102 protein-coding genes, 1 other RNA gene, 1 pseudogene and 1 riboswitch (1 of these 105 only partly in view) are annotated in these 115343 nt (G+C 62.0%); of the genes and pseudogenes, 53 read left to right on the top strand and 51 right to left on the bottom strand.

Translation table 11 applies throughout. From position 1 onward, the window contains the following. A protein-coding gene (locus tag MOQ67_RS06015; protein ID WP_169850554.1) for a 1-acyl-sn-glycerol-3-phosphate acyltransferase crosses the window boundary here: on the bottom strand, nt 1-715 show its 5' portion. It extends 449 nt beyond the left edge of the window; only the first 715 of its 1164 coding nucleotides appear in the window; the start codon lies at nt 713-715; its stop codon lies off the left edge, out of view. A 133-nt stretch (nt 716-848) separates the two neighbouring features. Here MOQ67_RS06015 and MOQ67_RS06020 point away from each other — a divergent pair, with 133 nt between their 5' ends. From MOQ67_RS06020 to MOQ67_RS06035, 4 genes are all read left to right on the top strand, one after another. Continuing rightward, nucleotides 849-1031 carry a CPXCG motif-containing cysteine-rich protein gene (locus MOQ67_RS06020; protein WP_017845955.1) on the top strand — a complete coding sequence of 61 codons (183 nt, stop codon included), beginning with the start codon at nt 849-851 and terminating at the stop codon, nt 1029-1031. A gap of 11 nt (nt 1032-1042) precedes the next feature. Continuing rightward, complete coding sequence (locus MOQ67_RS06025) at nt 1043-1303, top strand: putative signal transducing protein (RefSeq protein WP_198717716.1); 261 nt, start codon at nt 1043-1045, stop codon at nt 1301-1303. A 36-nt stretch (nt 1304-1339) separates the two neighbouring features. Further along, on the top strand, nt 1340-1960 hold the full coding sequence (locus tag MOQ67_RS06030; protein WP_104903935.1) for an SOS response-associated peptidase: 621 nt from the start codon (nt 1340-1342) through the stop codon (nt 1958-1960). A gap of 136 nt (nt 1961-2096) precedes the next feature. After that, complete coding sequence (locus MOQ67_RS06035; RefSeq protein WP_017845952.1) at nt 2097-2915, top strand: M48 family metallopeptidase; 819 nt, start codon at nt 2097-2099, stop codon at nt 2913-2915. 79 nt (nt 2916-2994) lie between these two features. Here the strand turns inward: MOQ67_RS06035 and MOQ67_RS06040 are convergent, their stop codons facing one another. From MOQ67_RS06040 to MOQ67_RS06050, 3 genes are all read right to left on the bottom strand, one after another. Further along, nucleotides 2995-3579 (bottom strand): TMEM165/GDT1 family protein, encoded by a 585-nt coding sequence (locus tag MOQ67_RS06040; protein ID WP_017845951.1) that lies wholly within the window; start codon nt 3577-3579, stop codon nt 2995-2997. Nucleotides 3580-3667: 88 nt separating this feature from the next. Continuing rightward, nucleotides 3668-3789: riboswitch (yybP-ykoY riboswitch) on the bottom strand. A gap of 50 nt (nt 3790-3839) precedes the next feature. Continuing rightward, on the bottom strand, nt 3840-4838 hold the full coding sequence (locus tag MOQ67_RS06045; RefSeq protein ID WP_046484632.1) for a class I SAM-dependent methyltransferase: 999 nt from the start codon (nt 4836-4838) through the stop codon (nt 3840-3842). A gap of 30 nt (nt 4839-4868) precedes the next feature. Continuing rightward, nucleotides 4869-5834, bottom strand: coding sequence for a 2-hydroxyacid dehydrogenase (locus MOQ67_RS06050; RefSeq protein ID WP_017845949.1), 966 nt, complete (start codon nt 5832-5834; stop codon nt 4869-4871). Between the two features lie 84 nt (nt 5835-5918). Here MOQ67_RS06050 and MOQ67_RS06055 point away from each other — a divergent pair, with 84 nt between their 5' ends. The 7 genes from MOQ67_RS06055 to MOQ67_RS06085 all read left to right on the top strand — a co-directional run bounded on the left by MOQ67_RS06055 (nt 5919) and on the right by MOQ67_RS06085 (nt 16747). Further along, nucleotides 5919-6551, top strand: coding sequence for a LysE family translocator (locus MOQ67_RS06055; RefSeq protein ID WP_017845948.1), 633 nt, complete (start codon nt 5919-5921; stop codon nt 6549-6551). Nucleotides 6552-6756: 205 nt separating this feature from the next. Then, the gene (locus MOQ67_RS06060) at nt 6757-8439 is read left to right on the top strand and encodes a fatty acid--CoA ligase (protein WP_046484627.1); all 1683 of its coding nucleotides are present in this window, start codon (nt 6757-6759) and stop codon (nt 8437-8439) included. Between the two features lie 331 nt (nt 8440-8770). Then, a complete protein-coding gene (locus tag MOQ67_RS06065; protein WP_017845944.1) occupies nt 8771-10642 on the top strand; it encodes a DUF1302 domain-containing protein in 1872 nt (623 codons plus the stop codon). 29 nt (nt 10643-10671) lie between these two features. Next, on the top strand, nt 10672-12036 hold the full coding sequence (locus MOQ67_RS06070; RefSeq protein WP_198717717.1) for a DUF1329 domain-containing protein: 1365 nt from the start codon (nt 10672-10674) through the stop codon (nt 12034-12036). Nucleotides 12037-12261: 225 nt separating this feature from the next. Next, a complete protein-coding gene (locus MOQ67_RS06075) occupies nt 12262-14991 on the top strand; it encodes a LuxR C-terminal-related transcriptional regulator (protein WP_046484625.1) in 2730 nt (909 codons plus the stop codon). A 126-nt stretch (nt 14992-15117) separates the two neighbouring features. Beyond that, nucleotides 15118-15762: an MBL fold metallo-hydrolase gene (locus MOQ67_RS06080; protein WP_448675877.1), complete on the top strand. Its 645-nt coding sequence runs from the start codon at nt 15118-15120 to the stop codon at nt 15760-15762. Between the two features lie 211 nt (nt 15763-15973). Further along, nucleotides 15974-16747 (top strand): OmpA family lipoprotein, encoded by a 774-nt coding sequence (locus MOQ67_RS06085; RefSeq protein WP_026139898.1) that lies wholly within the window; start codon nt 15974-15976, stop codon nt 16745-16747. Between the two features lie 69 nt (nt 16748-16816). Here MOQ67_RS06085 and MOQ67_RS06090 read toward each other — a convergent pair whose 3' ends face one another. The 4 genes from MOQ67_RS06090 to MOQ67_RS06105 form a co-directional block, all read right to left on the bottom strand. Beyond that, nucleotides 16817-17398, bottom strand: coding sequence for a BON domain-containing protein (locus tag MOQ67_RS06090; RefSeq protein ID WP_017845939.1), 582 nt, complete (start codon nt 17396-17398; stop codon nt 16817-16819). Continuing rightward, the gene (locus tag MOQ67_RS06095; RefSeq protein WP_003171862.1) at nt 17395-17988 is read right to left on the bottom strand and encodes a phosphoheptose isomerase; all 594 of its coding nucleotides are present in this window, start codon (nt 17986-17988) and stop codon (nt 17395-17397) included. The genes MOQ67_RS06090 and MOQ67_RS06095 overlap by 4 nt, the downstream gene beginning before the upstream one ends. A 92-nt stretch (nt 17989-18080) precedes the next feature. Then, nucleotides 18081-18452: a YraN family protein gene (locus MOQ67_RS06100; protein WP_198718848.1), complete on the bottom strand. Its 372-nt coding sequence runs from the start codon at nt 18450-18452 to the stop codon at nt 18081-18083. Continuing rightward, nucleotides 18452-20263 (bottom strand): penicillin-binding protein activator, encoded by a 1812-nt coding sequence (locus tag MOQ67_RS06105; protein ID WP_017845937.1) that lies wholly within the window; start codon nt 20261-20263, stop codon nt 18452-18454. The genes MOQ67_RS06100 and MOQ67_RS06105 overlap by 1 nt, the downstream gene beginning before the upstream one ends. Before the next feature lie 187 nt (nt 20264-20450). Between MOQ67_RS06105 and rsmI the strand changes: the two genes are divergently transcribed. The 18 genes from rsmI to lpxC all read left to right on the top strand — a co-directional run bounded on the left by rsmI (nt 20451) and on the right by lpxC (nt 40000). Then, nucleotides 20451-21356, top strand: a complete 906-nt coding sequence (gene rsmI, locus MOQ67_RS06110) for a 16S rRNA (cytidine(1402)-2'-O)-methyltransferase (RefSeq protein WP_162231502.1) — start codon at nt 20451-20453, stop codon at nt 21354-21356. A gap of 96 nt (nt 21357-21452) precedes the next feature. Next, an RNA gene (gene rnpB, locus MOQ67_RS06115) (RNase P RNA component class A) lies at nt 21453-21806 on the top strand. A gap of 355 nt (nt 21807-22161) precedes the next feature. Next, nucleotides 22162-22617 (top strand): division/cell wall cluster transcriptional repressor MraZ, encoded by a 456-nt coding sequence (gene mraZ, locus MOQ67_RS06120; RefSeq protein ID WP_003171868.1) that lies wholly within the window; start codon nt 22162-22164, stop codon nt 22615-22617. Next, a complete protein-coding gene (rsmH, locus tag MOQ67_RS06125; RefSeq protein WP_010213048.1) occupies nt 22614-23561 on the top strand; it encodes a 16S rRNA (cytosine(1402)-N(4))-methyltransferase RsmH in 948 nt (315 codons plus the stop codon). The genes mraZ and rsmH overlap by 4 nt, the downstream gene beginning before the upstream one ends. Next, nucleotides 23558-23851 (top strand): cell division protein FtsL, encoded by a 294-nt coding sequence (gene ftsL / locus MOQ67_RS06130; RefSeq protein WP_017845934.1) that lies wholly within the window; start codon nt 23558-23560, stop codon nt 23849-23851. Before rsmH ends, ftsL begins: the two co-directional genes overlap by 4 nt. After that, nucleotides 23851-25593, top strand: a complete 1743-nt coding sequence (locus tag MOQ67_RS06135; protein ID WP_017845933.1) for a peptidoglycan D,D-transpeptidase FtsI family protein — start codon at nt 23851-23853, stop codon at nt 25591-25593. The genes ftsL and MOQ67_RS06135 overlap by 1 nt, the downstream gene beginning before the upstream one ends. After that, a complete protein-coding gene (locus MOQ67_RS06140; protein ID WP_017845932.1) occupies nt 25593-27056 on the top strand; it encodes a UDP-N-acetylmuramoyl-L-alanyl-D-glutamate--2,6-diaminopimelate ligase in 1464 nt (487 codons plus the stop codon). Before MOQ67_RS06135 ends, MOQ67_RS06140 begins: the two co-directional genes overlap by 1 nt. After that, nucleotides 27049-28419, top strand: coding sequence for a UDP-N-acetylmuramoyl-tripeptide--D-alanyl-D-alanine ligase (locus MOQ67_RS06145; protein ID WP_198718182.1), 1371 nt, complete (start codon nt 27049-27051; stop codon nt 28417-28419). The genes MOQ67_RS06140 and MOQ67_RS06145 overlap by 8 nt, the downstream gene beginning before the upstream one ends. Beyond that, nucleotides 28419-29501, top strand: coding sequence for a phospho-N-acetylmuramoyl-pentapeptide-transferase (gene mraY, locus MOQ67_RS06150; protein WP_017845930.1), 1083 nt, complete (start codon nt 28419-28421; stop codon nt 29499-29501). Before MOQ67_RS06145 ends, mraY begins: the two co-directional genes overlap by 1 nt. A gap of 6 nt (nt 29502-29507) precedes the next feature. Further along, the gene (gene murD / locus MOQ67_RS06155) at nt 29508-30854 is read left to right on the top strand and encodes a UDP-N-acetylmuramoyl-L-alanine--D-glutamate ligase (RefSeq protein ID WP_017845929.1); all 1347 of its coding nucleotides are present in this window, start codon (nt 29508-29510) and stop codon (nt 30852-30854) included. Further along, on the top strand, nt 30851-32074 hold the full coding sequence (ftsW, locus tag MOQ67_RS06160; RefSeq protein ID WP_017845928.1) for a putative lipid II flippase FtsW: 1224 nt from the start codon (nt 30851-30853) through the stop codon (nt 32072-32074). Before murD ends, ftsW begins: the two co-directional genes overlap by 4 nt. Then, nucleotides 32064-33134, top strand: coding sequence for an undecaprenyldiphospho-muramoylpentapeptide beta-N-acetylglucosaminyltransferase (murG, locus tag MOQ67_RS06165; protein ID WP_046484595.1), 1071 nt, complete (start codon nt 32064-32066; stop codon nt 33132-33134). Before ftsW ends, murG begins: the two co-directional genes overlap by 11 nt. Beyond that, nucleotides 33127-34587, top strand: coding sequence for a UDP-N-acetylmuramate--L-alanine ligase (gene murC, locus MOQ67_RS06170; RefSeq protein WP_198718180.1), 1461 nt, complete (start codon nt 33127-33129; stop codon nt 34585-34587). The genes murG and murC overlap by 8 nt, the downstream gene beginning before the upstream one ends. Next, the gene (locus tag MOQ67_RS06175) at nt 34584-35552 is read left to right on the top strand and encodes a D-alanine--D-alanine ligase (protein ID WP_198718179.1); all 969 of its coding nucleotides are present in this window, start codon (nt 34584-34586) and stop codon (nt 35550-35552) included. Before murC ends, MOQ67_RS06175 begins: the two co-directional genes overlap by 4 nt. A 3-nt stretch (nt 35553-35555) precedes the next feature. Beyond that, complete coding sequence (locus MOQ67_RS06180; RefSeq protein WP_026139894.1) at nt 35556-36425, top strand: cell division protein FtsQ/DivIB; 870 nt, start codon at nt 35556-35558, stop codon at nt 36423-36425. Between the two features lie 15 nt (nt 36426-36440). Beyond that, nucleotides 36441-37703 carry a cell division protein FtsA gene (ftsA, locus tag MOQ67_RS06185; RefSeq protein ID WP_017845923.1) on the top strand — a complete coding sequence of 421 codons (1263 nt, stop codon included), beginning with the start codon at nt 36441-36443 and terminating at the stop codon, nt 37701-37703. A gap of 67 nt (nt 37704-37770) precedes the next feature. Further along, nucleotides 37771-38976: a cell division protein FtsZ gene (gene ftsZ / locus MOQ67_RS06190; protein ID WP_017845922.1), complete on the top strand. Its 1206-nt coding sequence runs from the start codon at nt 37771-37773 to the stop codon at nt 38974-38976. Between the two features lie 112 nt (nt 38977-39088). Next, a complete protein-coding gene (gene lpxC / locus MOQ67_RS06195; RefSeq protein ID WP_003171886.1) occupies nt 39089-40000 on the top strand; it encodes a UDP-3-O-acyl-N-acetylglucosamine deacetylase in 912 nt (303 codons plus the stop codon). A gap of 95 nt (nt 40001-40095) precedes the next feature. On the opposite strand, the gene MOQ67_RS06200 is transcribed toward lpxC, so the two are convergent. The 6 genes from MOQ67_RS06200 to MOQ67_RS06225 all read right to left on the bottom strand — a co-directional run bounded on the left by MOQ67_RS06200 (nt 40096) and on the right by MOQ67_RS06225 (nt 49699). Further along, a complete protein-coding gene (locus MOQ67_RS06200; RefSeq protein WP_046484587.1) occupies nt 40096-41589 on the bottom strand; it encodes a sensor domain-containing diguanylate cyclase in 1494 nt (497 codons plus the stop codon). Nucleotides 41590-41675: 86 nt separating this feature from the next. Further along, on the bottom strand, nt 41676-43004 hold the full coding sequence (locus MOQ67_RS06205) for an OprD family porin (RefSeq protein WP_102617121.1): 1329 nt from the start codon (nt 43002-43004) through the stop codon (nt 41676-41678). A 395-nt stretch (nt 43005-43399) separates the two neighbouring features. After that, on the bottom strand, nt 43400-44764 hold the full coding sequence (locus MOQ67_RS06210) for a heavy metal sensor histidine kinase (RefSeq protein WP_102617120.1): 1365 nt from the start codon (nt 44762-44764) through the stop codon (nt 43400-43402). Next, nucleotides 44754-45431 carry a heavy metal response regulator transcription factor gene (locus MOQ67_RS06215; RefSeq protein ID WP_104903891.1) on the bottom strand — a complete coding sequence of 226 codons (678 nt, stop codon included), beginning with the start codon at nt 45429-45431 and terminating at the stop codon, nt 44754-44756. The genes MOQ67_RS06210 and MOQ67_RS06215 overlap by 11 nt, the downstream gene beginning before the upstream one ends. A gap of 9 nt (nt 45432-45440) precedes the next feature. After that, nucleotides 45441-48536 carry a multidrug efflux RND transporter permease subunit gene (locus MOQ67_RS06220; protein ID WP_017845917.1) on the bottom strand — a complete coding sequence of 1032 codons (3096 nt, stop codon included), beginning with the start codon at nt 48534-48536 and terminating at the stop codon, nt 45441-45443. Then, nucleotides 48533-49699, bottom strand: coding sequence for an efflux RND transporter periplasmic adaptor subunit (locus tag MOQ67_RS06225; RefSeq protein ID WP_198718177.1), 1167 nt, complete (start codon nt 49697-49699; stop codon nt 48533-48535). Before MOQ67_RS06225 ends, MOQ67_RS06220 begins: the two co-directional genes overlap by 4 nt. A gap of 215 nt (nt 49700-49914) precedes the next feature. On the opposite strand from MOQ67_RS06225, the gene MOQ67_RS06230 reads away from it, so the two are divergent. After that, nucleotides 49915-50148, top strand: a complete 234-nt coding sequence (locus MOQ67_RS06230; RefSeq protein ID WP_017845915.1) for a hypothetical protein — start codon at nt 49915-49917, stop codon at nt 50146-50148. Nucleotides 50149-50316: 168 nt separating this feature from the next. Beyond that, nucleotides 50317-51105, top strand: a complete 789-nt coding sequence (locus MOQ67_RS06235; RefSeq protein ID WP_102617119.1) for a transporter substrate-binding domain-containing protein — start codon at nt 50317-50319, stop codon at nt 51103-51105. Here the strand turns inward: MOQ67_RS06235 and MOQ67_RS06240 are convergent. The 5 genes from MOQ67_RS06240 to MOQ67_RS06260 form a co-directional block, all read right to left on the bottom strand. Next, nucleotides 51102-51845: a YkgJ family cysteine cluster protein gene (locus tag MOQ67_RS06240; RefSeq protein WP_017845913.1), complete on the bottom strand. Its 744-nt coding sequence runs from the start codon at nt 51843-51845 to the stop codon at nt 51102-51104. The genes MOQ67_RS06235 and MOQ67_RS06240 overlap by 4 nt on opposite strands. Nucleotides 51846-51953: 108 nt before the next feature. Then, the gene (locus MOQ67_RS06245) at nt 51954-52436 is read right to left on the bottom strand and encodes a GNAT family N-acetyltransferase (RefSeq protein WP_079442883.1); all 483 of its coding nucleotides are present in this window, start codon (nt 52434-52436) and stop codon (nt 51954-51956) included. 3 nt (nt 52437-52439) lie between these two features. Then, nucleotides 52440-53342 (bottom strand): chemotaxis protein, encoded by a 903-nt coding sequence (locus tag MOQ67_RS06250; RefSeq protein ID WP_017845911.1) that lies wholly within the window; start codon nt 53340-53342, stop codon nt 52440-52442. A 96-nt stretch (nt 53343-53438) separates the two neighbouring features. Then, entirely contained in the window at nt 53439-54413 is a 975-nt protein-coding gene (locus tag MOQ67_RS06255; protein ID WP_198718176.1) for a 2-hydroxyacid dehydrogenase, read from the bottom strand. Nucleotides 54414-54982: 569 nt separating this feature from the next. After that, nucleotides 54983-55951: a LysR family transcriptional regulator gene (locus MOQ67_RS06260; protein WP_017845908.1), complete on the bottom strand. Its 969-nt coding sequence runs from the start codon at nt 55949-55951 to the stop codon at nt 54983-54985. A gap of 182 nt (nt 55952-56133) precedes the next feature. Between MOQ67_RS06260 and MOQ67_RS06265 the strand changes: the two genes are divergently transcribed. Genes MOQ67_RS06265 through MOQ67_RS06280 form a run of 4 tightly spaced genes read left to right on the top strand, consistent with a single transcriptional unit; the run spans nt 56134 to nt 60918 of the window. Then, on the top strand, nt 56134-57645 hold the full coding sequence (locus MOQ67_RS06265; RefSeq protein ID WP_046484572.1) for an efflux transporter outer membrane subunit: 1512 nt from the start codon (nt 56134-56136) through the stop codon (nt 57643-57645). A gap of 10 nt (nt 57646-57655) precedes the next feature. Next, on the top strand, nt 57656-59857 hold the full coding sequence (locus MOQ67_RS06270; protein WP_046484570.1) for an FUSC family protein: 2202 nt from the start codon (nt 57656-57658) through the stop codon (nt 59855-59857). Further along, nucleotides 59847-60047 (top strand): DUF1656 domain-containing protein, encoded by a 201-nt coding sequence (locus MOQ67_RS06275; protein WP_017845905.1) that lies wholly within the window; start codon nt 59847-59849, stop codon nt 60045-60047. The genes MOQ67_RS06270 and MOQ67_RS06275 overlap by 11 nt, the downstream gene beginning before the upstream one ends. A 10-nt stretch (nt 60048-60057) precedes the next feature. Beyond that, complete coding sequence (locus MOQ67_RS06280; protein WP_046484565.1) at nt 60058-60918, top strand: efflux RND transporter periplasmic adaptor subunit; 861 nt, start codon at nt 60058-60060, stop codon at nt 60916-60918. A gap of 30 nt (nt 60919-60948) precedes the next feature. On the opposite strand, the gene MOQ67_RS06285 is transcribed toward MOQ67_RS06280, so the two are convergent. The 20 genes and pseudogenes from MOQ67_RS06285 to yaaA form a co-directional block, all read right to left on the bottom strand. After that, entirely contained in the window at nt 60949-61851 is a 903-nt protein-coding gene (locus MOQ67_RS06285; RefSeq protein ID WP_198718175.1) for an HlyD family secretion protein, read from the bottom strand. Continuing rightward, nucleotides 61848-62498: pseudogene (locus tag MOQ67_RS06290) on the bottom strand (ABC transporter ATP-binding protein); the annotation flags it as partial. The gene MOQ67_RS06285 and the pseudogene MOQ67_RS06290, both read right to left, overlap by 4 nt. A 109-nt stretch (nt 62499-62607) precedes the next feature. Further along, nucleotides 62608-63738, bottom strand: coding sequence for an ABC transporter permease (locus MOQ67_RS06295; RefSeq protein WP_017845901.1), 1131 nt, complete (start codon nt 63736-63738; stop codon nt 62608-62610). Next, nucleotides 63738-65084 carry a TolC family protein gene (locus tag MOQ67_RS06300; RefSeq protein ID WP_307847672.1) on the bottom strand — a complete coding sequence of 449 codons (1347 nt, stop codon included), beginning with the start codon at nt 65082-65084 and terminating at the stop codon, nt 63738-63740. Before MOQ67_RS06300 ends, MOQ67_RS06295 begins: the two co-directional genes overlap by 1 nt. Before the next feature lie 310 nt (nt 65085-65394). Continuing rightward, nucleotides 65395-65796 carry a DUF4440 domain-containing protein gene (locus MOQ67_RS06305; RefSeq protein ID WP_126586172.1) on the bottom strand — a complete coding sequence of 134 codons (402 nt, stop codon included), beginning with the start codon at nt 65794-65796 and terminating at the stop codon, nt 65395-65397. After that, complete coding sequence (locus tag MOQ67_RS06310) at nt 65797-66609, bottom strand: SDR family oxidoreductase (protein WP_198718173.1); 813 nt, start codon at nt 66607-66609, stop codon at nt 65797-65799. It abuts the gene before it with no gap. Nucleotides 66610-66623: 14 nt separating this feature from the next. Then, nucleotides 66624-67088, bottom strand: a complete 465-nt coding sequence (locus MOQ67_RS06315; protein WP_017845897.1) for a hypothetical protein — start codon at nt 67086-67088, stop codon at nt 66624-66626. A 743-nt stretch (nt 67089-67831) separates the two neighbouring features. Continuing rightward, a complete protein-coding gene (locus tag MOQ67_RS06320) occupies nt 67832-69283 on the bottom strand; it encodes a mannose-1-phosphate guanylyltransferase/mannose-6-phosphate isomerase (RefSeq protein WP_198717669.1) in 1452 nt (483 codons plus the stop codon). Nucleotides 69284-69504: 221 nt separating this feature from the next. After that, complete coding sequence (locus tag MOQ67_RS06325; RefSeq protein ID WP_104903881.1) at nt 69505-70161, bottom strand: alginate O-acetyltransferase AlgF; 657 nt, start codon at nt 70159-70161, stop codon at nt 69505-69507. A 16-nt stretch (nt 70162-70177) separates the two neighbouring features. After that, nucleotides 70178-71362 (bottom strand): alginate O-acetyltransferase, encoded by a 1185-nt coding sequence (locus MOQ67_RS06330; RefSeq protein WP_046488669.1) that lies wholly within the window; start codon nt 71360-71362, stop codon nt 70178-70180. An 11-nt stretch (nt 71363-71373) separates the two neighbouring features. Beyond that, nucleotides 71374-72906, bottom strand: a complete 1533-nt coding sequence (locus tag MOQ67_RS06335; protein ID WP_046384629.1) for an MBOAT family O-acyltransferase — start codon at nt 72904-72906, stop codon at nt 71374-71376. A gap of 195 nt (nt 72907-73101) precedes the next feature. Beyond that, nucleotides 73102-74211 carry a mannuronate-specific alginate lyase gene (locus MOQ67_RS06340; protein ID WP_232925516.1) on the bottom strand — a complete coding sequence of 370 codons (1110 nt, stop codon included), beginning with the start codon at nt 74209-74211 and terminating at the stop codon, nt 73102-73104. An 8-nt stretch (nt 74212-74219) separates the two neighbouring features. Beyond that, nucleotides 74220-75668, bottom strand: coding sequence for an alginate O-acetyltransferase (locus MOQ67_RS06345; RefSeq protein ID WP_046385355.1), 1449 nt, complete (start codon nt 75666-75668; stop codon nt 74220-74222). Between the two features lie 11 nt (nt 75669-75679). Further along, nucleotides 75680-77269: a mannuronan 5-epimerase AlgG gene (algG, locus tag MOQ67_RS06350; RefSeq protein ID WP_046488662.1), complete on the bottom strand. Its 1590-nt coding sequence runs from the start codon at nt 77267-77269 to the stop codon at nt 75680-75682. Next, nucleotides 77269-78756 (bottom strand): alginate export family protein, encoded by a 1488-nt coding sequence (locus MOQ67_RS06355; protein WP_198717667.1) that lies wholly within the window; start codon nt 78754-78756, stop codon nt 77269-77271. The genes algG and MOQ67_RS06355 overlap by 1 nt, the downstream gene beginning before the upstream one ends. Continuing rightward, on the bottom strand, nt 78753-80255 hold the full coding sequence (algK, locus tag MOQ67_RS06360; protein ID WP_232591282.1) for an alginate biosynthesis TPR repeat lipoprotein AlgK: 1503 nt from the start codon (nt 80253-80255) through the stop codon (nt 78753-78755). Before algK ends, MOQ67_RS06355 begins: the two co-directional genes overlap by 4 nt. 8 nt (nt 80256-80263) lie before the next feature. Further along, the gene (locus MOQ67_RS06365) at nt 80264-81430 is read right to left on the bottom strand and encodes an alginate biosynthesis protein Alg44 (RefSeq protein WP_017848639.1); all 1167 of its coding nucleotides are present in this window, start codon (nt 81428-81430) and stop codon (nt 80264-80266) included. Nucleotides 81431-81468: 38 nt separating this feature from the next. Next, entirely contained in the window at nt 81469-82950 is a 1482-nt protein-coding gene (gene alg8, locus MOQ67_RS06370; RefSeq protein ID WP_198717666.1) for a mannuronan synthase, read from the bottom strand. 83 nt (nt 82951-83033) lie between these two features. Beyond that, the gene (locus tag MOQ67_RS06375; RefSeq protein WP_046384626.1) at nt 83034-84350 is read right to left on the bottom strand and encodes a nucleotide sugar dehydrogenase; all 1317 of its coding nucleotides are present in this window, start codon (nt 84348-84350) and stop codon (nt 83034-83036) included. An 888-nt stretch (nt 84351-85238) separates the two neighbouring features. After that, the gene (yaaA, locus tag MOQ67_RS06380) at nt 85239-86018 is read right to left on the bottom strand and encodes a peroxide stress protein YaaA (RefSeq protein ID WP_017848642.1); all 780 of its coding nucleotides are present in this window, start codon (nt 86016-86018) and stop codon (nt 85239-85241) included. Between the two features lie 131 nt (nt 86019-86149). Between yaaA and MOQ67_RS06385 the strand changes: the two genes are divergently transcribed. The 5 genes from MOQ67_RS06385 (at nt 86150) to moaE (ending at nt 90330) form a co-directional block, all read left to right on the top strand. Then, nucleotides 86150-87274 (top strand): polysaccharide deacetylase family protein, encoded by a 1125-nt coding sequence (locus tag MOQ67_RS06385; RefSeq protein WP_046384624.1) that lies wholly within the window; start codon nt 86150-86152, stop codon nt 87272-87274. 349 nt (nt 87275-87623) lie between these two features. After that, complete coding sequence (locus MOQ67_RS06390; protein ID WP_017848644.1) at nt 87624-89018, top strand: PhoH family protein; 1395 nt, start codon at nt 87624-87626, stop codon at nt 89016-89018. Nucleotides 89019-89165: 147 nt separating this feature from the next. Continuing rightward, on the top strand, nt 89166-89639 hold the full coding sequence (gene moaC, locus MOQ67_RS06395) for a cyclic pyranopterin monophosphate synthase MoaC (RefSeq protein ID WP_017848645.1): 474 nt from the start codon (nt 89166-89168) through the stop codon (nt 89637-89639). After that, nucleotides 89636-89878 carry a molybdopterin converting factor subunit 1 gene (moaD, locus tag MOQ67_RS06400; RefSeq protein ID WP_017848646.1) on the top strand — a complete coding sequence of 81 codons (243 nt, stop codon included), beginning with the start codon at nt 89636-89638 and terminating at the stop codon, nt 89876-89878. Before moaC ends, moaD begins: the two co-directional genes overlap by 4 nt. Before the next feature lie 2 nt (nt 89879-89880). Next, on the top strand, nt 89881-90330 hold the full coding sequence (moaE, locus tag MOQ67_RS06405; protein WP_198717665.1) for a molybdopterin synthase catalytic subunit MoaE: 450 nt from the start codon (nt 89881-89883) through the stop codon (nt 90328-90330). Between the two features lie 147 nt (nt 90331-90477). Here moaE and rhlB read toward each other — a convergent pair whose 3' ends face one another. Together rhlB and MOQ67_RS06415 are read right to left on the bottom strand one after the other, a co-directional pair. Further along, nucleotides 90478-91953: an ATP-dependent RNA helicase RhlB gene (gene rhlB, locus MOQ67_RS06410; RefSeq protein WP_198717670.1), complete on the bottom strand. Its 1476-nt coding sequence runs from the start codon at nt 91951-91953 to the stop codon at nt 90478-90480. 96 nt (nt 91954-92049) lie between these two features. After that, on the bottom strand, nt 92050-92706 hold the full coding sequence (locus MOQ67_RS06415) for an alpha/beta hydrolase (protein ID WP_017848649.1): 657 nt from the start codon (nt 92704-92706) through the stop codon (nt 92050-92052). Nucleotides 92707-93051: 345 nt separating this feature from the next. Here MOQ67_RS06415 and MOQ67_RS06420 point away from each other — a divergent pair, with 345 nt between their 5' ends. The 4 genes from MOQ67_RS06420 to MOQ67_RS06435 all read left to right on the top strand — a co-directional run bounded on the left by MOQ67_RS06420 (nt 93052) and on the right by MOQ67_RS06435 (nt 97221). After that, nucleotides 93052-94083: an amino acid ABC transporter substrate-binding protein gene (locus MOQ67_RS06420; protein ID WP_017848650.1), complete on the top strand. Its 1032-nt coding sequence runs from the start codon at nt 93052-93054 to the stop codon at nt 94081-94083. A 72-nt stretch (nt 94084-94155) separates the two neighbouring features. Next, nucleotides 94156-95337: an amino acid ABC transporter permease gene (locus MOQ67_RS06425; protein WP_046488647.1), complete on the top strand. Its 1182-nt coding sequence runs from the start codon at nt 94156-94158 to the stop codon at nt 95335-95337. 10 nt (nt 95338-95347) lie between these two features. Continuing rightward, nucleotides 95348-96445: an amino acid ABC transporter permease gene (locus tag MOQ67_RS06430; protein WP_017848652.1), complete on the top strand. Its 1098-nt coding sequence runs from the start codon at nt 95348-95350 to the stop codon at nt 96443-96445. 11 nt (nt 96446-96456) lie between these two features. Further along, nucleotides 96457-97221 carry an amino acid ABC transporter ATP-binding protein gene (locus MOQ67_RS06435; protein ID WP_003171943.1) on the top strand — a complete coding sequence of 255 codons (765 nt, stop codon included), beginning with the start codon at nt 96457-96459 and terminating at the stop codon, nt 97219-97221. 64 nt (nt 97222-97285) lie between these two features. On the opposite strand, the gene MOQ67_RS06440 is transcribed toward MOQ67_RS06435, so the two are convergent. Continuing rightward, the gene (locus tag MOQ67_RS06440) at nt 97286-97774 is read right to left on the bottom strand and encodes a type II toxin-antitoxin system MqsA family antitoxin (RefSeq protein WP_017848653.1); all 489 of its coding nucleotides are present in this window, start codon (nt 97772-97774) and stop codon (nt 97286-97288) included. Next, nucleotides 97771-98082 carry a type II toxin-antitoxin system MqsR family toxin gene (locus MOQ67_RS06445; RefSeq protein ID WP_046488644.1) on the bottom strand — a complete coding sequence of 104 codons (312 nt, stop codon included), beginning with the start codon at nt 98080-98082 and terminating at the stop codon, nt 97771-97773. Before MOQ67_RS06445 ends, MOQ67_RS06440 begins: the two co-directional genes overlap by 4 nt. 159 nt (nt 98083-98241) lie before the next feature. Between MOQ67_RS06445 and MOQ67_RS06450 the strand changes: the two genes are divergently transcribed. Beyond that, nucleotides 98242-98901 carry a FadR/GntR family transcriptional regulator gene (locus tag MOQ67_RS06450; protein WP_017848655.1) on the top strand — a complete coding sequence of 220 codons (660 nt, stop codon included), beginning with the start codon at nt 98242-98244 and terminating at the stop codon, nt 98899-98901. After that, nucleotides 98891-100156, top strand: a complete 1266-nt coding sequence (locus MOQ67_RS06455; RefSeq protein ID WP_198717664.1) for a CynX/NimT family MFS transporter — start codon at nt 98891-98893, stop codon at nt 100154-100156. Before MOQ67_RS06450 ends, MOQ67_RS06455 begins: the two co-directional genes overlap by 11 nt. Here MOQ67_RS06455 and MOQ67_RS06460 read toward each other — a convergent pair. The 8 genes from MOQ67_RS06460 to MOQ67_RS06495 all read right to left on the bottom strand — a co-directional run bounded on the left by MOQ67_RS06460 (nt 100153) and on the right by MOQ67_RS06495 (nt 107980). Beyond that, nucleotides 100153-100794: a DUF1120 domain-containing protein gene (locus MOQ67_RS06460; RefSeq protein ID WP_448675878.1), complete on the bottom strand. Its 642-nt coding sequence runs from the start codon at nt 100792-100794 to the stop codon at nt 100153-100155. The genes MOQ67_RS06455 and MOQ67_RS06460 overlap by 4 nt on opposite strands. 17 nt (nt 100795-100811) lie before the next feature. Continuing rightward, nucleotides 100812-101936 (bottom strand): DUF1120 domain-containing protein, encoded by a 1125-nt coding sequence (locus tag MOQ67_RS06465; RefSeq protein ID WP_198717662.1) that lies wholly within the window; start codon nt 101934-101936, stop codon nt 100812-100814. Nucleotides 101937-101946: 10 nt separating this feature from the next. Further along, nucleotides 101947-104385 carry a fimbria/pilus outer membrane usher protein gene (locus MOQ67_RS06470; RefSeq protein WP_198717661.1) on the bottom strand — a complete coding sequence of 813 codons (2439 nt, stop codon included), beginning with the start codon at nt 104383-104385 and terminating at the stop codon, nt 101947-101949. 124 nt (nt 104386-104509) lie between these two features. Next, on the bottom strand, nt 104510-105232 hold the full coding sequence (locus tag MOQ67_RS06475; protein WP_017848660.1) for a fimbria/pilus chaperone family protein: 723 nt from the start codon (nt 105230-105232) through the stop codon (nt 104510-104512). Nucleotides 105233-105311: 79 nt separating this feature from the next. Beyond that, nucleotides 105312-105938, bottom strand: a complete 627-nt coding sequence (locus MOQ67_RS06480) for a DUF1120 domain-containing protein (protein ID WP_017848661.1) — start codon at nt 105936-105938, stop codon at nt 105312-105314. Nucleotides 105939-105994: 56 nt separating this feature from the next. Continuing rightward, a complete protein-coding gene (locus tag MOQ67_RS06485) occupies nt 105995-106621 on the bottom strand; it encodes a DUF1120 domain-containing protein (protein ID WP_046384612.1) in 627 nt (208 codons plus the stop codon). A 64-nt stretch (nt 106622-106685) separates the two neighbouring features. Next, nucleotides 106686-107306 (bottom strand): DUF1120 domain-containing protein, encoded by a 621-nt coding sequence (locus tag MOQ67_RS06490; RefSeq protein WP_177031855.1) that lies wholly within the window; start codon nt 107304-107306, stop codon nt 106686-106688. 44 nt (nt 107307-107350) lie between these two features. After that, nucleotides 107351-107980, bottom strand: coding sequence for a DUF1120 domain-containing protein (locus MOQ67_RS06495; protein ID WP_017848664.1), 630 nt, complete (start codon nt 107978-107980; stop codon nt 107351-107353). Nucleotides 107981-108394: 414 nt separating this feature from the next. On the opposite strand from MOQ67_RS06495, the gene MOQ67_RS06500 reads away from it, so the two are divergent. The 7 genes from MOQ67_RS06500 (at nt 108395) to MOQ67_RS06530 (ending at nt 115326) form a co-directional block, all read left to right on the top strand. Further along, nucleotides 108395-109222: a response regulator gene (locus tag MOQ67_RS06500; RefSeq protein WP_186351966.1), complete on the top strand. Its 828-nt coding sequence runs from the start codon at nt 108395-108397 to the stop codon at nt 109220-109222. A 181-nt stretch (nt 109223-109403) separates the two neighbouring features. Then, complete coding sequence (locus MOQ67_RS06505) at nt 109404-110039, top strand: response regulator transcription factor (protein WP_026140231.1); 636 nt, start codon at nt 109404-109406, stop codon at nt 110037-110039. Nucleotides 110040-110266: 227 nt separating this feature from the next. Next, nucleotides 110267-110905 carry a DUF1120 domain-containing protein gene (locus MOQ67_RS06510; protein WP_226926121.1) on the top strand — a complete coding sequence of 213 codons (639 nt, stop codon included), beginning with the start codon at nt 110267-110269 and terminating at the stop codon, nt 110903-110905. Nucleotides 110906-111005: 100 nt separating this feature from the next. Further along, entirely contained in the window at nt 111006-111476 is a 471-nt protein-coding gene (locus MOQ67_RS06515; protein WP_079444987.1) for a nuclear transport factor 2 family protein, read from the top strand. 36 nt (nt 111477-111512) lie between these two features. Beyond that, complete coding sequence (locus MOQ67_RS06520; protein WP_026140234.1) at nt 111513-111788, top strand: GIY-YIG nuclease family protein; 276 nt, start codon at nt 111513-111515, stop codon at nt 111786-111788. Between the two features lie 76 nt (nt 111789-111864). Then, complete coding sequence (locus MOQ67_RS06525; protein WP_448675879.1) at nt 111865-112800, top strand: glutathione S-transferase family protein; 936 nt, start codon at nt 111865-111867, stop codon at nt 112798-112800. Nucleotides 112801-112911: 111 nt separating this feature from the next. Continuing rightward, nucleotides 112912-115326, top strand: a complete 2415-nt coding sequence (locus MOQ67_RS06530; RefSeq protein WP_275958294.1) for a TonB-dependent siderophore receptor — start codon at nt 112912-112914, stop codon at nt 115324-115326. Nucleotides 115327-115343 lie beyond the last annotated feature (17 nt).

A 115343-nucleotide genomic window follows, 5' to 3' on the forward strand; every position in this document is an offset into this window, starting at 1 on the left:
ATTCGTAGCTGATGGACACGGGCGTCAGGTTCAGCGACTGGATCACCTCGGCGAACGGCTCGTCCTTGCGGCTGACGTGGAACATCTTGAGGATCGCCGATTCGGTGCGGTCATCCCCATCCTTGGCGCGGCCTTCGGCCTGGGCGATCCAGATCGACTGGCAGTCGTGGCGGATCGAATGGTTGATGTAGGCCGACAGCAACTGGTAAGCCGCCATTTTTTCCTTTCGCCCGGTGATCGAGCGGTGCACGATGAAGCTCTTGTTCAGGCGCATCAGGTCGCTGACAAACGGCTTTTGCAGCAGGTTGTCGCCGATGGCGATACGCGGTGTCGGCAGGCCGGCGTGGTACACGGCGTAGTTGACGAAGGCCGGGTCCATCACGATATCGCGATGGTTGGCCAAAAAGACGTAGGCGGTGCCCGATTTGAGCTGTTCCACGCCGGTGTAGGTCACGCCGTCGGTCGCTCGATCAATGGTGTGGTCGACGTAATACTCGACTTTGTCCTGCAGCGTGGCCACGGTGGTGACGCCGGCGAATTCACGGCGCAGTTTGCGGGCGATCATTGGTTTGAGCAGCCAGCCCAGCGCGCCGGCAAAGCGCGGGAAGCGGAAGTGGGTCAGGATGTCCAGAAAGGCCTTGTCACTGAACAGCCGCTCCAGCACTGCCGGGACTTCGCTGTCGTTGTAAGGTCGGATGGTATCGAATTCGCCCATCATGCTCTCTTGTTAGAAACGGCTAGGGTAAGTAGAGGAAATACCAGGGTGCGGCCCGAGTAATGGGCTCGGCCGAAATATAACCCTGTAAATAGACCGGCGATTATACGCACAAGTCACTTGGGAGACTGCGATGCTGGAAACTGCGCTGTACGATTGTCCTTATTGTGGTGAAGTGGTGGAGACGACCGTGGATTTATCCGGCGGCGACCAGACCTATATAGAAGACTGTCAGGTATGTTGCCGACCGATCATTTTCAACCTGCAGGTCCATGGTGAAGAGTGGATGCTCGAAACTCGCAGCGAAAACGAATAACAGGTACGCCCATGCAGCGAATCTACGAACCGGAAAACCTGATGGAAGGCGAGCTGCTGCAGCAGATGCTCGCCAGCGAAGGGATCGAGGCGCATTTGGTGGGGCGCCATTTGCTCGGCGGTAGCGGCGAGTTGCCGATTTTCGGGCTGCTGGGGCTAGAGGTGGACAACGACCAGGCAACCTGCGCGCGCGAGCTGATCACCGCGTATAACGGTGCGCAACCGTTACCCGGCGATGAACCCGACAGCTTCCCCGACGTGTTGGTCTGTTAGGCTGTCGGTCGGTTTACCCAAGAGTCGTGTTGCCCCATGTGTGGACGTTATGCCCTGTTTCGCTGGAACCCCACGTTTGCTGCCTTGCCGGGCTTTCCGGCGGATCAGCAGGCCCAGTGGAATATTTCTCCCAATGATTCGGTGCTGATCCAGCGCGCCACCGACGGCCAGCGCACCCTGGCCCGCGCCCGCTGGGGCCTGACACCGCCGTGGCTGACGGACCTTTCCCGTACCCCGGCGCATGCCCGCGCCGAAACCCTGGCTGAGCAACCGATGTTCCGCGAAGCGTTTCGCCAGCGTCGCTGCCTGTTGCCGGCCAACGGGTTCTACGAATGGCGCGGCACCCAGCGCAAGCGGCCGTACTGGTTGACGCCAGGGGAAGGTTCGACGCTGTTTTTTGCGGCCATCTGGGAAGCGTATCCGGTGCAGGAGCACGTGTGGCTGAGCACCGCGGTGGTGACCCAGGCGGCGCAGAGTCAGCGGCGGCCGTTGATTCTGGATGCGGCGGGGCAGGACGCCTGGCTGAACCCCGAGACACCGCTGCCGGTGTTGCAGGGGCTGTTGGCCAGCGAGCCGGTCGCCTTGCGTGAACGGGTGCTGGCCAACATGGTCAACGATCCCAAGCTGAATGGGCCGGAGTGCCTGACTCCGGCTTGAGCCAGAAAATCCGCCACCGTTGTGGGATGTATCCGAAATTTAGCGTCTGCACGTCTGATGTATCTGGCGTCGATACAAATCACCGCCTAGGATACGCGCCATGTTTTCAGGGCGTCTTTTCAGGGAGAGTGTGTTGATGAAGAAATCATTGGCCGTAAGTGTATTGGCGGCAGCAGTGCTGCTGGCCGGGTGTCAGTCCGTCAACACCACCAGCGGTGGTGCCGTTGGGGTGGAGCGCAAGCAGTACATGTTCAGCATGCTGTCGAGCCAGGAAGTCGACCAGATGTATGCGCAGTCCTACCAGCAGACCCTGGGTGAAGCCAGCGGCAAAGGCCTGGTGGACAAGACCAGCGCCAACGCCAAGCGCGTGCAGGCCATCGCCAACCGCCTGATCGCCCAGGCGCCGACCTTCCGTCCGGATGCGGCGCAGTGGAAGTGGGAAGTGAACCTGATCAAGAGCGATGAGATGAACGCCAACTGCGGGCCGGGCGGCAAGATTTTCGTGTACAGCGGGCTGATCGATAACCTCAAGCTCAGCGATGACGAGCTGGCGGCGGTAATGGGCCATGAAATCGCCCACGCCTTGCGCGAACATGGCCGTGAAGCCATGTCCAAGGCCTACGGCATCGAGATGGCCAAGCAGGGCGCCGGCGCGTTGCTTGGTCTCGGCCAGGACAGCATGGCGCTGGCCGATACCGTGGCCAACTACGGCATGACCTTGCCCAACAGCCGCAGCAATGAAAACGAAGCGGACCTGATCGGCCTGGAGCTGGCGGCCCGCGCCGGTTACAACCCGAACGCGGCCATCACGTTGTGGAACAAGATGGCCAAGGCTTCGGAAGGCGCGCCTCCGGAGTTCATGAGCACTCACCCGGCCTCCGACAGTCGGATCGCCTCGTTGCAGGCGGCGATTCCGAAGGTGATGCCGTTGTATCAGCAGGCCAAGAAGTCCTGATAATCCAAGCCTCATGAAGATCCCAATGTGGAAGGGGGCAAGCCCCTCCCACATTGGATTGGGTTTGCGGCTTGGATCCTTAGATCCAACCACTGCTTTGCATGGCCTTGTACACCGCCACGATCGCCAGGACGAAAAACGCCGTAGCCGCCAGTCGACGAATCAAGGTCAACGGCAATTTCTCCGCGGCAAAATTCCCCGCCAGAACCACCGGTACGTTGGCAATCAACATGCCCAGGGTGGTGCCGATAACCACCAGCCACAGCTCAGGGTATTGCGCCGCCAGCATTACCGTGGCGATCTGCGTCTTGTCGCCGATTTCGGCGAGGAAGAACGCAATCAGGGTGGTCAGGAACGGCCCGAACTTGCGCGTGGTGCTGGCTTCGTCATCGTCGAGTTTGTCCGGCACCAGGGTCCACAGCGCCGTGGCGCAGAAACTCGCGGCGAGAATCCAGTGCAGCACCGCATCCGAGAAGAAACTGCCGAACCAGGCACCTACGGCACCCGCAGCGGCATGGTTCGCCAGGGTCGCGGCGATGATGCCGGCGATGATCGGCCAGGGTTTGCGAAAGCGTGCGGCAAGGATGAGCGCGAGCAGTTGGGTCTTGTCGCCGATTTCGGCCAAGGCAACGATTGCGGTAGGGACGAGCAGTGAATCCAGCATCAGGTAGGTTTCCAGGGGCGGGTCGACACGGCTATGACACGTACAGCCTTCCCGCCCCGGGTAAGGTGTGCGTGTCATAGGTCTTGTCAAACCCCGGTCCGTCTGAGCGGACACCTGGGTCGCATACGCCATGGTCTGCTGACCAAGTATGTTGACGTATGCCGGACGAGCATGGCGCTCGTGGGAGACTACTCCCCTAGGACGGAGCGGATTCTGCCTAGGCAAAATCCATTCGGCAAGTGTTCTTTTGCAAACGCCGATCAGCTGCGCTTGGCGCGATAGATGCGAAAACCATTGCCTTCGGCCTTGACCGCACACACGCCCAAGTGCTCTTCGATCAGCGGCTGGTACTTCAGGAAGCTGTTGGCAACCAGTCGGAGTTCGCCGCCTTTTGCCAGGTGTTTCGCGGCTTTTCGCAGCAAGTTCTCCGTGGCGAAGTAATCGGTGTGTACCCCGACATGGAACGGCGGGTTGCTCAGGATCGCGTTCAAGCCCATCGGCGCGGCATCGATGCCGTCTGCGGTCAGCACGTCGGCTTCCAGACCGTTGGCCGCCAGGGTCAGGCGGCTGCTGGCGGTGGCGAAGGCGTCCACATCCAGCATTGTCACCGTATTGTGCGGGTAGCGACGTTTGACCGCCGCGCCCAACACACCGGCGCCGCAACCGAAGTCCAGCAGGTGGCCGCTGGGCAGTTTGTCCAAATGCTCCAGTAACAACTCGGTGCCACGATCCAGGCGGCCATGGCTGAACACGCCCGGCAGGCTCACCACTTTCAGCGGGCCTTCGGCCAGCGGCACTTCGAAAACCTGCGCCAGGCTCTCCAGCTCCACCGCTTGCGGCGCGTTGGCCACGGTGACCTGCCACAACTGGCAGTGCCGTGCGTTATCGAGTTTGCGCGGCTTGCCGAAGGGGATCATCTGTTTGGCGGCGCTTTCGATCCCGCCTTTTTTCTCCCCCACCAGAAACAGCTCGGCACCGGGCAGGCGCGCGGCCACGGCGTTGAGCAGATAGTCGGTGAGGTCCTTGGACTTGGGCAGGAAGATCACTGCCGCATCAAACGTGCGCTGCGGCACATTCACGCCGAACTGGCTGCGCTCGGGGAAACGTGCGTCGAGCGCAGCCTGGTCACCGGCATGCCAGCACCAGCCATGGGCGTTGGGCAGACGGCCGAGCAAATCGTCGGCAGGCAACCCCACCAGCAGCAGGTTGCCTTGAAAAAGTTCGGCCTGACGAAGCAGTACTTCACTGCGCGGATCCATGGTCTGCTCCTTGAAAAGGGGCGCAGTTTATCAACTGACGACGCGCAGCGGGGCGCCGCTGAAAAAGCCGCGGGCGTTTTCCGCCAGTTGGCCGACAATCCGCTGCCGCGCTTCGCGACTGCCCCAGGCGTTGTGGGGCGTGACGATCAAGCGCGGGATATCGTCGGCCAGCAGCGGGTTGCCATGCACCGGAGGTTCGACGCTCAGCACATCGGTCGCCGCGCCGCCCAGGTGGCCATTGCGCAAGGCGTCGGCCAGGGCCTGTTCGTTGATCAGGCCACCGCGCGCGGTGTTGACGATAAACGCGCCGGGCTTGAGCAACGCCAGCTCGCGAGCGCCGATCAAGTCGCGGGTGTGTTCGTTGAGCGGGCAGTGCAGCGTCAGCGCGTCGACCTGCGCCAGCAATTCATCCAGCGGCATGCGGTCGGCGCGGGCAGGGCGCCCGGGAATGGCGCCGAGTATGACGCGCATACCGAAGGCCTCGGCCAGCCGTGCGACGGCGCTGCCCAGTTCGCCATGCCCGAGCAAACCGAGGGTTTTGCCCTCCAGCTCGACGATCGGGTGGTCCAGCAGGCAGAACTGCTTGGCGGCTTGCCATTTGCCCGCGCTGACATCCCGTTGATAGTCCTTCAGCCGCGTCGCCAGGTTGAGCAGCAGCATGATCGTATGCTGTGCCACCGACGGCGTGCCGTAGCCCTGGCAGTTACTGACGGTGACGCCATGGGCACGGGCGGCTTCAAGGTCGACGTTATTGGTGCCGGTGGCCGACACCAGGATCAGTTTGAGTTCGGGGCAGGCGGCCAGGGTTTCGCTGTTGAGCGCAATCTTGTTGCTGATAGCGACCTGGGCGCCTTGCAGGCGTTCGACCACATTCTGCGGGGTGGTCTGCTCAAACAGCTGCAGCTCGCTGAAACAGTTGTGCAGCTCACTGAGATCGAGATCCCCCAGGTCGAGGGATGGGTGATCGAGGAAGACGGCGCGGCGATTGTTCGTCATCAACTGTACCTTTTGTGACAGGGTTCGAAGGCGTAATCTGCCGAGCCTATCAGATGAAATAATCCGTTACTTAATGGAGTGAGTATGTACGTCGCCGAGTTTTTGACCGTGGCCTTGATTCACCTGCTGGCAGTGGCCAGCCCCGGTCCGGATTTCGCGGTGGTGGTGCGCGAAAGTGTCACCCACGGCCGCCGCGCCGGGACCTGGACCGCATTGGGCGTGGGCTCGGCGATTTTCCTGCACGTGGGGTACTCGTTACTCGGCATCGGTTTGATCGTGTCCCAGTCCATCGTGCTGTTCAACGCGCTGAAATGGGCGGCGGCGGCCTACCTGCTGTACATCGGCTTCAAGGCCCTGCGCGCGCAGCCGGCCAAGCCAGCCGCCGAGGGCGAGCTGCACCGCGAAGTCGGCGAACGCACCCCACGCGGGGCGTTTACCGCAGGCTTTGTGACTAACGGTTTGAACCCCAAGGCCACGTTGTTCTTCCTGTCGCTGTTTACCGTGGTGATCAACCCGCACACACCGCTGGCGGTGCAGGCGGGTTATGGCGTGTACCTGGCGGTAGCGACGGCGGCGTGGTTCTGCCTGGTGGCGATGTTGTTCAGCCAGCAGCGGGTGCGTGCAGGGTTTGCGCGGATGGGGCATTGGTTTGATCGGACGATGGGGGCGGTGTTGATTGCCATCGGTGTAAAACTGGCGTTCACCAGTATGAAATAAATGATGTTCTCTCATTGAGGACAGTCCAAATGTGGGAGGGTGCAAGACCCTTCCACATTTGATCGCTATCGGCTTTGAGTGGTGGCGCAAAGCTAGCATCCAGCAGTCCCTACAAATCATTCCTTTGGCTGATTTGGTCGGCACCTAACGTATCTACAGTGCAGGTCTTCAAGCCGAGACCGTGCAGTCATAAAAAGGGATTCGTATGTTGCAGACCCGTGTTATCCCGCCCGCCGAAGGTGCGTACCAATATCCGCTGTTGATCAAACGCCTGCTCATGTCCGGGGCCCGTTATGAGAAGACCCGGGAAATCATCTACCGCGACAAGCTGCGCTACACCTATCCAACCCTGATCGAGCGGGTCGCACGCCTGGCCAATGTGCTCACCGAAGCCGGGGTCAAGGCTGGTGATACCGTTGCCGTGATGGACTGGGACAGCCACCGTTACCTGGAATGCATGTTCGCCATCCCGATGATCGGCGCGGTGATTCATACCATCAACGTGCGCCTGTCGCCGGAACAGATTCTCTACACCATGAACCACGCCGAGGACCGCTTTGTGCTGGTCAACAGTGAGTTCGTGGGGCTTTACCAGGCGATTGCCGGGCAGCTCACCACCGTCGACAAAACCTTGTTGCTGACCGATGCGGCCGAGAAAACCGCTGAGCTGCCGAACCTGGTGGGGGAGTACGAAACCCTGCTGGCCGCCGCCAGCCCGAAATACGATTTCGAGGATTTCGACGAAAATTCCGTCGCCACCACCTTCTATACCACCGGCACCACCGGCAACCCCAAGGGTGTGTACTTCACCCATCGCCAATTGGTGCTGCACACCATCGGCGTGGCGACCATCATGGGCAGTGTCGACAGCGTGCGCTTGCTGGGCACCAACGACGTGTACATGCCGATCACGCCGATGTTCCACGTGCATGCCTGGGGCCTGCCGTATGTGGCCACCATGCTGGGCCTGAAACAGGTCTACCCCGGGCGTTACGATCCGGAATACCTGGTGGAGCTGTGGCGCAAGGAAAAGGTCACCTTTTCCCACTGTGTGCCGACCATCCTGCAAATGGTGCTCAACGCCAAGGCCGCCCAGGACGTGGACTTTGGCGGCTGGAAAATCGTCATCGGCGGCAGCGCCCTCAATCGCACGCTGTATGAAGCGGCCAAGGCGCGTGGGATTCAACTGACCGCCGCGTATGGCATGTCCGAGACCGGGCCGCTGGTGTCCTGCGCCCATCTCAACGATGAGCTGATGGCCGGCACCGAGGACGAGCGCACCACTTACCGCATCAAGGCCGGAGTGCCCGGGCCGTTGGTGGAAGCGGCGATCATCGACAGCGACGGGCATTTCCTGCCCGCCGATGGCGAGTCCCAGGGCGAACTGGTGCTACGTGCGCCGTGGCTGACCGAGGGTTACTACAACGAGCCGCAAAAGGGCGCCGAGCTGTGGGAAGGCGGCTGGATGCACACCGGCGACGTGGCGACCCTCGACGCGTTTGGGGTGATCGATATCCGCGACCGCATCAAGGACGTGATCAAGACCGGCGGCGAGTGGATCTCGTCCCTGGCTCTGGAAGACTTGGTCAGCCGCCACCCGGCGGTACGCGAAGTAGCGGTGGTGGGCATCGCCGATCCGCAGTGGGGCGAGCGCCCGTTTGCGTTGCTGGTGGTGCGTGATGGCCATGTGATAGGCGCCCGTGAACTCAAGGAGCACCTCAAGCCGTTCGTGGAGTTGGGCCACTTGAGCAAGTGGGCGATTCCAAACCAGATCGCCATTGTTACTGAAATTCCCAAGACCAGTGTCGGCAAGCTCGACAAAAAACGTATCCGCGTCGACATCATTGAGTGGCAGGCCAACAACAGTACGTTCCTCTCTACCCTTTGATACCTTTCGCCGTGCCCGTTCGGGCACGGCAATGCTCTATCTCGCGGCTTCACTTGTGATTTGCCGATTTTCAGCCATCCTTGCCGCGTCGGCCTTCGTCGACGTGGCAAAAGGGCTGTGGCAGACGGGTCGGTGATGCAAATCACACTTTAGAGGGATCAAGCGGTACCCCCTGCTGGCTATAGTCCCTCTCAGAGTTTTTCAAGGATGTTGCGCTTCGAGCCATGGGGGCTCGGTTGCCGGGCGGCATTGGAATCGTTGTATTCCGGCCGTTACATGCATCACCGAAAGAACTCACTGCCATAACAATAATGCACATGGAGTAGCGTCGATGACCTCAGTAAATCAGTTCTGGCGCCGGGCAAGATTGCCCCTGGCCGTCAGTCTCGCTTCTACGCTCGCCGGGCCGGCATTCGGCGTCAGTTTCAATATCGGTGAAATCGAAGGGAATTTTGACTCCTCTCTTTCCGTGGGGGCCAGTTGGTCGACAGCCAAGGCCAACCGCGATCTGATCGGCGTCAACAATGGCGGCAAGGGCTTGTCCCAGACCTCCGATGACGGCCATTTGAACTTCAAGCGCGGTGAGACGTTCTCGAAAATCTTCAAGGGCATCCATGACCTGGAACTGAAATACGGCGACACCGGTGTGTTTGTACGCGGCAAATATTGGTATGACTTTGAACTCAAGGACGAAAATCGTGAGTTCAAGGACATCAGTGACAAAGGCCGTCCTATGGGCGCCCGGTCTTCCGGCGGGGAAATTCTCGACGCCTTCATTTATCACAACTACTCGATTGCCGATGAGCCCGGTTCCGCGCGTTTCGGTAAGCAGGTTGTAAGTTGGGGCGAAAGTACCTTCATCGGCGGCGGCATCAACTCCATCAACCCGATTGACGTAGCGGCGTTCCGTCGCCCGGGTGCCGAGATCAAGGAAGGCCTGATTCCGGTCAACATGTTCTATGTGTCGCAGACACTGACCGAAAACCTGTCGGCGGAAGGCTTCTATCAGTTGGATTGGGAGAAGACCGTCACCGATAACTGCGGGACATTTTTCTCCCAGGCGGACGTCATTACAGGCGGCTGCAATGACAACCTGCGGTTGCTCAGCAAGCGCTCTGTGATAACCGCAGGCGGTGGTTTGCCGCTGATGAATCAGTTTGGCGTCAACATCAACGAAGAAGGTGTGCTGGTCAAGCGCGGCTCTGATCGCGACGCGCGTGATGGCGGGCAGTTCGGTGTAGCCATGCACTACAACTTCGAGCCGCTGGACACTGAGTTCGGCGCTTATTTCATGAACTACCACAGCCGTGCGCCGATTTTCAGCGCCAAGGGCGCATCGGCTGCGACTTACGCCGCGGCTAACGCATTGACGTTCACGCCAGCCAGTAGTCTGCGTCCACTCATCGTGGCCGGTAACTCCAGCTACTTCGTCGAATATCCAGAAGACATTCGCTTGTACGGTTTGAGCTTCTCGACGACCTTGCCTACCGGCACAGCGTGGAGCGGCGAGATCAGCTACCGGCCGAACGCGCCGGTTCAGCTCAACACCACCGACATCTTGTACGCGGGCGTTACGCCGTTGATAGGCTTGAACGGTGCTTCCCCGCTCAAGGGCGCCGCCGGTCAGGATCTGAATGGCTACCGCCGCAAGGAAATCACCCAGCTCCAGACCACCTTTACGCACTTCTTTGATCAGGTCATGGGCGCCAGCCGGCTGACACTGGTGGGCGAAGTGGGGCTGACCCACGTCGGCGGCCTGGAAAGCAGCTCGAAAGCGCGCTACGGGCGTGATCCGGTATTTGGTCCTGGGGAAGGCCCACTGTGCGCGACGCTCAACGCGGGAACCATTGCCGGTGCGGGCGCAGGTACAGACCGCAGTAACTTGACGGCCAACTGCAACAATGACGGCTTTACCACCGCCAACTCCTGGGGCTATCGCGGCCGGGCAATCTGGGAATACCCGGATGTGTTCGCGGGTGTGAACCTCAAGCCCAACGTGGCCTGGTCCCATGACGTCAGCGGTTATTCGCCAGGCCCTGGCGGCAACTTCGAAGAAGGTCGCAAGGCTGTCAGTCTCGGCCTGGATGCTGAATACCAGAATACCTACACCGCGAGCTTGGCCTACACCAACTTCTTCGGCGGTAAGTATTCCACTGTGGACGACCGTGATTTCATCGCCCTCAGCGTCGGCGCCAACTTCTAAGCACACTGCATTTCAGGAAGAACCAGAACATGAAAATAACTAAAAGTCTGTTGCACGTCGGTGTGCTTGGGCTGTCGATCCTGGCGAGTAACGTCATGGCGGCGGTGTCGGCGGATGAGGCCGCCAAGCTGGGCACGACCCTGACTCCGATGGGCGCCGAAATGGCCGGTAACGCCGCAGGCACCATTCCTAAATGGTCGCCGTTGCCGACGAATGCCGGCGCCGTCGACGCCCGTGGTTTCCTGGCCAACCCTTATGCCAGCGAACAACCGCAATTCACCATCACCGCGCAAAACGTCGAGCAATACAAAGACAAGCTGGCGCCGGGGCAGTACGCGATGTTCAAGCGCTACCCGGAAACCTTCAAGATGCCGGTCTACCCGACCCATCGCGGCGCCACCGTACCGGCCGAGGTGTTCGCCTCGATCAAGAAGAACGCCACCAACACCAACCTGGTGTCCGGCGGTAACGGTCTGGAAAACTTCGAAACCGCCGTGCCGTTCCCGATTCCGAAAAGTGGCGTTGAAGTCATCTGGAACCACATCACCCGCTATCGCGGCGGCAGCGTGACCCGCCTGGTGACCCAGGCCACGCCGCAGACCAACGGTTCGTTCAGCCTGGTGTATTTCAAAGACCAGTTCGTGTTCCGCGACAAAATGAAGGACTTCGACCCGAAAAACCCCGGTAACGTGCTGTTCTACTTCAAGCAGCAAGTGACCGCGCCGGCACGTCTGGCCGGTGGTGTGCTGCTGGTCCACGAAACCCTCGACCAGGTGAAGGAACCGCGCTCGGCGTGGGTCTACAACGCCGGCCAGCGCCGTGTACGCCGGGCGCCGCAAGTGTCTTATGACGGGCCGGGTACCGCCGCCGACGGCCTGCGTACCTCCGACAACCTCGACATGTACAACGGTGCGCCGGACCGCTACGACTGGAAACTGGAAGGCAAGAAAGAAATCTACATCGCCTCCAACAGCTACAAGATCGACGATCCGAAACTCAAGTATGTCGACATCATCAAGGCCGGCCACATCAACCAGGACCTCGCACGCTACGAGCTGCGCCGCGTGTGGCATGTGGTCGCGACCCTGAAGGAAGGTCAGCGCCACATCTACGCCAAGCGTGACTTCTTCATCGACGAAGACACCTGGCAAGCGGCCGTGATCGACCACTACGACGGTCGCGGCCAACTGTGGCGCGTCGCCGAAGCCCATGCCGAGAACTACTACGACAAACAAGTGCCGTGGTACGCCCTGGAAACCCTCTACGACCTGCAGTCCGGCCGCTACCTGGCCCTGGGCATGAAGAACGAAGAGAAACAGGCGTATGACTTCGGCTTCACCGCCACCACCAGCGACTTCACCCCGGCGGCCCTGCGCCAGGACGGTGTTCGCTAAGCTGCACGCATAGCCAGATGTGGGAGGGGGCTTGCCCCCGATAGCGGTCTGACAGCCAAGAATTCTATTGGCTGCCCCAGCGCAATCGGGAGCAAGCCCCCTCTCACATTTCTTGTCGCAGTTCTTTTTCAGGCAAATGTTGCAAAGATCTACAAAACCGCCGCTTTTACCGCTAGTCTGCGGACATCTGCAATGCCGACAACAGCCTTCTACAAGAGCCCGGCGATGACTGATCTGTCCCGAATCCAGGGGCCTGCCAGCGCGGTGATTCCGACCCTGGAAGGTCGCTTCTACAGACCTCCGCTGCCTGACGGCTACGTGCTGCGACCGCGCCTGTGCGAACGGCTGAGCGCTGGCCTGGAAGGGCGATTGCTGCTGGTCTGCGCGCCGGCGGGGTTCGGCAAGAGTTCGCTGGCGGTTGAGTTCTGCCAGAGTCTGCCCGCCCATTGGCAAAGCCTTTGGCTGGGCCTGAGCCCACGGGATAACGACCCCGGGCGTTTCCTCGAGCGCCTGCTTGACGGCTTGCAGCAATACTTCCCGCAACTGGGTGCGCAATCCCTGGGCCTGCTGAAAATGCGTCAGCGTCATCAACCGTTTGCCTTCGAAGAATGGCTCGATGGCTTGCTCGATGAGCTGGCGCTGCAGTTGTCCACGCGTGCGCCTTTGTTGCTGGTGCTGGATGACTACCATTTGGCCCAGGGCCCGGTGCTTGATCGCTGCCTGCAATTTTTCCTCAATCATTTGCCCGATGGCCTGCTGGTGCTGGTTACCAGTCGCCAGCGCCCGGACTGGCACCTGGCGCGCTTGCGCCTGTCTCGGCACCTGCTGGAGCTGCATGAGCAAGACCTGCGCCTGACCCACGCCGAATCCCTGGCGGTGTTGGATCGCCACAGCAGTTCGCTGCGCGGCGAGGCGCTGGATAATTTGATCCGGCGCAGTGAAGGCTGGGTCGCTGGTTTGCGTTTCTGGCTGTTGGCGGCCTCCGAAGCGGGGAATGAGGGCGCCTTGCCGCAGAGCCTGCACGGCGGCGAAGGCTTGATACGCGACTATTTGCTGGAAGAAGTGATTGATTGCCTGCCGGCGGAAGTCCAGGCGTTCCTCTATGAAACCGCTTCGCAGGAACGCTTTTGCAGTGAACTGTGCGACGCCATACGCGATGCCCACGACAGCGCGGAAATCCTGCGTTACTTGCAGGCTCACCAGGTATTTCTGGTGCCGCTGGACGAGCAGGGGCACTGGTTCCGTTATCACCATTTGTTTTCCGACCTGCTGCGCACCCGGCGCGCGAGCAGCGCCGTGCTGCCGCCCGCCAGCCTGCACCTGCGCGCCTGTCGCTGGTTCAACGCCCAGGGGCTGATCGATGAAGCGGTCGAGCAGGCGTTGCGCGCCGGTCATCTGGATGTGGCGGCGAACCTGGTGCAGAACCTCTCCGAGGAGCAACTGCTGGCCGAGCAGAACGTCGGCATGCTCCTACGCTGGAAAATGGACTTGCCCGACAGCCTGCTGATCAGCACGCCCCGGTTGATCGTGCTGTACAGCTGGGCCTTGGGCCTGGCCTGTCAGTTGGATGCGGCGGAAGAACTGTCGGGCTACCTCAGTCGCTTCTTGCCGGCACCATCGGCCACTGCGCAGAAGTCGATGCTGGCGCAATGGCTGGCGCTGAGCGGGATCATCGCCCGGGGCCGAGGCGACCGCGAGCTGACCCAGCGCTATTGCAGCGAAGCCTTGGAAAGCCTGCCGCAGCGCCGTTATGGTCAGCGCCTGATGTGCCTGTCGACCCTCTCCAACCTGGCGATCGTCGATGCCGACCTGTGGCGCGCGCGTGGCTTGAACCGCGAATCCCTCGAATTGGCGCAGCGTGTCGGCAACCCCCTGTTCGAGGCCCTGGCCCATTACGACCGCGCGCGGGTCTTGCAGGCGCGGGGTGAAATCCTGCGCTCGCTGGATGAAGTGCGTCAGGGCCTGCAACGCTTGCACGACCTTTCGCCCCAACGGTTGTACGCCGTGCGCGCCCGATTAGCGCTTTACGAAGGCTACCTGCTGCTCGCGCGTTGTCAGCCTGAAGCCGGCCTGGTCCGCCTGCGCGCCGGTCTGGCCGAAGCCCGCGCCTGCCGGGATATCAGCGTGCTGATCGGGCATTGCGTGATTGCCAACTTCGAAGGGCGCCGCGGCGACTTCGCCAAAGCCTTCGCCGAACTGGCCGAGGCCGAACGCCTGATGCACATCTGGGACGTGCCGCCGATTTACTACCTGGCAATGATCACCCTGATCAAATGCGAGCTCTGGTTGGCCCAGGGGCGTACCGACCTGGCCGACGCCTGGCTGACCCGCCTGGGGCAAACCTACAACGGCGCACACGCGGCGGCGGCCCCGGAGTTTCACCCGCACCTGCCGCAGCATATCGAGCTGCAGCAAGCCGCGTTGGACGCGATCCGCCATCAACCGGCGGCGGCCCTGCAGCGCCTCGAAGACCTGGCGCAACACGCTCATGGCAGCGGGCGCCAGATGATTGCCCTAATGGCGCTGACCCAGCAGGCGCAGTTGCTGCTGGAGAGCGGCCAGGAGGCCAAGGCGCGCGAGGTGTTGGTTCGCGCCCTGGAAGCCGGAGCCGGCGGCGCGCTGCAACCCTTCCAGCGCCTGCTTGAAGGGTATCCCGACTGGATGCGCGATCAACTCGGCCAAGACCCCCATGGTTTATTGAACCAGAGCCTGTTGGCGCTGCTGCCGGCCGTTGCTGTCAGCGAGCCGGCGCCCAATCATGAAACCCTGAGCGCTCGCGAGCTGGCGGTGCTGCAACTGATCGCCCAGGGCTGTTCGAACCAGGAGATCAGTAACCGCCTCTTCATCTCCCTGCACACGGTCAAGACCCACGCCAGCCATATCAACAGCAAGCTCGGCGTGGAGCGGCGCACCCAGGCGGTCGCGCGGGCGCAGGAGCTGCGGTTGATTGGTTAAAGCCGGAGTCCGCTGGCGAGCTTGCTTGCGTTGAGGTGCGACGCCGCTCCAGTCTGGTTTAATAGTGCAATCATTCTGGCGACAGTCGCCCGGAAACCCTATGCCGTTTGCACGAGAGGACCGTTCATGGACACCGCAAAGCCGACCCTTATCCGCGAAACCTTCCCCGTCGGCCCGTTGCAGTGCAACTGCACCATCATCGGTGACCCCATCAGTAAAAAAGCCATCGTGGTCGACCCCGGCGGCAATCACGAGCTGATCCTGGCGCGGCTCGAGACGCTGGGCCTCAAGGTGGTGAGCATCATTCACACCCATGCTCACCTGGATCACTTCCTGGCGTCCGGCCAGTTGAAGGAGAAGACCGGCGCGACCCTGCATTTGCACAAGGCCGACCAGTTCCTCTGGGATAACCTGGAGATGCAGTGCCAGACGTTTGGGGTGCCCTATACGCCGGTGCCGTCGCCGGACCGTTGGCTGGCCGACGATGAAGAGCTGGCTTGCGGTTGCGGTGTCGCATTGCATACGCCGGGGCACACGCCGGGGTCGATGAGTTTCTGGTTTGCCGATGCCAAGCTGCTGATCGCCGGGGATACGTTGTTTCGCCGGGGCGTAGGCCGCACGGATTTGTGGGGCGGGGACCAAGCGGCGATTGTGCGCTCGATCAAGCAGCGCCTGTATACGCTGGATGAGGCGGCGACGGTGGTGACCGGTCACGGGCCGGAGACGCGACTCGGTGACGAGATGCGCGAAAACCCCTTTGTGCGCGCATGATTGCAACGTAGGCGGTCAAGCCCTGTAGCAAAAAACTCAGCGTGTGTTCAGCGTGCGTCTGCTACGGTTTGTGTCGCGACGATAGTCCTGCGTTTTTTGTTACAGGTTAAGATACGTCCACGGAATTTTTACCGTTTGTCGCGTTCAAAACCCGGCAAAGATCCATTGTCCATATCCTCTGCACCCAGAGTGCAAAAGTAGGAGCTTCTCCATGTTCACTCCGCGTCGTCTGCTCGTTGTCGCTACTGCCGTAGCCATGTTATCTGGCTGTGCTTCACCCAATCCGTATGACGGTAGCAGCCAGGGACAGGCGAGTAATGAATCCGGTGGCATGAGCAAGACCGTCAAGTACGGCGGCCTCGGCGCTCTGGCCGGTGCGTTGGCCGGTGCAGCCATCGACCATAACAACCGTGGCAAGGGCGCACTGATCGGTGCCGTCGTCGCGGGTGCAGGTGCTGCGGGTTATGGCTACTACGCCGACCAGCAGGAAAAGAAACTGCGCGAAAGCATGGCCAATACCGGGGTTGAAGTTCAGCGCCAGGGCGATCAGATCAAACTGATCATGCCGGGCAACATCACCTTCGCCACCAACTCGGACGCGATCGCCAGCAGCTTCTATACGCCGCTGAACAACCTGGCCAACTCGCTCAAGCAGTTCAGCCAGAACACCATCCAGATCGTGGGTTACACCGATAGCACCGGCAGCCGTCAGTTGAACATGGACCTGTCCCAGCGTCGTGCGCAGAGCGTGGCCAACTATCTGACCTCCCAAGGCGTCAGCGCTGCCAACCTGAGCGCTCGTGGTGCCGGTCCGGATAATCCGATCGCCAGCAATGCCGACGTCAACGGTCGCGCGCAGAACCGTCGTGTAGAAGTGAACCTGGGCCCAATCCCAGGCCAGCAGTATGGCCAGCCGGGCGCCCAGCAACAGGCGCCGCAGCAGAACAACCAGTTCCAGGGCAACCCGTACTCGCAATACCAGTAATCTGCAGCCAATAAAAAGGGCGCCGTGCAATCAATGCACGGCGCCCTTTTTTTGTGGCCGTCGGTTACATCAATCGATGTACTCGAACACCTTCACGATCTTCTGTACGCCGGACACGCCCTGTACCAAGTTCGCCGCACGGGTCGCTTCCGCCTGGGTCAGCAGGCCCATCAGGTAAACGATGCCGTTGTCGGTGACGACTTTGATGCGTGAACCGGGAATGGCGTTGTCGGTCAGCATCTGCGCCTTGATCTTGGTGGTCAGCAGCGCATCGTTGCTGATGGCCAGCAGGGTGATCGGGTCCATTACCTGCAATTCGTTGTGGACCTTCTTGACCCGCTGCACGGCCGAGGCGGCTTGTTCGGCCTGGGCCTTGAGTTCGGCACGTGGCGTTTGGCCGGCGAGCAGCACCACGCCGTTGAAGCTGGTCACGACGATGCGCGACGCGCCATTGCCCAGGTCCGTAGCGGCCTTGGCGACGTTGACCTCGACCTTGGTTTCGATCAACGAGTCGTCAATCTTGCTGCCGAAGGTGCGGGTGCCCTTGTCGTCCTGGATGGGGGTGTCACGTGTCGCGGTGATTGCCGTGCTGCAGCCGCTGATGCCGAGGCACAGCGCAATCGCCAATAGGCTGAGGCGTTTAACGGTCATTCTTCACTCCCGAACAGTTGGCTGTCGATCAGATCGCACAGGCAGTGGATCGTCAGCAGGTGGACTTCCTGAATACGTGCGGTGACATTGGCCGGGACGCGAATCTCCACGTCCTCGGGCAGCAACAGCGAGGCCATGCCGCCGCCGTCGCGACCAGTCAATGCTACGACAATCATTTCGCGATCATGTGCGGCCTGGATCGCCTGAATAATATTCGCCGAGTTGCCGCTGGTGGAAATCGCCAGCAGCACGTCACCCGGTTGCCCCAGGGCGCGGATCTGTTTGGAGAAGATTTCGTTGTAGCTGTAGTCGTTGGCGATCGAGGTGATCGTCGACGAATCGGTGGTCAAGGCAATGGCCGGCAAGCTCGGACGCTCGCGCTCGAAGCGGTTGAGCAACTCGGACGAGAAATGCTGGGCATCGCCGGCCGAGCCGCCGTTGCCGCACGAAAGCATTTTGCCCTCGTTGAGCAAGGCATTGACCATGACCTGACTGGCTTGCTCGATGTGCGGTGCAAGTACGTCCATCGCCTGTTGCTTGGTGTCGATGCTGGCCTGGAAAAGCTGGCGAATTCGGGATTGCATGTCCATCTGTGTGACCTTAAGTAGCGCGGCTATTTGGCACAGGAATGTGCAGCCCGCAAAGCAAAGAGCAAAAGTATGTGGTGAAGATGTCCGGCGAATCAGCTGTCGAAGGCATCTTTGAGCCAGTTCAAATCAGCTTTGCCAGACGGTGTGCTTTCAATGCCAACCACATCGAAACGGCAGGGGGAGTCAGCCCAGCGATGCTCCTTGAGCAGGAAAAACTGCGCGGCGAGTATCAGCTTCTGACGCTTGCGCCCGTCGATACTGGCGAGCGCGCCACCCCATTGTGCGTGTTTTCTGTAGCGGACTTCGACGAATACTACTGTATCGCCGTCAAGCATGACCAGATCAAGCTCGCCGCGTTTACACAACCAGTTCTGCGCCAGAAGGCGCAGACCCTGTTGTCGAAGATACTCAAGCGCTTGAAGTTCGGCATCCTTGCCGCTTTGTGCGCTGGACCGCTCGGGCATCAGCGTGGGGTATCGGGCAGACGCTGGACCTCGCCGCCGACGAACTTCGCCCACGGCATCTGGCGGTCAACGCGCTGGTGGGCGCTGATGCCCAGGTTGCCCGAGAGGCCGTCAATGCGCGTATCCGGCAATGCCTTGAGTTGGCCCACGCGTGGCGCCAGGCGGTAGGCATCGACGCCCATCGCGTACAGGCGGCCAAGGCTGCCATTGGCTTGCGGCCATTGTGCAGCGACCTGGTTGCGCAGCGGGTCGGTAGTGTTGAGCAGCCAAGGGGTTTCGCAGAACATCACGTTGGTCATGTCCAGGTACTGGTTCTTGTCGCCGCTGGCGCTGAACACGTGAGACGTCGCATACACCGGCACGTCGCCGGCGTACTGGAAGTTCAGGGTCGGCTTGATCTGCTGGGCCAGTTGCGGGGTGACGGCCAGGAAGATGAACTCGATGTCCTGGCGACGCGAAGGTTGTGCGGCGACGTCGGTGCCGACGGCGCTTTGCAGGCTCTTGGCACGGCCTTCACTTTTACGCAGTTGGAACAGATCGGCAATCTGCTGGGCGAGGGCGACCGGCTGGTCGACGTACTCGACGCCGACAACGGTGCCGCCGTTGGCTTCCCAGTCCTGGCGGAAGGCCTTGTAGACACGCTCACCCCATTCGCCACGGGGCACCATCGCAGCGGCGCGGTGCAGGCCGTCGGCACGGGCGCGGCGCGAGACTTCGCGAGCTTCGTCTTCAGCCGCCAGGCCGAACTGGAACAGCTGCGCCGGGTTTTGATCGGTCTCGCTGTAGTTCAACGCCAGGGTGGTAATCGGCAATTGCGGGCGCGCGCTGAGCTGTTTGACCAGCGGCTTTTCCAGCGGCCCGACGACCAATTGCACGCCGGCAGCCTTGGCCTTGGCGTAGAAGTCGTCGAGGGAGGTCAGGCGCGAGCTGTCATAGAACTCGATGACCGGCGGCTTCTGCCCGGCTTGTTCAGCCTGGTAATGCGCGGCCATGAAGCCTTCGCGCAGGGCCTTGGCCACGTTGGCCAGTGGACCCTCCTGCGGCAGCAGCAGGGCGATCTTGTTCAGCGGCTGGCTCGCCAGTTCCTTGAGTTTGGTCAACGGCGTCGGCAGTTGCACGGCGGCCGGATGGCCCGGGTTCTGCGCACGCCAGGTGTCAATGGCGGCTTGCTGTTGCTCCAGCGTGCCGGCGCCCTTGACCGCCTGGGCCAGGGTGATCCAGCCGTCGAGCGTCGGGTTGCCGCTGGCTTGCAGCTGTTCGGCCGGCAGCGCGGCAATCAGCGCCCAGATGGCTTCATGGTTGCTCTTGGCGGCGTCGCCGGTCAGCAGTGGCGCCATGGTCACGCGCTCGCGAGCGGCGGCCAGGGTCTGGCCGTCGGCTTCATAGGCGCGTGCATGTACGGTGCCGGTGCGGACCTGCTGTTCGGCCGGCAGCTCCTTCAGGTTCTGCAGGCTGGGGTGGTTCAACGCCGCCAGCGCGGCCTTGGGCTGGTTGCGCGTCATGGCCAGTTCGGCGGCCAGGGTGTTGGCGAACACCTGCGCGGCGGGCTTGAGAGCATCCATCGGCACCTGCGCAAGAATCTGCGACGAGCGGCCAGCGTTGTTCTGGTGGTAGGCCATGTCGGCCGCGCTCAGGCGCAGTAACGCAGCTTTTTCGGGCGTGTTGGCGGTAGTCGCCTGTTCGAGCAGTTGCTCGATACTGGCATCCGGGGTCCGTGGCAGGTCGCCAAGGCGGGACGAGGGCGAGCTGGCACAGGCGCCCAGCAAGGCAGCGAGGCAGAGGGCGGAGAGCAGCCGCAGGCAAGGGATCATGTAAGTGTTCCTGATACCGATCAAATTAGCGTGGAATTGTACCCAAGCACTGGCCCAGGCGCGATGTTACTGGCGTGAAACCGTCAATTTAGGTGGTGTAAATGTTGCGTTTGGGTGGCTAGGGCCGACCGACGGCTGAAACGGCATCCATCTCGATGGCATATTTCCGCGGCGTCGACGCGCTACAATGTGGCTTTTGCCAACCATCGAGGTGTGCGTTTTGACTGCTCCAGGTCCTTTGAATTCCACTGCAGGCTCGCTTTTTGTCGTGGCGACGCCCATTGGCAACCTGGACGACATCAGCGCCCGGGCGCTTAAAGTGTTGCGCGACGTTAAATTGATCGCTGCGGAAGACACTCGGCACTCCCAGCGCTTGATGCAGCATTTCGGCATCAGTACGCCATTGGCGGCCTGCCACGAACATAACGAGCGCGAAGAAGGCAGCCGTTTTATCACGCGCCTGTTGGCCGGTGATGATGTGGCGCTGATTTCCGATGCCGGTACCCCGCTGATTTCCGATCCCGGTTACCACCTGGTCCGTCAGGCGCGTGCCGCGGGTATCAATGTAGTGCCGGTTCCGGGCGCATGCGCGTTGATTGCGGCGTTATCCGCCGCGGGGTTGCCATCGGATCGTTTCATCTTCGAGGGTTTCCTGCCGGCCAAGGCGGTGGGGCGTCGCGCACGTCTTCAGGCGCTTAAGGAAGAACCGCGCACGCTGATCTTCTATGAAGCCCCGCATCGTATTCTCGAATGCCTGCAGGACATGGAGCTGGTGTTCGGTGGCGAGCGCCTGGCGCTGCTGGCCCGCGAGTTGACCAAGACCTTCGAGACGCTCAAGGGGCTGCCGCTGGAAGAACTGCGCGCGTTTGTCGAAGGTGACAGCAATCAGCAGCGTGGCGAGTGCGTGGTGCTGGTGGCGGGTTGGACGGCGCCGGAAAATGAAGACGCCGTCGGTGGCGAAGCCATGCGCGTCTTGGATCTGCTGCTCAAGGAGATGCCCCTTAAGCGAGCGGCGGCGCTGGCGGCGGAAATCACCGGGGTGCGCAAAAATGTGTTGTATCAGGCCGCGCTGGATAAACAGAAAGCCGAATAGTTCCGGGGTTGAACCGGTATTCCGTCTGAACGTGATGGCATTGCTGTACTTTTAATACTTGTCCTAACTCCGTCGTGCCGTTAACCTGCGCGGCGGAGAGTCGATTGGACAGTCGCTGCCCTCTATGAAAATTAGGGGGGGGAGGAAAGTCCGGGCTCCATAGGGCGAAGTGCCAGGTAATGCCTGGGAGGCGTGAGCCTACGGAAAGTGCCACAGAAAATAACCGCCTAAGCACTTCGGTGCCGGTAAGGGTGAAAAGGTGCGGTAAGAGCGCACCGCACGTCTGGCAACAGTTCGTGGCTAGGTAAACCCCACTTGGAGCAAGACCAAATAGGGTCCCAAGGCGTGGCCCGCGCTGGGACCGGGTAGGTTGCTAAAGATGTCCAGTGATGGCCATCGTAGACGAATGACTGTTCAAGACAGAACCCGGCTTATAGATCGACTCTCCACCTTTTTTCCTTCTGTCCGAATCTCGTGCAGAAACCCGGTAGTAACGCAAGAATCCCTCCCTGCCAAATCATTGGCAGATGCATCTTGGTAATACCAAAAAAATCTTACTCTTAATAAATTACTTTAACTTTGAAGCATAGCTCTTTGAGCTATTTGTTCTTATTGAGCCAAAAATACCGCTGAACTCTGATTTCTCCTCCTCTTGCGCTCCTAAATCTCCGTTCTGTAAGGCTTTTCCTTGAATCCGCGCCTTGACGGTGTGGTGGGCGCATTCCTATAGTGTGCGCAAGTGGCGGAAAGTGGCACAAAGTGGGTTTTTTGAACGTAAAGCGCTAAAATTTGGAGAAACGCATCTGTGTTTCGCGGAGCTAACGCTATCAGTCTCGATGCAAAAGGCCGTCTCGCTATGCCGAGCCGGTATCGTGACGAGCTGATTTCGCGAAGTTCCGGGCAGTTAATCATCACGATCGATGCCGTTGACCCTTGTTTATGCGTTTACCCCCTCGATGAGTGGGAGTTGATTGAAACCAAACTGCGTGCCTTGCCTTCATTGCGTGAAGAAAACCGCCGTCTGCAGCGTTTGCTGATCGGTAATGCCGTCGACCTCGAACTCGATGGCAGTGGTCGTTTCCTGGTGCCTCCGCGTCTGCGCGAGTACGCCAAGCTCGACAAGCGCGCAATGCTGGTGGGCCAACTGAACAAGTTCCAATTGTGGGACGAAGATGCCTGGGATGCTGTTTCTGCAGCTGACCTGGCTGCTATTCAACAACCGGGCGCCATGCCTGATGAACTGCGTGATTTGATCTTGTGACTATTGATAGCGGCTTTAACCACATCACCGTACTGCTTGACGAAGCCGTTGAGGCTCTCGCCGTACGCGCGGATGGCTGCTATCTGGATGGTACCTTCGGCAGGGGCGGGCACAGCCGGTTGATACTCAGCCAGCTCGGGCCCGACGGTAAACTCCTCGGGTTCGACAAAGACCCCCAGGCGATTGCCACCGGGCAAGCGCTAGCGGCCGAAGACGGCCGCTTTGTCGTTGTACAACGCAGCTTTGCCGAGCTGGGTGCCGAAGTCGCCGAGCGCGGCATGGCAGGCAAGGTGGCCGGGGTTTTGCTCGACCTGGGCGTGTCCTCGCCGCAGCTCGATGACCCGGAGCGCGGTTTCAGTTTCATGAACGACGGCCCGCTGGATATGCGTATGGACCCCACCCGTGGTGTCAGTGCCGCCCAGTTCATCGCCACCGCGCCGGTGGAAGAAATCGCCCGTGTGTTCAAGGAATACGGCGAAGAACGCTTCGCCGGCCGCATGGCGCGCGCCGTGGTCGAGCGCCGCGAAATCCAGCCGTTCGAGCGCACCGCCGATCTGGCTGAAGTGCTGAAAGTCGCCAACCCTGCCTGGGAAAAGGGCAAGAACCCGGCGACCCGTGCGTTCCAGGGCCTGCGTATTCACGTCAACAATGAATTGGGCGATCTGGAAGCCGGCCTCGAAGCCGCGCTGGAAGCCTTGGAAGTGGGCGGGCGCCTGGTGGTGATCAGCTTCCACTCCCTGGAAGACCGCATCGTCAAACTGTTCATGCGTCGCCTGGTCAAGGGTGAATCCGACAACCTGCCACGCAACCTGCCGGTGCGTTTCGAAGCCTTCGTGCCGAAAATCAAAATCCATGGCAAGGCGCAGTTCGCTTCCGAAGCTGAACTCAAGGCCAACCCACGCTCCCGTAGCGCCGTCATGCGCGTCGCGGAGAAGTTGCGGTGAGCAGGCTCTTCGCCAAGCCCCTCCCGGGCGGCAGCTTCTTTATGTTGTTGCTGTTTATCGGCGTGCTGGTGTCCGCGATTGCGGTGTCCTACAGCGCCCATTACAACCGCCAACTGCTCAATACCCTGTACGGCGAATTGAGTGTGCGTGATAAAGCGCAGGCGGAGTGGGGCCGGTTGATCCTCGAGCAAAGCACCTGGACCGCCCACAGCCGCATCGAAATACTGGCCACCGAACAGCTGAAGATGCACATCCCTGGCGCGGCCGAAGTTCGAATGGTGGCGCCATGATGAAACTCGAAGGCGCACTTTACCCGTGGCGCTTCCGCCTGATGCTTGGCTTGCTGGCCTTGATGGTCGGCGCCATCACCTGGCGGATCATCGACCTGCAGGTGGTCGACCGCGACTTCCTGATCGGCCAGGGCGATGCCCGTAGCCTGCGACATATTCCGATTCCTGCACACCGCGGCCTGATCACCGACCGTAACGGCGAGCCCCTGGCCGTCAGTACGCCGGTGACCACGCTGTGGGCCAACGCCAAGGAATTGCAGGTGGCCAAGGACAGGTGGCCACAACTGGCTGCCGCGTTGGGTCAGGACCCGAAAGCCCTGGCCGAGCGCCTGGAAGCCCAGGCCAATAAAGAATTCATCTACCTGGTTCGCGGCCTCACCCCTGAACAGGGCCAGCAAGTGCTCGACCTCAAGGTCCCCGGTGTCTACGGCATCGAGGAATTCCGCCGTTTCTACCCGGCCGGTGAAACCACCGCGCACATGGTTGGCTTTACCGACATCGACGACCATGGTCGCGAAGGGGTTGAGCTGGCCTACGATGAATGGCTGGCCGGCGTGCCCGGCAAGCGACAGGTCATCAAGGATCGGCGCGGCAGACTGATCAAAGACGTCCAAGTCACCAAAAACGCCAAGGCCGGCAAGCCCTTGGCGTTGTCGATTGACCTGCGCCTGCAATACCTGGCCAACCGCGAGCTGCGTAACGCGATCATCGAGAACGGCGCGAAGGCCGGCAGCCTGGTGATCATGGACGTGAAGACCGGCGAGATCCTCGCCATGGTCAACCAGCCGACCTACAACCCGAACAACCGTCGCAACCTGCAACCGGCGATGATGCGCAACCGCGCGATGATCGACGTGTTCGAGCCGGGTTCGACCATGAAAGCCATCTCCATGAGTGCCGCCCTGGAAACCGGGCGCTGGAAGCCCAGCGACAAGGTCGAGGTCTACCCCGGCACCCTGCAGTTGGGCAAATACACCATTCGTGACGTGTCGCGTACCGAAGGCCCGGTGTTGGATCTGACAGGTATCCTGATCAACTCCAGTAACGTGGGCATGAGTAAGGTCGCCTTCGATATCGGCGGCGAAACCATCTACCACCTGGCGCAAAAGATCGGCCTGGGCCAACCCACCGGCCTGGACTTCCCGGGTGAGCGCGTGGGCAACCTGCCGAACTACCGCGACTGGAAAAAAGCCGAGACCGCTACGCTGTCCTACGGCTATGGCCTGTCGGTTACCGCGATCCAGCTGGCCCACGCTTTCTCTGTATTGGCCAATAACGGTCGGATGGTTCCTTTGAGCCTGATCCACGTCGACGAAGCGCCGAAAGCGACCCAGGTGATTCCGGAAAGCGTCGCCAAGACCATGCAAGGCATGCTGCAACAAGTGATCGAAGCACCGCGCGGCGTATTCCGCGCCCAGGTGCCGGCGTATCACGTGGCCGGCAAGTCGGGTACTGCGCGTAAGACCTCGGTCGGCACCAAAGGCTATGCCGAGAACTCCTATCGCTCGCTGTTCGCCGGTTTCGGCCCGATGAGCGACCCGCGCTACGCCATCGTCGTCGTGATCGATGAACCGAGTAAAGCGGGCTACTTCGGTGGCCTGGTGTCGGCGCCGGTGTTCAGCAAAGTGATGTCCGGCACCCTGCGCCTGATGAACATCACGCCGGACAACCTGCCGCCGACCCAACAAGCGAACGCCGGACCACCGGCCGCCGCGGTAAAAGCCAATGGAGGGCGCGGCTGATGTCTCTTAGCCTGAACAAGATTTTTGCCCATGCCGGTCGCGATCTGCTGATCCGCGAGCTGACACTGGACAGTCGTAATGTACGCGCCGGGGACCTGTTCCTGGCGGTGCCTGGCGGCAAATACGATGGCCGCGCGCACATCGCCGATGCCCTGCAACGCGGCGCCGCCGCCGTGGCGTATGAAGTGGACGGTGCCACCGTGCTGCCGATCACCGACGTGCCGTTGATTCCGGTCAAAGGCCTGGCCGCGCAACTGTCGGACATCGCCGGGCGTTTCTACGGCGATCCGAGCCGCCACCTGAACCTGATTGGCGTGACCGGCACCAACGGCAAGACCAGCGTGACCCAACTGGTCGCCCAGGCGCTTGACCTGTTGGGCCAGCACTGCGGCATCGTCGGCACCCTGGGCACCGGTTTCTATGGCGCGCTGCAAAGCGGCCTGCACACCACGCCGAACCCGATCGCCGTGCAAGCGACCCTGGCCGACCTGAAAAAGGCCGGTGCCAAGGCGGTTGCCATGGAAGTGTCGTCCCACGGTTTGCACCAGGGCCGCGTTGCTGCGCTGGCTTTCGATGTGGCGGTGATGACCAACCTGTCCCGCGATCACCTGGACTACCACGGCACCATGCAAGCCTACGCCGCCGAGAAGGCCAAGCTGTTTGCCTGGAACGACCTGAAGTGCCGCGTGGTGAACCTGGATGACGCGTTCGGCCGCGAGCTGGCTGCCCAAGACAGCGAAGCGCGCCTGATCAGCTACAGCCTGGAAGACTCCCGCGCCTATCTGTATTGCCGCGAAGCCCAATTCAATGACGAGGGCGTGCGCGCCACGTTGGTGACGCCGCAGGGCGAGCACCATTTGCGCAGCACCTTGCTGGGTCGTTTCAACCTGAGCAACGTCCTCGCGGCGATCGGTGCGCTACTCGGCCTGGATTACGCGCTCGATGAAATCCTGCGTGTGCTGCCGAAGCTGGAAGGCCCGGCCGGTCGCATGCAACGTCTGGGCGGCGGTTCGCAGCCGCTGGTGGTGGTCGATTACGCCCACACCCCGGACGCACTGGAAAAAGTCCTGCTGGCCCTGCGCCCACACGCCAAGGGCAAGTTGCTGTGCCTGTTCGGCTGTGGCGGTGATCGCGATCGCGGCAAGCGTCCATTGATGGCCGAGATTGTCGAGCGTCTGGCCGATGGCGTGCTCGTCACCGACGACAACCCGCGCAGCGAAGACCCGAGCCAGATTTTCGACGACATCCGCGTCGGCTTCAAAGACCCATCCAAAGCCAGTTTCATTGCCGGTCGCGGCGCGGCCATTGCCCAATTGATCGCCAGCGCCAGCGTCGACGATGTCGTGGTACTGGCTGGTAAAGGTCACGAGGACTACCAGGAAATCAACGGCGAACGCCACGCTTTCTCCGATCTGGTCGAGGCCGATCATGCCTTGACCGCCTGGGAGGTCGCCCATGCTTAAAGCGATGAAATTCAGCGAGCTGACCCAGGCCCTCTCGGCGCGCATGCTGTCGGGTGATTGCAGTTTCAATGGCGTCAGTATCGATAGCCGTGCGATCAATCCGGGCCAACTGTTTGTTGCCCTGGCCGGTCCGCGTTTCGACGGCCATGACTACCTGAATGAGGTCGCCGCCAAAGGCGCGGTCGGTGCCCTGGTGCAACGCGAAGTGGCGGACTCCACCCTGCCGCAATTGCTGGTGGCCGACACGCGCCTGGCCTTGGGCCAACTGGGTGCGCTGAACCGTGCGGCGTTCACCAAGCCGGTGGCCGCGATCACCGGCTCCAGCGGCAAGACCACGGTCAAGGAACTGCTCGCCGGTGTCCTGCGCACGCGCGGGCCGGTGCTGGCCACCCGTGGCAACCTGAACAACGATTTCGGCGCACCGCTGACCCTGCTCGAACTGGCCCCGGAACACACGGCGGCCGTGATCGAGCTGGGCGCTTCGCGTATTGGCGAAATTGCCTACACCGTGGCGCTGACCAAGCCTCACGTGGCAATTATCAACAACGCCGGGACCGCCCACGTCGGCGAGTTCGGCGGCCCGGAAAAAATCGTCGAAGCCAAGGGCGAAATCCTCGAAGGCCTCGATGCCTCGGGCATAGCTGTGTTGAATCTTGACGACAAGGCCTTCGAGACCTGGCGTGTACGCGCCGCTGGTCGCAAGGTGCTCACGTTCGCCGTGCTGAATGCAGCGGCCGATTTCCACGCGTCGAACATCGCGGTCGACGCCCGTGGTTGCCCGTCCTTTACCTTGCATTCGCCGCAAGGCGAGCAGCATGTGCAGTTGAACCTGCTGGGCAACCATAACGTCGCCAATGCCTTGGCGGCCGCGGCTGCGGCTTACGCCCTGGGCGTGTCGCTGTTTGGCATCGCCACCGGCCTGGGCGCGGTGCAACCGGTCAAGGGCCGTACCGTCGCGCAATTGGCCAGCAACGGCATGCGTGTGATCGATGACACTTACAACGCCAACCAGTCCTCGGTCTGCGCCGCCATCGACCTGCTCAAGGGTTTCGACGGGCGCAAGGTGCTGGTGCTGGGCGATATCGCCGAACTGGGCGATTGGGCCGAACAGTCCCATCGGGAAGTCGGCGCTTACGCCAGCGGCAAAGTCGACGCGCTCTACGCCGTCGGCCCGAACATGGCTCATGCCGTCAATGCCTTCGGCCCCGGTGCGCGGCATTTCGCCACCCAGGCCGAGTTGATCCAGGCGCTGCGTGCGGGCGAACAAGACAAACACACAACCATTTTGATCAAGGGATCGCGCAGCGCGGTGATGGAAAACGTCGTCGTGGCCTTGTGTGGCTCAAGTACGGAGAAACATTAATGCTGCTGCTGCTGGCTGAGTATCTGCAACAGTTCCACAAAGGCTTCGCGGTCTTCCAGTACCTGACCCTGCGCGGGATTCTGGGCGTGCTGACCGCGCTGTCTCTGTCGCTGTTCCTGGGGCCGTGGATGATCCGCACCCTGCAGAGCCTGCAAATTGGTCAATCGGTTCGCAATGACGGCCCGCAGTCGCACCTGTCCAAATCCGGCACCCCGACCATGGGCGGCGCGCTGATTCTGTCGTCCATCGGCATCAGCACCTTGCTCTGGGCCGACCTGTACAACCGCTACGTTTGGGTGGTGCTGCTGGTGACCTTGTTGTTCGGCGCCATCGGCTGGGTCGATGACTATCGCAAAGTGATCGAGAAAAACTCCAAGGGCCTGCCAAGCCGCTGGAAGTACTTCTGGCAGTCGGTGTTCGGCCTGGCCGCCGCGATCTTCCTCTACATGACGGCTCCAAGCGCGGTCGAGACCACCTTGATCATCCCGATGCTCAAGGATGCGAGCATTCCGCTGGGCATCGGCTTCGTGGTGCTGACCTACTTCGTCATCGTCGGCTCCAGCAACGCGGTGAACCTGACCGACGGCCTCGACGGCCTGGCGATCATGCCGACGGTGATGGTAGGCGGCGCGCTCGGCATCTTCTGCTACCTGTCGGGTAACGTGAAATTCGCTGAATACCTGCTGATCCCGTATGTGCCGGGCGCCGGTGAACTGATCGTGTTCTGCGGCGCGCTGATCGGTGCCGGGCTGGGCTTCCTGTGGTTCAACACCTATCCCGCGCAAGTGTTCATGGGCGATGTCGGCGCACTGGCGCTGGGCGCGGCCCTGGGCACCATCGCGGTGATCGTTCGCCAGGAAATCGTGCTGTTCATCATGGGCGGTGTGTTCGTGATGGAAACCCTGTCGGTGGTCATCCAGGTGGCTTCCTTCAAATTGACCGGGCGCCGCGTGTTCCGCATGGCGCCGATCCACCACCACTTTGAACTCAAGGGCTGGCCTGAGCCGCGTGTGATCGTCCGATTCTGGATCATCACCGTGATTCTCGTGCTGGTCGGCCTTGCCACCCTGAAACTGAGGTAGAAACGAGTGTCCCTGATCGCTTCAGACCACTTCCGCATCGTTGTCGGCCTCGGCAAGAGCGGCATGTCCCTGGTTCGCTTCCTGGCGAACCAGGGCACGTCGTTTGCCGTCGCCGATACGCGGGAAAATCCACCGGAGCTGGTCACGCTGCGCCGTGACTACCCGCACGTGGAAGTGCGTTGTGGCGAGTTGGATGTCGAGTTTCTGTGCCGTGCCGACGAGCTCTACGTGAGCCCCGGCCTGGCCCTGGCGACACCGGCCCTGCAAGCCGCAGCGGCGCGTGGCGTGAAGCTGTCCGGCGATATCGACCTGTTCGCGCGTAACGCGAAGGCGCCGATCGTCGCGATCAGCGGTTCCAACGCGAAAAGCACCGTGACCACCCTGGTCGGCGAGATGGCGGCTGCGGCCGGCAAGCGCGTGGCCGTGGGCGGCAACCTCGGCACCCCGGCGCTGGACCTGCTCAGCGACGACGTCGAGCTGTACGTGATGGAACTGTCGAGCTTCCAGCTGGAAACCACCCACGACCTGGGCGCTGAAGTGGCCACCGTATTGAACGTCAGCGAAGACCACATGGACCGCTACAGCGGCCTGCCGGCCTATCACCTGGCCAAGCACCGGATCTTCCGCGGCGCCAAACAAGTGGTGGTCAACCGCCAGGATGCCCTGAGCCGTCCGCTGATGGGCGAAGGCCTGCCGTGCTGGACCTTCGGCCTGGGCAAACCCGACTTCAAGGCCTTCGGTATCCGTGAAGAGAACGGCGAGAAATACCTGGCCTTCGAATTCCAGAACCTGATGCCGGTGCGCGAGCTGAAAATCCGTGGCGCCCACAACCAATCCAACGCCCTGGCGGCCTTGGCGCTGGGGCATGCCGTGGGCTTGCCGTTCGATGCCATGCTCGCGAGCCTGCGCACCTTCGGCGGCCTCGAGCATCGCTGCCAGTGGGTCCGCGACCTGAATGGCGTCAGCTATTACAACGACTCCAAGGCCACCAACGTCGGTGCGGCCCTGGCCGCCATCGAAGGCCTGGGTGCCGATATCGACGGCAAGCTGTTGCTGATCGCCGGTGGCGACGGCAAAGGCGCCGACTTCAAGGACCTCAAGGGGCCGGTGGCCGCCCATTGCCGCGCCGTGGTGCTGATGGGCCGCGATGCCGACTTGATCGCCGCCGCCCTCGGTGATGCGGTGCCGCAAGTGCGCGCCAGCTCGCTCGACGACGCGATTGCCCAGTGCAAAGCCCTGGCCCAGCCGGGTGATGCGGTGCTGCTGTCGCCGGCGTGCGCCAGTTTCGACATGTTCAAGAACTACGAAGAGCGCGGCCAGCTGTTCGCCCGCGCCGTGGAGGCCTTGGCATGAATCTCAACCTCCGTAACATCATCAAGCCGTACCCGTCGCCGATCATTACGGGGCGCGGCATCGACCTCGACTTCCCGATGCTCGCCGGTTGCCTCGCGCTGCTGGGCCTTGGGCTGGTGATGATCACGTCGGCGTCCTCCGAAGTGGCGGCCGTGCAGTCGGGCAACACCCTGTACATGATGATCCGTCACCTGGTGTACCTGGTGATCGGCCTCGGCGCGTGCATCGTCACCATGATGATCCCCATCGCCACCTGGCAGCGTCTGGGGTGGCTGATGCTGATCGGTGCGTTTGGCTTGCTGATCATGGTGATCCTGCCCGGCATCGGCCGCGAGGTGAACGGTTCGATGCGCTGGATCGGCTTCGGGGCATTCAACGTGCAGCCGTCGGAAATCGCCAAGGTGTTCGTGGTGATCTACCTCGCCGGCTACCTGGTGCGGCGTCAGAAAGAAGTGCGTGAAAGCTGGATGGGCTTCTTCAAGCCGTTCATCGTGCTGCTGCCCATGGCCGGCCTGTTGCTCATGGAGCCTGACTTCGGGGCCACCGTCGTGATGATGGGTGCCGCTGCGGCGATGCTGTTCCTCGGCGGGGTCGGGCTGTTCCGCTTCACCTTGATGGTGGTGCTGGCGGTGGCTGCCGTGACCGTGCTGGTGCAGGCGCAACCTTATCGGATGGCCCGTCTGATCACCTTTACCGACCCGTGGTCCGACCAGTTCGGCTCCGGCTACCAGTTGACCCAGGCGCTGATCGCCTTCGGTCGTGGCGAGTGGCTGGGCGTGGGCCTGGGCAACAGCGTGCAGAAACAATTCTACCTGCCGGAAGCGCACACCGACTTCGTGTTCTCGGTGCTCGCCGAAGAGCTGGGCGTGGTCGGTTCGCTGTGTACCGTCGCGCTGTTCGTGTTCGTGTGTGTGCGCGGCATGTACATCGGCTTGTGGGCCGAGAAGGCCAAACAGTATTTCGCTGCGTATGTGGCGTATGGCTTGTCGTTCCTGTGGATCGGCCAGTTCCTGATCAATATCGGCGTGAACGTCGGCCTGCTGCCGACCAAGGGCCTGACCTTGCCGTTTCTCAGTTACGGCGGCAGTTCGTTGGTGATCTGCTGTGCCTGTCTTGGCTTGTTGCTGCGCATCGAGTGGGAGAGTCGAACCCACCTGGGCAGCGAAGAGATGGAGTTCAGCGAAAGCGACTTCGCCGAGGAGCCGACCCATGGGCGCTAACGTGCTGATCATGGCGGGCGGCACCGGGGGCCACGTGTTCCCGGCCCTGGCCTGTGCGCGCGAATTCCAGAGCCGTGGCTACAGCGTGCATTGGCTGGGAACGCCGCGTGGCATCGAAAACGAACTGGTGCCGAACGCCGGCTTGCCGCTGCATCTGATCAACGTCACGGGCCTGCGCGGCAAGGGCAAGCTGTCGCTGCTCAAGGCACCGTTCGTGTTGCTCAAGGCGGTGTGGCAGGCGCGCAAGGTCATCCGTGAATTGCAGCCGGTGTGTGTGCTCGGTTTCGGCGGTTATGTGACCGGCCCCGGCGGCGTCGCGGCGAGGCTCGCGGGCGTGCCGGTGATCGTGCATGAGCAGAACGCTGTCGCCGGCACCGCCAACCGCTTGCTGGTGCCGCTGGCGGCGCGGGTGTGCGAAGCGTTCCCGAATACCTTCGGCGCCTCGGACAAACGCCGCACCACCGGCAACCCGGTACGCACCGAGCTGTTTATGGACATTGCCCGGCAGCCCTTGGCCGGGCGCAAGGCGCACCTGCTGATCCTGGGCGGGAGCCTGGGCGCCGAGCCGCTGAATAAATTGCTGCCGCAAGCGCTGGCGCAACTGCCTGTGGACGTGCGCCCGCAGGTCTTTCACCAGGCCGGCAAGAACCACGATGAAGTCACCGCCACGCGTTATCGCGAGGCCGGTGTCGAGGCTGATGTGCAGCCCTTCATCAAAGACATGGCCCAAGCCTATGGCTGGGCCGACCTGGTGGTCTGTCGCGCTGGTGCGCTGACCGTCAGTGAACTGGCCGCCGCCGGTCTGCCGTCCTTGCTGGTGCCTTTGCCCCATGCGATCGACGATCACCAGACCCGCAACGCCGAATATTTGGCCGGGGAGGGCGCTGCCTTCCTACTGCCGCAAAGAACGACTGGCGCCGCCGATTTGGCCGCACGCCTGACCGAGGTTTTGATGCAACCGGAACGACTCAACAGCATGGCGTGTACCGCACGCCGCCTGGCCAAACCTGACGCAACCCGCACCGTGGTCGATATCTGCCTGGAGGTGGCCCATGGTTGAGAATCAGAAAGCCATGCCGCAACCGGAAATGCGCCGCATCCGTCGTATCCACTTCGTCGGGATCGGCGGCGTGGGCATGTGTGGCATTGCCGAAGTGTTGCTGAACCTGGGCTACCAGGTGTCCGGCTCCGACTTGAAAGAGTCGCCGGTCACCGAGCGCCTGAAGTCCTTCGGCGCGAAAATCTTCATCGGCCACCGCGCCGAGAACGCCGTCGATGCTGACGTGCTGGTGGTGTCCAGCGCCGTGAACACCTCCAACCCGGAAGTTGCCAGCGCCCTTGAGCGCCGCATTCCCGTGGTGCCCCGCGCCGAGATGCTGGCCGAGCTGATGCGCTACCGCCATGGCATTGCCGTCGCCGGTACCCACGGCAAGACCACCACCACCAGCCTGATCGCCTCGGTGTTCGCCGCCGGTGGCCTGGACCCGACCTTTGTGATCGGTGGCCGCCTGAATGCAGCTGGCACCAATGCGCAACTGGGCACCAGCCGCTACCTGATCGCCGAAGCTGACGAAAGCGATGCCAGCTTCCTGCACCTGCAACCGCTGGTGGCCGTGGTCACCAACATCGACGCCGACCACATGGCGACCTACGACGGCGACTTCAACAAGTTGAAGAAAACCTTCGTCGAGTTCCTGCATAACCTGCCGTTCTACGGTTTGGCGGTGGTGTGCCTGGATGACCCGGTGGTGCGCGAGATCCTGCCGCTGGTCAAGCGTCCGACCGTGACCTACGGCTTCAGCGAAGACGCCGACGTGCGCGCGATCAATGTGCGCCAGCAAGGCATGCAGACGTTCTTCACCGTGCTGCGCCCGGACCGCGAACCGCTGGACGTGTCGGTGAACATGCCGGGCAACCACAACGTGCTCAATTCCCTGGCGACCATCTGCATTGCCTCCGATGAAGGCGTCAGCGATGAAGCCATTGTCGAGGGCCTGTCGGGCTTTGCCGGCGTGGGCCGGCGCTTCCAGGTCTACGGGCAACTGCCGGTGGAAGGTGGCGAGGTGATGCTGGTGGACGACTACGGTCACCACCCGACCGAGGTCGCCGCCGTGATCAAGGCCGTGCGCGGTGGTTGGCCGGAGCGTCGCCTGGTGATGGTCTACCAGCCGCACCGCTACAGCCGCACCCGCGACCTGTATGACGATTTCGTCAATGTACTGGCCGATGCCAACGTGCTGCTGCTGATGGAAGTCTACCCGGCCGGTGAAGAACCGATCCCTGGGGCGGACAGCCGCAAACTGTGCAACAGCATCCGTCAGCGTGGCCAGTTGGACCCGATCTACATCGAGCGCGGTGTGGACCTGGCGCCGATCGTCAAGCCGCTGCTGCGCGCCGGCGACATCCTGCTGTGCCAGGGTGCCGGTGATATCGGCGGCCTTGCGCCTAAATTGCTGGCGAGCTCCTTGTTCGTAAAAAAAGCGCTCGCTGCTGAACAGGGGAAGTCGAAATGACCACGAACTACGCCTCCCTGTTCTCCACCATCGCCCCTGCCGACTTCGGCCGCGTGGCCGTGCTGTTCGGCGGTAAGAGCGCTGAGCGCGAAGTGTCGCTCAAGTCCGGCAACGCCGTGCTCGAAGCGCTGCAAAGCGCGGGCGTGAATGCGTTCGGGATCGACGTGGGCGACGACTTCCTCGCGCGCCTGCAGGCCGAGAAGATCGACCGCGCCTTCATCATCCTGCACGGCCGTGGCGGTGAAGACGGCAGCATGCAAGGCCTGCTGGAGTGCGCCGGGATTCCTTACACCGGCAGCGGCATCCTCGCCTCGGCGCTGGCCATGGACAAGTTGCGCACCAAGCAGGTGTGGCACAGCCTGGGAATTCCTACCCCGCGTCACAGTGTGCTGTGCAACGAAGACGATTGTATTTCTGCAGCCAAGGAACTGGGCCTGCCTTTGATCGTCAAACCAGCCCATGAAGGCTCCAGTATCGGCATGGCTAAAGTGAACTCGGCCGCCGAATTGATCGACGCATGGAAAGCGGCAAGTACCTACGATTCGCAAGTGTTGGTGGAACAGTGGATCCAAGGTCCCGAGTACACCATCGCCACCCTGCGTGGGCAGGTATTGCCGCCCATCGCCTTGGGCACGCCCCACACCTTTTACGATTACGACGCCAAGTACCTGGCTTCCGATACCCAGTACCGGATCCCCTGCGGCCTTGACGCAAGCAAAGAACAGGAATTGATGGACCTCACGGCGAAAGCCTGTGAGGCGCTGGGTATCGCCGGTTGGGCGCGGGCAGACGTGATGCAGGACGACCAAGGGAATTTCTGGTTCCTGGAAGTCAACACCGCACCGGGCATGACCGACCACAGCCTGGTCCCTATGGCCGCGCGCGCAGCCGGCCTGGATTTCCAGCAGTTGGTGCTGGCGATCCTGGCGGCCAGCGTTGCCGGTGAAGAAAGGCAGCGAGGCTAAGACATGAAAGGCGCATCGCTTCGTCATCAGCCCCCACCCGCACCCGGCCGCAAGCCGGTGCCACGGGGTGCCAGCCGAATGGTGGCTAAAGAGCCGATGTCGGCGCGCCTGCCGAAAGCCAACTTTGGTTTCCTCAAGGCGCTGTTCTGGCCGGTGTTGCTGGTGGTGTTGGGTTTCGGCACTTACGAAGGCGCGCAGCGTCTATTGCCTTATGCCGACCGGCCGATCACCAAGATCAGCGTGCAGGGCGACTTGAGCTACATCAGCCAGCAAGCGGTGCAGCAGCGCATCGGCCCGTTCCTGGCGGCGAGCTTCTTCACCATCGACCTGGCCGGCATGCGCCGGGAGCTGGAGCAGATGCCGTGGATCGCCCACGCCGAAGTCCGCCGTGTATGGCCGGACCAGGTGACGATCCGCCTGGAAGAACAACTGCCCGTGGCCCGTTGGGGCGATGAGGCACTGTTGAACAACCAGGGCCAGGCGTTCACCCCGCGTGAGCTGGCCAATTACGAGCACCTGCCGCAGCTGTTCGGGCCGCAGCGGGCGCAGCAGCAAGTGATGCAGCAGTACCAGGCCTTGAGCCAGATGCTGCGGCCGCTGGGCTTCTCCATTGCGCGCCTGGAATTGCGTGAACGGGGCAGCTGGTTTTTGACGACCGGGGCAGGCAGTTCCGGCCCGGGCATCGAGTTGTTGCTGGGACGCGACCGCTTGGTGGAAAAGATGCGCCGCTTTATTGCCATCTATGAAAAGACCTTGAAAGAACAGATTACGAACATTGCGAGCGTCGACCTGCGTTACGCCAACGGCCTTGCCGTCGGCTGGCGTGAACCGGCTGCGCCCACGGCAGCGCAACCCGCTGTCGCGAAGAATTAAGAAGAGGCAGGACCCATGGCAAACGTGCAAAGCGGCAAAATGATCGTCGGTCTCGATATCGGCACCTCCAAGGTGGTGGCGCTGGTGGGCGAGGTCGGGGAAGACGGCACGATCGAAATCGTCGGTATTGGCACGCATCCGTCCCGGGGCCTGAAGAAGGGCGTGGTGGTGAACATCGAGTCCACCGTGCAATCGATCCAGCGCGCCATCGAAGAAGCGCAGCTGATGGCCGGTTGCCGGATTCACTCGGCGTTCGTCGGCGTGGCGGGCAATCACATCCGCAGCCTGAACTCCCACGGCATCGTGGCGATCCGCGACCGCGAAGTCAGCGCGGCCGACCTTGAGCGCGTACTCGACGCCGCCCAGGCCGTGGCGATCCCGGCGGACCAGCGCGTGCTGCACACCCTGCCGCAGGACTACGTGATCGACAACCAGGAAGGCGTGCGCGAGCCCCTGGGCATGTCAGGCGTGCGCCTGGAAGCCAAGGTCCACGTGGTGACCTGCGCGGTCAATGCCGCACAGAACATTGAAAAGTGCGTGCGTCGCTGCGGCCTGGAAATCGACGACATCATTCTCGAGCAACTGGCTTCGGCCTACTCGGTACTGACCGACGACGAAAAAGAACTGGGCGTGTGCCTGGTCGACATCGGCGGCGGCACCACCGACATCGCGATCTTCACCGAGGGTGCGATCCGTCACACCGCCGTGATCCCGATTGCCGGCGACCAGGTCACCAACGACATCGCCATGGCGTTGCGCACACCGACGCAGTACGCCGAAGAGATCAAGATCCGCTATGCCTGCGCCCTGGCCAAACTGGCCGGCGCCGGTGAAACCATCAAGGTGCCAAGCGTGGGCGACCGTCCACCGCGCGAGCTGTCGCGCCAGGCCCTGGCCGAAGTGGTCGAGCCGCGTTACGACGAGCTGTTCACCCTGATCCAGGCGGAACTGCGCCGCAGCGGCTACGAAGATTTGATCCCGGCCGGCATCGTGCTGACCGGTGGCACCTCGAAGATGGAAGGCGCGGTCGAACTGGCCGAAGAGATCTTCCACATGCCAGTTCGCCTGGGCGTGCCCCATGGCGTCAAAGGCCTGGGCGACGTGGTGCGCAACCCGATTTATTCCACCGGTGTGGGCTTGCTGTTGTACGGGCTGCAAAAGCAGACCGACGGCATTTCCCTGTCGGGGCCGAGCATCCGCGACAGCTACCGCGGCGACGACGAAGCGAAAGCACCGTTGTTCGAGCGGTTGCAGGCTTGGGTCAAAGGCAATTTCTAACGATTTACCGCAACACCGTAAAAAAGCAGTAGGCGAAAAAACTAGAGAACACGAAAGGAGAGGGAAAATGTTCGAACTCGTAGACAACATCCCCGCCAGCCCGGTCATCAAAGTGATCGGTGTCGGCGGTGGCGGCGGCAACGCTGTCAACCATATGGTCAAGAGCAACATTGAAGGCGTTGAATTCATCTGCGCCAACACTGATGCCCAGGCGCTGAAGAGCATCGGCGCGCGGACCATCCTGCAATTGGGCACCGCCGTGACCAAGGGCCTCGGCGCTGGCGCCAACCCGGAAGTCGGCCGTCAAGCCGCGCTGGAAGACCGCGAGCGTATCGCCGAAGTGCTGCAAGGCACCAACATGGTGTTCATCACCACCGGCATGGGCGGCGGTACCGGTACCGGTGCAGCGCCGATCATCGCCGAAGTGGCCAAGGAAATGGGGATTCTGACGGTCGCCGTCGTGACCCGTCCGTTCCCGTTCGAAGGCCGCAAGCGCATGCAGATCGCCGACGAAGGTATCCGTCTGCTGTCTGAAAGCGTCGACTCGTTGATCACCATCCCCAACGAGAAGCTGCTGACCATCCTGGGCAAGGACGCGAGCCTGCTGTCCGCGTTCGCCAAGGCTGACGATGTACTGGCCGGTGCCGTTCGCGGTATCTCCGACATCATCAAGCGCCCGGGCATGATCAACGTCGACTTTGCCGACGTGCGTACCGTGATGAGCGAAATGGGCATGGCGATGATGGGCACTGGCTGCGCCAGCGGTCCGAACCGTGCGCGTGAAGCCACCGAAGCGGCCATCCGCAACCCGTTGCTCGAAGACGTGAACCTGCAAGGCGCACGCGGCATCCTGGTGAACATCACCGCCGGTCCTGACCTGTCCCTGGGTGAGTACTCCGACGTGGGTAGCATCATCGAAGCCTTCGCTTCCGAGCACGCGATGGTCAAAGTCGGCACCGTGATCGATCCGGACATGCGCGACGAACTGCATGTGACCGTGGTCGCGACCGGCCTGGGCGCAAAAATCGAGAAGCCTGTAAAGGTCATCGACAATACCGTTCATACCGGCCACAACAGCCACGCCAGCCAAGCGGCTGCCGCTCCAGCGCCTGCGCGTCAGGAACTGCCGTCGGTGAACTACCGTGATCTGGACCGTCCGACCGTGATGCGCAATCAGGCTCAGGCCGGTGCTGCAGCGTCCCGTAGCCCGAATCCGCAAGATGACCTGGACTACCTGGACATCCCGGCATTCCTGCGTCGTCAGGCCGATTAATGGAATGTATCAGGGCTATGAAGGTGATTGGTGTTCAGCAAAGGTCTGGTCTGCTATTATCGCCAGCCTTTGTTGATACCAGTTCGCAATTTGCGCTGAAGCGGTCCAAGCCATGATTAAACAACGCACCCTGAAGAATATTATTCGTGCCACAGGTGTAGGTCTGCACTCCGGGGAGAAGGTATACCTGACCCTCAAACCTGCACCTGTCGACACCGGCATCGTGTTTGTTCGTGCCGACCTGGACCCTGTGGTGCAGATTCCTGCTCGCGCGGAAAACGTCGGCGAAACCACGATGTCGACCACATTGGTCAACGGTGACGTCAAGGTGGACACGGTGGAGCACTTGCTCTCGGCCATGGCTGGCCTGGGCATCGATAACGCCTACGTCGAGCTCTCCGCGTCCGAAGTCCCCATCATGGATGGCAGCGCTGGTCCCTTCGTATTCTTGATTCAATCTGCCGGCCTGGAAGAACAGGACGCAGCCAAGAAGTTCATTCGCATTCTGCGGGAAGTGACAGTAGAAGACGGCGACAAGCGCGCCACCTTCGTCCCGTTCGAAGGCTTTAAAGTGAGCTTTGAGATCGATTTCGATCACCCGGTATTTCGCGACCGCACCCAAAGCGCAAGCGTGGATTTTTCCAGCACTTCGTTCGTAAAAGAAGTCAGCCGCGCCCGCACCTTTGGTTTCATGAGTGACATCGAGTACCTGCGCAAGCACAACCTCGCACTCGGCGGCAGCGTTGAAAACGCCATTGTGGTCGACGCGGATGGTGTACTGAACGAAGACGGCCTTCGCTATGAAGACGAATTCGTGAAGCACAAGATCCTCGATGCAATCGGTGACCTCTACCTGCTGGGCAATAGCCTGATAGGCGAGTTCAAAGGCTTCAAGTCGGGCCACGCCCTTAACAACCAGTTGCTGCGCAAGTTGATTGAGCAGACAGATGCTTGGGAAGTCGTGACCTTCGAAGATGCCAGCACCGCACCGATCTCTTACATGCGTCCCGTTGCGGCGGTGTAAGTAACAACTCTCTTTCTTTAGTTTTTAAGGGCTGCCTTCGGGTGGCCCTTTTTATTTCCCGTGGCGAGCGAGCCACAATGGCCTGTTCGCCTCAGTCATCGCGCCGTTGCCTCCACGATGCAATTGCGCCCACTGTGCTTGGCTTCATACAGCGCGCGGTCCGCACTGAGCTGCAAGTCCTCCAGGGACATGCGACTGCGCTTGTCCCACGTACTCAGGCCAATGCTCACGGTAATCGGCCGTTCATCCCCTTCCACCCGTGGCAAGTGCTCGACGCCGCGGCGGATATGCTCGGCGATTAGCCATGCGCCCCTGATATCGGTAGACGGCAATACCACAGCAAACTCTTCACCGCCATAACGTGCGGCCAGGTCGGCCGGGCGACGGATGTTGCCGCCGATCACCTGGGCGACGTTGCGCAACGCTTCATCGCCGCCGTGATGGCCATGACGGTCGTTGAATGCCTTGAAGTGGTCGACGTCAATCATCAACAGCGTCAGCGGTTCGGCGGAGCGCTGGGCGCGGTCCCATTCCAGGCGCAGGCGTTGGTCCAGAATGCGCCGGTTGGCCAGGCCGGTGAGCGCGTCGGTGGCTGCCAGTTCTGACAGCACCTTCTCCGCGCGAAAACGGCGGCGCAGTTCCCGGCGCAGCATCCAGGTCAGCCATAACAGGCCGATACACAGGATGCCGGTGGCGCCGCCGGTCAGCGTCGCCGCGCGCTTCCATGGCGCGAACACGTCCTCACTGGACAACGCCACGACCACAATCAGCGGTAGCTCGCCGACATTGGTGAAGGTATACAGGCGTTCCTTGTCGGTGATGGTCGAGATGGCCCGAAAGCTGCCGCTTCCTTCGCGCAACATGCGCTTGAAGTTGGGGCGATCACTCAGGTCCTTGTTGATCATGTCGCGCTCCAGCAGCGGTTGCTGGGCCAGGAGAATGCCGTGGCTGCTCAACAGGTTGACCGAGCTGCTATTGCCGATGGCGAGGCTGTTGAACAACTGATCGAAGTACGCCAGGCGCATGGTGGCCACCGCGACCCCGAGGAACTCGCCGTTGGCGCCGGTGACGCGGCGGCTGAACGCGATGCGCCAGACTTGCTCGCAATGGCACTGAATCATGAACGGCCGGCTGATGAACAGGTCGTTCTGGTTGGTGATTTTATGCACGAGGAAGTAGTCGCGATCAGCCAAATTACGCGAGGTCGGCTTGAGCGTCGAAGAGTCAGCAACGACGGCGCCATTGGCGTCCAGCAACAGCACTTGGTCTTTGAACGGCGCGGCCGTCGACAGCTCGAATTGCACCAGATGCCGGATATCCCCCGATACCTTGGACAAATCCGTGCGCTGCGTGGCGGCGATCAACCCTTGCAGCGCGAGGTCGTATAGCTCGACGTTACGCAGCACATCGGCGTTGATCAGTTGGGTGATGTTGGTGGTTGAGCGTTTCGCCGCCTGCAGGGTGCTGGCGTGTTCGCGGATCAACAGCACTGCGACGATAATCACAATCAGTGCGACGGTGAAGCCGCTGCCCAGCATCAACAATAATTCTGCGCGTTCAGGTGGGGTACGAAAAGGGCGTGGACTCATCGGGCAGACTTCAACGGTGAAGATGCTGGCAGTTTAGTTCTACCCGATGAAAATTGAGTGTTTGGTTGAAAAGAAAGTGCGGCGGCTTAGAACACGTTGATCGGATAGTCGACGATCACCCGGTATTCATCCACATCCCGATCCACCGCCGAGTAGCCATTGCTGCCGCGGTTGGTCGCCCATTGCAGGCGCAGGGACAGATCCTTGGCCTTGCCGCCCTGCACCACGTATTTCACGTCGATGTCTCGTTCCCAGTGCTTGGCGTCCTGGCCGTCGGCGCTGTACCAGGCGCTGTAGCCCCGACTGGTGGGATCGACTTTGCTCAGGTCGGTCTTACCGCTGCTGTAGGACACGGCAGTGGTCAGGCCCGGCATGCCGAGGCCGATGAAGTCGTAGGCGTACTTGAGCTTCCACGACCGCTCGTTGGGGCCGTTGAAGTCCGAGTATTGCTGGGAGTTGTCCAGGTACACGCTGTCGCCCTGGGTGATGTAGTCGAACGGTGTGTTGCCGTTGACCCGCTGGTACGCGGCGGTGACGCTGTGGCTGCCCACGGCTACGGTGAAATGCAGGCTGTAGGTGTTGTTGTCGATGTTACCCAGCAACGACTGGCCGCTGTCTTGGGTGTGGTAGTAGTGCAGGCCGGGGTTGAGGCTGACCAGGTCGTTCAGCGCGTAGGTGTAGTCCAGGTCGTAGTAGTACTGGTGCCACACATCCTTGAGTTCGGCGGCGTACAGGTTGCTGGTCAGTCCCGGCACGCCGCTGAACGACACACCGGCCCAGTCCAGGTGCTGGCTGTCGGTGTGTTCCGGCAGTGTGCCGTAGCTGGTGCCGATACGCTGGTGGCCGCTCTGGTTGTAGAGCTTGGTGAAGCTGGCCTGGCCGCCTTCGATCATCCAGCCGTCGAGGCTGTGGTTGGTCAGGCTTACGCCGCGAAAGGTCTGGGGCAGCATGCGGGTCATGCCGCCGGCGATCACCGGGTTGTTGAGGAACAGGTCGCCGGCTTTCAGTTCCGTGTCGAACGCGCGCATCTTCAACGTGCCGCCTGCGGTGGAGAACGACCCCGGTGCCTTGCCGCTGCCTTGACTGTTGCCATACGGGAGGATGCTCGAACCGTCGGTGCCGCCACCGCCGTCGAGCTTGAGGCCGAGCATGGCGTGGGCATCCAGGCCGAAACCGACGGTGCCCTGGGTGTAGCCGGATTCGAAGATGCCGAGAAAGCCCTGGCCCCATTCTTTGTTGTCATCGGTGTGGATGTCGTGACGGTCGCGGTTCATGTAGTAGTTGCGGGCGTTGAGCTTGAGGCTTGCGCCTTCGACGAAACCGTCGGCGGGGGTGGTGTCTGCTGCGTGGGCGAGGGGGGCGATCGTTGCTGTAATCGCGAGGAATAACGGGGTGAACGTCAGCGAGTTCTTCACCGGTGGAGCTCCTTTGGTCAAACGGAAACGGCCAATGTCGTGGGGGTGTGCCTGGCCTTTTTTGCGGCAAAAAAAAAAGCCGCTGAAGTCAGCGGCTTTAAGACAGATTCCCAGTGTAGAGCCCTGGAAAAAGTCGAGGGAAGTTCGGGTAAGCGGGTCAGCTGTCTTTGCCGTCGCGCTCATCGATGCGTCAAATTAACGCAGGCGAGCGCTGCGATACAGAGTGTAACAAGATAATGACTGTTGCCCAAATCGCAACAGTCAGAGTTTTGGCGCATGCCAATGTGGGAGGGGGCTTGCCCCCGATGGCGGTGTATCAGTCACTGAAGTACTGACTGATCCGCCGCCATCGGGGGCAAGCCCCCTCCCACATTGGTCTGAAGTGTTCTCAAGCGTTAGACGGGCAGGGTAATACCGAAGGTGTTGCCGCCCGCGTCACTGCGCACGAACACATCGCCGCCATGCATCAGCGCAATCGCCTTGACGATGGCCAGCCCCAGCCCGTGGTTGGCGCCGCTGTTGCTGCGCGATGCGTCCACTCGATAGAAGCGTTCGAACAGCCGAGGCAGGTGCTCGCTGGCAATCGCGTCGCCGGGGTTGGTCACGGCGATCGCCACCTGATGCTCCCGCACGTCGATGTTCACCGCGATGACCTGCCCTGGCGCGGTGTGCTGCACGGCGTTGCTCAGCAGGTTGATCAGTGCGCGGCGCAGGTGGGCTCTTTCGATCTGCACCTGGGCGTCGCCGTGGACGTGCACCTGGACCTGGGCGTCTTCGAGGATGAAGTCCAGGTAGTCGAGGGTGGTCGCCACTTCGTCGGCCAGGGAGCTTTCGATCAGCTTGGTGGCCTTGCTGCCCTGGTCGGCGCTGGCGAGGAACAGCATGTCGTTGATGATCGAACGCAGGCGCTCCAGTTCTTCCAGGTTCGATTGCAGCACCTCGAAATAATGTTCGGCCGAGCGCCCGCGTGTCAGGGCCACCTGGGTCTGGCCGATCAGGTTGGTCAGGGGCGAGCGCAGTTCATGGGCGACGTCGGCATTGAACGATTCCAGGCGCGAGTAGGCCTGTTCGACGCGGTCCAGGGTGGCGTTGAACGAGTTGACGAACTGACGCAACTCCGGCGGCAGCGGCGACAGTTGCAGGCGCCCGGAGAGTTTCGGCGGTGCGAGTTTCTGCGCTTCGTCCGAGAGTTTGCTCAGCGGCTTGAGGCCGATGCGCGAGACCCAGAACCCCAGCAGCGCCGCCAGCACCACGCCGATAAACGCCAGGCTGATCAGCGCCACCAGCAAGTGGTGCTGGGTGGCGCGGAAGTTTTCGGTGTCGATGGCGATCATGAAGCGCAACGGCGGGCGCTGGTCCTGGGCGGGGAACTGGCTCACCAGCACCTTGAACGGGTCGGCGTGATCGACCAGGCGCAAGTCGCGCTTGCCGGTCGGGCCGGCGGCGAAGGCGCGGATCTGCGCGTCCGGGTTGCCATATTCGTAGTTCGGGTCGCTGCTCACCACCCAGAAACGGATGCGCTTGTCTTCCTCGGCCAACAACTTGAGTTTGGCCTTGATCTTGGTCCAATGCTCCGGCGTGCCGAAGCGCTTCACCGAGGACTCCAACACGCTGTAGCGCGCATCCAGTTCGGCCTCGGGTAACAGGCCCAAGCCACGGTCCACCTGCTGATAGAGCGCGCCGCCGATCAACAGGAAGATCAGCAGCGCCACCAGGGTGAACATGCCGCTCAAGCGCAGCGCGATGGAGTTAGTTGACACCGCGGTTCTCCAGCACATAACCCATGCCACGGATGGTGTGCAGCAGCTTCTGTTCGAACGGCCCGTCGAGCTTGGCGCGCAGGCGTTTGATCGCGACTTCGACCACGTTGGCGTCGCTGTCGAAGTTGATGTCCCAGACCATCTCCGCGATGGCGGTCTTGGACAGGATCTCACCCTGGCGCCGCGCCAATACGCTGAGCAGCGAGAACTCCTTGGCGGTCAGGTCCAGGCGCACGCCGTTGCGACTGGCCTTGCGGCTGATCAGGTCGATCCACAGGTCGGCGACCGTCACCTGCACCGGTTCGTGCCCGCCACTGCGGCGGGTCAGGGCTTGCAGGCGCGCCACCAGCTCCAGGAACGAAAACGGCTTGCCCAGGTAATCGTCGGCGCCTTCACGCAGGCCGCGAATGCGGTCTTCCACGCGCTCGCGGGCGGTGAGCATGATCACCGGCGTTTGCTTGCGCGCGCGCAGGGCACGCAACACGCCGAAGCCGTCGAGACCGGGCAGCATCACGTCGAGCACGATCACTGCGTAATCGTTTTCCAGCGCCAGGTGCAAACCCTCGATGCCTTCACGCGCCACGTCGACGGTGTAGCCTTGCTCCGTCAGGCCGCGATGCAGGTAGTCCGCGGTTTTTTCTTCATCTTCAACGATCAGTACGCGCATGACCCCGCCTTAATGTGTGGTCGCCAACGCGGGCGTTGGTGTGGGCCGGTGGAAAAACCGCTCAAGGTACAAGTATATGATCGGCGTGGTGAACAGCGTCAGCGCCTGGCTCACCAGCAAGCCGCCGACCACCGCGATCCCCAGCGGTTGGCGCAACTCGGCACCGGGGCCTGCGCCGAGCATCAGCGGCACGGCGCCGAGCAGGGCGGCGAGGGTGGTCATGATGATCGGCCGGAACCGCGTGACGCAGGCTTCGTAGATCGCTTCCTCCGGCGGCAGGCCTCTGACCCGCTGCGCTTCGAGGGCGAAGTCGATCATCAGGATGCCGTTCTTCTTCACGATGCCGATCAGCAACACCAGGCCGATCAGGGCCATGATCGAAAAGTCCTGGCCCAGCAGCCACAGCATGATCAACGCGCCCAAGCCGGCCGAGGGCAGGGTGGAAATGATCGTCAGCGGGTGGACGAAACTTTCGTACAACACGCCGAGAATGATGTACACCGCCACCAGCGCCGCGAGGATCAGCCACGGCTGGCTGGCCAGCGAACTCTGGAACGCCTGGGCCGCGCCCTGGAAGTTGCCGAGGATGGTGGCCGGCATGCCGATTTCGTTCTTGGCCTGGTTGAGCATGATCACCGCATCCCCCAACGCCACGCCGGGCGCCAGGTTGAACGACAGGTTGGCCGCCGGGAACATGCCGTCATGGCTGATGGACAGCGGGCCCACGCTGGGCGGGTCGACCTTGGCCAGGGCCGACAACGGCACCATCTCGTTGGTCAGTGGCGAGCGCAGGTAGAAGTAATTGAGGCTTTCGGCTTTGCCGCGTTGCTGGGTGTCGAGTTCCAGCACCACTTGGTATTGGTTGATTTCGGTCTGGAACTCGTTGATCTGGCGCTGGCCGAACGCGTCATATAGCGCCTGGTCGACATCGGTGGCGGTCAGGCCGAAGCGCGCGGCGGCCTGACGGTCGATGCTGATGTGGGTGATGCTGCCGCCCAGTTGCAGGTCGTTGGACAGGTCGCGAAACGCCGGGTTGGCGCGCAGTTTTTCGGTGAGGCGCTGGGTCCAGGTATTCAATGTCGCGCCGTCGTTGCTCTTGAGCACGTACTGGTACTGGGCGCGGCTGGGGCCGGAGCTGAGGTTGATGTCCTGGCCGGCGCGCAGGTACAGCACGATGCCCGGCACCTTCGCCAGTTTCGAGCGGATGCGGTCGATGAACTGGCTGGCGGACACGTCGCGATCGCCGCGGTCTTTCAAGGCGATCCAGAAACGGCCGTTGGCGATGGTCTGGTTGCTGCCGGTGACGCCCACCGAATGGGAAAACGTTGCCACCGCCGGGTCAGCCTTGATGATCTCGGCCAGGGCCTTGTGCTTGGCGACCATGTCCGGGAACGACACATCGGCCGCCGCTTCGCTGGTGCCGAGCACGAAGCCGGTGTCCTGCACCGGGAAAAAGCCCTTGGGGATGAACACGTAGCCGACCACCGCCAGCGCCAGCGTGACCACGAAGATCGCCAGCATGCTGCGTTGATGGACCAGGGCGCGGCGCAAGTTGCGCGCATAGCCGGCCAGCAGGCGTTCGCTGAAACCGGGCTTGGCGTGGGCCGGATGGGTCGGGGCGCGCATGAACAGCGCCGCGAGGGTCGGCGCCAGGGTCAGCGAAACCACCACCGAAATCAGGATGGTCGAGGTCGCCGTCAGCGCGAATTCCTTGAACAGGCGCCCGACCACGCCGCCCATGAACAGCAGTGGAATGAACGCCGCCACCAGCGAGAAGCTGATGGACACCACGGTAAAGCCAATCTCGCCGGCGCCCTTGATCGCCGCTTCGCGCTTGCCCAGCCCGGCTTCGAGATGGCGGTGAATGTTCTCCACCACCACGATCGCATCGTCCACCACAAAGCCCACGGCGATGACGATCGCCACCAGGGTCAGGTTGTTCAGGCTGAAGCCCATCAGGTACATCAAGGCGAAGCTGGCGATCAGCGACACCCCGAGCACGCTCGACACAATCAACGTCGCCGACAGCTGGCGCAGGAACAACGCCATCACCGCCACCACCAGCAGCACGGCGATCAGCAGGGTCACTTCCACTTCATGCAGGGAGGCGCGGATGGTCTTGGTGCGGTCGCTCAACACATTGACCTGCACCGATGCCGGCAGCATGGCCTGCAGGCGCGGCAGTTGCGCTTGAATGCGGTCGACGGTCTCGACGATGTTCGCGCCGGGCTGGCGCGAGATCACCAGGTTGACCCCCGGGGTGTCGCCGGACCAGGCTTGTACGTAGGCGTTTTCCGAGCCGTTGATGACTTTAGCGATATCGCGCAGTTGAACCGGCGCGCCATTCTTGTAGGACACGATCAGTTGGGCGTAGTCCCCGGGTTGAAACAGCTGGTCGTTGGTCGACAGCGTCGACACGCTGTTCTCCCCGTAGATCGCGCCTTTGGCCAGGTTCAGGCTCGACTGCTGGATCGCCACGCGGATGTCGGCCAGGGTCAGGCCGATGGCCGCGAGTTTGTCGGGCGAAGCCTGCACGCGAATCGCCGGACGTTGCTGGCCGGTGATGTTGATCTGGCCGACGCCGTCGATCTGGCTGATCTGCCGTGCCAGCAGGGTTTCCACGTAATCGCTCAGCTCGGTGCTGGGCATGCTGTCGGAACTGACGCTGAGGATCAGCACCGGGCTGTCTGCCGGGTTGACCTTCTTCCAGGTCGGCAGGGTCGGCATATCCCTGGGTAGCTTGCCGGACGCGGTGTTGATCGCCGCCTGGACTTCCTGGGCGGCGGTGTCGATGCTCTTGTTCAGGGTGAATTGCAGGGTCAAGAGGCTGGAGCCCAAGGCGCTGCTGGAGGTCATCTGGGTCATGCCGGGGATCGCGCTGAATTGCACCTCCAGCGGCGTGGCCACCGAAGAAGCCATGGTGTCCGGGCTGGCGCCGGGCAGTTGCGCGCTGACCTGGATCGTCGGAAATTCCGCTTCCGGCAGCGGGGCGATGGCCAATTGCGGGAAGGCAATCAGCCCGAGCAACACCAGGGCGAAGGTCAGCAGCAGGGTCGCGACCGGGTGGTCGACGCACCACGCCGACGGCGAGCGGCTGGCGTTCATGGTTGCACCTTGGCGTCGACGGTCTGGATCACTTGCGGCGGTTCTTTGAGCACGTCGACCCGAGCGCCGGCCTTGAGCCGCGACTGGCCATCGCTGACCAGCACATCACCGGCCTGTACACCTTTGATGAGCGTCACGTCGCTGTTCTGGTAGGTGACCTGCACCGGCACCTCCTCCACCTTGTCGCCGTTGACCCGGTACACAAAGTGCGCGTCCAGGCCGCGTTGCACCACGGTCGGCGGCACCACCAGGGCGTTTTTGGCGAGGCCGGTCTGGATCTTGATGGTCACCAGTTGCCCCGGCCACAGGCGCTGCGTGGCGTTGTTGAACTCGGCCTTGGCGCGCAGGGTGCCGGTGGTGGAACTGATCTGGTTGTCGATCAGGCTCAGGTGGCCTTCACCGAGCAGGTCGCCGGTCTGGCCATCGGTGTCGGCGCCCAGGTAGGCGTCGACGCTGGCTGGGGTAGGGGCCGCGATCAGGCTTTGCAGAGTGGGCAGCATCTGTTGCGGCAGGGAAAATTCGACGGCAATCGGGTCGATCTGCGTCACCGAGAACAGCCCCTGGGCATCGCTCGTGCGCAGGAAGTTGCCTTCATCCACCGTGCGAATCCCTACGCGGCCGCTGACCGGCGAGCGAATCTGAGTGTAGGAAAGCTGCACCTTTGCCGCATCAATCGCCGCCTGATTGCCCTGGACGGTGGCATTGAGTTGGTTGACCAACGCCTGTTGCTGGTCATAGGTCTGCTTGGACACGCCGTCGTCGACACTCAATGCCTTGTAGCGCTTGAGGTTGATCAGCGCGACTTGCAACTGCGCCTGGTTTTCCGCCAACAGCGCCTTGGCCTGCTCGAGGCTGGCGCGGATCGAGCGGTCATCGATGGTCGCCAACAGGTTCCCGGCCTTGACCTGCTGGCCTTCCTTGACCAACAATCGGGTGAGGATGCCGTCGACCTGTGGGCGGATCACCACGCTGTGCAACGACAGCACCGTCCCAATGCCGCTGACGAAACGTGGGATGTCCTGTTGCGCCACGCTCACCACCCGTACCGGGATCGCTGTCGGCGCCGCCAGTTTGGGTTTGGCCGGCCGCGTCAGGGCCCAGGCTGCAATCGCCAGCACCACGAGGACTCCGACGATCAGCGCGGTTTTTCGTTGAATTTGCATGGAAGTGAGGTGCCAGGGCAGAGGAACGGAAGAGTGAGGTGTCTTTATAGCCCGTCAACCCGGTCAGCAAGGTGACTGCTAACTGACAGCGCTGTCAGTAAACGCCGACCATTCGTACAGGCGGTGGTTAAAGATCCTGAGGGCGCAGGTATACTGCGCGCCAGTGTGGCCCGCAAGCTGGCCCCGCATCAATTTTTGCCTGCTCCGGAGCTTCCATGACTTCCCCGACACATCCCCCTGTTGAAGCGGCCGACCTCGTCGATCCGGCCAGCGCTGAAAGCGTTGAAAAAACCGAGATCCCGGCGTTCAAGTTTCCGTTCAAGCCGGGTGAACTGGCCGGGGCCAAGAATGCCGCCCAGCCGTGGTACAAGAACGGCGCCAAGAACGGGCATACCAAGTCCCCAGGCATGGCGCCGCCGGGCACTCGTCGTTCGATGGGTAAACGCTGAGAATAATAAGTCGCACGCTGTGTCGACTATTGCCTACAACGTCTGCTGAAATTTCTGATTGTAGGGCCACGACCGTTTCTTGAAAGCTTGCACAGCCTCCGTGCCGCCCCGGCGTTTTCCGTCGGTGCGGGAGGGTGAGGTTGGACTTTCCGGAAAAGGATGTTTCCTGTGGCTCTGATACACATTTGTGTCGTGCTCGCGTTGTTGCTGGCGGCCGATAGCGTTGCCGCCGGTGAGTCGCCACGGCGCGAAATCCGTTTCGCCGTCGCTGCGCAATTCGCGCCTTTCCAGAGCCGCAATCCGCAAGGCCAGTTGGTCGGCCTGAACATCGACCTGGGTAATGCCCTGTGCGTGCAGTTGAATGTGCGTTGCACCTGGGTCGACCAGGTGCTGGTGGAAAACTTCCCGGCCCTGGAGGCCCGGCAGTTCGACGCAATCATGGGCATGGCGCCCACGTCGACGCGTCGGCGCTGGGTCAACTTCACCGATGAGCTGTATCCGTTCACCACGCGCCTGGTCGCCCGCAGAACATCCGGCCTGCTGCCGACCGTGCGGTCGCTCAAGGGCAAGCGTGTCGGGGTGTTGCTGGGCAGTAATCGCGAAGCCTTCGCCCGAGCGCAGTGGGCGCCCAAGGGCGTTATCGTCAAGAGCTTCTGGCTCAATGACGAACTGGCTCGCAGCCTGGTGGCGGGGGATATCGATGCGACCCTGCAAGGCACCGTGGAAATCCGTGAGGCGCTGCTCGATACCGTCGATGGCCAGGACTTTGACTTCCTCGGCCCCGCGATTTCGGCCGAACTCCTGGGCAGCGGCGTGGCGATCGCGGTGCGCAAGCCCGATACCGCCTTGCGCAATGCCCTCAACTGCGCCCTTGAACAACTGATGCAAAGCGGTGAATACCAGCGGATCATTCAGCCCTACCGCCTGGATGCCGTTTCCGTCGCGCCCAACGACTAGGCGGCGCGCAGCGGGATAAACGCATAGTTGGCCGGCACCTCGGTGGCAAGTTGTGCCCCCGCGTCCAGCAACTGTTCGGCGATGTCCATCGCGGACACATGAAACACCCACTCATTCGCCACGCCGGGCTGGCTCGCTGCCAGCTCGATCGCCTGGGTAAAGGCATCCATCTGCGGCAGGTACGCCGTAAAGCCATCGCCCTTGAGCGCCGTGGTGCGAATCCCCAACAGGGTACACACCGCCTCTTTGGTCTGCACATCGTCGCGGTCGGCCTGGCGCGAGCGGCGGATCAGTTCAGCCAGTTCCGCGTCCATCAACTCGCCGCCGGCAATCAATACCGGGCCCTGTTCCCACGACTCCGGCGGGCATTCCTTGGCGGCAGGGTTCAACGGGATGTGCGGGTTGATCTCCATCGGATAGATGCGGCAGACCAACGGTCGGCGTTCATAGATGCGGCACAGGTTGTCTTCGTCAAGATTCCGGCAGCGTCCGGGGTTGTAGGCGGCAAAGGTGATGGCCACGAATGCCTGGGTCGTGCCGCTGGGCACCATCGCCGAACGGCGTTCGGCATGTTCGCGTTGTTGCAGCGGCAGGCCCAGGCCGTTGCCGAGAAAACCTTCCACCAGAACGATCACGCTGCCGCCGTCAGCCGCCCACTGGCGAGCTTCTGCGAGGGTCAGGGGGACATGGTGGTCGGTGCAGCATTTGCCACAACCGACGCAGGAAAAATGAGTGTTCATGGCAGATCTGTCACCAGGCTAGGTCAGAGGGCTCGCGCGAACGGTGACGGGTTTTCACCTCTTTTCAACGTTCGGGAGCACTGAAAGCAAGTTGTGCGCCAGTGCCCGTCAGTCTTCGCTGACCACATCGCGCAGCACGAACACCATGCCCGCGCTTTCATAGAGTTTCCGGGCGCGTCGGTTGCTTTCCAGGACCTTGAGGTCCACGTAGGGTTCGCCGCGCTGCTTGAACACCTGGAAGGCGTGCAGCAACAAGGCGCGGCCCAGCCCCTGGCCCTGGGCGCAGGGGTGTACAGACAGGTTCTTGATGAAGGCGCTGGTCCAGCACTGGGCCACGCCGAGGATACCCTCGGCATTGCTCGCCACCAGGCACAGCGTGGGGTCGAACTCGGCATCGGTCACGAACTGCCGCTGCCAGGTTTGCAGGTCGGCGACGTGGCCGCCGCCTTGCGCCTGGGTCATGCGCAACACCGCGTGAATCGCCGGGGCCCATGCGTCGCGGTAGTGATCCAACTGCGTACCGGCCGGCCACTGCGGCGCGGGCAGGTCGCGGGTGAGGTCGCGGCGTAGCAGTTGGAAATACTCGGCCACCGCTTACAGGCCCTTTTGCGCCACGGTCTGGGCGGCCACCACCAGGCATTTGGTCAGTTCGGGCGAGGAGAATTTGGTCAGCACCGCGTCGGCCCCGGCCACGCGCGCTTTTTCGCTGTTCATCGCGCTGTCCAGGGAGGTGTGCAACAGCACGTAAAGGTCCTGGAAGTCCGGGGTTTCGCGCAGGGTGCGGGTGAGGGCGTAACCGTCCATTTCGGACATTTCGATGTCCGACACCACCACATTGATCTGCTCGACGGTGCCCTGCAGTTCCAGCAGCACGTCGATGGCTTCCTTGGCGCTGCGCGCGGTGTGGCAGGTCAGGCCGAGGTTGCGCAGGGTGTGTACTGATTGTTGCAGGGCGACCTGGCTGTCATCCACCACTAGGATTCGTGCGTTGCCCAACACTTCGGCCTCTTCCATGGTCAAGTCGGTCGGCGCCATTTCAATCGGCGCCGGGGCGATGCCGTGGATGACTTTTTCGATGTCCAGCACCTGCACCAGCCCGCCTTCCACCTGGGTGACCCCGGTGATAAACGAGCGATTGCCGCCGGCACCGAAGGGCGGCGGGCGGATATCGGTGGTCAGGCAATGCACGATCTTGCTCACCGCCTGCACATGCAGGCCCTGCTTGGAGCGGCTGACATCGGTGACGATCAGGCAGCCGCCGTCCGGGTCTTCCAACGGCATTTCGCCGAGGGCGCGGCTCAGGTCGATCACCGACAGCGAGGTGCCGCGCAGCATGGCGATACCTTTGACGTGCGGATGGGACTCCGGCAGCTTGGTCAGCGGCGGGCACGGAATGATTTCGCTGACTTTCAGCAGGTTAATGGCCATCAACTTGCCGCTGCGCAAGGTAAAGAGCAGAAGCGAGAGTGAGTCTGCGCGGGCTTTAGACGTGGACATAAAAACCTTCTGTGGATCAGGGTTGATCATCTATGGAGGGTTATCGACTTCATCGGCCCAGGCTTTAGGGGAATGGGCCGATGAAGTTGACTTATCTCAGCCCTTCCATACCTGCGGGTTGACCAGATCCTTCGGGCGGTGGCCGAGCAGGGCGCTGCGCAGGTTGTCGAGGGCGCGGTTGGCCATGGCTGTGCGGGTTTCGTGGGTCGCCGAGCCGATGTGCGGCAGGGTCACCGCATTGCTCAGTTGGAACAGTGGCGACTCGGCCATCGGTTCCTTTTCATACACGTCCAGCCCCGCCCCGCGAATACGCTGGGTTTGCAGGGCTTCGATCAGCGCCGGTTCGTCGACCACCGGCCCGCGGGAAATATTGATCAGGATCGCGCTGGATTTCATCAGTCCCAGCTCGCGATGACTGATCAGGTGCCGGGTTTTTTCGCTCAACGGCACCACCAGGCAGACGAAGTCCGCTTCGGCGAGTAACTGATCCAGGCTGCAGAACTGTGCGCCCAGTTCCTGTTCCAGGGCGAGCTTGCGGCTGTTGCCGCTGTACACAATCGGCATATTGAAGCCCAGGCGCCCGCGCCGAGCCACGGCGGCGCCGATATTGCCCATGCCGACGATGCCCAGTGTCTTGCCATGCACGTCGCAGCCGAACAACGACGCGCCCACGCTGGCTTTCCACTCGCCGGCCTTGGTCCAAGCGTCCAGCTCGGCCACCCGGCGTGCGCTGCTCATCAGCAGGGCGAAGGCGAGGTCGGCGGTGCTTTCGGTGAGGACGTCGGGGGTGTTGGTGAGCATGACTCCGCGTTCGTTGAGGTAGGCCACGTCATAGTTGTCATAGCCCACCGAGATGCTGGACACCACTTCCAGCCGGCTCGCGCCTTCGAGTTGCGCGCGGCCCAGCTTGCGCCCCACGCCGATCAGGCCGTGGGCATGGGGCAGGGCTTCATTGAACTGTGCATTGATGTCGCCCAGCTTGGGGTTGGGGGCGATCACCTCGAAATCCTGTTGCAGGCGTTCGATCATTTCCGGGGTGATACGGCTGAAGGCGAGGACAGTCTTTTTCATTGCAGGCGGGCTCATCGACTACGGAAGAATGCCAAGCAAGCTAACATTCCTGCCGGCAATTGTCAGGACACCGTTGAACCTCTGTGGGAGGGGGCTTGCCCCCGATAGCAGTGTGTCAGCCAGTACATGCATGACTTCACTACCGCTATCGGGGGCAAGCCCCCTCCCACATTTTTGACCGAGTCCAGCTTCCAGGATCAGGTTGGTTATAAGGCCGCTCCTAAGAGCAAGAGCCAAATGAGTTCTATCTGATCCATGGAGATCCAAATGTGGGGGGGGGGCTTGCCCCCGATAGCAGTGTGTCAGCCAATACATGCATGACTTCACTACCGCTATCGGGGGCAAGCCCCCTCCTACATTTTTGACCGAGTCCAGCTTCCAGGCTCAGGTTGGTTATAAGGCCGCTCCCAAGAGCAAGAGCCAAATGAGTTCTATCTGATCCATGGAGATCCAAATGTGGGAGGGGGCTTGCCCCCGATAGCAGTGTGTCAGCCAATACATGCATGACTTCATTACCGCTATCGGGAGCAAGCCCCCTCCCACATTGGATCGCTATCGTCTGGCAGAAATCAGTTCGCCATCCGCACGCCGCCCAGGCTGCCGCTCAACTCATACGCGACCAATTCCGCCTGGTGCGCCGCGAGAATTTCCGGCAGCGAACCGCGCAGGTATTCCACCCAGGTCTTGATCTTCGCATCCAGGTACTGGCGCGATGGGTAAATGGCGTACAGGTTCAGTTCCTGGGAGCGATAGTTGGGCATCACCCGCACCAGCGTGCCGTTGCGCAGGCCTTCGATGGCGGCGTACACCGGCAACAGGCCGACGCCCATGCCGCTGGTGATGGCGGTTTTCATCGCATCGGCCGAGTTCACCAGGAACGGCGATGTGTTGATCGCGACACTTTCCTGGCCGTCAGGGCCGTTGAAGCTCCATTTATCCAGCAGGACCACCGGGCTGACCAGGCGCAGGCAGGCGTGGTTGAGCAGATCGTGGGGCCGTTGCGCGCAGCCTTTGGCCTTGACGTAGTCCGGCGAGGCGCAGGCGATGCTGTAGGTGATGCCCAGGCGCTGGGACACGAAGCCCGAGTCCGGCAGTTCGCTGGCCAGCACGATGGACACGTCGTAGCCTTCATCGAGCAAGTCCGGCACGCGGTTGGCCAGGGTCAGGTCGAAGGTCACGTCCGGGTGAGTGCGACGGTAGCGGGCAATGGCGTCGATGACGAAATGCTGGCCGATACCGGTCATGGTATGCACTTTCAACTGGCCGGCGGGGCGCGCGTGGGCGTCGCTGGCTTCGGCCTCGGCTTCTTCGACGTAGGCCAGGATTTGCTCGCAGCGTAATAAATAGCGTTTACCCGCCTCCGTGAGTGCAATGCGGCGGGTAGTGCGGTTGAGCAAGCGGGTTTGCAGATGAGCCTCCAGGTTGGAGACCGCGCGCGAAATGTTGGCGGTGGTTGTGTCCAGCTGTGCGGCGGCGGCGGTGAAGCTGCCGGCTTCGGCCACAGAACTGAAGGCGCGCATGTTTTGCAAAGTGTCCATGGGGTGTTCTCAAGGGAGATGACAAATTGTGACAGAAAGTTACGCCGACCAGTGATCCCTACGAAGGGATTATCGCCTGAACGGTAATAAAGATTCACAGGAATACCAGCTTATCGTCATTCCCCTCGCGTCCTAGAATTACACCACCTACCCTGCATCACCCACCTCAGGAATTCGCAGCAGTGCCGCGTCGCATCAGCAGAGAGCTGAAGACTCTCAGTGTTTGGGCCTTATCGTTAGCAATCAGCGGCTGCATCGGAACCGGAGGAATCGCCCCCCAAGACCAGGCCCTCAGCGCCAATACCCTGGCCACCGATGAGGCGATCCAGAGCGCCGCCCGGGACGCCCGCTGGCCCACCGCGCAATGGTGGCAGGCCTATGGCGATCCCCAGCTCAACCGCTGGGTCGAACTCGCGACCCACGACAGCCCGAGCCTGGCCATGGCTGCCGCGCGTGTGCGTGAAGCGCGGGCCATGGCCGGGATTGTCGAGTCGGCCGAGTCGCTGCAGATCAACAGCGACACCACCCTCAAGCGCCACAACTGGCCGAACGACCAGTTCTACGGCCCGGGTGCATTAAGCGGTTCCAACACCTGGGACAACAATACGTCCCTGGGCTTCAGCTATGCCCTCGACCTGTGGGGCCGCGAAAGCAACGCCACCGAGCGTGCCGTCGACCTGGCGCACATGAGCGTGGCCGAAGCACGCCAGGCCCAGCTCGAACTGCAGAACAACGTAGTGCGCGTCTATATCCAGCTGTCGTTGCATTACGCCAACCGCGACATCGTCGCGGCCACGCTGGCCCAGCAACAGCAGATTCTCGATCTGGCGAATAAACGCCTGAACGCGGGCATTGGCACGCATTTCGATGTGAGCCAGGCCGAAACCCCGTTGCCCGAGACCCATCGCCAACTCGATGCCCTGGACGAAGAGATCGCCCTGAGCCGCAACCAGTTGGCGGCGTTGGCGGGTAAAGGCCCGGGCGAGGGCGCGCGACTGCAACGTCCGACCTTGTCCCTCGGCGCGCCACTGAAATTGCCGTCCAGCCTGCCCGCGCAATTGCTCGGCCAGCGCCCGGACGTGGTCGCCAGCCGTTGGCAGGTGGCAGCGCAGGCGCGCGGCATCGATGTCGCGCACGCCGGTTTCTACCCCAACGTCGATCTGGTCGGCAGCCTCGGCTACATGGCCACCGGCGGCGGCATGCTGGGTTTTCTGGCCGGCAAGAAATTCAACTACAACGTCGGTCCGGCCATCACCCTGCCGATCTTCGACGGCGGCCGCCTGCGTTCGCAGTTGGGTGAAGCCAGCGCCGGCTATGACATCGCCGTGGCGCATTACAACCAGACCCTGGTCAACGCGCTCAAGGGCATCAGCGACCAGTTGATCCGCCGCGAATCCATGGACAAGCAAAAGGGCTTCGCCGCAGAGTCGGTGGCCTCGGCGCAGAAAACCTACGACATCGCGATGATCGCCTACCAGCGCGGCCTTACCGATTACCTCAATGTGCTGAACGCCCAGACCCTGTTGTTCCGCCAGCAGCAAGTCGAGCAGCAGGTGCAGGCCGCGCGTCTGACGGCCCACGCCGACCTGGTGACCGCCCTGGGCGGCGGGCTGGGCGCCGGCAACGATGTTCCGCAAGACACCAAGACTGTCCCGAGCAAGACCCCGGCGGCGCTCGCCGTGTTCGATCACTGAGTAGGATTTGATGACTCCCTTGCCTGCACCGCTGCGCTGGCTGTATTCCCTTGAGTGGCGCCGTGGCTTTTTCGACTGGGCACGCAGTGACGGCGTGACCTGGGTGTACATCTTCAAGGTGCTGATCGCTGCGTTCGCCACGCTGTGGCTGGCCATGCGCCTGGAACTGCCGCAACCGCGCACCGCGATGATCACCGTGTTTATCGTGATGCAACCCCAGAGCGGCCAGGTGTTCGCCAAGAGCTTCTATCGCTTCCTCGGCACCTTGGCCGGGTCGGCGGTGATGGTGTTCCTGATCGCCTTGTTTGCGCAGAACACCGAGCTGTTCCTCGGCTCGCTGGCGATCTGGGTGGGGATTTGCACCGCTGGCGCCACGCGCAACCGCAACTTTCGCGCCTATGGCTTCGTGCTCGCCGGCTACACCGCTGCGATGGTCGGCCTGCCGTCCCTGGCCCACCCGGACGGGGCGTTCATGGCGGCCGTGTGGCGGGTGCTGGAAATTTCCCTGGGGATTCTGGTCTCCACACTGGTCAGCGCGGCGATCCTGCCGCAGACCTCCAGTGCGGCCATGCGCAACGCGCTGTACCAGCGGTTTGGCGTATTTGCGCTGTTCGTCACCGACGGCCTGCGTGGGCGCAGCCAGCGCGAGAGCTTCGAAAGCACCAACGTGCGCTTTATCGCCGAAGCCGTGGGCCTGGAAGGCCTGCGCAGCATCACCGTGTTCGAAGACCCGCACATGCGTCGGCGCAACGGCCGGCTCAGTCGCCTCAACAGCGAATTCATGAGCATCACCACGCGCTTCAACGCCTTGCACCAGTTGCTCGAACGCCTGCGTGCCGATGCCGCGGACCACGTTGTCGCCGAAATCAAACCGGGCTTGCAGGACTTGGCCGAGGTACTCGACGGGTTTTCCGGCCGCGCCCTCACCAGCCCCGACGCGGCGCGGCTGGTCAACCAGTTGAGCGTCTACAAGGACGGCTTGCCCGCCAAGGTCCGCAGCCTGCGAGCGATCTTCCAGCAAGGCAACCCGAGCGAAGACGAGCAGTTGGACTTTCATACCGCCTACGAGTTGCTCTACCGCTTCGTCGACGACCTGCACAACTACGCACAGACCCACGCCTCCCTGGCCGATCACACCCATGCGCGGGAACAGTGGGACGAAACCTTCATCCCCAAAACCAACTGGCTGGCCTGCGTGGCCTCGGGGGTGCGGGCGTCGTTCATCCTGATCGTGCTCGGCAGCTACTGGGTGGCGACCGCCTGGCCGAGCGGCGCGACCATGACCATGATCGCCGCCGCCACCGTCGGCCTGTCCGCCGCCACACCGAACCCCAAACGCATGGCGTTCCAGATGGCGTGCGGCACCCTGATCGGGGCGCTGGTGGGCTTCGTCGAAATGTTTTTCGTGTTTCCCTGGATCGACGGCTTCCCGCTGCTGTGCGTGATGCTCGCGCCGGTGATCATCCTCGGTGCCTTCCTCGCTTCACGCCCGCAATACGCCGGGGTCGGCGTGGGCCTGCTGATCTTTTTCAGCACCGGTTCGGTGCCGGACAACCTCACGGTCTACAACCCCTACAACTTTATCAACGACTACATCGCGATGATCATCGGCATGCTGGTGTGCGCGGCGGCAGGGGCGATCATCCTGCCGCCCAACAGCCGCTGGCTGTGGCGCCGCCTGGAACAGGACCTGCGCGAGCAAGTGGTGTACGCGATCAGCGGCAAGCTCAAGGGCCTGGCGTCGAGTTTCGAAAGCCGCACCCGCGACCTGCTGCACCAGGCCTACGGCCTCGCTGTCGGCCAGCCGCAAGTACAACGCAACCTGTTGCGCTGGATGTTCGTGGTGCTTGAAGTCGGCCATGCGATCATCGAGTTGCGCAAGGAACAGGCGATCCTGCCGATCCACCCGGCCTACGCCGAATCCCAGCCCTGGCGCCAGGCGATCCGCGTGATGGGCCGCTCACTGGTGCGCCTGTTCCTGCAACCCAGCGCCAGCAACCTGGAGCGCGGGCTGATTGCCGTCGACCATGCGATCAGCCGCGTGCAGGCGACCGACGAACCCTTCGCGCCGCACTTCGATACCTCGGCCCTGCGTCGGGTGAAAAGCTACCTGCACTTCATCCGCACTTCGCTGCTGGACCCGCAATCGCCGCTGGCGGCCTACAAGCCCCAAGGCGCGCTTATGTTGAAAGGAGCTGGGCATGCCTCGTGAAATCGCGTTCCACGGCATTTACATGCCGACCGTGACCCTGATGTTTTTGATCGCGGCGGGGTTGGCCTGGGCGCTGGACCGCTTCCTGGGGGGGTTCGATCTGTACCGTTTTTTCTGGCACCCGGCGTTGCTGCGCCTGAGCCTGTTCGTTTGCCTGTTCGGCGCCCTGGCGCTGACCGTCTACCGTTGAGAATGCCCCGATGAAAAAGTTTTTCAGCCTGCTCGCGACCTTGCTGGTTCTGGCTCTGGCGATCTGGATTGGCCGCACGCTGTGGGTGCATTACATGGAAACCCCCTGGACCCGCGATGGCCGCGTGCGCGCCGACATCATCAATGTCGCCGCCGACGTCACCGGCGAAGTGGTCAACGTGCCGGTGCGTGACAACCAGTTGGTGAAAAAGGGCGACCTGCTGATGCAGATCGACCCCGAACACTACCGCCTCGCCGTCAAACAGGCGCAAGCCCTTGTCGCTTCGCGCAAAGCTACCTGGGAAATGCGCAAGGACAACGCCCACCGCCGCGCCGACCTCGACGCGCTGGTGATCTCCAGGGAAAACCGCGACGACGCCGGCAACGTCGCCGACTCGGCCCTCGCCGACTACCAGCACGCCCAGGCACAACTGGAAGCCGCCGAACTGAACTTGAAACGCACGCAAGTGGTGGCGGCCGTCGACGGCTACGTCACCAACCTCAACGTGCATCGCGGTGACTACGCGCGCATCGGCGAAGCCAAGATGGCCGTGGTCGATATGAACTCGTTCTGGGTCTATGGCTTCTTCGAAGAAACCAAACTGCCCCACGTCAAGGTCGGCGATAAGGCCGATATGCAGTTGATGAGCGGCGAAACCCTCAAGGGCCATGTGGAAAGCATTTCCCGCGGCATCTACGACCGCGACAACCCCGAGAGCCGCGAGCTGATCGCCGACGTGAACCCGACCTTTAACTGGGTGCGCTTGGCCCAGCGCGTGCCGGTGCGGATTCATATCGATGAAGTGCCCGAAGGCGTGTTGTTGGCGGCGGGGATTACCTGCACGGTGATTGTTGACTCTATCCAGCACTGAACCTCTGTCGGGGTGGGTCGTGACGATTAGCTACGGCCCAAACCGCACCAGCATGCGCTGCCCCACCCGCAGAGACGGCGGCGCCGGCTGATCGAACGCCAATATGCATTCAACGGTACGCATATTGGCCCTGACCAGGGCGTCGTCTTCCAGGGTGCTGTTGCCCAATACCGCACTGATCCGCACCACATGGGCGGTCAGCGCCACTGAACCATCGGCGCTGTCATCGGTGACTTCGGCCTTCATCCCGGGGCGCACCGCGCCGGTGAATGACTCGTTGAGCTCGGCCCTTACGATACGCGCCTGGTTCGGCAACAAAACGAAAGCCGGCCCGGACTGTGCAGACACTGCGGCACCGGGTTGAATCAGGCGACGAACCACCTCGGCGTCGACCGGCGCACGCAGGCTGCGTTGCGCCAGTTCGTAGCGTGCCGCCGTCAGCTTTCTCGCGGTGACTTCGGCGTCTGTCTGAGTCTTTTCAATCTCGTCGCGCAAGCGCTCGGCGGCCTCGTGGGCCCCATCGGCGCTCTGGCTGTCGCCGGCGCCTGCCTTGGCGGCGGCGGTCAGGCGGCTGGCCTGCTGCTCGGCGAACTTGAGCTGCCTTGCCAACTGTTTGGCTTGGATCTGCACCTGGCGTTGCTCGGTCAGTGCGGCGGCGACGGCCAGTTGCGCCAGTTCACTGTCCAGGGTGGCGAGCAGTTGGCCTTTCTTGACCTGCTCGCCTTCCGTCACCTTGATCTCGGCGACCACGCCGTTGCGACTCGCGCCGAGCTTGAGCAAACCGCCTTCCACATCGATACGGCCACGCGCGACGGCCAGGTAGGTTGGCGCCGTTGACGTCGGCGTGGAAGGCGCATCTTCACGGGAGCAGGCGCTCAGCAATACAAGTGCGGTACTCAGAAGCAGCCAAGAGCGAAGCGGGCGCGCGTTCATACAGAGTGTTCCTGGGTTCCGACCATAGCGGCCGGTTGGAAGGGAAGGGATTGATCGTTCAAAATGCGGCCGTCTTCTATGGTCAGCACGCGGTCGCAATTACTGATCAGGCGCGGATCGTGGCTGACGCACAGCACCGTGGTGCCACGCGTGCGGGCGATGCGGTGCAAAATATCGATCACGATCTGGCCGTTGGCCGCATCGAGGGCGCTGGTCGGTTCGTCGGCGAACAACAACTCGGGGGCCTTTGCCACGGCGCGTGCAATGGCTACGCGCTGCTTTTCGCCGCCGGACAATTCGGCCGGGCACAGTTGCATGCGCGAGCCCAGCCCGACGTCCTCCAGCGCCTCAATGGCGCGTGCTCGGACTTCCGTGCTCGGCAGCCCCAGGTAGCTCAAGGGCAGCTCGACCTGTTGCTGCGCAGTCAACGCCGGAAACAGGTTGAACCCCTGGAATACGAAGCCGGTGTGGCGCAGGCGAAAATTCTCCAGGGCCCGCGTGTCGAGGCTTGAAAGGTCGTGCCCCAGGGCCGATGCGCTGCCGCGGTCGGGCTGCTGCAGGCCGCTGAGGATCGCCAGTAGCGTGCTTTTGCCACAGCCGGACGGGCCTGAGATCAGGGTCAGTTCGCCGGGCCGTATCGCCAGGGTAATGTCATGCAGCACTGGGGTTACGACCCGCCCCGAGGTGAACGATTTACTGATACTGCTGGCTTGCAGCGTGAAGGGTGTGGCGGATGTCAGGAGACTCATGGCAGTGCTATCTCAGAAGGCTGGCCGGGTCGGCGTGGCGTAAGGTGCGGATGGCCGCCAGGCCCGACACGAGTGCCAGGAGCATGCTCAGGCACAGGCAGGCGAGGGCCGCGACGGGCGAAAGCTGCACCGGCACGTTGTAGTGCGCCGCCAGGGCGAAGAACAGGCCGGCGAGCACCGAACTGCCCAGCAGCCCCAGTGCCCCGACCCAGAAAGCCTGCTCCATGACCACTTTGCGCAGGGCATTCACGCCGACGCCGAGGGCGTTCAAGGTGGCGTACTCGCGGATGGAACCGACGACGGCGGCGACCAGCGTCTGGCTGGTGATGACCGCGCCCACCAGGAACACAATCGCGGCCAGAAACAGCACGCCGGCACCGGCGCCGGTGTCGAACATCCAATACATCTGCGAGCGCTGGGCGAACTGTTGTGCGGTCCATACCGAATAGTTGCCGAACGCAGGGCCGTTGCTCAGGCGCGCGGCAACCGCACCGGCCTGAGCGGGATCGCGCACTTTGGCCACCAGGTAGGTGATGCGGTCTGCTGCGGTGGTGGTGTCGAGCTGCCGGGCGGTGGCCAGCGACGCCAGCACATTGACCCCGCCCAGCGCGCGCAGGCCGCTGGTGACACCCACCACGCGCACACGTTGCCCGTTGATGGTCGCGGCGTCCCCCAGGTTCACGCCCAGGGTGCTCAGATCGGCGCGGTCGACGATCACCGCACCGGGCTCGGCCAGGCGGGCGCGCAGTGCCGTCGGCAGGGCGCGCGCAAACATCAGGCCGTCCGGCCCGACGTCGATGCCGCTGACAAACACCGACACGCCACCGGTATCTCGCGCACCGCGCCAATCGGCGTCGACCCAGCGAAACGACTCGACACGCAGGACATCGGCGTCCATGCGCAGGCGCATTTCCACGCCGGCATCGATCGGTCTCCCGAGGTTGACGCTTTGCGTGCCGGGGTAACCGACCCAGAGGTCCGCCGTAGAGCCGGTGATATAGACGCTGGCACTGCCGAAAATACCCAGCACCAGCGCGGCCTGGAGCAACTGCAGCAGCCCCGCGAAGCCTACGGCGATCATCGCGGGCAGGAAGCGCCGCCATTCGTGGATCAGTGTCAGACGGGCAAGCGCCACCATCAGTCGGCATCCTTCACTGTCGGGTTCGGTAACGGTGCGCCGCCCAGGGCTTTATAAAGCGCGATGTAGGCGATGTCCCGTTCGGTGCTGGCGCTGTCGGCCTGTCGCATGGCTTGCAGTGCCTGCACGTGGGCGCTCGTCAGTTCCAGTGGGCTCATGAGCCCCAGGCGCTCGCGTTGTTGCAAGGCCTCCAGGCGCGTCTGCGTCGCCTTATGGGCCTGGCGCGAGGCGTGCTCGCGCAGGCGCGTTTGTTCGAGGTCGCCCAGGGCGATTTCGGCTTCGGCAACGCCTTGCAACACCGCCTGGCGATAAGTCAGAACCGCTGCCTGCAACAGGTGGTCTTTCGCGCGGGCGGTGGCGATACGTTGGCCCCAGTCGAACAACGGGATGCTGATCCCCGGCCCGGCCGAGAAAATACTGTTGCCGCTGGGCGTGCGCTTGCGGTTGCTGGCAATGTTCAGCGACCACTGCAACGAAGCGCCCAGGCTGAGATGCGGGTAGATATCGGCGCGGCTCATCCCCAACTCCCCGGCGGCCACAAGAACCTCGGCCTCGGCGCTGGCAATTTCCGGGCGTGTGCGCAGCAGGTCCGCCGGCACGTTGTTGAGTTGCCACTGGCCGAGCGTGGGCTGCGGTCCGGGCTGCAGCCAGCGCGGGTCGGGCTCCGGCCGACCCGACAACAGCGCCAACTGCTGGGCATGGCGGTGGATCCGTTGTTGCGGCCCGCTCAGCTGCATCTCGGCCCGCGCCAGTTCCGCCTCGGCGCCCGCCACGTCAGCGTGCGGCGCCAGGGCAAGTTGCTCGCGCACACGCAGCAGCGCCAGTTTTTCCTGCTGAGCGTCACGAATGGCCGTCAGCGCGCGTTCGGCGTGTTGCGCCGAACGCAGCTCAACCCAATGCCGGGTGACTTCGGCGACCAGCGACACCTGGACGCTGCGCAAGTCGGCGGCCACCAGCGCCTGGTTGCCCTCGGTGATGCGATCCGCGCTCTGCCTGGCGCCGAACAGTGGCAGTTCCCACTGTGCATCGAAGCCGATCAGGAAGTACGAACTGCTGGTGTCGGGGCTTATCGCGTCGTGGGTCTTGATCCCGAGCGAGGGCAGATAGGGCGCTTGCGAATGTTGGCTCAGCACTCGCGCAGCCCGCAGGCGCTCGACTGCGGCGGCGACGTCGAGGTTGTTTTGCAATGCCTGATCCACCAGGGTATCGAGTTCAGGATCATTGAAGGCGTGCCACCACCGATTGAGGTCAGGCTTGGCCGGCGCCAGAGGGGACGGTGCATTGCGCCATGCCTCTGGCGCGGGCGGTTTCAACGCGGGCAGAGGTGCGACCGAACAGCCTGTCACCGCAGTTAACCCCAGTGACAGTGTGAGCAGCGTCCGACAGGCGCGCGATTTGTTTAAAGGCTTGATAGGGGTCACCCAAGAGGTACCGGAACGGCTGTGTCAAATCGACGCGAACAGCGATCAACGACAAGCGAGGTATGAGGTCTGAGCGTGTTGAGTCAGAAGTCAGCGCGTCACTCTAGCGAGAGTGTCCGTTCAGTTCTGTAGCGAAATTGTATTGCCGCCAATGAGCGGGGGACTCAGGGCGATGGGCTGTGCGCGCAAGCGGGGGGAGGCTTGCGCGCATACTGGCGGGGTGTTGCCTGGCGGTTCAGGCCTGGCAGTACGTCTCGTGCAAATGGCGCCACAGCAGTGCGCCGCTGGCCTGTTTCTCGAAGACCACCGTGGCGCGGCGATCGGTCTGGGTGCCGCTGTCGTCGATCTGATGTTCGCGGTAACTGACGACGGCGCCGCGTGCATGCCGGTCAATGCCGCTCAGTTCGCTCAAGGTGATCTTCAACCCTGGCCGCTGGCCGCCCAGGCGGGTGAACAGGTAATTGACCCCCGCGGCGTTCATGCGTGTGCCGGTGGAGGGCGCAATCATGCTGAACTCCGGCGAGAAGCGCGCGAGCAGCTTTTGCAGCGTGCCTTCAGGCGCCACGCCGGCGAACCACTGTTCGATCTCGACGTGGGTCTGGATCACTTCTTCGAAAAAGTCGCTGTAGTCGATCATTTACAAACTCCTATTCAAACCAAAGCGTCGCTTCAATACGTTTTCCAACAACCCTTTGGGCAGTAACGCCGCCATCAACGGCAGTGCCCGACTGCCATTGCCCGCGCGCAATAAGCGGGGCGGTGTCGGTTGTTGCACGGCGTTCAGGACCTGGCTGGCAAATCGGCTGGCCGGTGTCGGGTTGTCCTGGGAGGCCCGGGAGCGCGCGCGGATGCCTTCGCGCAACGGCCACCACGGCGAATGTTCGTTGATCAACAGCTCCGCCTGGGCCCCGGCGTTTTTCGCAAAGCGGGTATCGATTGCGCCCGGTTGCACTTCCATCACCCGCACGCCAAACGGCGCCAGTTCCATGCGCAGGGCATCGCTCAAGGCATGCACGGCGGCTTTGGAGGCGCAGTAGGCGCCAGCGAATGGCGTCACCAGCACCCCGGAAACGCTGCCGATATTCACCACCAAGCCTTTGCCGCGACGCAGTGCGGGGAAGAATGCCTGGGTCACACCGACGATGGAAAACACGTTGGTTTCGAACTGACACTGCAGCGCCTCGGTGCCGCCGTCGAGCAACGGGCCCATGGCGCCGTAGCCGGCGTTGTTGACCAGCACATCCAGCTCGCCCCACTGCTCGGCCAGGTGCTGCAAGGCGGCGCTGTCGTTGACGTCCAGTTGCACCGCATTGAAGCCGGCGGCGGACAAGCGGGCGACGTCTTCCGGTTGGCGGGCGCTGGCCCACACGTCGAAGCCGGCGGATTTGAAGGCCTCGGCCAAGGCGCGCCCGATGCCGCTGGAGCAACCGGTGATGAGTACGTTGGGCATGGATCGGTCCTTTGTCAGTCCGAGAAGCTGCCTTGCAAATGCTCGGCGCGAAATTCCAGGGTTTGCGGGCGGTAGCCAGGGCGCAGCGGCGGGGTGGGCAGGCAGTCGTCCCAGGTGGCGCCGGCCTGCAACTCGCCGGGGCCGCGATAGCGTGGGGCAGCGTAGACGTTGTCGGCCAGGTTGACCGTATCGCCCGGTGCGTAGGCAGCGACACGCCAGCGCAGTTCGGTCAGCGGTACGTCGTTGCCGTTGTTCAGGGTCAGCTTCAGTGGGCGGTCGGCCGGGCAGTCCTGCGGGGCGTAGACAATGCGCAGCTCCAGGCGCGCCAGTTGCGACGCTTCACGATTGTCCAGCCACACCACCCACACGCCCACCAGCCCCAGGCCCACAGCGGCGGCCAGCGATACGGGCAGGGCTTTGGCCGGGTAGCGCAGCAACAGGACCAGCCAGGTGATGATCAGGAGAACGCCGAAGAACATGGAGACCACCTCGAATAGGGAACGAGCATCCTAACTTAAGCGTAGGTGGGATTGGCTACCTTGAGTGCTGCGGTGGCCGGGAGGGCCTCATCGGGGGCAAGCCCCCTCCCACCTTTGATCTGTGAATACATTCAAATGTGGGAGGGGGCTTGCCCCCGATGAGGCCCTCACAGCCAGCACAAATCCCAAACAAAAAGCCCCCTCCCACCTTTGATCTGTGAATACATTCAAATGTGGGAGGGGGCTTGCCCCCGATGAGGCCCTCACAGCCAGCACAAATCCCAAACAAAAAGCCCCCACCCACCTTTGATCTGTGAATACATTCAAATGTGGGAGGGGGCTTGCCCCCGATGAGGCCCTCACAACCAGCACAAATCCCAAACAAAAAGCCCCCACCCACCTTTGATCTGTGAATACATTCAAATGTGGGAGGGGGCTTGCCCCCGATGAGGCCCTCACAGCCAGCGCAAATCCCAAACAAAAAGCCCCCTCCCACCTTTGATCTGTGAATACATTCAAATGTGGGAGGGGGCTTGCCCCCGATGAGGCCCTCACAACCAGCACAAATCCCAAACAAAAAGCCCCCTCCCACCTTTGATCTGTTAATACATTCAAATGTGGGAGGGGGCTTGCCCCCGATGAGGCCCTCACAACCAGCGCAAATCCCAAACAAAAAGCCCCCACCCAAGCCACTGCGGATAGGGGACGCAATGGCTTGGGCGAGGGCTTCTTGCAGGACTGTATTACTGCGCGATCGTTTTCACCGACACGCCACGTTCCACCGGCGTCGAGCGACCGTAGATATCCTCAAACCGCTCGATATCGTCTTCGCCCAAATAGCTGCCCGATTGCACTTCGATGATCTCCAGCGGGATCTTGCCCGGGTTGCGCAAGCGGTGTACCGAGGCGATCGGGATGTAGGTGGACTGGTTCTCGCAGAGCAGGAACACGTTCTCGTCACAGGTGACTTCGGCGGTGCCGCTGACCACGATCCAGTGTTCGGCGCGGTGGTGGTGCATCTGCAGCGACAGGCACGCGCCCGGCTTGACCGAGATGTGCTTGACCTGGAAGCGCCCGCCCATGTCGACCGAGTCGTAGGAGCCCCACGGACGGTAGACTTCGCAGTGGTTCTGGGTTTCGCTGCGCCCTTGTTCGTTGAGGGTGGCGACCATCTGCTTGACGCCCTGGACCTTGTCCTTGTGGGCAATCATCATCGCGTCCTTGGTTTCCACCACCACGATGTTTTCCAGGCCGATCACCGACACCAGCTTGCCGTTGCCGTGGATCATGCAGTTCTTGCTGTCCTGGATCACCACGTCGCCTTTGGTGACGTTGCCGTTGACGTCTTTATCGTTGACCGCCCACAGCGACGCCCAGCAACCCACGTCGCTCCAGCCCGCGCTCAGCGGCACCACGCAGGCGCGCTGGGTTTTTTCCATCACCGCGTAGTCGATGGAATTGTCCGGGCAGCAGGCGAAGGTGGCTTCGTCGAAGGTCACGGTGTCGGCGGTCTGCTCGCTGCGTTCGAGGGTCAGCACGCAGGTGTCGTAGATGTCCGGGTCGTGCTTTTTCAGCTCTTCGAGGAAGCGGCTGGCGCGGAACAGGAACATGCCGCTGTTCCAGAAGTAACCGCCGTTTTTGACGAACTCGACGGCGCGTTTTTCATCGGGTTTTTCCACGAACTGTTGCACGCGGCTCACGCCTTCGGGCAGCAGCGAATCGTTGGCGGACTTGATGTAGCCATAACCGGTTTCCGGACGGGTCGCCGGCACGCCGAACAGCACCATCTCGCCGCGCTCGGCGGCCACGGTGGCCAGGGCCAGGGCGCGTTGCAGGGCTTTCTGGTCGTCGATCACATGGTCGGCCGGCAGCACCAGCATCAGCTCATCGCGGCCTTCGTTGACCAGCATCATCGCGGTCAGCGCCACGGCTGGCGCGGTGTTGCGGCCGAAGGGTTCCATCAGGATGCGCTGGGCTTCCAGCTTGCGCACGCTCAGTTGCTCGTTGACGATGAACCGATGGTCTTTGTTGCAGACCACGATTGGGGTGTCCATGCCATCGAATACCAGGCGCTCCAGGGTTTGCTGGAACAGCGTGTGCTCGCCGGTCAGGGCCAGGAACTGTTTAGGAAACTGTTTGCGCGAAAGCGGCCAAAGACGTGAGCCGCTACCACCGGAAAGGATTACTGGGATCATGCTGTTTCTCCTTGAATCGATTTGGGTCAGAGCTACGAAGGTTTGTCGTTCCACTCTTGTTTTTGTCTCGGTCCGAACTGACGCCTCTGCCCTCTGTAGGCGCGAGCTTGCTCGCGAAGAACTTCCAGACACCGCGTACATCCAGAATGCCCGCGTCATCAGTGGCGATTTTCGCGAGCAAGCTCGCTCCTACAGTGGGTTGCTGTCAGTCCGAGAAATGTTTAGCGGGTCGACACGGGGCGTTTCACCCACACTGGCGACAGGCTTGAACCGGAGCCGGTGACATACAGCACCGCCGCCTCACCACGCTCCAGGGCTACCGGTTTCACGTCGCCGACTTTCTTGTCGCCGTCGTACAGCGCCAGGCTGACCTTCACCGGGTTGATTTCACGCTCGCCACGGCCTTTGGCGGCGACGGCCTTGACCACGTCGGTCTTGCCGTCGGCGGTTTTCAGGGTCAGGGCCTTGTCGCTGAGGTTCTGCACGCGCACCAGGGATTTCTGTTTGTTCTTGAACGGCGGTTCTTCGATCAACTGCGGCTGACCGCTGCTGTTGTTGACCAGGGTGTAGTAGTGGTCGGCGGCGAGCTTGACCGACACGGTCTGGCTGCCCACCTTGGCGCTGTAGTCGCCGCCGGGCATGAAGCTGAAGTCGCTACTGGCCAACGGGGCCACTTCGCTCAGGTTGGTGGCGCCGACGGTGGCGCTGACTTCCTGATTGGAGGCGTTATAGACACGCACGAAGCTCGAGCCTTTCGGGGCGACAGGGCCGTACAAGGCGGCGTCACCGCCGGCGAAGGCGGACATCGATACAACGCTCATGCCGGCAACCAGGGCCAGGGTCTTGGCGAGACGACGCGGAGTAGTAGTGAAAGTCATGTGAGTTACCTCTCTTTCAGTTTTGCGCCCGTTCGGGCGTCTCGGATTTTGGGTGTTTAGCTGGAGTGTTCAGTGCCATGTTCTGTTGGCGCGCACCGGCTTGTTTGAGTTGCGCGACCCACTGCGGGTCGGCATCGCCGATTTCGTTGTTGACAGGCAGATAGCGTTCCGGGAACTCCCAGATCAGCACCTGGGGCGGGCGGTTCTTGAAGTCATCGCTTTTGAGGTAGCTGAGCATCGGCAGGATCGGGCCATGGCCGTCTTCGGCGTAGCTGATCACGTCGCTGCCCAGGGCTTGCTTGAGCGCCCCGACGAAGTTCCAGTTGGGGTTGGCGCTGTAGCTGGTGCCGACCAGTGCCACCGGGGTTTCGCTGTCGCTGAACAGCGCGTCGTCGCCTTTGGTTTCGGCCAGGTGCGTGACGCGTTTTTCCAGCGGCTCCTTGGGCGGCATCAGGTTTTCGAACAGCGGGTCGAGCGGCAGGAACAGGCGCAGGTCGCCCTTGTGCGGTGCGGTTTTCTCGGCTTCGGTGACAAAGCGCTGCGGTTCGCCGCTCAGTGGGGCCTTGTCGGCGATCGCCTTGGCCAGTTGCTTGGCGGCGATTTCGGCACCGTCCGGGGTCCAGTGGGTGTCGGTGCGCAGGAATACTTGCTGGCCGCCGAGCTTGGCCTGTTGCAGCGGGCCAAGCAGGTCGGGGGCGAGGATCTTGTCGGCGGCGACACGGGCGTGGAAGTCCTGGTACAGGTTGGCGTGGATGCTCGCCGGTTTCACGTCACCCAGGTGTTCCGGGTACAGGCGCACCTTGGCCGGCACGATGGCGAGCACCAGTTGAATGCCTTGGGCCTTGAGCTGCTGGCGCACGCCTTCGACCAGGGCGTAGTTGCCCTCCAGGTTCTGCTCTTCGTTGACGGCGGGGTTGAACTCCTCGTCGCTGTACAGCCAGTGATCGCGGCCCAGCACCACGCCGGGGCGGCCTTCATTGAACAGCTTGTAGTCCAGCGCGGCCCAGAGGTTGGTGCCCAGGCGCTTGATCGGGAACTGTTCGTCGTAGTGGGTCTCGACGGCTTTGGTCCAGCGGCCGTTGAGCACGGTGGCGTCGGCATTGGTGCTGAAGCCGAAGAAACCGCGCAACGACCAGGCGCCCAGGGCGAGCAGCACCACCAGGAACAGGCCGATATAGAGGACGCGCAATGATCGGGTCATGGTCGGCTCCCTCAGAATTGGAAGTAAAGGAACGGCGAGAAACTCTGCGCCGACAGTTTCAGAATCGACGCCACGAACAGCAGCAGCACCGCCGCGCGCATGGCGTAGCGTGGCCAGTCAGCGGTCCAGTAGGCCGGTTGCACGGCGGCGTCTTTGCCCACGGTGAAACCTGGCTGGTGGATGCTGCCCGGGTCGTCGCCCGGCACGGCCTTGATCAGGCTCGGGTCGGCCGCCTTGGTTTTCTCGGCAGGGCGGTTGCTGTAGAAGTCGCGCAGGCCAAAGAACGCCAACGTTGCGTAGGCCACCACCAGGGTCGCCACTTGCAGGCCGGTGAGGCTGGCGCGGTTGAGTTCCGACAGCGACCATTCGCCAAAGCTGAACATCGCGCCGTACATGCGCCCGGCGACGTGCAGGTTTTCGGAACGGAAGATCACCCAGCCCATCACCACCAGCAGGAAGGTCAGCGCCCAGCGGATCGGGTTGAAGCTGCGCGGCGAGGTGTTCAGGCCGATGGCTTTCTCGATCGCCAGCCACATGCCGTGCCAGGCGCCCCACACGATGTAGGTGATGTTCGCGCCGTGCCACAGGCCACCGAGCAGCATGGTCAGGAACAGGTTGCGGTAGGTGATCAGCGTGCCTTTACGGTTGCCGCCCAGGGTGATGTAGAGGTAGTCGCGCAGCCAGGTCGACAGGCTGATGTGCCAGCGCCGCCAGAACTCGGTGATCGACTGGCTGATGTACGGCTGCTTGAAGTTTTCCATGAAGCGGAAACCCATCATCAAGCCCAGGCCGATGGCCATGTCGCTGTAGCCGGAGAAGTCGAAGTACAACTGCGCGGTGTACGCCAGCGCACCGAGCCAGGCATCACCGGTGGTGGGGTTTTGCAGGGCGAAGCAATGGTCGGCCACCACCGCCAGGGTGTCGGCGATGAAGACCTTCTTGATGAACCCCTGCATGAACCGCGTACAGCCTTCGGAGAACTTGTCGAGGGTGTGGGTGCGGTTGTTGAACTGGTCGGCCAGGTCGCGAAAGCGCAGGACGGGGCCGGCGATCAGGTGCGGGAAGATCGCCACGAACGCGGCAAAGTCGATGAGGTTGCGCGTGGCCGGAGTGTCGCCGCGATACACGTCGATGATGTAGCTGATGGACTCGAAGATGTAGAACGAGATCCCGATCGGCAACAGTACGTGGGTCAGGATGAACGGCTCCAGGCCCGCCGACTTCATCATCACGTTGATGCTGTCGACGCCGAAGTTGGCGTACTTGAAGTAGCCGAGGATGCACAGGTCGACCGCCACGCCCAGCAGCAGCCAGCGTTGCGCCGGCTTGGTACGCACGCCGGCGGCACCGACCTTGAGGCCGATCCAGTAATTCCACAGCGTGACGGCGGCGAACAGCGCCAGGAAGTCCACTCGCCACCAGGCGTAGAACACGTAGCTGGCCAGTAGCAGCAGCAGGTTGCGATAGCGTTGCCCGCTCAAGTAGTACAAGCCGAGAAAGATCGGCAAGAACAGAAACAGGAACACATTGGACGAGAAAACCATCCCGATCTCTCCATGTTTAACCAACAGTCAAGGGCCGCAGCCCCCCCAAACCCCCCCACGAATCCGGGGGGAGGTTGTATTGCTCAAATGTGGGAGGGGGCTTGCCCCCGATGGCGGTGTAACAGTCGCCATCTGTGTTGAATGACACACTGCTATCGGGGGCAAGCCCCCTCCCACATTTCTAACCGCGTTTCGTCAGCTGCCTTTGTTGCCTTTTTCGTGCGTCGGGTCGTAGACCTTGGTCAGGTCGCCCCCGAGGCGGAAGGTCTTGAACGGCTGCATCCCATGTTTGCGCTCGAGCACATCCGGCGCGCAGGTGTAGAGGGTGCAGAAGGGTTCAAGCCAGGCGAATTTCATGTCTTCCTTGAGGTCCTTCATGTCCTGCTCTTTGCCGTTCTTCTGCTCGAAGATCTGCGGGTCCTTGACCCCGGCCAGCACCTTGTCGCCCAGGCGTTTGAGCGCGCCGTTGTTTTCCTGGCGCAGGTCCACGCCGTTGACCAGGGCAAAACTGGCGATCATCGACAGCGGCGGCAGGGCGTAGTTGTGGTACGACAGCGCGCGTTGCTGGCGCTTCAGTTCGTTGGGCAGGAAGCCCTGGTCGTCGACCTGGTTGGCGCCGACTTTGTATTCCTTCACGGCCCAGTCAAACAGGTCGCGACGGTTGGTGGCGATGGACGTCGCCATCACCGACCAGGCGGCCCAGTAGGAGTGGTTGTTGGTTTTTTCCAGCGGCAGGTTGTCCCAGTCGCTCACCACCTGATCGGCCAGCCGGTTGAACCAGGCTTCGATCAGTTGCGATTCCTGCTGATGGTTGGCCAGCGGGTGCGAGTCGGAGAACTTCAGGCGCACATAGGCCGAGGCCATGCTGCCCAGCGCCCATTTGCGCATGGATTTGCCGGTGTGGTTGAAGTCCTTGGACATCAACGCATCCGCCTTGGCCCAGCTGGTCAGCCAGTTGAGTGTGCATTCCAACTGTTCCGGGCGACCATCGCGCATGAACTGCATCACACGCTTGCTGGTGTCTTTTTCCAGCTTGGTGATGTCGGCGGTGCTGTCGCGGAAGGCTTTTTCCGACTGCACGTTCAGCGTGGAACGGGCCTTGTCCGAGCCTTCGTACTTGCTGCGAAACTGCAGCGAGCCGGTGTACGGCGCCGGCATGGCGTCGCAGCCGTCCTTGAAGTCGCCGGTCTTGAACGCTTCCACCGGGGCGAAATAACCCTGGGGCGGACGCAGTGGCGCGGCGGCATTCACAGAACTGGCGAAGATCGCCAGGCCCAGCAATGTGGGGATCAATAACTTCTGCATAGGTAACCTCATTGCCCGAGTGAGGCAGTCTTCTGACCGCCGCTTGGGAATACGTTGCGTGTGCAAATTTTCGCTTCGACTTTCTGCGCGGCAGCACCCGCTTCGGGGCCCTGCACTTCCACGGCCAGCAAGTTCTGCGAGGCCCAGTCTTCGTCGGTGCGCAGTTCAAAGGCGAAACGCCCGTCTGTATCGGATGTTTCGGGTTTTTCGATTTTGATGTCCTCGTGGCGCCCGTTCATGTACCAGAGGGTGGCTTGCAAGGTTTTCACCGACGGGTCGGCGAAGCGGATGTCGACCTGATGGTTGGCGTTGCGCAGGTCTTTGTTCGAACTGTTGACCAGCAATTCGTTCTTGCCGGGTTTCAGGGTGGCGCTGGCGCTCATCTGCGCGGTCTTGCCTTCGCAGCCGTTGTCCAGCAGCGCCATCATCTGGCGGTAGATGGTTTCCTGGTCGAGGCGGTACAACGGCGAGAATTCCCAGATCAGGATTTTCGGCGGCGTCTTCTGGAACTCGTCGCTGCCCAGGTACTGGATCATCGAGCCTTCCAGGCCGCCGCCGGGGAAGGCGACGTTGAGGATGTCGGCGCCGATTTCCTGTTCGAGGAAGCCGGCGAAGTTGTAGTTCTTGCCGCTGTGGCTGGTGCCGACCAGGGTGATCTGCGGGTTGCCCGAATCGCCGAACAGGTCGCCGTCGCCGGCTTCGCCCTTGGGCTCGGTGGTGAACTGGTCCATGTACTGGATCGCGTAGCTGGTGCCGCACAGTTGCCCGGCCATGTTGTGCAGGGTGCCGGTCTTGCCCATGCGTCCGGAGCGCTTGGTTTCGAATTCGCGCTTGGGAATCTCGGCGAACTCGGGCATCGCGCGCACTTTGGCACCGACGATTTTCGCGGTGCGCTGGGCGCCGTAAGGGGTCCAGTGCTGGTCGCCGCGGAAGTAGAAATCGTGGGCCGGTAATTCATCGGGCAATTGCTCGTTGGTCAACGGCGACAGGTCCGGCACCACGTAGCCCATCTTGGCGAAACGGCCGAGCATGCTCTTGTAGTTGCCCAGGGCCTTGTCGAAATCGAACGCGGCTTTCTCTTCAGGGTTGAGCTTGTTGCGGTTCACCAGGCCACGGGTCGGCTGGTAGACCACCACCAGTTCCACGCCCTTGGCCTTGAACGCATCGTGCAGCTGTTGCATGCGTTTGTAGCCGGCGGGGCTGGTGTCGAATTCGGTGCGCAGGTCTTCCTGGGTACGGAACAGCCAGTCGCCCTGGGCTTGCACCAGGGTGGTGAAGTTCTGCTGGTAGCGCGTGGTGTAGTTCTTCGCGTCGTGGGCCGCCGGGCACAGGCTGCAGCACGGTTCGGCGCTGAAGGTCGGCGCCTTGATCTCGTCGGCGCGCACGCCCTGGCTGGCCGCGAGCAGGCCGAGGGTCAGACCCGAGAGGCTCAACAGTTTGATCATGTGTGGGTGCATAAGGGTCATCCTCAGTCCTGCATTTCGGTCTGGCGTTCGACAGGGTCGATCAGCACGGCTTTCTGCTGGCGTACCAGCAGGTCGAGAATTTCTTCCTGGCGCTCGCCAAGAATGCCGTTGAAGCTGATGCCGCTGGATTTGGTCGGCGCCAGCATCGACACGCGGTACAGCTCGATACTCAACGGCGAGTCGATCGACAGCGGCCCGCTGCCGTTACCGGCCAGTTCGCCGCCGACCACGATCAGCGAGACCTTGGTGTCGAACGGGTCGAGGGCGATGTCGCGGTCGGTGTCGGTCAGGTCCTTGATGTGGCCGTAGACGCCGGTCAGCCCGTTGGCCATCGAGGTGTTTTCGTACAGCTTGATGTTGACGCTGTTGCGTATGCGGATGCCGTGGCGACGGTTGGCGATCACCTTGTTGCCCCACAACAGGTTGTCGCCGCTCTCATAGAGCGTGATGCCGTCGGTGTGGTTGCGGTAGATCTCGTTGTCGGCGATCAGGTTGTTCACACTGTTACGGTCGATCACTAGGCCCGAAAGCTTGTTGTCGTAGCTGCGGTTGTTGAAGATGAAGCTGTCGTTCACTTCCCGGGAAATGATGATGCCGTGCTTCTTCTTGGTGCCGTAGACGGTGTTGTCCGCGATGATCAGGCCGTGGGAACGGTCGTGGGGGTCGATGCCGTAGACGATGTTGTCTTTGTAGGTGTTGCCCTTGATCACGAAGCCTTCGGTCTCGTAGCAGTAGAAGCCGTACCACATGTCCGAGAACTCGGAGTCGATGATCCAGCCGGTCGGTTCAGGGCGCTTGAGCACCTTGGCCATGTTCGGCGTGTACTGGGAAATACTCACCCCATACGACTTACTGTTGGCATAGCCGAAACTGGCCATTTTGGTGTTGGCGATGTAGGTCTCGGTGCCGCCCCAGGCCAGCAGGAACGGGCGGAATTCCTGGGGCGACTGGAAGGTCGCCGGGCCGTTGGCCTTTTCTTTCCAGCCGGTGATCTTGGTATCGCGCACGAACAGCTGACCGTCGTTGATCAGGAACGCACCGGCCTCCTGGGACAGGCGCAGTTCTTTGGTGTGCTTGTCGATATCGAGGATGCCCTTGCGCCCGACCACGATCGGCAACTTGGCGAGGAACACGCCCGGCGAGGTTTCGCTGAGGTACTGCTTGGGCACTTTGCCCAGCAGGTCCTTGAGGTTCATGTAGCCGTCGTCGATAAAGATCGCCTGGGGAATGCCGTGCTGGCGCACCACCCACTCGGCCATCTTGTTGTCGCCGCCGATGAAGTCCTTCAGCGCGTCTTCCTGCATCATGCGGCGGATGCTGATTTTGCCCGGCTTGGTTCTGACGATTTTCTTTTCCATCGCCGCGGCGGTGTAGCCCGACAGGTCCGGCAGGGCCGGCTTGGGCATTTCCAGCGGCGCGGTCGGCGGGCTGGAAATGGTGTAGGTCTTGGCCTGTTGCAGTTCTTTGGCGATGGTCGGCGCCTTGACCGGCTGCGCGGTATCGGCGAAGGCTGTGGCATTGGCCATCAGCATCGCGGTCACCAGCAAGCATCTGCCTGTGAAGGGGTGAGCAATCATTGCGCGGGCTCCCATCAGAACTTCCAGATCACGTCGACAAAGGCGCGATGCATGTACGAGTCGACCTGGCTGCCATAAGCGTCGCCCGGTTTGAACACGCCGGCACGAAAGCGCACCAGGGCCGACGGTTCGTCGATCGACTGGCTGAGCGCGGCCGGCAGCAGGCCTTTCTTGAAGTACTTGGTGACGACCAGGTCCATCTCCTGGCCCAGGTCTTTCTTGCCGTCTTCAAGGGGCAGGGAAGTGCTGGACAGGATCGCGCCGGTTACGTCGTCGGTGTTGTTCTGCACGGCGTCGATGCCGTTGCTGCCCACCGGCTTGTTGCCGTCGACGCGCCAGAACTTGTGGTACACCAGGCTGGCGTCGTAGTCCTCGCGCAACTGCCAGGAACCGAACAGGCTCATGGACTGCATGTTGTTCATCTCGCCGCGGAACGCTTCGCCGAAGCGATGCAGGCGGGACTGGGTGCCGGTGAAGTTCGAACGGTTGCTTTGCAGGCCGTTCTGTTCGTACTCGGCGCTGGCGCGGGCATAGGCCGCACCCACTTGCCACTGCGGGTCGAGGCGCAGGCGGATACCCAGGTCGGTGGCCCAGCCGCTCACGTCTTCGCTGCGCTTGGCGTTGCTCGGGCGGGTGCCGTCGGCGTTCAACGCGTTGACGGTGTCGCGGTCGCCCTGCATGCCGGTGACGCTGGCCCAGTAGTTGACGGTGTTGGTGTTGCGCCAGTTGTAGGCGTCGCTGTTGGCCTCGATGCCGAGCCAGGTCAGGTCGCCGTTCTCGCGCTTGTCCGAGGGGTCGATGGGCATGCCCGGTTCGGAATAGTCGAGCTTGCCGTCGTCATGGGTGTGGTGCCCGCGCAGGCCGATCCACTGGCCTGGCGTCCACTGGTAGGCGGCGTCGGCGTAGAAGTGCTGGCGGTCTTTTTCGTCGGGCGACAGCTCCTTGAGGTCGGTGCGGTATTCGCTGAAGCGTTCGGCGGCGCCGACGTTGGCCTTGAGCAGGGTAGTGTCGAAGGTCCAGTTCAGCGCTTCGATGTTGGTGTCGCGCCATTGGCCGTCGTCATTGCGCAGGCGCTGGCGGCCGAACTTGAGGAGCTCGCCGGGGTAGGGCGTGAAGCCGCTGTAGCCGACCCAGAACTCGCGCAGGGCCAGGTAGTTTTTCTTCGCTGTGCGGTCGCTGTTGCTCGACTGCTCGGTGGTGTCATCCGAGGACTGCTGCAGGGTGTCGGTCTCGATGATGTCGCTCGAGGCAACGGCCTGGCCCATGGCGTAGGCGCTCCAGTTGCCGCTTTCGCCGTAGATCCACGGGCGCAGGTCGAGGCCGATGCCGTTGACGTCGCCACCCTTTTGGGTGCCGAGGTCACGGTCGTCTTCGGACTGGCCGGTGACTTTGACTTCCAGGCCGAAGTTCTTCGCTTCGGTCAGCGCGGCCAGGGTCGGGCACGACCACAGCAGGGCGAAGGTCAGGCCGATACCGGCCTGCACGAATGGATTGAGCTTCATAGGGATTCCTCGCCGTCTTCTTCTTGCAGGGCGTGCAGTTGCAGCGTGCTCTGGGCCAGGGTGCCGCGCGCGGCCAGTTCCTGTTGCACCAGGCGTTGGCCTTCGGCGCGTTGTTCCGGCGTCAGTGGGGCTTCGAGCTGCGTGGCCAGGTCGTTGGCCTCTGGTGTGTCCTGGGCTTTAGCCAATTGGCTGAAGACATAGGCGTTCAATGGGTCGGGCTTGGTGCCCTTGCCTTGGGAAAACAATTGCGCGATGGCGAAGTCGGCGCTGTTCTGGCCGTTGCGCGCAGCAGTCAGCAGGTGGTCCAGGGCTTTTTGCGAGTAGACCTTGCCCAGGTAGCCACGGCGGTAGATCTGGCCGAGGTAGTAATCGGCGGCCACTTCGCGGCCCAGGGCTTTCTCGAAATGCGCTTCGGCGGCCTTGGCGTCCGCCGGCACCCACTTGCCATCGTAGTAGAGCTTGCCCAGCAACAGCTCGGCGCGCGGCTGGTCGGCGGCGCGGCCGTTGTCCAGGTACTTCATCATCTGGTCGACGTCGCCCAGTTCCGGGAAGTCGTAGAGCAATTGCGCCAGGCTGACCCAGGATGCGGGGTAGCCGGGGGCGATTTTTTCCAGCAGCGCCTGGGCGGTTTTCTCGTCGGTCTTGCCCAGCGTTGCGTCGCCCAATACGCGGGCCACGCTGTCGATGCGCTGTGCGGTGACGGTGCCGCGGCTGTAGCCGGCTTCCATTTGCTTGAGCAGTTCGGCCTGTTTTTCTGGCTCGGCTTTTTTCTGGTAGACCGTGGCCAGTTCGACGTAGCAGATGTCGGTGGTGTTCAGCGCGGCCTTGCAGATGCGCTCGACATCATCCAGATGCTGGTCGTAGGTGTCCTGGGTGCGATACAGCAGCACCTGGGCCAGACCGGCTTCCGGGTAACCGGCGGCCTGCCATTTGTTGATCTGCTGCTGGGCGTTCACGTTGGGGAAGCTGTGCGGGTATTGCAGGTACAGCATCGCCAGCGGGATCAGGGTGTTGCCTTCGCCATTGGCAAAGGCTTTTTTCAGCAGGCCTTCGGCTTCATGGTGTTCGGCGTCGGTGGCGCCGGGCTTGGCCACCAGCAGGCGCCCCAGGCGGGCCTGGGCGCGCGGCGAAATATCCGCAGCGGCGCGGTAAGTGGCCTCGGCCTGTTTGATCTGCGCCGGGTCGCGTGTGCCGACCTGGATATCGGCCAGGCCCACCTGGGCCTCGCTGTAACCCAGGGTCGCCAGTTGCTGGTAATTCTGCTGCGCGGTGAGCGTGTCGCCCCGCTTGAGGGCTTCGTTGGCCAGGCGCTGGTCGGGCAGGCCGGCGCAACCGGCGAGGCTGACCGCAAGTGCCAGCAACGCGACAGGGCCCTTGTGGGAGCGGGCTTGCTCGCGATGCAGGCCGTGCGGTCCGTCAGGCAAACCGCACTGATCCCATCGCGAGCAAGCCCGCTCCCACAGGGATTGCGGTGTTTTCAGGAGAGTCGTCACAGGCATGTCCTCGCTTACAGTCCGGCAGCCATGGCTTTATCGATCAGCCAGTTCAGCGATGGGCCACGGTCGCTGGTGACTTCCACCGGGCGGCCGGCGTAGGCGCTGTCCAGCGGTGCGTCCGGCTTGATCTGCACGCGGATGTCGGAGGACAGGTCGGCGCTGTTCAGGCTGGTGCTGCTGACGATGGTGCCGGTGCGGGTCTGTTCTTCGTCGGCGACCTGGAAGTTCACCGGGGTACCTGGGCGAACGTCAGCGAACTGGCGGTAGGAGAAGCGTGCTTCCACGTTGGCCAGGCTGCCGCGAGGCACCAGTTGGAAGATCACGTCGCCTTTGCTTGCGTATTGACCGTCGGCCACCATTTGCTGGGCCACGATGCAGTCGCAAGGCGAGGTCAGGGTGCCGGTCATTTGTTTGCCGAACAGTTCTTCGACCTTGGCCGGTTGCAGTTGGTCTTCGTCCAGGTGGCCCTTGAGCACGTCGAGCATGCTGGTGCTGAAGGTCGCGAGCGGCGCGCCTTTGGCCGCCACCGCGTCGCCTTTGAGCAGGCTTTGCACGGTGCCGTCGCGGGGCATGGTCACGTTCATGCCGGGCACGCTGACCAGGCCGGCCTGGGCGTGGCTGACGAAGTACATGCCGTACAGCGATTTGAAGACGAAACCGAATGCCGCCAGGCCCACCAGGAAGATCGCCAGGCTGAACGTCACGGCGCGCAGGCGGCCGAAGACGCTCATGTTGCTGCCGCCGTCCTTGACCTTGCGCGCCTTGGTGAAGTTGTCGCGTTGCAGGGTGGCGAGTACGTCGCCCATGGTCACGATATCGCCCGACAGGTGCGACGTGATCAGGTGACGCAGCGTGGAAATATCCTGCGCGTCGAGGTTCTGGAACTGGCAGCCGGTGCGCCCGCTCTGGCGGTCGTAGGAGCGAATCTGCAGCTCCACATCCATCGCCAGGCCGAGGTTGTCGATCACAAATTGCAGGCGACCCTTGTGGACTTCGCCAACGATCAGCGGCTGGGTGGCGGTGAACGCCAGGCCGCCGGCGGACAGGTCGATGACCCGCGCTTCGGTCGGCGTGCGGTCAGTGTTGAAAAAGCGCAACTTGGCCGGGATTTTGACCCGGGCGTGCTGGCGTTGGGCTTCGGATTCGTGGACAACGTTGGCGTTTACTTGGCTGTTCATCAGGGCAATTTCCTAGAGTTAATTCAGGCTTGGCAGGGTCAGACCATCATCAGCAACACGGCGACGAAAATGCTGCCGGCGGAGAAGGTCATGGTCCGAGACGACCAGGTGTTGAACCAACGTTGAAAGCTGGCCAAATCGCGGGTCAGTTTGGTGTCCTGGCGGGTCCAGGACTGTTGATCGAGGCGGAAGAACACGTAGATCTTCACCAGCGCGCCCATGATCTGGTTGTAATAGAGAATCACCGGGTACGCCGGGCCGATCCTGTGCCCGGAGCACGACAGCAGCACGGTCAGGATCAGGCGGGTGATGCCGATCCACAGCAGGTACGCGAGGATGAACGCACCGCCGTACTTGAAGGTGGCGATGATCGCCACGGTCAGACCGAGCAGCGAGGTCCACATCGACACGCGCTGGTCGAACAGCACCACGCTGGTGAACAGGCCGAGGCGACGTACACCCAGGCCCAGGGCGCGGGAGTTCTGGCGCAGGTTGTTGCCGTACCAGCGGAACATCAGCTTGCGGCTGGCTTTGATAAAGCTCTTTTCCGGCGGGTGCTCCACGGTGTTGATCGCGGCATCCGGTACGTAGAAGGTGTCGTAGCCCAGGCGCATCAGGCTGAACCAGCTGGACTTGTCGTCGCCGGTCAAAAACTTGAAGCGGCCCAGGCGCCAGTGTTGCAGCGAGTCGCTTTCCACATCGGCGATAAAGCCCGGGTCGGTGACCACGCTGGCGCGGAACACCGACATGCGCCCGGTCATGGTCAACACGCGCTTGGACAGGGCCATCGAGCACATGTTGATGTGGCGCTGGGCGAAGCGCAGTTTGTGCCATTCGCTCATGATGTAGCCGCCGCGCACTTCGCAGAACTCGTTGGTGGTCAGGCCGCCGACATTGCCGAACAGCTGGAACCACGGCGCGGTTTTGCGCACGACGCCTTCGGCGAGCACGGTATCGCCATCGATCACTGCAACCACGGCGCGGTCATCCGGCAAGTGGCGGGAGATGGCGCGGAAACCGAAGGCCAGGCCGTCGCGCTTGCCGGTGCCGGCGATACGCACGAAGTCGAGCTTCACATGGCCCGGCGGGTTCATGCGTTCCCACAGGCTTTTCACCAGCAGTTCATCGGACATTTCCACCAGCGAGCAGACCACGGTGGTGGGGAAGCCGCATTCGATCGCTTCGCGGATCACCGAGCTGTAGACCTGCGCGGTGGTCAGCGCATCGATCCGGAAACTGGTGACCATCAGGAACACATGGGACGGGTCCGCGGCCTTGCCCAACTTGCGCACTTTGCGCCGCAGGTGGGGGTAGACCACGTACAGGAACAGCATGCCGCGAAAGAAATGCGTCGCACCCATCGAGTAGCGCCAGATACCGACGGCGCCAATCAGGAAAATAAAATTCTTCGACTCGGAGTCGAACGTACTCGCCGGCAACAGCAGGGCGAGTCCCATCAGCAGGCTCAAGAAGAACAGCCAGCCGGCGGATTGGAGCAGTACGTGTTTTAACTTGGACATAGGCGTCATCCGCAGGTGAAGGAGGTTTCGAGCTGCAAGCGCTGGGGATCAGGACGCCGGCAGCCCGAAACTTGCGGTTGCTGTTACCAGCAAATACCTTCGGTACGGCCGCTCACACTGGTGGCCTTGGACATGAAGCCCACCAGGTCGACCACTTGCTTGCCGTGCGGTGCGTTATGGGCCAAGGCCCGGAACTTCTCGTCACGGTTGCCGAGGATGATCACGTCGCAGTTGTTGATCACATCGTCGAAGTCCGAGTTGAGCAGGGACGACACGTGCGGGATCTTGCCTTCGATGTAGTCCTTGTTCGCGCCGTGGACACGGGCGTACTCGACGTTGCTGTCGTAGATGCTCAGGTCGTAACCCTTGCCGATCAGCATTTCCGCCAGCTCCACCAGGGGGCTTTCGCGCAGGTCATCGGTGCCGGCCTTGAAGCTCAGGCCCAGCAGGGCGACTTTGCGTTTGTCGTGGCCGGCGACGATGTCGAAGGCGTTCTGCACCTGGGATTCGTTGCTGCGCATCAGCGAGTTGAGCAGCGGCGCTTCCACGTCCAGCGAGCCGGCGCGGTAGGTCAGGGCGCGCACGTCTTTGGGCAGGCACGAGCCGCCGAACGCGAAGCCCGGGCGCATGTAGTACTGGGACAGGTTGAGGGTCTTGTCCTGGCAGACCACTTCCATCACTTCGCGCCCGTCGACGCCGACGGCCTTGGCGATGTTGCCGATCTCGTTGGCGAAGGTCACCTTGGTGGCGTGCCACACGTTGCAGGTGTACTTGATCATTTCGGCAACGGCGATGTCCTTGCGGATGATCGGTGCGTCGAGTTCTTCGTACAGCGATTGCAGGACATCACCGGAGGCTTTGTCGAATTCGCCGATGACGGTCATCGGCGGCAGGTCGTAGTCGGCGATGGCGGTGGATTCACGCAGGAACTCCGGGTTGACCGCAACGCCGAAGTCGACGCCGGCTTTCTTGCCGGAGCAGTCTTCGAGGATCGGGATCACCACATTGGCCACGGTGCCCGGCAATACGGTGCTGCGCACGACGATGGTGTGGCGGGTGGTCTTGTCACGCAGGACAAAACCGATCTCGCGGCATACCGATTCGATGTAGTTGAGTTCCAGGTCGCCGTTTTTCTTGCTCGGCGTACCGACGCAAATCATCGACAGGTCGGTAGCGCGGATGGCTTCGGCGAAGTCGGTCGTACCGCGCAGTCGTCCGGTCTCGATACCCTGGCTCAGCAGCTCGCCCAGGCCCGGTTCAACGATCGGCGATTTGCCTGCGTTGATCAGGTCGATTTTTTCCTTGGAGATGTCTACGCCGACCACTTCATGGCCGCGGGCAGACAGGCAACCGGCACAGACTGCGCCAACGTAACCCAAACCAAATATGCTGATACGCATCGCATTTACCTCTGTATTAAATCGTGCCATTAAATGGCCGGAGTTCATGTTTGCAAGCGTCACTGATGCCGCGAAAGTTAGGCGAATAGACGCCGACTTGCCGCGTGCAGGCATGTTGAATAACGAGTGACTAATGATTGCACTCAAGTTGTGCGCAACTTGGCCTTGTTATTGGTGCTTGCCCTAAAATGCAGCCGGCCTTCCTGGGAGAAGGGCCTGGCGCCAGTGCAACAGGGCCTTGATAAAAGGCTGTAAGCCTATAGTTATCAATGCCTTGGGTTATGTCACTGACCCATTGGGGTAAGCACGGCCTTGGCCTTATAGTGTGTGGCAATCGATCCTTATCGCCGCTCTTAACTAATCGGTTGGTAATATGAGCCCAGAGTCAAAGTTTAATGTGACAACTTTGCTACTTCCGTTGGTCGCCATGTAAGTCATCTCTTACAGAAACAGAGAATTCCGTTACCGGTGGTATGAGCGGTGCTTTAGGGCTAAGTTCCTGGCCGCTCATCCTGTTTCCGGAAATTTCTTGAAATATCAGCAAAGATGGCACTGGTACTATATTGATAGCACTTGCTATTTGGGCCAGTAGTTACGGGGAGTTGGAGCGCGGGAATAGTTTTGTGCCACTAGTGATTTAAAAAAGTGGTGCCACTACGAAAAAAAATGACGAATGTCGAGTGAAATAATTGTTAGAGATGCGTCAGGATATTTTTTGACGCCAAATAATTGACGATTCCCGCTGTGAAATGCAGACAAAAAAATGTGGGAGGGGGCTTGCCCCCGATGGCGGTGTGTCAGTCTATCCATGTATGACTGATCCCCCCCATCGGGGGCAAGCCCCCTCCCACATTTGATCTTTAGCGTCTATGAGGGCGGAGCAGGGCCTTATTCCGGTGCGTGATCGCGCAGGAACACCAGGTTGTCCGGCTTGGACTGCTCGGCATTGAAGCGATAACCCTGCACATCGAACTGCTTGAGCTGGGCCGGGTCGTTGATACGCTCTTCGATCACGAAGCGGCTCATCATGCCCCGGGCCTTTTTCGCGTAGAAGCTGATGATCTTGTACTGGCCGTTCTTCAGGTCCTTGAACTCGGTATTGACGATCCGCGCATTCAGCGCCGTGCGCTTGACCGCCGAGAAGTACTCGTTGGACGCCAGGTTGAGCAGCACGTCATCGCCTTGTTCGGCCAGGGCTTGGTTGAGCCACTCGCTGATCCGGGTGCCCCAGAAGGCGTACAGGTCCTTGCCACGGGCGTTGGCCAGTTTGGTGCCCATCTCCAGGCGATACGGCATCATCAGGTCCAGAGGGCGCAGCAGGCCGTACAGGCCCGAGAGCATGCGCAGGTGGTCCTGGGCGTAGCTGAAGTCGGCGTCGCTGAAGGTGTCGGCGTTGAGGCCGGTGTACACGTCGCCCTTGAACGCCAGCAACGCCTGCTTGGCGTTGGCCGCTGTGAACGCCGGGGTCCAGCTGCCGAAGCGCGCGGCGTTGAGGCCGCCGATCTTGTCGGACACATGCATCAATTCGCTGATCTGCGCCGGGCTCAGGTGGCGCAGTTGCTCGATCAACTCCTGGGAATGGTCCAGGTACTGCGGCTGGGTAAAGCGCTGGGTCGCAGGCCTGGACTCGAAGTCGAGGGTCTTGGCGGGGGAAATCACCATCAGCATGAAGTTGGCTCCTGTAATCGTGCTTGTAACGTGGGCGGGATTCTAGGGGGTTGGGCACTTTGACTCCACCTATGATGGCGATAGGCGCGATCCGTTATGATGGCCGGTGATTCTGGAGAGGGAGACCCTGTGTGCGAATAGCGCTTTTATTGTCGGCGTGCCTGTTTTGCCTGAACGCCCACGCGGCGCCGGTGGACGTGGCCAGCCTGGATCGCGGCGTCTGGCCGGAAAAACTCAGCAGCCCTGCGCTGTTCGACGTGGCCTCGCGCGCTGAAATATTGATGTTCGCCCACAGCCTGATCGGCAGCGAAGCCCTGGATGAAGCGGCGCTCAAACAGCGCCTGGGCCTGAAGATCATCAACCTGGCGGCCATCGACGATCTGCGTCGCCAGCTCTGGCGGCGCCTGTTGGAGAATTACACCGCTGCCCAGGAAAGTTGCGAGGAGGACGCGTCGTTCTGCTACCTGGTAGAAAACATGGACGACCTGCGCGAGCAGGCCGGCAAGTTCGAGGTCAGTGACAACTCCTTCTATATAGGCTGGGCCGGTCCAAGCCACAATTTCCACGAGCGTTACCTGGACGAGTTGCTGCGCAAAGCCGCGCTGTTCCCGCAGATCAGCAGCGAAATCGCACGTTTCGGTGACCATGAGCGCAATGGCGACGAATTCAACGACCGCCTGTTCCTGCTGACCTTCGACGGCGGCCCGGCGCCGGTCAGCGGCAATACCGACTGGCTCACCGATTACCTGCGCAAGCAGAAGATGAATGCCACGTTCTTCGCCCTCGGCAGCAGCCTGCAAAACCGTGTGGAGCGCAGTTCCGTCGCGGATGTGCAGGCGCTGTATCAGGGGCAGTGCGTAGGCACTCAAGGTTGGCAGTACCGTTCCCACAGCCATTGGGTCGACTGGCAAAGTTCGATCATCCGCAGCGCCGCGCTGGCGCAGAACCTGATGCCGGAAAACTACGTGCCGCTGTTCCGTCCACCTTACGGCCAGCGCCGCGCGGACAGCCAGGGTTTCTTCCAGTCCCAGGGTTTGCAGGTGGCGTTGTGGGATATCGACTCCCAGGACGAGCCAGGCAAGCTCAAGGCCGATGAGTCGGCGCAGCGGGTGCTGACATTGATGTTGTTGTGGCGCAAAGGGGTGATTGTGTTTCACGACACCCAGGACAAGGCGCGGGTCGCATTGCCGATGGTATTGCAGGCAACGGCGCAAAGCGGGCTGGGTTGGCAGGACTGCCGGGAGGCGTTTCGCTGAAGAGGCTGAAGTGCCCGCTCCCGTTGGGGATGCGGCATTTTCGGGGTGATTTTGTACGATATTTCTATGCGGGCCGACTTCCGACTTTAACGGGGTAGCTGGCACTCGGCTAGTGCTATTCGTCATCCTGAAAAATAAACTTCAAAAAAACGTCAAAGTGCTTTTTCCTGTCATGGGTTTTGCGGTATTACGAAGTCAGATCGCCGAAACCTGCAACACAGGTGGCGTCTTCCAAGACTCCTCATGTGGGCACTGCACTTGACGTCACGCAAGGTGCAGTCGGTGGTCGAATCGAGGCGCAGCACTGTTGTGGTATTGCGTCGACTGGCTCCCACAAAGGTGACCGAGTATGGATGATCATGGACGTAACCCTTCTTCCGACCAGCCAATCCTTTATGTGCTTGATACCAACGTACTGATCCACGATCCGAACGCTCTGCTTAACTTCGAAGAACACCACGTCGCCATCCCGATGATCGTGTTGGAGGAACTCGACAAACTCAAAAGCGGGCATCACAGCGTGGCCGCCGAATGTCGCCAGGCCATCCGCCTGATCGACAAAACCCTGGGTGAAGCGTCACCCGAGGACGTCGAAGTCGGCGTGCCGATCCAGCGCGGCAAAAGCGGGCCCAAGGGTTTGTTGTCGATTCTGATGAGCAAGCGCAGCGAGCCCAACAGCCTGCTGCCGGAAAACCTCAACGACAACAAAATCATCAACCAATTGATCGACCTGCACGCTCGTGACAAGGACATGCGCGTGGTGCTGGTGACCAAAGACATCAATATGCGCCTCAAGGCACGAGCGTGTGGGATCGCTGCCGAGGACTACAGTACCGACCAATTGGTCGACGACGTGTCGATGCTGTCCCGTGGTTATCACACCATGACCGGCTCGTTCTGGGACCGCGTCAGCAAGGTCGAAACCCGTCAGGACCACGGTCGCACCTGGCACCAGGTGCAACTGATCGACAACCTGCCGGCGGTACACGTCAACGAGTTCATCATCGACGAACAGGGCTTCGTGGGCTGGATCAAAGAGATCCAGGTCGACAGGCTGCTGATCCTCGATCTGCATCAGGAACCCCTGTTGCACCAGGAAGCCTGGGGCCTGAAACCGCGTGATATCTACCAGAGCCTGGCGCTGTATGCGCTGCTCGACCCGGACATCCACCTGGTCAACCTGACCGGTGCCGCCGGCTCGGGCAAAACCATCCTGGCCCTGGCGGCCGCCATCGAACAGACCATGGTGACCAAACGCTATCGCCGCATCATCGCCACCCGCAGCGTGCAGGGCCTGGACCAGGAAATCGGTTTCCTGCCCGGCACCGAAGCGGAAAAAATGGAGCCGTGGCTGGGGGCGATCACCGACAACCTCGAAGCCTTGCACATGGATGACGAAAACACCCATGGCAGCGTCGACTACATCCTCAGCAAAGTGCCGTTGCAGTTCAAATCCCTCAATTACATCCGAGGTCGCAGCTTCCAGCAGAGCCTGATTTTGATCGATGAGTGCCAGAACCTCACGCCGCACCAGATGAAAACCATCATCACCCGTGCCGGCGCCGGTTCCAAAGTGGTGTGCCTGGGCAACCTGGCGCAGATCGACACCCCTTACCTGTCCGCGACCAGCTCCGGGCTGACTTACCTGACGGAACGCTTCAAAGACTTCCCGAACGGCGTGCATATCGCGCTGCAGGGAGTTCCACGTTCGATCCTGGCCGAATACGCCGAATCTCACTTGTAAACGCGGTCCATGTAGGAGCGAGCTTGCTCGCGAAGAGTGTCTACGATAACGCGGGGTCTCTGGAGCCCCGCGTTGTTCTTTGGTTTTTCGCGAGCAAGCTCGCTCCTACAGGGTTTACAATCGACGCTCCTGATCAGGAGTATCCCTGTGCTGACTCATCTCGATTCCCAAGGTCGCGCCCATATGGTCGACGTCACCGACAAGTCCGTGACGTTCCGAGAGGCGGTGGCTGAAGCGCGGGTGCGTATGCTGCCCGAGACACTGAAAATGATTGTCGATGGTGCCCATCCCAAGGGCGATGTGTTTGCCGTGGCCCGTATCGCCGGGATCCAGGCGGCGAAAAAAACCAGTGATTTGATCCCCTTGTGCCATCCGCTGATGTTGACCGGCGTCAAGGTCGAACTGAACGCCGAGGGCATAGACTCCGTACACATCGTGGCGCGCTGCAAGCTCTCGGGCCAGACCGGCGTAGAGATGGAAGCGCTGACGGCCGCCAGTGTCGCTGCGTTGACCATCTACGACATGTGCAAGGCCGTGGACCGTGGCATGACCATTGAAAACATCCGCCTGCTGGAAAAGCTCGGCGGGAAAAGCGGGCATTTCAAGGCGGACCAGGCATGAGCATCAACGTACTGTTTTTTGCCCGCTACAGCGAAACGATCGGCCTGGATTCCCTGGAGATGGAAGGCGACTTCGCCACCGTCGACGCGGTGCGCCAGGCATTGGTTGGCGATGCGGGCTTTGACGTGCTCAACGAGACCAGCTTGATGTGCGCGCGCAATCAGGAAATGTGCAGCGTCGACGAGCCGCTCGAAGCCGGTGATGAAGTCGCCTTCTTCCCACCCGTGACCGGAGGCTGAGCATGGCCATCCGTGTGCAGCCCGCGCCGTTTGACCCCGGCGTCGAAGTCAACGCGATGCACGCCGCCAATGTCGGCGTCGGCGCTGTGGTGAGTTTTGTCGGCTATGTCCGCGACTTCAATGACGGCCACGACGTGGCGGGGATGTTCCTGGAGCATTACCCCGGCATGACCGAAAAGGCCCTGGCCAAGATCGCCGTGGAAGCCGAACAGCGCTGGCCGCTGCTCAAGCTCGAAGTGCTGCACCGCATCGGCGCGCTGGAACCGGGCGAGCCCATCGTCTTCGTCGCCGCCGCTAGCGCGCATCGTCAGGCTGCGTTTGATGCCTGCGCGTTTGTGATGGACTACCTGAAGACCCGTGCGCCGTTCTGGAAGAAAGAAAATACCAGCGAAGGCGCGCGTTGGGTGGACGGGCGCGACAGCGACCACGCCGCAGCGGATCGCTGGAAGTAGCCAGCCGAACACCTATCTCAAAATCAGCTGAAATCAAATGTGGGAGGGGGCTTGCCCCCGATAGCAGTGGCACATTCAACATCTCTGTTGACTGACCCACTGCTATCGGGGGCAAGCCCCCTCCCACACTTTTGACCGCATTTGAGCTTAGGGGCGTTTGCGTTCTACAGCCCGGAGCAAGTGCGTCGGCGGTGTCTCGCAGCTGATCTTGCGGCCCAGCAGCGTCTCGATCGACGGCAACTGATACGAGTCATCCTCCCCGGCAAAGCTGATCGACACACCCGCTGCCCCGGCACGGCCGGTGCGGCCAATACGGTGTACGTAGTCGTCGGGCATTTCGGGCAGGGTGAAGTTGATCACATGGCTGATGCCGTCGATGTGAATCCCGCGCCCGGCCACGTCGGTGGCCACCAGCACGCGGATCTTGCCTTCGCGAAAGCCTTCCAGGGTCTTGATGCGCTTGTGCTGCGGCACGTCGCCCGACAGTTGCGCGGCGTTGACGCCATCGCGCACCAGGCGCTCTTCGATACGACGCACTTCGTCCTTGCGGTTGGCAAACACCATCACGCGCTCCCAACCGTTGTCGTTGATCAGGTTGTAGAGCAGCTTGTACTTGTCGGCACCGGCCACGGCGTAGATGTGTTGCTCGACGTTTTCGCTGGCGACGTTCAGCGCCTCGATTTCGACGATGGACGGCTCGGTGGTCCACTGCTTGGCGAGGTTCATCACGTCTTCGGTGAAGGTCGCGGAGAACAGCAGGGTCTGGCGCTCGTTTTTCGGCGGGGTCTGGCGAATGATCTGGCGTACTTGCGGGATAAAGCCCATGTCGAGCATGCGGTCGGCTTCGTCCAGCACCATCACTTCGACCATGTCCAGGTGTACGTCGCCGCGCTGGTTGAAGTCGAGCAGGCGGCCCGGAGTGGCGACCAGGATGTCGCAGTGGCGCGCTTCGAGGTGCTTGAGCTGCTTGTCGAAGTCCATGCCACCGACAAACGTCATGACGTTGAGGCCGGTGTACTTGGTCAGGTCGGCGGCGTCCTTGGCGATCTGCACCACCAGCTCGCGGGTCGGGGCGATGATCAGCGCGCGCGGCTCACCCATGTAGCGTTCTTTCGGCGGCGGCGTTTGCAGCAGTTGGGTGATGATCGAGATCAGGAACGCGGCGGTCTTGCCGGTGCCGGTCTGGGCGCGGCCGATGGCGTCTTTGCCGGCCAGGGTGAAACCCAGCACCTGCGCCTGGATCGGTGTGCAGTACGGGAAGCCCAGGTCCTGGATGGCGTGCATCAGTTCCGGTGCGAGCTTGAAATCGTGGAAGCGGGTTTTGCCTTCCTGGGGTTCGACGACGAAATCTTCGAGTTTCCACGGTGTGACGGGCGGTTTGGACGCGCGTTCACGGCGTGCGGCTTTTGGCGCAGGCGCGGTTGCCGCAGCGGCTTCGGCCGGTTTCGGCGGTTCGGTTGGCGTCACCTCGAGCGGTTTCGGCGCGGTCACAGGCGCGGCCAGGCCAGGCTGTTTACCGTCGTGGCGGCTGCCGGGTGTCGGGACGGGAGCACTGGGAACTGGCGCGAGCGGCTCAGCCTCGCTTTTGCCGAACATCTTCTTGAGTGCTTTGAGCACGGTGATCTCATTAATTGGTTAAGGAATATACGCCGGCCAGTGTAATGCAAGAATCGGGCGCGGCGTAGTGCGTCTGTCATGTGGCTAAATAAACGGCGGTGTTCAGCGCAGTCGTTCGGCCAACCACGTACCGATATCGCTGATCTCTTCAGGTAACACTTCGTGACCCATTGGGTATTCCTGCCATGTCACGGTGACACCACGGGTCTTCAAGTGCTCGTAAGCGCTGCGTCCCATTGCGTTCTGCACCACCTCGTCGTACTGGCCATGCAGGCAAAGGACCGGAATGCGCTGCTGACTGGCGGATAATTCCAGCTCGTCGTCGAAGGTCGGCGCATAAGTGGAGAGGGCAATCACGCCACCCAAGGCGCCTTGCCATTTATGGAAAGCGGTGTGGTACACCACGGCGCCACCCTGGGAGAAACCCGCCAGGAAAATCCGCGAGGCGTCTATTCCGCTGCTTTTTTGTTCCTTGATCAAATCCGTGACCATTTTGGCCGACTCTTTCAGCTCTTCCAGGCTGATGGACCGCGCCGGGCTCATCGCCCTGATGTCGTACCAACTGGGCATCTCATAGCCGCCGTTGATGGTCACCGGGCGGGTCGGTGCTTGAGGCAGGACGAAGCGGGTGGTCAGCAGGTTTTCCTGCAGCGCTTGGGCCACCGGTTGGAAGTCGTAGCGATCGGCACCCAGGCCATGCAGCCAGATTACGCAGGCGTCTGCAGGCTTGGTGGGCTGAAGAATCAAGGGGTTGCTCATGTCTGCTCCATTAATGTGCGTGCGCTCCGATTGAGTGCGACGGAACGGTGCGCAATAGTTTGATCTGTTACGAGAATGTCGCAAGGTTGAATCTTTTGCCATTGACCTTGGGCTGAATCGACTCAGCAGCCACTCTGGTACGCGCTTTGCTATGTGTAGGTCGATGTCAGATCTTTCCTGGGACGGTAACACTATCAGTGACTGCCGTTTGTGGGATAGCAACTGGAATTACTGCGACTGCCTCATGCTGCTTGACCCTAATAAAAGCCAACACGGGTCGATATCGCCTCATAAGGGTGCGCTGAGGTTCTAGCTCCGACACAACAAGAGCAACTGGAGGTTTGAATGAAGGTATTGAAATCCACCCTGGCCATCGTTTCCGCGGCCGCTGTATTGGGTGTCAGTGGTTTCGCCCAAGCCGGCGCCACCCTGGACGCCGTGCAGAAGAAAGGCTTTGTGCAATGTGGCGTGAGTGACGGCTTGCCGGGTTTCTCGGTACCGGATGCCAGCGGCAAGATCCTCGGGATCGACGCTGACTTCTGCCGCGCGGTAGCCGCTGCCGTGTTCGGCGACGCGACCAAGGTCAAATTCAGCCAGTTGAACGCCAAGGAGCGTTTCACCGCGCTTCAATCCGGCGAAGTCGACATTCTGTCCCGTAACACCACCATGACCAGCTCCCGCGATGCGGGCATGGGCCTGAAATTCCCGGGCTTCATCACTTACTACGACGGCATCGGCTTTCTGGTAAACAACAAGCTGGGCGTTAAAAGTGCCAAGGAACTGGACGGTGCAACCATCTGCATCCAGGCCGGTACCACCACCGAGCTGAACGTTTCCGACTACTTCCGTGGCAACGGTCTGAAATACACCCCGATCACCTTCGACACCTCCGACGAAAGCGCCAAGTCGCTGGAGTCCGGGCGTTGCGACGTACTGACCTCCGACAAGTCCCAACTGTTCGCCCAGCGCAGCAAGTTGGCCTCGCCGAAAGACTACGTGGTTCTGCCGGAAACCATTTCCAAGGAGCCGCTGGGCCCGGTCGTGCGTAATGGCGACGACGAGTGGCTGGCCATCGTGCGCTGGGTTGGCTACGCCATGCTCAACGCGGAAGAAGCCGGGATCACTTCCAAAAACGTCGAAGCTGAAGCCAAGTCCACCAAGAACCCGGACGTTGCGCGTCTGCTCGGTGCCGACGGCGAATACGGCAAAGACCTGAAAGTGAAGAAAGACTGGGTCGTACAGATCGTCAAGCAGGTCGGCAACTACGGTGAAGTGTTCGAGAAAAACCTCGGCAAGAACACGCCACTGGAAATCGACCGTGGCCTGAACGCGCTGTGGAACAACGGCGGCATTCAATACGCACCCCCTGTGCGCTGATCGCTGATGGTTCTATCACCCGGTGGGCCAACCGCCGGGTGATGTTCTGTTCCATTCTTTCCGGGGCACTTCATGCAAAATAAAATCGGCGCACCCAAGCAGAAGCTCAGCTTCAGCGACCCCAAAGTGCGTGCGTGGCTCTTCCAGATCATCACGATTGTGGCGGTGGTCTCGCTGGGCTGGTACCTCTTCAACAATACCCAGACCAACCTTCAGCACCGAGGCATTACCTCGGGTTTCGACTTTCTTGAGCGCAGTGCCGGCTTCGGCATCGCGCAGCACCTGATCGACTACACCGAATCGGACAGCTATGCCCGGGTGTTTGTGATCGGGCTGCTCAATACCTTGCTGGTGACTGTGATCGGCGTGGTCCTGGCGACCCTGCTCGGGTTCATCATCGGCGTGGCCCGCTTGTCGCCCAACTGGATGATCAACAAGCTGGCGACGGTGTACGTGGAAGTGTTCCGCAACATCCCGCCGTTGCTGCAAATCCTGTTCTGGTACTTCGCGGTGTTCCTGACCATGCCGGGGCCGCGCAACAGCCATAACTTCGGCGACACGTTCTTCGTCAGCAGCCGTGGTCTGAACATGCCGGCCGCGCTGGCCGCCGACGGGTTCTGGCCGTTCGTGACCAGCGTGGTCGTGGCCATCGTGGCGATCGTGCTGATGACCCGCTGGGCCAACAAGCGCTTTGAAGCGACCGGCGTACCGTTCCACAAATTCTGGGTGGGCCTGGCGCTGTTCATCGTGATTCCGGCGTTGTGCGCGTTGATCTTCGGCATGCCGTTGCACTGGGAAATGCCCAAGCTGCAAGGCTTCAACTTCGTCGGCGGCTGGGTGCTGATCCCTGAACTGTTGGCGCTGACCCTGGCGCTGACCGTGTACACCGCGGCGTTTATCGCCGAGATCGTGCGCTCGGGCATCAAGTCCGTCAGCCACGGCCAGACCGAAGCCGCACGCTCCCTGGGCCTGCGCCCCGGGCCGACGCTGCGCAAGGTCATCATCCCGCAAGCCCTGCGGGTGATCATTCCGCCGCTGACCAGCCAATACCTGAACCTGGCGAAAAACTCGTCGTTGGCCGCCGGTATCGGTTACCCGGAAATGGTTTCGCTGTTTGCCGGCACGGTGCTCAACCAGACCGGCCAGGCCATCGAAGTCATTGCCATCACCATGAGCGTGTACCTGGCGATCAGCATCAGCATTTCCCTGCTGATGAACTGGTACAACAAGCGCATTGCGCTGATCGAGCGGTGAGGAAACGAGCATGAGTTCGCATACGTTCAAACCTGATATGCCACCGCCGAGCAAAGTCTTCGGGCCGATGGCATGGATGCGCGCCAACCTGTTTTCCAGCTGGCTCAACACCCTGCTGACCTTGTTGGCGTTTTACCTGATCTACCTGGTCGTGCCGCCGATCCTGCACTGGGCCATTCTCGACGCCAACTGGGTCGGCACCACTCGCGCCGACTGCACCAAAGAAGGCGCCTGCTGGGTGTTTATCCAACAGCGCTTCGGGCAGTTCATGTACGGCTACTACCCCGGCGACCTGCGCTGGCGCGTAGACCTGACCGTGTGGTTGGCCATCGTGGGCGTAGCGCCGTTGTTCATCTCGCGTTTTCCACGCAAGGCGATCTACGGCCTGGGCTTTCTGGTGTTGTACCCGATCATTGCCTTCTTCCTGTTACGTGGCGGCATTTTCGGCCTGACCAGCGTGGCCACCAGCCAATGGGGCGGCCTGATGCTGACCCTGGTCATCGCCACCGTCGGCATCGCCGGTGCCTTGCCGCTGGGGATTGTGCTGGCGCTGGGGCGGCGTTCGAACATGCCGGCGATTCGTGTGGTCTGCGTGACCTTCATCGAGTTCTGGCGCGGCGTGCCGTTGATCACGGTGCTGTTCATGTCCTCGGTGATGCTGCCGTTGTTCCTGCCCGAAGGCATGGGCATCGACAAGCTGCTGCGGGCGTTGATCGGCGTGATCCTGTTCCAGTCGGCCTACGTGGCGGAAGTGGTGCGCGGTGGCTTGCAGGCGATTCCCAAAGGTCAGTACGAAGCGGCCGCGGCGATGGGCCTGGGTTACTGGCGCAGCATGGGCCTGGTGATTCTGCCGCAAGCCCTGAAGATGGTGATCCCCGGCATCGTCAACACGTTTATCGCGCTGTTCAAGGACACCAGCCTGGTGATCATCATCGGTTTGTTCGACCTGCTCAACAGCGTCAAGCAAGCCGCCGCCGACCCGAAATGGTTGGGCATGGCCACTGAAGGCTACGTGTTCGCCGCCCTGGTGTTCTGGATTTTCTGTTTTGGTATGTCGCGCTATTCCATTCATTTGGAACATAAGCTCGACACAGGCCACAAGCGTTAGGAGTTGTTGTTATGAGCGAAGCGATCAAACAGCCTGTGAGCCCTGAAGGCATTATCCAGATGCAGGGCGTGAACAAGTGGTACGGCCAGTTCCACGTATTGAAAGACATCAACCTCAACGTCAAGCAGGGCGAGCGTATCGTGCTGTGCGGCCCGTCGGGTTCGGGCAAGTCCACCACCATCCGCTGCCTCAACCGCCTGGAAGAACACCAGCAGGGCCGCATCGTGGTCGATGGCGTGGAACTGACCAACGACCTCAAGCAGATCGAAGCGATCCGCCGCGAAGTCGGCATGGTGTTCCAGCACTTCAACCTGTTCCCGCACCTGACCATCCTGCAGAACTGCACGCTGGCACCGATGTGGGTGCGCAAGATGCCCAAGCGCAAGGCCGAAGAAATCGCCATGCATTACCTGGAGCGCGTGCGTATCCCGGAGCAGGCCCACAAGTTTCCGGGGCAACTCTCCGGCGGCCAGCAACAGCGCGTGGCGATTGCCCGGGCGCTGTGCATGAAACCGAAAATCATGCTGTTCGACGAACCGACCTCGGCCCTCGACCCGGAAATGGTCAAGGAAGTGCTCGACACCATGATCGGCCTGGCCGAAGACGGCATGACCATGTTGTGCGTGACCCACGAAATGGGCTTTGCCCGCACCGTGGCCAACCGCGTGATCTTCATGGACAAGGGCGAGATCGTGGAACAGGCGGCGCCGAATGACTTCTTCGACAACCCGCAGAATGACCGGACCAAGTTGTTCTTGAGCCAGATTCTGCATTGATCGATGGTTGATGCTTGAAGCGATAAACCCGGCACCAGGCCGGGTTTATTTTTGCCTGCTGTTTTTACGCGGACGCTTGAGTTGCAAGCTGCGCATCTTTTGCGATCAGCAGATGGTTCAGGTCTTCGCCGGCATTGAGTGCCTCTATTTCGGCCAATAGATGCGGATGTTTATCCAGTAGACGCATCAATGTGAGCAGTGGCGCGGGCGGAAAGATCTCAGCCCTTTCGTAGCGGGAAAATGCGTTATGGCCGCGGCCGGTCAATAGCCTCACCGCGTCTTTCTGCGTCAGATGCAATTTGCGGCGAATTCGTTTCATTTCGGCGGCGATGATTGTCCTGGCATCCATTAACAACTTATCGCTGGCATCGGAATAACGCTCTGCGCTATCGGTGTCCGAATCGAATTCGACCTCGTGACAGGCCTGGCATTCCCAGCCTGCAATATCAGGGATATCCCGGATCATGCCGCGTGTGTTGATCGTGAAGCTGCGACCTTCGAAATGCTGCATTGCGTCATGGGTTCCGCAGCTCATGCATTGTTGGGTTTTCATAAGGTTTTCTCCTTGAAGGAGATTACGGGAGGACCACCGCCTGGGCGGTAAGTCACTTTGATGTAAATCTCCGTAGCGTAAATCTTGATCAGATAGACGTCCTGCCACACGCGGTGGTCTGAATAGGTCGTCATTGACTTGTACAACATTCGATTCTCAAGGGCGCAGACCGCGAGTCGCATCTGGCCGATGTTCAACTCAAGTTGTCGAGCCCCCTCCCGCGCGCTTGCGGTGAATGCTCTGCTACCCAACCTGATGACATCCGCCTTTATCACCGCCAAATCGTAATGAGGTGTGTACTTTTCCATAAGACACCTAAGGCTGAAATTACCCTTTAAGGGTAATTTTAACAATCGAAAATACTGCTCCGTTTCCCTGCCTGAAAACCCTAGTGCGTTGCCTTTGTAGGCAAGTCCGAATAGGCTGTAGGTAAATTCATCCTATGATTGGACGAAAGCGCAAACCTCATGACAGACATCTCCCCGCTGATCAAACGCTCCCTGGTCGACCAAGCCCTCGAGCAGCTGCGCCAGCGCATCACCCAAGGCACGTGGGCCATCGGTGAGCGCCTGCCCACCGAGCCTGAGCTGGCGGCGGAACTGGGCATCAGCCGCAATACCGTGCGCGAGGCCATGCGAGTGCTGGCATTCTCTGGATTGATCGAGGTCCGCCAGGGCGACGGCAGTTACCTGCGTTCGATGACGGACCCGCTGGGCGCCATGCGCGCGTTATCCCATTGCAGCCTGGAACAGGCGCAGGAGACGCGGCAGATCCTGGAAGTGGAGGCCATCGGTCTGGCCGTCCTGCGTCGCACCGAGCAAGACCTGCACCGGTTGCGCGAGGCGCTTGATGCCAGCGCCGCGCTGTATCACGGTGAGCTGGAGGCCTACATCAGCGCCGATCTGGTATTCCACCAACGGCTGGTGGACGCGGCGCACAACCCGGCGTTGAGCGAGTTGTACCGGTATTTTTCCAGCATCATCGGCGCGCAACTGCGCCAGACCCTGAACATCTCGCCGCGTCGCCAGGCGGTGTTCGACCTGCACACCGCCCTGCTTGATGCCGTAGCGCAGCAAGACCCGGAGCGCGCCAAATCCCTTTGCCGGCAGTTGATCAATGAACCCTGACGCCCCACGCACGCCTGAGTTGGAAGAATTGCTGATCGACGCCGAGGCCGACGACGATGCAGTCCAGCACAGCCCCCCGCCGACGAGCCGGCCATGGCTGTTGCTGCTGGGTCTGGTGCTGGTGGCGCTGAACCTGCGCCCGGCGCTGTCGAGCCTGTCGCCGCTGCTCAGTGAGGTCTCGGCCAGCCTGGGCTTGTCGGCGGCCAGGGCCGGTCTGCTGACCACCTTGCCGGTGCTGTGCCTGGGCCTGTTCGCGCCGCTGGCGCCGCTCCTTGCGCGGCGCTTCGGTGCCGAGCGGGTAGTGCTGGGGATTTTGCTGACGCTGGCCGGCGGTATTCTGCTGCGCAGTGCATTCGGTGAGGTCGGGTTGTTTGTTGGCAGCCTGATCGCCGGGGCCAGCATCGGCATCATCGGCGTGTTGTTGCCCGGTATCGTCAAGCGCGACTTCGCCAGGCAGGCGGGCGCGATGACCGGGGTCTACACCATGGCGCTGTGCCTGGGCGCGGCGTTGGCGGCGGGGGCCTCCGTGCCTTTGAGCGACTCCTTCGGCAACCGTTGGAGCATCGGGTTGGGCTTCTGGATGGTGCCGGCGTTGCTGGCCGCGCTGTGCTGGTTGCCGCAAATCGGGCAGAAGCATGGCGCGCATCGCGTCGCCTACCGGGTGAAGGGCTTGCTGCGCGATCCGCTAGCCTGGCAAGTGACCTTGTACATGGGCCTGCAATCGTCGCTGGCCTACATCGTGTTCGGCTGGGTGCCGTCGATCCTCATCGACCGCGGCCTGAGCGCCACCGATGCCGGGCTGGCGCTGTCCGGTTCGATCATCGTGCAACTGCTCAGCGCCCTCACCGCGCCTTGGCTGGCCACGCGCGGCAAGGACCAGCGCCTGGCCATCGTGGTGGTGATGCTGCTGACCCTCGGCGGGCTGATGGGCTGCCTGTACGCGCCCCTCGACGGGCTGTGGGGCTGGGCGATTCTGCTGGGCCTGGGGCAGGGCGGTACGTTCAGCCTGGCGCTGACCTTGATCGTGCTGCGCTCGCGGGATGCCCACGTGGCCGCCAACCTGTCGAGCATGGCCCAGGGCTTCGGTTACACCCTGGCCTCCCTGGGCCCGCTCGCGGTGGGCCTGATTCACGACTGGACCGGCGGCTGGGCCGCCACCGGCTGGGTCTTCGCGGTGATCGGCCTGGGCGCCATCGTCGCCGGCCTCGGTGCGGGGCGCGCGTGGTACGTCGAGGTCAGCAGCGAGAAAGTCTAGAGGTACTCCACCTCCAGCGTCGCCGAACCGTCCATGAGGATGTCGGTACTCAGGTCCAGGTTCTGTTTGGCGTTGATCACCGTCTCCAGGCTCAGCGTGCTGGTCAGGTTCTGGATCGCCATGGGGCCGGCGGTGCTGCCCGCGGTGTCGGTGAAGCCCAGCAGGCTCTTGGCGCCGATGTTGATCGGGTTGCGGTTGGCCGCGCGCCAGGCCACGCCGCCGGTGGTGGACTCGGTGCCGTGGACCTCGGCCACGCCACCCACCACGGTCTGCTGCGGATCGAACGTCAGCGAGTACACGCCGATCTTGTTCGCGCTGTTGTCCAGGCCCAACCCGTAATAAATCTCGCTGTTGACGTGGGCCGAGCCGTCGCGGTTGTCGTGCATGCGCAAGGCATAACGCACCGGGCCGTTGCAGATCACCGTCAGGTTCAGGGACTTGACCGGCAGCCGCGTGCCGGTCGTGAGGTTGAGGTCTTGCTGGGCGATCTTGCCGAAATCCACCACGCCGTTGGCCGACAGGATCGGCGCGCAGGACATCGGGATGATCCGGCCGTTGACGTTCAGGTCGACGGGGGCGGCGGCCTGCGCCGGTTGGCTGAACAACAGGGGCACGAGGATCAGGTAGCGAGCAATCATGGGAGGCTCCGAGGGGCTTAGAAGTAGGTGATTTCCAGGGTCGCCGAACCGTCGAGCCGCACTTCGCTGCGCAGGTCCAGGCTGTCGAGCGGCGCGATGAAGGCTTTCAGGCTGAGTAATGCGCTGAGGTTTTGCAGGGCATTCGGGCCTTCGGTGCTGCCGGCCGTGGCGGTAAACCCGAGGAGGCTGCGCGCGCCCAAGGGGATCGAGCTGGCGCTGGCGCTGCTCCAGGCGGCGCCGCCTGTGGTCGAGTCGGTGCGATACAGCTGGGGCAGGTTGTCGGCGCTGGCCTGAGCCGGGTCGACCAGCAGGTAATAACGGCCGACTTTCTGCCCGCGTGCATCCAGGCCCAGGCCGTAGGCGGTTTCATCGATGCCACCGGTGGCTGAGCCGGCGCGGTTGTCGTGCATGACCAGGGCAAACGGAGTCGGGCCGTCACAGCTGACCGTGAGGCTCAGCGCGCGGGCGGGCAGGGCGGTGTCTTTGTCGCGGTGCAAGTCGCTGACCGACAACTTGCCGAAGTCCACCGTGCCGTTGTTGGCCAGGGTCGGCGTGCAGGCCGTCGGTGCGAAGCGCGCTTGCAGCTGCAATTCCCGTGAACGCCCGGAGGTGGGCGCGTCCACCTGCGCCGAGGCTTCCCAGGTTTCGGCATCGCGCACGCGGATCGCTTCGTCCCGCGCCCACGCACTCACCTGCAGTTGCGCGGCAAAACTGCGCCCGGTGGCGGGCTGGCCGTCGTGCAGCGGGACGATGCCGTGGTCGGCGCGCCAGGCCAGGCTCGTGCCGATTTGCGCGGGCGCCTGGCCTGGGCCGGCGAGCAAGCCGAGTTGCACCGCGTGGCCATCGAGCACCGCGTCATGCACTTGCACGCGGTAACTGCCGCCGTCGCCCAAGCGCAAGCGCTCGGTGCCGGCAGCCAGGGCGCGGTAGAACAGGCTCATGTCAGCCGGTTGCGGGCAGTTCAAGGTCAAGGACAGGCGCCGTTCGCCGAGCAGGTGTTCCGCTGCCGGTGCTGATGCGACGGTGCGGTTCATCAGGCCAAAATCCAGGCGCGATTCGCTCAGGTCCAGGCGGCAGTCGTCCTCGGCCAGGGCCGTGCCGGCGAACAGCAGCAGGGCTGCCAGGCTGTGTTGAAGCTTCATATTGGGGTCCTCAAGGTCGCTGGCAGCGGGCCGGTGCGGTTTCGAAATACACGTGGGGGTCGGCCTTGGCCGGCAGTTCAAAGCGCAAGTGGCAGCGCGGCTGGTCAGGGGCCTTGATCCATAGCGGGCGGGTGTCGAGCACGTCGGGCAAGAACACTTGGTTGCCTTCCTGGACCAGGGTGATGAACTCGCCGTCCTCCGTGGTCACGGTCGAGCCGCGTGGCATCGGGGTGTCCAGGGTCAGCAGCGCACGCCGGGTGAGCGACACGCCGAACTCGATGCGGTCCACCGCGCCGCGGCCTGCCGATACCACCGCAAGCCCGTTGTGGATGTCGGCATTGCGCGGCAGCGAACGGGTGTGGACTTCCAGCGGGCTGCGCCCATAGGCGCTGAGCTGAGGCGCCACGGCCTGGCCTTGCCAGTCGGTCCATACCGGGCCGCTGGGGGTGTTGACCTTGATCCCGGGCATGTCGCCCACCGCCAGCACGGCAAAGGTGTCGCGCACCGGGTAGGGCGAGAACGTCAACCCGTCGGCGTGCAGCACCATCCCGCCGCGTGCGCCGCCCTGGTAGCTGGAGCGCTCGGCGTCAGCGCGCGTGTAGTTGAAATCCAGCTGGCTGTAGAACGGCAGGGCCGACACGCCCAGGGACGATTCGACTTCGCGGTCGCGGGTGTCATGTTCGACGCCGACGCGATACGCCAAGTGGTCGTTGATCTGTTCGTTGAGCCCCATCCCGGTGCGGTGCTCGCCGCCGGAATTGCGCACCCAGGCGCGGCCACGGCGACTTTCGCCGAGGGGCAGGCTGACCGTCAGGTACAGGCTGTCGTCGTTGTAACGACGCCCGCCCATGTGCCATTCGGCGGTGGTGGAAATCGACATACCGGCGACCTGCGTACCCCAGGAGGCGAGGGCGCGGCTGCTGCTGTCGCCCTGGAACGAGGACGAACGGGAAACCCCCGCGCTGAAGGCGCCCAGCCACGGGTGCGACCACGAGCTGGTGGCGCTCTGCTGGTCGCGGTAACGCGCGCGTTGCTGCTCGCGGGTGTCGACGATGTAGGTCGATTCGGTGAGGTCGCGGTAGCCCTGGGTGCGCCAGGAATTGGCTGCCGTGAAGGCCCAGCGCTCACTGAGTTTGTGCGACCACGACAGGTCGGTCTGCACCCCGCGTTCCTGGGTGCGCCGCGAGGCTTCGGAGGCGACCACGGCCACTTGCACCTGACTGTCCGGCAGCGGCAACAGGCCCAGGCTCAGGCCCGCCGAGCGATAATCCGCGGCCGCCAACAGCCCGCTGCCGAAGCTGAGCTGCGGATGCGGCGCGGCGCTCCAGCCGGCACTCAGCACCCAGGGTTCGGCGCCCGGGCCGTCGCCGATATTGCGCACCCGCCCGGCCGCCACCGAGTAGCCGGGCGCGGGCAGCCCCAGGCCGAGCATGGCGGCGGGCACGGTAAAGCGCCGTTCCTCGCCGGTGCTTTCCTTGACGGTGACTTCGACGTCGGAGCGCCCGTTGAGGCGCGGTACGTTGCTCAAGCTGAACGGGCCGGCGGGCACCACTGTGGAGTGAATCAACGCGCCGTTCTGGCGCACTTCCACCTGCGCCGGGCCGTTGGCGATGCCGTTGATGGTCGCGCCCTGGTTCTGATCCTGCAGGGCCTGTTCGGTGAGCACCTGCACGCCGGTGATTGGCGCACCCGCGAGCACCGGGTTGTAGAGGTTGATCTGCCCGGCCTGCAACACCGCCTGGTGGCTGGCGAAGGTGCGCTGGGCGTAGGCGTCCAGATGGGTGGTGCTTGAGCGGCTGTCCTGCCAGGTCTGTACCTGGCGGCTGCGCACGATCCAGTCGCCGGCATTGAAGCCGACCTCGGTATTGGCCGAGCCAAAGCGGCTGGAATCATCGCGGTAGTGGTTGTACAGGCCGCTCACGTCGTAGTTGAGCAGCGCCGCGAAACCGCCGGTCTGATAGCCGGAAATGTCCTGAGTGACCGGGCGCAGCGCCTGGGTGGGCACCACCAGGTTCAGGCTCAGGTTGGCCGGGTCGTGCTCGATCACGGTCTGTGGGTATTGCTCGAGAAAGGCATAACAACTGCTTTCTTCTGCCGGGCCCGAAGACGGCGTCACCAACTGCGCGGCGTCCAGCAGCGGCGGGTCGAAGCATGTGGCGCCGTGCTGATCCACGCTGACATCGACGCGCCCGCGCCGCTGGCCGTTGACCGTCAGGTTGAGCGCATGGCGCCCCTGGGTAAAACGCGGGGTCTGCATCAGCAGGCTGGCGAGTTCGGGATCGATGCCACGCTGGAGCAGGGTCTGTGGATCAAACGAACCTGTCGACGACTGCTCTGCCCATGCCAGGTTCGTCAGCAACCCCTGACTGAGCGTCAGCACCAGTAATGCCAGGCGCGGTGAAACGCCGGGCACGGCTTTGCCGTCACGGTAATGGATGACTGTGTTCACACAAATGCACTCGGATGATGGAAGTCCCCGGCGTGATTCCCTATCGCGTCAGGTCTTCCCGGTGGCCTTCAGTGGGTGGCCACTTCGTGATAGTGGCGCCGTCGTGTCCCTGGGCGCCGTTGCATCACAGGCTTATGGGCGCGTCGTGGGGCGCGACCGCAAAGCCATACACTGTGGCCGGTTGCAGGCGCACGCTGGTGGCACCGGCGCCGGCGCCGCTGGCGGTGACGGTCAGCGTTTCACCGGGCAGCACATAGGTGCGCGGCAGCATCGCCGAAGCATTGCCGGGCAGCAGTTGCAGCTCCTGGGCCAGGCGCACCACATACGGGGACGGGTTGTGGACGCTGAGCTGGTCGGCTTTCAAGGTCCATTGCAGGCCCAGCCACGGCGTGCGATTCGGCGCCAGCCCCTTGGGATGAATGATCACCGGCAGGTTCTGCCGCACGGTCACGCCCACTTGCGCGCGCCCGAGCTGGGCCGGGTCGCGCTGGGCGGGCATGCCCTCGAAAATCACCCGTTTGAGGCGCTGGGTTTGCAGCGGCGCCTGGGTTTGCAGGATGAAGCGCACCAACTGGCTCTTGGACGCCTCGACGCGGGTCAGGGGTGGAGTCACGAACAGCAGCGTGTCGCTGTCCTCGGGGATGTTTTCGAGGGTGACGTGCAGCAAGGCCATTTTGGTGTCGGTGTTGGTGACCGAGACCGTGGCCTCGCCATCGGCCTCGTTGACGATCACCACCGAGGTGTCCGGGACCATGCCGTCGGCACGCGCGACGGTTGCACCGAGGACGGCCAGTGCCACGCAGCAGAGACGCGGCAGCCAGCGCCAAACGGAAAAAAACGAGTTCATAACAGGGCTCTTCTATACAGGGCGCTTCAAATGGGCCGACATGCGCGCGGTGGGTGACCGGGGCGCCGACGGCACGGTGTCAGAGGTAACGCAGGTCCAGCGTGATCGAGCCATCGAGGGGCACCTCTTCGTGGAGCGTCAAGGTGTTGGCCGGGCTGATCGAGGTGTCGACCCGCAGGGACGCCACCAATTGCCGGATCGGCGCGGGCAGCGTATCGCCGGCCCGGGCAAAGCCCATCAACAGACGCGGGTACATGTTAGGTTCGGGTTTCCAGCTAGCCCCCTGGTCGGATGAGGTCAGGGTTTGCATCGGCTGCGAATCGCCTACCGGGCCGCGCAACGACAGGCTGACCGACCCGAGGCGTTCGTCGGGGGCATGGGGGTTCATGCCCAGCCCATAAAAATAATCCGGCGCCAGCGATGACTCGCGCTTGTTGTCGATGCCCACCAGGGCGAACAACACCAGGCCTTCGCAACTGATGCTCAAGCCCATCTGCTGGTTCGGCAGCACGGTGAACTCACTCGGATGCAACGTCGTCGCCAGGATCTTGTCGTGGTCGACAAGGCCGTTGTCCGACAGCGATACGCTGCACGCGCTGGGGGTGATTCGCCCGTTGACGTCCAACTCCACGCTCGAGAGCGCGAAGGCCAAGGGCGCCGCCGCCAACAGAAGGGTGAGGGCCGGCAAGCGAGTAAGCAGGTTCATGGCTTGAGTTACCTGGTGTTGAACGGGTGGTACGGGCATCGGGCAAGGCGGTGGCGTTACAGGTAGAGGACTTCGACCGTGACCGAACCGTCGATCACCGTGTCTTCGGTAATCGTCAGGCCCTGGGCCGGCAGGATGAATGGCTTGACCGAGAGCGCCACCTGCGTGTTCTGGGCCGGCACAGGCACCCGCGCCGCGCCGATCTCTTGGATCGAGATCAATTGATTGGTTTGCCAGCCCATGTCTGGCCGCATAGAGTTCCAGGTGGTGCCGTTGTCCGACGATCGGATCATCCCGACGGGCGTGTTATCGGCGACGCCCTGGTCGAGGAACATGAGGTAGCCGCCAATACGCTGACCGGCACTGGTCTTACCGATGCCATATTCGATGATGCTGTTTGCCGAGTCGGTGCGGTTGTCGGTGGCCGTCAGGGCAAACAGGGTCGAGGCTTCGCAGTCGATGCCCATTTGCAGGGTGACCGGGGTGAGTTGGGTCCGGGTGTCCAGGTTAAGGTCCTTGACCGAGACCCGGCCGACGTCGATGGTCTCGGCCGACAGGCTCGGCATGCACGCCGAGGGCACAATCAGGCCCTTGACGGTCAGGTCAACGGTGGAGGCGGCGAGCACCGGGAAAGCGCAGCCGATCAGTACGCCGGTAACGCTGGTACGCAGTAGCTTTTTCATGACGGGTGAAGCTCCAGGGATGGATAGGAATACAGGGGGTCCAGGGGGACAGGGGGTTACGCTGTTACAGGTACTTCATCTCAAGGGTCGCGTGCCCGTCGACGAGGACTTCGTCGGTGAGGGTCAGGCCATCGGCACGGGCAATTCGGGTGTAGAGCACAATGTCTGCTTCGAAGATCGTCACGGCCATTGGCTGAGTGGGGTTGTCCATTGCGGCAACCGCGAGCAGGTTGAGGTGGCCCAACTGCGTACCGGGGGTCCACGTGGTGCCGCCATCCAGCGACACGATGGTTCGCGCGGCCATGGTGTCCGCCATGGGGTTGCTCAAACTCAGCGAAACGCTGCCCAGTTTCTCGTCGTTGGGGGTCGTGCCCAGGCCGTGGTGGTTGGGGATCACCGATGTGCCGTGGCGGTTGTCGATGGTGGTCATGGCGAAGAGCGTCGAGCCTTCGCACCGCACGTTCAGGTGCAGGGTGTTGCGCGGCAGCAACGTGTCTCGGTCTTGGTTGAGGTCGCGCACGGTCACCTTTCCGTGGTCGATGGTGCCGCCTTCAGCCAAGCCCGGCGTGCAGGCTTTGGGCGTAATTACGCCGCTCACGCTCAGCTCGGCCTGGCTGCTGGCTAAAGCGCTGGGCACGTTCGCCAGCAGCAGACTCGCCAACAATGCGGGGAAATATTTATCCATGAAATGAACAACCTCTCTGGGCAATGCCCTGCGTGGATGATGAGTTACAGGTACTTGACCTCGATCGTGGCGGAGCCGTCGATCAGCACTTCGTTGCTCAAGTCCAGGCTGTTGGCGGCGGCGATCTGGGTGTCGATCACCAGCTCGCTGATCACGTTCTTGATCGGGATCGGCTTGGGATCCTGACCGTTCGACCTGTCGCCAAACGCCGCCATGTACGGGTTTTGCCAAACCACATCGTCAATGGCTTGCCAGCTCACGCCATCCAATGACTCGATGGGCTCGACGGCGACGTTGTCGGCCACCGGGTTTCTCAGGGAGAGCCAGAACGTGCCGATTTTCTGCAGGTTGTTGATCAGGCCCAGGCCGTAGCCGAAACCGTAGATTGACGACCCGGCGCGGTTGTCGGTGGTGCGCAACGCAAACAGGGTTGCGGCCTCGCAGTCCACATTGAGTTGCAGCCTGGCGGTGGGCAGGCTGGTCGGGCTGTCGAGGTTGAGGTCTTTTACCGAGACCTTACCGTGATCCACCACACCACTGGCGGACAACGTCGGTGTACAGGCGCTTGGGGTAATCACGCCTTTGACGGTCAATTCCACGGTACTGGCGGCGAAGGTCATACCGCTGCCGACAAGGGCGATGACGGCGGTGAATGCGGCTAAGGGCTTTTTCATGTGATCGAGCTTCCGATGCAAAACTGATTGCCGAGGGGCAAAGGGGGACCCGTCGGTAACTAGGTGGCGACCGCCTGGAGTGGCCGGTCGCGTCCCGCTCTGGGGATGCCGGGCAATCTATCGGGGGGAGGGCGTCGGGCAAATACAACAAATACGACAATGGGCGGATGTCGCACACGCCCAATCGACTTGTCGGAACTCGTTTTTTTGTGTGTAGGAAATATAAGGGTTTCGTAGTTGTTGTATCGCGCAGGCGGCCTAATTCAAATAGCGTTCCGGCCGATACATCTTCACAGCACATTCGAACAGCCAGGCGTGTTGCGTGCCGTACCCGGTACCTATGTCGGCGGATGTTCTGTCGGCCATTGAGGTTGCCGATCCCCGCGCCGTGCGCTTATTGAATTTGAGGTAGTCATGTCATCAGGCCCTATCCCAGGCGACCGAGCAGGGGATGACCTGGCCGCACAGCCGGCGTCAACCCGGCATTGGCGTGAGCTCAAGGTGTTGTTGGTAGACGATCATCCCGCGTATTGCCTGCTGATGGGCGCGATGCTGGAGCGGTTGGGGCTGGCATTTGCAGTGTGCGCGCACGGCCAGGCTGCCCTGGCGATTCTGGACGTCAGCCGCGCCGACCTGATTTTCAGCGACTGCCAAATGCCGGTGATGGATGGCTATGCCATGACCCGTGAGCTGCGCCGCCGCGAACTGCGCGACGGCACGGAGCGCGTGCCGGTCATCGCGTTCACCGGCAAGCTGGGCGCGCGCGAAATCCAGCAGTGCCAGGCTGCGGGCATGGATGCCTGGCTGGCCAAACCGGTGACCTTTCAACAACTGCGCCAAGTCCTCGGCGACTGGCTGCCCGGCCCGCGTATCAGCGAGACCGCGCAGCCGGTCACGGCGGTGGAGGGGCGCTGGCCGAGTCGCGGCCGGTTGGGGCAACTGTTCGGCTGCAGCGAGGCGCTGCCCGGCATCCTGGCAAGCCTGGTGTATGAGGCCGAGCTCGATCTGCATGCGCTGGCCCAGGCCACCGACGGCCTGCAAGCGCAGGCCACGGTCGAGCATTTGCACCGCTTGATCGGCAGCGTGGCGTTCTTCGGCGCCACACCGCTGGAAATGCGCGGTCATCAGTTGATCGAGGCGATCAACCGCGACGGTGTGGCCATGCACCTTCAGCGCTTGCTCGCCTTGCGCAGCGACTTGATGGGGTATCTGAAATATTTGTCGCTATTAGGAAAAGGATGACAGCTAAGACCGATGGCTTCTGTAGGTCTTCAGAGTGGGTAATTTCCTTTTTTTCTGTGGGGTAAAATTCTGCTCCCAGGGATTGCTGGGCTATCTGCCATTACGGCGTTTGGGGGCGGTTGTTGCCGATCCGATCCGGGAGTATTTTGCGCGGATTCAAGTTGCCATCATGGTGGTGCTCATGCTTCGCGTAATTATTGCTGACGATCATCCCATCGTGCGTATCGGGCAGAAAGTGGTGATAGAAGCCAATGGCCGGTGCAAAGTTGTCGCCGAGGCCGACGGCCCGGATCAGTTGTTGGCGCTGGTGGACAGCACCCCGTGCGATATCCTGGTGACGGACTTCGCCATGCCGGGTAACCAGCAAGCCGACGGCTATGGCTTGCTCGGCCTGATGCGGCGCCGGCACCCGGACTTGCCGGTGATTCTGGTGACCATGTTTGCCAATGTCGCCACGTTGCGCGAATCGTTTGCCCAGGGCGCGCGGGCGATCCTGGCCAAAAGTGCGTCGGCCCGCGAACTGCCCCTGGCGATTGCCGCCGTCAGTGAAGGGCGCACCTTCGTCAGCGAGTGTCTGCGCGCACAACTGGCGGAGGCCGGGACGGGCAATCAGCAAGCCGTGCCGCAGTTGTCCGGCAAAGAGCGCGAAGTGGTGCGGATGCTCGCCAGCGGCATGACCGTCAGCCAGATCGCGGCGCGGGTCAACCGCAGCATCTCGACCATCAGCAAGCAGAAAAGCACCGCGATGACCCGGCTGTGCATCTCCACCGATGTGGATTTGTTCGCTTATGCGCGTGCGGCGGGCATGGTGCCGTAGAAAGTTGCAGTTTCATGACGGTGCTAGAGTGAGTCAGGCAGTGGCTGAGTATCGTATTACTTGTATTAAGTTTGAATGAGTTATCCCTTAACTTGTGATGGCTGTCCTGGCATTGTTTGGTCGGGGCATACACTTCATTCTAATAGTTTTGTCTTGCTGGCGAGTTAAAGTAAGCGCGTCTGTGCGCTTGCCTGGCTTATCAAGTAATGACCGAAAGTGAGCCTGTTATGCAACCGTCCCGTGTACTTGTTGCCGCCGCGTTTTTGCTGGCCGGTGTTTCTAATGTAATGGCCGCATCCAGTGTGGATATCAGCGTGGTCGGTACTATCATTCCGTCGGCCTGTACGCCAACTTTATCTGATGCCGGTACGGTGGATTATGGGAAGATCTCGATCAACGATTTTCCTAGACTGGGGGAGATGGTACTGCCAGCGGCGACGATAAACTTGGAGGTTACTTGTGACGCGCCGACTTTGATGGCAGTCAGGAGTCTGGACAATCGAGCCGGAACTGCGGCTGTTCAATCACCGTCACATGACCCGCTCACCGTGTATGGTTTGGGCTTGGCAAGTGGTGGGCAAAAGATCGGCAGGTACGAACTTAAGATGAACGATGTGACAGCCGACGAACAACCGAGAGCTGTGATTGAGTCCATCGATAAAGAGACGTGGTTTGCTGCCGATAACGCAATGTGGCAACCACGTTGGCTGCGCACCGTGAGTAACGGTAATATAATTCCCGTGGCAGTGACGACCCTTAAGACAGACCTGATGTTGAGTACAGTCCTCGCGCCCAAAGACTCTCTGCCGGGTGAGGAAGAAATCCAGATAGACGGCAGCGCCACTTTGGACGTTATCTACCTTTAACCCCGCCAGGCATCACTTATTCTCGTGACGAATAACCATGGCTTTCCCGTGTTACGAGGATTATCGTTCAGCACCCCTGACCATCGTGCGAATGTTGCCCATGAGTGATGCCCACAACGTCCTGATCACCGAGTTCTATACGGCCTTCCAACATCTGGATGCCGAAGCCATGGCCGCCTGCTACACCGACGACGTGGTGTTCAGCGACCCGGCGTTCGGCGAGCTGCGCGGGCGCGATGCCGGGGATATGTGGCGCATGCTCACCACGCGGGCCAAGGACTTTTCCCTGACCTTCGACCATGTGCGCAGTGATGACACCACCGGCAGCGCCCATTGGGTGGCGACGTACCTGTTCAGCGCGACCGGCAATACGGTGGTCAACGACATCGGCGCACGCTTCGTGTTTCGCGACGGCAAGATCTGCGAACACCACGACCACTTCGACCTGTGGCGCTGGTCGCGCCAGGCCCTGGGCCTCAAGGGGTTGCTGCTGGGCTGGTCGCCCGCGCTGAAAAACGCCGTGCGCGCCCAGGCGCTCAAAGGCCTGAGGGCATTCCAGGCCAGTCGTTGATAAGATTGGCGCTCTTCTGGTTTGCCGAATCGACCCGTGACTGATCTTCCTGAACCCAAGCCCTGGTTCGTGTACCTGGTGCGTGCCGCCAACGGCTCACTGTATTGCGGCATCAGCAATGATCCGCTGCGCCGGTTTGCCTCCCATCAAAGCGGCAAGGGCGCGCGGTTTTTCCTCTCCAGCCCCGCCGTCGCGCTGGTGTACACCGAGCAGTGTGCGAGCAAGGGCGAGGCGCTGCGCCAGGAACGCTTGATCAAAAAACTGAAGAAGAGCGCCAAGGAATGCCTGGCGGCGAGTGGCTCATTGACCTGATTGATGGGCGCCTATTTCACCCACGCGTGATTTTGCAGGCTAAGCTGAATGCTCATTTAATTGAGCGGAGCCTGGCATGTCTGAGTTGATCCTGCACCACTACCCGCAGTCCCCTTTCGCGGAAAAAGCCCGCCTGCTCCTGGGCTTCAAGGGCTTGTCCTGGCGCTCGGTGCTGATCTCGCCGGTGATGCCCAAGCCTGACCTGATCGCCCTCACCGGCGGCTATCGCAAGACTCCGGTGCTGCAGATCGGCGCCGACATCTACTGTGACACAGCACTGATCGCGCACCGCCTGGAACAGGAAAAAGCCGGGCCGGCGCTGTTTCCCCAAGGCCTGGAACTGGTCGCCCAGGGGTTCGCCGCCTGGGCCGATTCGGTGGTGTTCGCCCATGCCGTGGCCTTGGTATTCCAGCCCGAATCCCTGGCGGCCAAGTTCGCCAAAGTGCCGTCCGAAATGCTCAAAGTGCTGGTGGCCGATCGTGCCAAGCTGTTCAGCGGCGGCACTGCAGCCCGTCTGCATCTGGAGCAGGCCAAGCATCAATGGCCGGCGATCATCAGCCGCATCGACCAGCAATTGCAGCACCAAGAGGGAGATTTTCTGTTCGGTGAGCCTTCGATTGCCGACTTTTCCCTGGCCCATCCGCTGTGGTTCCTCAAAGGCTCGGTGGTGACCGCGCCGTTGGTTGACGCACATCCCGCCGTTGCCACTTGGCTCGACCGGGTGCTGAGCTTTGGCCATGGCACCGCCACCGAGATGAGCACCGAGCAAGCCCTTGACGTAGCGCGTCACGCCACCCCGGCGGCGTTGCCCGCTGAAGCGTTCGAGGACTTGAATGGCTTCACGGCCGGCCAGCAGGTGAGCATTGCGGCCACCGACTACGGCACCGACCCGGTGCTCGGTGAGTTGTTGTTTGCCGGCCGCGAAGAACTGATCCTGCGCCGTACCGACGAACGCGGCGGCACCGTGCATGTTCACTTCCCGCGCCTGGGTTTTTGCATTCAGGCGCAATAAAACCGGATTATTTTCAACCGGAGGTGAGGTAAACCCGACGCCCATCCGTGTAGTGCTTGAAACTGCGATCTATTCGCATTAACAGCGTTTTCTACACGGGTGCTCACAAGCATGAAATCGACGGCGGGCGGTTGGGTTAAACAGTGGCTGGGAGCCTCGGTCTTGACGGTATCGGGGCTGGCACTGCTGCCCCTAAGTGTGGCGCAGGCGCAGGAGCAACAAAGTGCCCAGTTCAACTTTGCCCTGGCGGCCAAGCCACTGCCCCAGGCGCTCAGTGATTTCAGCCGGGTCACCGGGCTCAGTGTGATCTACACCGATGAAGCCCCCTACGGCCTCAATGCCCCGGCCGTCAGCGGCCCGATGAGCGCGACCCAGGCCTTGCAACGCCTGTTGGGCGGCTCCGGTTTTACCTTCCGCCAGATCGACGCCCGCACCCTGGCCCTGGAGCCCGTGCCCAGCGACGGCGCGCTGAACCTGGGCGCCACCACTATCAGCGCGGTCGCCGAACCCGCCGACAGCACCAGCTACCAGCCGCCACCCACCAGCTCGGTCATGCGTTCCCGTGGCCTGCTGCTGGAGACCCCGCAAACCGTCAACGTAGTGCCCGCCCAAGTGCTGCGTGATCAACAACCGCGCAACCTGGATGACGCCCTGGCCAATATCAGCGGCATCACCCAGGCCAACACCCTCGGCAGCACCCAGGATGCGGTGATGCTGCGCGGCTTTGGCGACAACCGTAACGGTTCGATCATGCAGGACGGCATGCCCGTGGTGCAGGGCCGGGCGCTGAACGCTACGGCCGAACGGGTTGAAGTGCTCAAGGGCCCGTCGTCGCTGCTATATGGCATCCAGGACCCAGGCGGCGTGGTCAATATCGTCAGCAAAAAGCCGCAGTTGCTGCAGTCCACCTCCTTGACCGTCCGCGGTTCGACCTTCGGCAACGGCAAGAACGGCAGCGGCGGCAACCTCGACACCACGGGGCCCATCGGCGACAGCGGGCTGGCGTATCGCCTGATCGTCGACCATGAGGACGAAGATTACTGGCGCAACTACGGCACTCACCGCGAGAGCCTGATCGCGCCATCCCTGGCCTGGTATGGCGACACCACCCAGGTGGTGTTCGCTTACGAACACCGCGAGTTTCTCTCGCCGTTCGACCGCGGTACCGCCATCGACCCCAAGACCAATCACCCGTTGGACATCCCCGCCACCCGGCGCCTGGATGAGCCGTTCAACAACATGGAAGGCCGCTCCGACCTGTATCGCTTGGAGGCCGATCACGACCTGAACGACGACTGGAAGGCGCACGTCGGCTACAGCTGGAACCGCGAAACCTATGACGCCAGCCAGGTGCGTATCGCCTCGGTCAACAGCAACGGCACCTTGACCCGCAGCATGGACGGCACGCGTGGCGCACTGACCACCGACCGCTTCGCCACGGCCAGCCTGGAAGGCAAGGTCAAGCTGGGCGGCATGCAGCATGATCTGGTGTTCGGCCTCGACGATGAGTACCGCAAGATCTATCGCGCCGAACTGATCCGCCAGGCGCAGCGCAGTGCCTTCAGCTACGTCAATCCGGTGTATGGCAACGATGTGCAAGGCACCACGGTGAGCGCCAAGGACAGCGCGCAGACCGACTTGCTGCGCAGTGACTCACTGTTCTTCCAGGATGCGATTCACCTGACCGACCAGTGGATTCTGGTGGGCGGCGCGCGCTATCAGATGTACGACCAATACGCCGGCAAAGGCGTGCCGTTCAAGGCCAATACCGACGGCAATGGCCAGAAATGGGTGCCGCGTGCCGGCCTGGTGTACCGCTACACCGACGAACTGTCGTTTTACGGCAGCTACACCGAGTCGTTCAAACCCAACTCGACCATTGCCGCGCTGAACGATGGCAGCGTGCTTCAGGGCGACCTGCAGCCGGAGCAATCCAAGGCCTGGGAGCTGGGGACCAAACTCGACATACCGGGGCGCATCACCGCCAGCGCGGCGCTGTTCGATATCACCAAGCGCAACGTGCTGGTGTCCGTCGGCTCCGGTGTCGACACGGTCTACAGCGTGGCCGGCGAAGTGCGCTCCCGTGGCCTGGAGCTGGACGCCAGCGGCCAGCTCAGCGAGCGCTGGAGCCTGATCGGCAGCTATGCCTACACCGATGCCGAAGTCACCAAAGACCCGGCGCTGCAAGGCAAGCGCCTGCAGAACGTGGCCAAGCACACCGGTTCGTTGTCGGCGGTGTATGACGTCGGCAGTCTGATCGGCGGGGATGATCTGCGCGTCGGTGCTGGCGCGCGTTACGTCGGCCAGCGCGAAGGCGATGCGAATAACAGCTTCAATCTGCCGGGTTATACCGTGGCCGATGTGTTCGCCTCCTACAACACCAAAATCGACGGGCAGAAGGTCAAGTTCCAAGTCAACGTGAAGAACCTGTTCGATCGCACCTACTACACCTCGGCGGCCAGCCGGGTGTTTGTGTCGATGGGGGATGCGCGGCAGGTGTCGGTGTCCAGCACGCTGGAGTTCTGAGCCGGCGGCGAGGGCGG

This window comes from Pseudomonas sp. LY-1, from assembly GCF_053502595.1.

Excerpts from the sequence above, each read along its gene's own strand:
- MOQ67_RS06530 (WP_275958294.1), top strand. The coding sequence starts at position 112,912 with ATGAAATCGACGGCGGGCGGTTGGGTTAAACAGTGGCTGGGAGCCTCG.
- MOQ67_RS06485 (WP_046384612.1), bottom strand. The coding sequence starts at position 106,621 with ATGAAAAAGCTACTGCGTACCAGCGTTACCGGCGTACTGATCGGCTGC.
- MOQ67_RS06365 (WP_017848639.1), bottom strand. The coding sequence starts at position 81,430 with ATGAACAGCCAAGTAAACGCCAACGTTGTCCACGAATCCGAAGCCCAA.
- MOQ67_RS06430 (WP_017848652.1), top strand. The coding sequence starts at position 95,348 with ATGAGTTCGCATACGTTCAAACCTGATATGCCACCGCCGAGCAAAGTC.
- MOQ67_RS06220 (WP_017845917.1), bottom strand. The coding sequence starts at position 48,536 with ATGAACGCCAGCCGCTCGCCGTCGGCGTGGTGCGTCGACCACCCGGTC.
- MOQ67_RS06270 (WP_046484570.1), top strand. The coding sequence starts at position 57,656 with ATGACTCCCTTGCCTGCACCGCTGCGCTGGCTGTATTCCCTTGAGTGG.
- MOQ67_RS06515 (WP_079444987.1), top strand. The coding sequence starts at position 111,006 with ATGAGTGATGCCCACAACGTCCTGATCACCGAGTTCTATACGGCCTTC.
- MOQ67_RS06105 (WP_017845937.1), bottom strand. The coding sequence starts at position 20,263 with ATGATCCCTTGCCTGCGGCTGCTCTCCGCCCTCTGCCTCGCTGCCTTG.
- MOQ67_RS06435 (WP_003171943.1), top strand. The coding sequence starts at position 96,457 with ATGAGCGAAGCGATCAAACAGCCTGTGAGCCCTGAAGGCATTATCCAG.
- MOQ67_RS06480 (WP_017848661.1), bottom strand. The coding sequence starts at position 105,938 with ATGAACCTGCTTACTCGCTTGCCGGCCCTCACCCTTCTGTTGGCGGCG.
- MOQ67_RS06060 (WP_046484627.1), top strand. The coding sequence starts at position 6,757 with ATGTTGCAGACCCGTGTTATCCCGCCCGCCGAAGGTGCGTACCAATAT.
- MOQ67_RS06145 (WP_198718182.1), top strand. The coding sequence starts at position 27,049 with ATGCTTAAAGCGATGAAATTCAGCGAGCTGACCCAGGCCCTCTCGGCG.
- lpxC (WP_003171886.1), top strand. The coding sequence starts at position 39,089 with ATGATTAAACAACGCACCCTGAAGAATATTATTCGTGCCACAGGTGTA.
- MOQ67_RS06320 (WP_198717669.1), bottom strand. The coding sequence starts at position 69,283 with ATGATCCCAGTAATCCTTTCCGGTGGTAGCGGCTCACGTCTTTGGCCG.
- MOQ67_RS06085 (WP_026139898.1), top strand. The coding sequence starts at position 15,974 with ATGTTCACTCCGCGTCGTCTGCTCGTTGTCGCTACTGCCGTAGCCATG.
- MOQ67_RS06035 (WP_017845952.1), top strand. The coding sequence starts at position 2,097 with ATGAAGAAATCATTGGCCGTAAGTGTATTGGCGGCAGCAGTGCTGCTG.
- moaD (WP_017848646.1), top strand. The coding sequence starts at position 89,636 with ATGAGCATCAACGTACTGTTTTTTGCCCGCTACAGCGAAACGATCGGC.
- MOQ67_RS06460 (WP_448675878.1), bottom strand. The coding sequence starts at position 100,794 with ATGATTGCTCGCTACCTGATCCTCGTGCCCCTGTTGTTCAGCCAACCG.
- MOQ67_RS06280 (WP_046484565.1), top strand. The coding sequence starts at position 60,058 with ATGAAAAAGTTTTTCAGCCTGCTCGCGACCTTGCTGGTTCTGGCTCTG.
- MOQ67_RS06490 (WP_177031855.1), bottom strand. The coding sequence starts at position 107,306 with ATGGATAAATATTTCCCCGCATTGTTGGCGAGTCTGCTGCTGGCGAAC.
- ftsA (WP_017845923.1), top strand. The coding sequence starts at position 36,441 with ATGGCAAACGTGCAAAGCGGCAAAATGATCGTCGGTCTCGATATCGGC.
- mraY (WP_017845930.1), top strand. The coding sequence starts at position 28,419 with ATGCTGCTGCTGCTGGCTGAGTATCTGCAACAGTTCCACAAAGGCTTC.
- MOQ67_RS06070 (WP_198717717.1), top strand. The coding sequence starts at position 10,672 with ATGAAAATAACTAAAAGTCTGTTGCACGTCGGTGTGCTTGGGCTGTCG.
- murC (WP_198718180.1), top strand. The coding sequence starts at position 33,127 with ATGGTTGAGAATCAGAAAGCCATGCCGCAACCGGAAATGCGCCGCATC.
- MOQ67_RS06475 (WP_017848660.1), bottom strand. The coding sequence starts at position 105,232 with ATGAACTCGTTTTTTTCCGTTTGGCGCTGGCTGCCGCGTCTCTGCTGC.
- MOQ67_RS06095 (WP_003171862.1), bottom strand. The coding sequence starts at position 17,988 with ATGGACATGCAATCCCGAATTCGCCAGCTTTTCCAGGCCAGCATCGAC.
- MOQ67_RS06495 (WP_017848664.1), bottom strand. The coding sequence starts at position 107,980 with ATGAAAAAGCCCTTAGCCGCATTCACCGCCGTCATCGCCCTTGTCGGC.
- MOQ67_RS06040 (WP_017845951.1), bottom strand. The coding sequence starts at position 3,579 with ATGCTGGATTCACTGCTCGTCCCTACCGCAATCGTTGCCTTGGCCGAA.
- yaaA (WP_017848642.1), bottom strand. The coding sequence starts at position 86,018 with ATGCTGATGGTGATTTCCCCCGCCAAGACCCTCGACTTCGAGTCCAGG.
- ftsZ (WP_017845922.1), top strand. The coding sequence starts at position 37,771 with ATGTTCGAACTCGTAGACAACATCCCCGCCAGCCCGGTCATCAAAGTG.
- MOQ67_RS06135 (WP_017845933.1), top strand. The coding sequence starts at position 23,851 with ATGAAACTCGAAGGCGCACTTTACCCGTGGCGCTTCCGCCTGATGCTT.
- MOQ67_RS06025 (WP_198717716.1), top strand. The coding sequence starts at position 1,043 with ATGCAGCGAATCTACGAACCGGAAAACCTGATGGAAGGCGAGCTGCTG.
- MOQ67_RS06330 (WP_046488669.1), bottom strand. The coding sequence starts at position 71,362 with ATGACCCGATCATTGCGCGTCCTCTATATCGGCCTGTTCCTGGTGGTG.
- MOQ67_RS06200 (WP_046484587.1), bottom strand. The coding sequence starts at position 41,589 with ATGAGTCCACGCCCTTTTCGTACCCCACCTGAACGCGCAGAATTATTG.
- MOQ67_RS06020 (WP_017845955.1), top strand. The coding sequence starts at position 849 with ATGCTGGAAACTGCGCTGTACGATTGTCCTTATTGTGGTGAAGTGGTG.
- MOQ67_RS06345 (WP_046385355.1), bottom strand. The coding sequence starts at position 75,668 with ATGCACCCACACATGATCAAACTGTTGAGCCTCTCGGGTCTGACCCTC.
- MOQ67_RS06505 (WP_026140231.1), top strand. The coding sequence starts at position 109,404 with ATGCTTCGCGTAATTATTGCTGACGATCATCCCATCGTGCGTATCGGG.
- MOQ67_RS06240 (WP_017845913.1), bottom strand. The coding sequence starts at position 51,845 with ATGAACACTCATTTTTCCTGCGTCGGTTGTGGCAAATGCTGCACCGAC.
- MOQ67_RS06440 (WP_017848653.1), bottom strand. The coding sequence starts at position 97,774 with ATGAAAACCCAACAATGCATGAGCTGCGGAACCCATGACGCAATGCAG.
- rsmI (WP_162231502.1), top strand. The coding sequence starts at position 20,451 with ATGTGGCTTTTGCCAACCATCGAGGTGTGCGTTTTGACTGCTCCAGGT.
- MOQ67_RS06500 (WP_186351966.1), top strand. The coding sequence starts at position 108,395 with ATGTCATCAGGCCCTATCCCAGGCGACCGAGCAGGGGATGACCTGGCC.
- MOQ67_RS06305 (WP_126586172.1), bottom strand. The coding sequence starts at position 65,796 with ATGATCGACTACAGCGACTTTTTCGAAGAAGTGATCCAGACCCACGTC.
- MOQ67_RS06260 (WP_017845908.1), bottom strand. The coding sequence starts at position 55,951 with ATGGACACTTTGCAAAACATGCGCGCCTTCAGTTCTGTGGCCGAAGCC.
- MOQ67_RS06065 (WP_017845944.1), top strand. The coding sequence starts at position 8,771 with ATGACCTCAGTAAATCAGTTCTGGCGCCGGGCAAGATTGCCCCTGGCC.
- MOQ67_RS06415 (WP_017848649.1), bottom strand. The coding sequence starts at position 92,706 with ATGAGCAACCCCTTGATTCTTCAGCCCACCAAGCCTGCAGACGCCTGC.
- MOQ67_RS06250 (WP_017845911.1), bottom strand. The coding sequence starts at position 53,342 with ATGTCCACGTCTAAAGCCCGCGCAGACTCACTCTCGCTTCTGCTCTTT.
- alg8 (WP_198717666.1), bottom strand. The coding sequence starts at position 82,950 with ATGTCCAAGTTAAAACACGTACTGCTCCAATCCGCCGGCTGGCTGTTC.
- MOQ67_RS06445 (WP_046488644.1), bottom strand. The coding sequence starts at position 98,082 with ATGGAAAAGTACACACCTCATTACGATTTGGCGGTGATAAAGGCGGAT.
- MOQ67_RS06045 (WP_046484632.1), bottom strand. The coding sequence starts at position 4,838 with ATGGATCCGCGCAGTGAAGTACTGCTTCGTCAGGCCGAACTTTTTCAA.
- MOQ67_RS06340 (WP_232925516.1), bottom strand. The coding sequence starts at position 74,211 with ATGCAGAAGTTATTGATCCCCACATTGCTGGGCCTGGCGATCTTCGCC.
- MOQ67_RS06100 (WP_198718848.1), bottom strand. The coding sequence starts at position 18,452 with ATGCCCGAGCGGTCCAGCGCACAAAGCGGCAAGGATGCCGAACTTCAA.
- MOQ67_RS06075 (WP_046484625.1), top strand. The coding sequence starts at position 12,262 with ATGACTGATCTGTCCCGAATCCAGGGGCCTGCCAGCGCGGTGATTCCG.
- MOQ67_RS06180 (WP_026139894.1), top strand. The coding sequence starts at position 35,556 with ATGAAAGGCGCATCGCTTCGTCATCAGCCCCCACCCGCACCCGGCCGC.
- MOQ67_RS06510 (WP_226926121.1), top strand. The coding sequence starts at position 110,267 with ATGCAACCGTCCCGTGTACTTGTTGCCGCCGCGTTTTTGCTGGCCGGT.
- MOQ67_RS06175 (WP_198718179.1), top strand. The coding sequence starts at position 34,584 with ATGACCACGAACTACGCCTCCCTGTTCTCCACCATCGCCCCTGCCGAC.
- MOQ67_RS06225 (WP_198718177.1), bottom strand. The coding sequence starts at position 49,699 with ATGCAAATTCAACGAAAAACCGCGCTGATCGTCGGAGTCCTCGTGGTG.
- MOQ67_RS06425 (WP_046488647.1), top strand. The coding sequence starts at position 94,156 with ATGCAAAATAAAATCGGCGCACCCAAGCAGAAGCTCAGCTTCAGCGAC.
- MOQ67_RS06420 (WP_017848650.1), top strand. The coding sequence starts at position 93,052 with ATGAAGGTATTGAAATCCACCCTGGCCATCGTTTCCGCGGCCGCTGTA.
- MOQ67_RS06255 (WP_198718176.1), bottom strand. The coding sequence starts at position 54,413 with ATGAAAAAGACTGTCCTCGCCTTCAGCCGTATCACCCCGGAAATGATC.
- MOQ67_RS06080 (WP_448675877.1), top strand. The coding sequence starts at position 15,118 with ATGGACACCGCAAAGCCGACCCTTATCCGCGAAACCTTCCCCGTCGGC.
- MOQ67_RS06335 (WP_046384629.1), bottom strand. The coding sequence starts at position 72,906 with ATGGTTTTCTCGTCCAATGTGTTCCTGTTTCTGTTCTTGCCGATCTTT.
- MOQ67_RS06325 (WP_104903881.1), bottom strand. The coding sequence starts at position 70,161 with ATGACTTTCACTACTACTCCGCGTCGTCTCGCCAAGACCCTGGCCCTG.
- algK (WP_232591282.1), bottom strand. The coding sequence starts at position 80,255 with ATGCCTGTGACGACTCTCCTGAAAACACCGCAATCCCTGTGGGAGCGG.
- MOQ67_RS06355 (WP_198717667.1), bottom strand. The coding sequence starts at position 78,756 with ATGAAGCTCAATCCATTCGTGCAGGCCGGTATCGGCCTGACCTTCGCC.
- MOQ67_RS06050 (WP_017845949.1), bottom strand. The coding sequence starts at position 5,834 with ATGACGAACAATCGCCGCGCCGTCTTCCTCGATCACCCATCCCTCGAC.
- murG (WP_046484595.1), top strand. The coding sequence starts at position 32,064 with ATGGGCGCTAACGTGCTGATCATGGCGGGCGGCACCGGGGGCCACGTG.
- algG (WP_046488662.1), bottom strand. The coding sequence starts at position 77,269 with ATGGGAGCCCGCGCAATGATTGCTCACCCCTTCACAGGCAGATGCTTG.
- MOQ67_RS06525 (WP_448675879.1), top strand. The coding sequence starts at position 111,865 with ATGTCTGAGTTGATCCTGCACCACTACCCGCAGTCCCCTTTCGCGGAA.
- MOQ67_RS06090 (WP_017845939.1), bottom strand. The coding sequence starts at position 17,398 with ATGACCGTTAAACGCCTCAGCCTATTGGCGATTGCGCTGTGCCTCGGC.
- moaE (WP_198717665.1), top strand. The coding sequence starts at position 89,881 with ATGGCCATCCGTGTGCAGCCCGCGCCGTTTGACCCCGGCGTCGAAGTC.
- MOQ67_RS06230 (WP_017845915.1), top strand. The coding sequence starts at position 49,915 with ATGACTTCCCCGACACATCCCCCTGTTGAAGCGGCCGACCTCGTCGAT.
- MOQ67_RS06465 (WP_198717662.1), bottom strand. The coding sequence starts at position 101,936 with ATGAAGCTTCAACACAGCCTGGCAGCCCTGCTGCTGTTCGCCGGCACG.
- MOQ67_RS06390 (WP_017848644.1), top strand. The coding sequence starts at position 87,624 with ATGGATGATCATGGACGTAACCCTTCTTCCGACCAGCCAATCCTTTAT.
- MOQ67_RS06295 (WP_017845901.1), bottom strand. The coding sequence starts at position 63,738 with ATGGTGGCGCTTGCCCGTCTGACACTGATCCACGAATGGCGGCGCTTC.
- MOQ67_RS06285 (WP_198718175.1), bottom strand. The coding sequence starts at position 61,851 with ATGAACGCGCGCCCGCTTCGCTCTTGGCTGCTTCTGAGTACCGCACTT.
- MOQ67_RS06455 (WP_198717664.1), top strand. The coding sequence starts at position 98,891 with ATGAACCCTGACGCCCCACGCACGCCTGAGTTGGAAGAATTGCTGATC.
- MOQ67_RS06450 (WP_017848655.1), top strand. The coding sequence starts at position 98,242 with ATGACAGACATCTCCCCGCTGATCAAACGCTCCCTGGTCGACCAAGCC.
- MOQ67_RS06275 (WP_017845905.1), top strand. The coding sequence starts at position 59,847 with ATGCCTCGTGAAATCGCGTTCCACGGCATTTACATGCCGACCGTGACC.
- MOQ67_RS06375 (WP_046384626.1), bottom strand. The coding sequence starts at position 84,350 with ATGCGTATCAGCATATTTGGTTTGGGTTACGTTGGCGCAGTCTGTGCC.
- MOQ67_RS06055 (WP_017845948.1), top strand. The coding sequence starts at position 5,919 with ATGTACGTCGCCGAGTTTTTGACCGTGGCCTTGATTCACCTGCTGGCA.
- MOQ67_RS06310 (WP_198718173.1), bottom strand. The coding sequence starts at position 66,609 with ATGCCCAACGTACTCATCACCGGTTGCTCCAGCGGCATCGGGCGCGCC.
- MOQ67_RS06030 (WP_104903935.1), top strand. The coding sequence starts at position 1,340 with ATGTGTGGACGTTATGCCCTGTTTCGCTGGAACCCCACGTTTGCTGCC.
- MOQ67_RS06215 (WP_104903891.1), bottom strand. The coding sequence starts at position 45,431 with ATGCGCGTACTGATCGTTGAAGATGAAGAAAAAACCGCGGACTACCTG.
- ftsW (WP_017845928.1), top strand. The coding sequence starts at position 30,851 with ATGAATCTCAACCTCCGTAACATCATCAAGCCGTACCCGTCGCCGATC.
- MOQ67_RS06140 (WP_017845932.1), top strand. The coding sequence starts at position 25,593 with ATGTCTCTTAGCCTGAACAAGATTTTTGCCCATGCCGGTCGCGATCTG.
- MOQ67_RS06315 (WP_017845897.1), bottom strand. The coding sequence starts at position 67,088 with ATGTTCTTCGGCGTTCTCCTGATCATCACCTGGCTGGTCCTGTTGCTG.